The sequence below is a fragment of the Pseudooceanicola sp. NS-SX9 genome (assembly GCF_057380705.1).
Genome location: NZ_CM170818.1, coordinates 1 through 111,485 on the forward strand (window position 1 = coordinate 1; position 111,485 = coordinate 111,485).

The window sequence follows — 111,485 nt, forward strand, 5'->3', positions numbered from 1 at the left end:
ACGGGGTGGTGTTGTGTTTTCTCGTGGTCGGTGACGTGCAGGGCCCGGATAGGCGCGGGTTGCGGAACGGCGAACGGAAACGGGGGATAAAGAGTTACAGATGACCAGCGACATGTGGGGCGAACTTAAGAAAAATCTCCGTAAATCCGTCGGTGAACACAACTACACGCACTGGATCGCGCCGCTGGAACTGGCGTCGGTCCAGAATGGCGTGGCGACCCTGGCGGCACCCTCCGCCTATATGGGCACCTACGTGCAACGGAACTTCGGCGACCTGATCCTGGGGGAATTCTCTCAGGTCGAGGACAACGTGCGCCGGATCGAATTCAACGTGATCCGCCCGGGCCTGCGCCCCGCCCCGGCGGTCAACAAGAACCAGGCCGTCCCCCCGGCTGCGCCCCATGCCGATTTCGAGGCAGCCGCCCCCGTTGCCGCCGAATCCGCCGGCGTCTCGGCCGAGAACCTCTCGATGCAGGAACGCATGCTGCGTCCGGCGCCGCTTGATCCCAGCTATACCTTCGACAGCTTCGTCGTCGGCAAGCCGAACGAGCTGGCCCATGCCGCCGCGCGCCGCGTCGCCTCGGGTGGCGAGGTCGAGTTCAACCCGCTGTTCCTGTACGGTGGCGTCGGTCTGGGTAAGACCCACCTGATGCACGCCATCGCCTGGGAAATGAAATCCCGCGACCCGAACCTGAACGTCGTCTACCTGTCGGCGGAACAGTTCATGTATCGCTTCGTGCAGGCGCTGCGCGAAAAGAAGATGATGGATTTCAAGTCGCTGTTCCGCAACGTCGACGTGCTGATGGTCGATGACGTGCAGTTCATCGCGGGCAAGGATTCCACCCAGGAGGAATTCTTCCACACTTTCAACGCGCTGGTCGAACACAACAAGCAGATCATCCTGTCGGGCGACTGCGCGCCCAACGAGATCAAGCAGCTGCCCGCCCGCCTGTCGTCGCGGCTGTCCTCGGGGCTGGTGGTCGACCTGCACCCGACCGATTACGAACTGCGCCTGGGCATCCTGCAGTCCAAGGTCGATGCCTTCCAGCTGAAGCACCCGGAAATCGTCGTCGCCGATGGCGTGATGGAATTCCTGGCGCATCGGATCTCGACCAACGTGCGGGTGCTGGAGGGGGCGCTGACGCGTCTGTTCGCCTTCGCCTCGCTGGTCGGCCGAGAGATCACGCTGGAACTGACCCAGGACTGCCTGTCGGATGTGCTGCGCTCGTCCGAGCGCAAGCTGACGATCGAGGAGATCCAGCGCCAGGTGGCCGAGCATTACAACATCCGCCTCAGCGACATGATCGGCCCGAAGCGGCTGCGCAGCTTTGCCCGCCCCCGCCAGGTGGCGATGTACCTGTGCAAGAAGCTGACCCGCCGGTCCCTGCCCGAAATCGGCCGCCGCTTCGGCGGGCGCGACCACACCACCGTCATGCACGGCGTCAAGAAGATCGAGGAGCTGCGCCAGCAGGATGCCCAGATCGCCGATGATCTGGAAATGCTGCGCCGCGCCCTGGAAGAATGACGCGGCAGCCCCATCTTGCCGCAAGGTGAGCACAATTTCCAAGACCCGGTGCGCTTCCCCGCACCGGGTCTTGCGCCTTCGGGGGGCTTTTCCTTGCGGGTCCGCAAGGTGGCCGCTACCCCGGAGGACAGATCACCGCGGGAAAGGAACTCTCATCCATGCGCATGTTCCAGGTCGACGCCTTCTCGGCCGAGCTGTTTTCGGGCAACCCCGCCGGGGTGCTGATCCTGGATGACTGGCTGGACGAGGCCGTCATGCAGTCGATCGCCATGGAAAACAACCAGGCCGAGACCGCCTTTGCCCGCCCCCATGCCGGCGGCGGCTGGGAGCTGCGCTGGTTCACCCCGATGACCGAGGTCGATTTCTGCGGCCATGCGACCCTGGCCACGGCCCATATCCTGACCACCGAATACGGCGCCACCGGTACCCTGTCGTTCGAAACCCGTGCCGGGACGCTGCGCGTGCGCCCGACCCGCGGCGGATACGAGCTGGACCTGCCGGTGCGCCCGCCGGTGCCGCTGCCCGACCCGATACCCGCCAACTGGGCCGAGGCGCTTTCGGACCTGCCGCCGGGCACGCCGCTGTGGCAGAGCCCCGGCAATCTTTTCGCCGAACTGCGCGACCCAGCCGCGGTCCTGGCGTTCCGTCCGAACCTGCCGCGGCTCAGGCTGCTGGCGCCGCTCGGCCTTGTGATCACAGCGCCGGGGACCTCGATCGACTTCGTGTCGCGCTATTTCGTGCCCGGATCGGGCATCGACGAGGACCCGGTGACGGGCTCGACCCATGCGACGCTGGTGCCGCTCTGGGCGGAACGGCTGGGGCGCATGCGGCTGACCGCAGCCCAGCTGTCGGCCCGTGGCGGCCAGATCGCCTGCCGGCTGGAAGGCGACCGTGTCTTCCTGGAAGGTCAGGCCGTAACCTACATGGATGCCATGTTGCGGATCATGCCTGCCTGACGCCGGCAGACGGCAGGACATGGCCCGTTTTCCTGACGGAAGTTCAAGAAACCCGTTGTATCGGCCCACAAAACGGGTAGCTTTCCGGTCCCGGCACGGGGTCGGGACGGGAACAGGATGGAAACGATGAAATTCAGCATTGAGCGCGCGGTTCTCCTGAAGGCGGTCGCCCAGGCGCAATCCGTGGTCGAACGGCGGAACACGATTCCGATCCTGGCGAACGTGCTGATCGAGGCCGAGGGCGCCGACGTGCAGTTCCGCGCCACCGACCTGGATATCGAGGTCGTCGACAAGGCCCCCGCCATGGTCGAGCACGCCGGTGCCACCACCGTTTCCGCCAGCATCCTGCACGAGATCGTCCGCAAGCTGCCCGACGGCGCCATGGTCACGCTGTCCGAGGAGGCGGGCGCGGGCCGGCTGGTGGTGCAGGCGGGGCGCTCGATGTTCAACCTGGCGACCCTGCCGAAAGAGGACTTCCCGGTGATGGCCTCGTCGGAATATGCCTCCAGCTTCAAGGCGATGGCGCCAGTGCTGCGGCGGCTGTTCGACAAGGCCAAGTTCGCCATCTCGACCGAGGAAACGCGCTATTATCTGAACGGCGTCTACATGCATGTGGCCGAGGCCGAGGACGGCAGGGTGCTGCGCTGCGTGGCCACCGACGGCCACCGCCTGGCGCGCATCGACGCCCCCCTGCCCGAAGGCGCCGAGGACATGCCCGGCGTGATCGTGCCGCGCAAGACCGTGGGCGAGCTGCGCAAGCTGCTGGATGATGACGAGCTGGAGGTCGAGGTCTCGGTCTCGGAAACCAAGATCCGCTTTGCGACGCCGCAGATCAGCCTGACCTCGAAGGTGATCGACGGGACCTTCCCGGACTATTCCCGCGTCATCCCGATGAACAACACCCGCCGCCTGGAGGTCGATGCCAGCGAATTCGCCAAGGCCGTCGATCGGGTGGCGACCGTCAGCAGCGAGCGTTCGCGCGCCGTGAAGCTGAGCCTGGATGAAGACCGGCTGATCCTGTCGGTGAATGCCCCGGATTCGGGTGCCGCCGAGGAAGAGCTGGCCGTGGCCTATGGCGACGAACGGCTGGAGATCGGGTTCAACGCGAAATACCTGCTGGAGATCGCCAGCCAGGTCGATCGCGAGAACGCGGTGTTCCTGTTCAACTCGTCCGGCGATCCGACGCTGATGCGCGAGGGCAATGACCTGAGCGCGGTCTACGTCGTCATGCCGATGCGCGTCTGAGGCAGCTGATTTCGCCCCTTGCGGGGCGAAGCCTCCGGCGGAGGTATTTTTCAACAAGAAAATGAAGGGGCGGGTCCCGTGGGGAAGCTTTGCCTGACCCGGCTGGATCTGTCTCATTTCCGTTCGTGGCGGCAGGGATCGATCCATGCCGATGGCCGGCCCGTGGCCCTGTGGGGGCCGAATGGCGCGGGCAAGACCAACGTGCTGGAAGCGGTATCGATGTTCTCGCCGGGGCGGGGGCTGCGGCGGGCGCTGGCGGAGGATCTGTCGCGGCGCCCCGAGGGGCTGGGCTGGCGGCTGTCGGGGATCCTGAGATCGCTGCACCAGGTGCACGAGGTCGAGATGCGCGCCGAGCCGGGGCAGAACCGGACCTTGCGGATCGACGACAAGGCGGCGGCGCAGGTGGCGCTTGGTCGGGTGGCGCGAGTGCTGTGGCTGGTGCCCGCGATGGACCGGCTGTGGATCGAGGCGGCCGAGGGACGGCGGCGGTTCCTGGATCGCATGGTGCTGAGCATCGTGCCGGGCCATGCGGAGGTGTCTCTGGTCTATGAAAAGGCGATGCGGGAGCGCAACCGGCTGCTGCGCGACGGGGTGCAGGATGCCGCCTGGTATCTGGCGCTGGAACGGCAGATGGCCGAGGCGGGCGCCGAGATCCAGTCGAACCGCCTGCGCGCCCTGCAACTGATCGCCGAGGCCACCGAGGAAGCCGAAACCGCCTTTCCCGCCCCCGACCTTTCCCTGAGCCATCCCGAGGGCGAGATGCCCCTGGCCGAGGACGACCTGCGCACGGCCCTGGCCGAGGGGCGCCGGCGCGACATGGCCGTGGGCCGCACGCTGGCGGGGCCGCATCGTGTCGACCTGGAGGCCACCTGGCGGGCCAAGGGGATTCCCGCCCGGGAGGCTTCGACCGGGGAACAGAAGGCGCTTTTGGTCAGCCTGATCCTGGCCAATGCCCGGGGACTGGCGCGGGATTTCGGTGCCCCGCCGATCCTGTTGCTGGACGAGGTCGCGGCCCATCTTGACGCAGGCCGCCGCGCCGCTCTCTATGACGAGGTCTGCGCGCTTGGGGCCCAGGCCTGGATGACCGGCACGGGCCCCGAGCTGTTCACCGGCCTGGGTGATCGCGCGCAGTACCTGGAAATCACCGATACCGCCGGCGAAAGCCGTGCCGAGCCAAGGACCGCCGCATGAGCCTGCCCGCACAGCGCATCAGCCTTGTCACACTGGGAGTTGCGGACCTTGCACGCGCCCGGCGCTTCTACGGTGCGCTTGGCTGGATCCCGGTCAACACGGCACCGGGCGTCTGCTTCTACCAGCTCGACGGTATGGGACTGGCGCTCTTCGGGCTGCAGGACCTGGCGCAGGATCAGGGACGCCCCGACGTGCCTCTCGGCACCGGCGCCGCGACGCTGGCGCAGAACTTTGCCGACCGTCCCGCGGTCGATGCCGCCTGGACCCAGGCCCTGGACGCCGGCGCCACCGCCCTGAAACCCCCGGCCGAGGTCTTCTGGGGCGGATATTCCGGCTATTACACCGATCCCGACGGCCATGTCTGGGAGATTGCCCACAACCCCTTCTGGCCGCTGGACGACACCGGTCGCCTGACGATTCCGAGGCCGGAATGACCATCACCCCCTGGGAACTGGCGCTCTACGCGGGGGGCCTTCTGGTGTTGTTCCTGACCCCGGGCCCGGTCTGGCTCGCGCTGATCGCGCGCACGCTCGCGGGCGGGTTCCCTGCCGCCTGGCCGCTGGCCCTGGGCGTCACCCTGGGCGATGCGCTCTGGCCGCTGCTGGCCACGCTCGGCATCAGCTGGCTGGTTTCCGAGGTGCACGGCATCCTGATCGTCCTGCGGCTGCTCGGCGCGGCGATGTTCCTCTTCATGGGGATCCGGCTGCTGCGCCATGCCGACCGCGGGATTTCCACCGACAGCCGCCTGATGCGTCCCGGCCAGTGGGCGGGCTTTGCCGCCGGCGTTGCGGTGATCCTGGGCAACCCGAAGGCGATCCTCTTCTACATGGGCATCCTGCCGGGCTTCTTCGACCTGACCCGCATCACCGCCCCCGACATCGCCGCCATCGTCGCCCTGTCAATGCTGGTCCCCTTCCTCGGCAACCTGATCTTCGCGACCCTGGTGCACCGCCTGCGCGCGCGCCTGACGACCCCAGGCTGGATCACCCGCATCAACCGCACCGCGGGCCTGCTGATGCTGCTCGTGGGCCTCGTCATCCCCTTCACCTGAACCCATTTTCTTGTCGAAAAATACCTCCGCCGGAGGCTTCGCCCCGCAGGGGCGAATCCCCCGCGCAACACCCCCCGCAAGACCCCGCCCGGGGGGCCGAAACACGTGTCAGCGACGTGACATTGCCGCGCCCAACGGATATAACTTGGGCAAAGTGAGAAGGATGCCCGACGCATGGCGGAAGCCCAACAGACCCAGCCGACATACGACGCAGATTCCATCAAGGTTCTCAAAGGCCTGGATGCCGTCCGCAAGCGTCCTGGCATGTATATCGGCGACACGGATGACGGCTCTGGCCTGCATCACATGATCTACGAGGCCGTCGACAACGGCATCGACGAGGCGCTGGCCGGCCATGCCGACCGCGTGACCGTCACGATCCATGCCGACAACTCGGTTTCGGTGCGCGACAACGGCCGCGGCATTCCCACCAACATCCACCCCGAGGAAGGCGTTTCCGCGGCCGAGGTCATCATGACCCAGCTGCACGCCGGCGGTAAGTTCGACCAGAACTCCTACAAGGTGTCGGGCGGCCTGCACGGCGTCGGCATTTCGGTGGTGAACGCGCTGTCGGACTGGCTGGAACTGCGGATCTGGCGCGACGGCAAGGAGCATTACGTCCGCTTCGAGCATTCCCAGACCGTCGCTCCCCTGAAGGTCGTCGGCGAGGCCGAGGGCCAGAAGGGCACCGAGGTCCGCTTCCTGTCCTCGGACAAGACCTTCTCGAACCTCGACTACGATTACAACACGCTGGAAAAGCGCCTGAGGGAACTCGCCTTCCTGAACTCGGGCGTGCGGATCCTGCTGGAGGATCACCGCCCGGCGCAATCCCTGCACAGCGAGCTGTACTATGACGGCGGTGTGCGGGAATTCGTGAAATACCTCGACCGCTCCAAGACCTCGGTCATGAGCGAACCGATCTTCATCACCGGCGAAAAGGACGGCATCGGCGTCGAGGTCGCGATGTGGTGGAACGACAGCTACAATGAAATGGTGCTGCCCTTCACCAACAACATCCCGCAGCGCGACGGCGGCACGCACCTGGCGGGCTTCCGCGCCGCGCTGACCCGGACGCTGACCAAATACGCCCAGGAAAGCGGGATCGCGAAAAAGGAAAAGATCGCCTTCAGCGGGGATGACGCCCGCGAAGGCCTGACCTGCGTGCTCTCGGTCAAGGTGCCGGATCCCAAATTCTCGTCCCAGACCAAGGACAAGCTTGTCTCGTCCGAGGTTCGCCCCGTGGTCGAAAGCCTGGTGAACGAAAAGCTGTCTGAGTGGTTCGAAGAGAATCCCAACGAAGCCAAGATCATCGTCGGCAAGATCATCGAGGCCGCGCTGGCCCGCGAGGCCGCCCGCAAGGCCCGCGAACTGACCCGCCGCAAGACCGCGCTCGACGTGAACTTCCTGGCGGGCAAGCTCAAGGACTGCTCCGAGAAGGACGCCACCAAGACCGAGGTTTTCCTGGTGGAGGGCGACTCGGCCGGTGGTTCGGCCCAGACGGGCCGTGACCGGCGCACCCAGGCCGTGCTGCCCCTGCGCGGCAAGATCCTGAACGTGGAACGCGCCCGCTTCGACCGGATGCTGTCCTCGGCCGAGATCGGCAACCTGGTGATGGCGCTCGGCACCGGCATCGGCCGCGATGAATTCAACATCGAGAAGCTGCGTTACCACAAGGTCGTCATCATGACGGACGCCGACGTTGACGGCGCCCACATCCGCACCCTGCTGCTGACCTTCTTCTACCGCCAGATGCCGCAGCTGATCGAAGGCGGCTATCTCTACATTGCGCAGCCGCCGCTTTACAAAGCGTCGCGCGGCAAGTCCGAGGTCTACCTGAAGGACCAGGCCGCGATGGACGACTTCCTGGTCGACCACGGCATCGACGGCACGGTGCTGCGTCTTGGCAATGGCTCGGAACTGGCGGGTCAGGACCTGCGCGACGTGGTCGAGAAGGCCCGGCAGCTGAAGCGCGTCCTGGATGCCTTCCCGACCCATTACCAGCGCCACATCCTGGAACAGGCCGCCATTGCCGGGGCCTTCGTGCCGGGCGCGGTGGATGCCGACCTGCAGGGCGTCGCCACCAAGGTGGCTGCGCGCCTCGACCAGATCGCCCTGGAATACGAGCGCGGCTGGACCGGCCGCATCACCCAGGACAAGGGCATCCGCCTGGCCCGCATCCTGCGCGGCGTCGAAGAGGTCCGCACTCTGGATGGTCACATGCTGCGCTCGGGCGAGGCGCGCCGCACCGGGTCTTTCACCCGCGCCCTGCAAGAGGTCTACACGACCCCCGCCACGCTGGTGCGCAAAGACAAGAGCCAGGTCATCCACGGGCCGCTGCAACTGCTGCGTGCCATCCTGTCGGAAGGCGAGAAGGGCCTGTCGATCCAGCGCTACAAGGGCCTGGGCGAAATGAACCCCGACCAGCTGTGGGAAACCACGCTGGACCCCGATGCCCGCACCCTGCTGCAGGTCCGCATCGAGGACATGGCCGAGGCGGACGACCTGTTCACCAAGCTGATGGGCGACGTCGTGGAACCCCGGCGCGAGTTCATCCAGCAGAACGCCCTCAACGTCGAGAACCTCGACTTCTGAGGCGTTCCGCCCCCCGAAACGCAGAACGCCAGCCTTCCGGCTGGCGTTTCCATTTGTTCCGACGGTTCAGGCCTCGATCCAGAGGCCGTCGTTGTAGACCAGCCGCGGCGGCGGCCCCCAGCGGGACAGTTCGGGTCGGACGCTCTCCAGGCGGCGCAGCATGGCGCCGTAGCGCTTCTTGTCGCGCGCAGCCTGTTCGGGATCGTGCAGCAGGTGGATCTTGCCAAAGTTGTCGCGGCAGTCGGCATATTTGGCCAGCAGGGCCAGCTCGTTCTGCAGGACCCTCGGCAAATAGTCCAAATCGTAATCTTCCCCCCTTCGGCGCGACACCGCATCAACCCCGTTGCGCACTGTCTCTCCGAAACGCTCCCCGATCTCCCCCAGGGTGACACCGCAGTCTTCCACGGCATCATGCAGGTAGCCCACGGCCTCGTATTCCCAACCGTAATCTGCCAGCATCTGGCCCACGTGGATCACGTGCGCCGCGTAGTCCTTTCCGAACTTGTCGATCTGTCCGTCGTGCAGTTCAATTGCAAAGTCACGCGCCGTGCGCGCTGAATCGTACATCTCCGGCACCTCCTCTGGAACAGGATGGCAGGGGGCAGATGTTTGTCACGTCCATATTTCAATGGCATGTACAGGGCGCAAGGCAGGGTTGATCGCAGCGCCGCAGCTCGGTGACGCGGGGGCAGAATCGGGGCCGATCCTGCAACTTTTCGACGTTTCCGGCAGGGGCCCCGCCTGCGGCACAACGGCCCCGGCACGGCCCCGTCCAAAGCCTGCCCCCTGTCACGGCGAATCACCTGACCGTCAGAAAAGCGCCCCTTGCCCCAAGCCGCGAGCAGACAGAACGTCGCCTGCCGCAACGGCACCCAACCTCAGGCGCCCGTTCCACGGGCAGAGGGATCGCGGGCACCGGCCCGCATCGGCGTCATCCGCCCCGGCGCGGCCGGCGGCTGGGGGATGAAGTCCTGCGTATCGCCCGGCGGCAGGCGGAACAGCCCCCGCCCCCAGTCGGCCCGCGCCCAGTCGATCCGGGCCGCCTCGATCCGGTCGGCGCTGGACGAGACGAAGTTCCACCAGATGTAGCGCGGCCCGTTCAGCGTCGCACCGCCCAACACCAGCAGGCGGGCACCCTCGGGACCGGCGCGCAGGCTGATCGCGTCGCCCGGGCGGAACACCATCATCTGCCCCGGCCCAAAGGTATCCCCCGCCACGCTCACCTGTCCTGAAACGACATGCACGCCGCGGTCCTCGTGATCGTCGGGCAGCGGGGCGGCACGGCCGGGATCCAGCCGCACGTCCAGATAGAACGCCTCGGAAAACAGCGTCACCGGCGCCCGTTCACCAAAGGCCTGCCCCAGGATCAGCCGGGCGCGGATGCCCTCGGCCTCCAGCAGGGGCAGGGCGTCGCGGCTGCGGTGTTCGAAGAAGGGGTCGCTGTCCTCGCGATCCTCGGGCAGGGCGATCCAGGTCTGGATGCCGTGCAGGGCACGGGGGCCGAAGGCCTCGACGCTGGGGCTGCGTTCGGAATGGCTGACGCCCCGGCCGGCCATCATCCAGTTCACCTCGCCCGGCAGGATCAGCTGGTCCGAGCCGATGGAATCGCGGTGATGAAAGCTGCCCTGAAACAGGTAGGTCACGGTGCCAAGACCGATATGGGGATGCGGACGGATATCGATCCGTTCGCCGGTCAGCAGTTCCGCCGGGCCCATCTGGTCGAAGAAGATGAAGGGGCCGACCATCTGACGCCGCGGCGCGGGCAAGGCGCGGCGCACCTCAAAGCCTTCGATGTCGCGGGCGCGCGGCACCAGCACGGTCTGAAGCGCGGCCCGGTCAAGCGCGTCCGGGTCGGTCAGCATCAGATCTGGGTTCCAGCTCATGTCATCGGTCCTCCTGCCCCGGAAAGGTACGCCCTTTCGACCGCGGGGAAAGGGCCCGAAGCGCAGCGACATTGTGCGCCCTTGCTTTAAATCAATCGATTGATTTAACCTACAGACATGACAGATGTGCCCCCGCCCCCCGATGACACCCGCGCCCGCCTGATCCTGGCCGGGCTGAAGCTGTTCGGCCGCGACGGCTATGTGGCGACCTCGACCCGGGGGTTGGCGAAGGAGGCGGGGGCGAACATCTCGGCCATCGCCTATCACTTCGGCGGCAAGGCGGGGCTGCAGGACGCCTGCCTGACCGCCGTGGCCGAACACATCGACCGCGTTGCCGGCCCCGCGCTGGACATGCCCCTGCCCCCCGACATTGCCCGCGCCCGGCTGCATGCAATGATCGCCGCGATAACGCGGTTCCTGGTCACCGCCCCCGCCGCACCAGAGCTGGCGGCCTTCGTGCTGCGCCAGGTGCAGGAACCGGGCGCGGGCGCCGACCGCCTTTATGACCGGATCTTCGAACGTCGCCACGGCGAGCTTTGCGCGCTGTGGTCCGCCGTCACCGGCCAGCCCGCCGACAGCGATCAGGTGCGGCTGCGCTGCTTCACCCTGCTGGGACAGATCATCTATTTCCGCATCGCCCAGCGGCTGATCACCCGGCGCCTGGGCTGGGACACCTTCGGCGAGGACCAGGCCCGCGCCATTGCCGCGACGCTGGCCGGGAACCTCGATGCGATGCTCGATCAGGCGCTTTCGGAAAGGGACACCTGATGATCCTGTGCCAGATCCCGCTGCTGGCGGGGCTGCTGTCGGCCTGCACCCCCGCCCCCTTCGCCACCGGCTATGTCGAGGGCGACTATACCCTGATCGCCCCGATCGAGACGGCGCAGATCCGGGCGCTGTCGGTCGCCCGCGGCACCCGCGTCCGGGCCGGTGACCTGCTGGTGCAGATGGAGGACCGTGACGCCACCATCGCCCTGAAACAGGCCCAGGCCAGCCTGGCGCAGGCGCAGTCCTCGCTGGCCGATCTGCAGCAGGGCAAGCGCCCCGAAGAGATCCGCGTGCTCGAGGCGACGCTGGCGCAGGCCCGGGCCCAGGCCGAGGAGGCCGACCGTCAGCAGGCCCGGTTGCAGAAACTGGCCGAGCGCGGCGCCGCCACCCAGGCCGACCGCGATGATGCGGTGACCGCCGCCCAGGTGGCCCATGCCGCCGTTGCCCAGGCGCAGGCCAGCCTGTCCGTCGGCCGCCTGCCCGCGCGTCCGCAGGAAATCGCCGCCGCCGAGGCCACTGTCGACGGCGCGCAGGCTGCCCGCGACAAGGCCGCCTGGTCACTGGACCAGCGCCAGCTGCATGCCCCTGCCGCTGGCGTCATTGACGACGTGATCCGCACCGCAGGAGAACTGGCCGGCCCCTCGGCGCCGGTGCTGTCGATGCTGGCGGATGGCGCGGTGAAGCTGCGCCTCTACGTGCCGGAACCCGGCATCGCGCAGATCCACCCCGGCAGCCTTCTGGATGTCGAATGCGATGGCTGCGCGGCGGGGATGCAGGCGCGGGTCAGCTATGTCGCGGACGGGCCGGAATTCACCCCTCCGGTGATCTACTCGCTGCAGAACCGCCAGAAGCTGGTCTATCTGGTCGAGGCCCTGCCCACCGCCGAAAGCCCCCTGAAACCCGGCCAGATCGTCAGCGTCACCCTGCCCGGAGGCGGATCATGAGCGATCCTGCGATCTCGGTCCGGGGGCTGACCAAGCGCTTCGGCACCCGCACGGTGGTCGACGACGTGACGCTGCAGGTCGCCCGGGGCGAGATCGCGGGTTTCCTCGGGCCCAACGGCTCGGGCAAGACGACGACGATCCGGCTGATGTGCGGCCTGCTGACCCCCGATGCGGGCGAAGGCCGCGTGCTGGGCCGCGACATCCGCCGCGAGGGCCGCGCGATCAAGCGCGAGGTGGGCTACATGACCCAACGGTTCTCGTTCTACGAAGACCTGACGATCGAGGAGAACCTGCGTTTCGTCGCGGGCCTCTACGATCTGCACCCGGCGCGGGCCGTGGTCCGCGACACGCTTGCGGACCTGGGGCTCGGCTCCCGCAAGGATCAGCTGGCCGGATCGCTCTCGGGCGGCTGGAAGCAGCGTCTGGCGCTGGCGGCTTGCATCATGCACAAGCCCCGGCTGCTGCTGCTCGATGAACCCACCGCCGGGGTCGACCCCAAGGCGCGGCGCGAGTTCTGGGATGAAATCCATGCGCTGGCGGGCGACGGGCTGACGGTGCTGGTCTCGACCCATTACATGGACGAGGCCGAACGCTGCCACCGCATCAACTACATCGCCTATGGCCGGCTGGTGGCCCATGGCACCGTGGCCCAGGTCGTGCAGGATGCGGGCCTGACCACCTTCCTGCTGACCGGCCCGGCCGTGGCCGAGGCCGCCCGGCTGCTGAAGGGCCGCCCCGGCGTCGAACAGATCGCCCCCTTCGGCGCCACGCTGCACGTCGTCGGCAGCGACGCCGTGCAACTCAGGGCCAGCGCCAGCGCGGTCGCGACACAGACCGGCACCACCCTCACCCCCGCCGAAACCAGCCTCGAGGACGTGTTCATCCGCCTCATGGGCCAGTCGCGGGACAACATGGCATGAGGCGCCCCGGCCGCCACCCGCGCCGGGGGCGCAGCCCCCGACGCCCCGGGCCCGCTCGATGCGGGGCCGGGGCGTCCCCCCGCCACACCTGCGCCCCGCAGAAGGCACACCGCGGATGAGATACTTGTTTTCCCTGACCCGCCTGATGGCGCTGCTGCGCAAGGAACTGATCCAGATGCGCCGCGACCGGCTGACCTTCGGGATGATGCTGGGCCTGCCGCTGCTGCAGCTGATGCTGTTCGGCTTCGCCATCAACACCGACCCCAAGCAACTGCCCGCAGCCCTCGTTGCCCCCACCGAAGACCGCTTTACCCGCGCCATGGTCAGCGCGCTGGAACTGACCGGCTATTACCGCTTCACCTATCCCCACGCGACCGCCGACCAGGCGGAACGGCTGATCTCCGAAGGCGCGGTCTCCTTCGTCGTCACCGTGCCCTCGGATTTCGGCCGCCGGGTCGAACGCGGCGATCATCCGCAGATCCTGATCGAAGCCGATGCCACAGACCCCTCGGTCGCCTCGGGCGCGATCTCGACCCTCTCGACCGTCGCCACCCAGGCCCTCCAGCGCGAAACCGGCACCACCACCACCCCCGAGGAAGAGGCCGCCCAGCTCTCGGTCATCGTGCACCGCCGCTACAACCCCGAGGGCATTTCCCAGTACAACATCGTCCCGGGCCTGCTGGGGGTGATCCTGCAGCTGACCATGGTGATGATGACCGCCATGGCCCTGACCCGCGAGACCGAGCGCGGCACCATGGAAAACCTGCTATCGATGCCCGCCACCCCGCTGGAAATCATGCTGGGCAAGATCCTGCCCTATCTGGCCGTCGGCGCGGTGCAGGTCATGGTGGTGCTGGTGGCCGCGCGCGCGGTCTTCGGCGTGCCCTTCATGGGGGCGCTGTGGTTGATCCTGCTGGGCGTGCTGATCTTCGTTCTGGCGCTGGTGATTCTGGGCTACCTGATCTCGACCCTGGCGCGGACCCAGATGCAGGCGATGCAGCTGACGTTCTTCTTCTTCCTGCCCTCGCTGATGCTGTCGGGCTTCATGTTCCCGTTCCGCGGCATGCCGCCCTGGGCGCAATGGCTGGGCGAGGTCTTTCCCCTGACGCATTTCCTGCGGCTGATCCGCTCGGTCATGCTGAAGGGGGCGGGGCTGTCGGACGTCGCAGGCCCGCTCTGGGCGCTGACGCTGTTCGTGGTGCTGCTGGCGGGGGCGGCGCTGCTGCGCTTCCGCCGCACACTCGACTGATGCTGCTTGGAAATTGGGCGGTCTGGCCGGAATTTGCGGCACAGACCGAACCGCTGCCTTTACTTCCCTGACGCAAGGACCCCATCTGCGAAGCATGGCAGAAAAGCTTTCCATCATCGTCGTCGAAGCCGACCGGGACCGTGCCCTGCTGATCGTCGACAGCCTGCGCGCGGCCGGCGATTACGACATCCATGTCATCGCGGAAACCACCGGGCTGGCGCGCTCGATCCGCAACCACAATCCCGACATGGTGCTGATCGACATCGCCAACCCGTCGCGCGACATGATGGAGGAACTGACGCTGGCCTCTGGCCCGCTGGACCGCCCCGTCGCCATGTTCGTCGACCAGACCGACGACAGCCTGACCCGCGCCGCGATCGAGGCCGGCGTCTCGGCCTATGTGGTGGCCGGCATGGCGCCCGACCGGGTGAAACCGGTGCTGGATGCCGCCGTGGCGCGCTTCAACATGTTCCAGCGGATGCGCACCGAACTGGCCGCCACCAAGAAGGCCCTGGAAGAGCGCAAGGTGATCGACCGCGCCAAGGGCATGCTGATGAAGGCCCGCGGCGTCGGCGAGGACGAGGCCTATGCCCTGCTGCGCAAGGCCGCCATGGACCAGGGCCGCCGCGTGGCCGAGGTCGCCCAGGCGCTGGTCACCGCCGCGGGGCTGCTTGGATGAAAGGCACGACGCTCTCCCTGGGCTTCATTGCCCTTGTCGATTCCGCCCCCCTCGTGGTGGCGCAGGAGATGGGCTTTGCCGCCGAGGAAGGCCTGGCGCTGGACCTGATCCGCGCCCCCTCCTGGTCCAGCCTGCGCGACATGCTGGTCTATGGCCGGATCGAAGCGGCGCACATGCTCTCGCCCGTGCCGGTGGCCTCGGCCATGGGGCTGGGGGGCACGGGGGCGGCGCTGTCGGCAGTGTCGGTGCTGAACGTCAACGGCAATGTCATCGGGGTCTCGAACGCGCTGGCGCAGCGGCTGCGCGACGTCGGCCATGATTTCGCCTTCAACGATGCCCGCGCCGCGGGGCTGGCGCTGATGGCCGCGAAACCCGCCGACACTGCCCTGCGCATCGGTGTGCCCTTCCCCTTCTCGATGCATGCGGAACTGCTGTACTACTGGCTGAATTCCGTGGGCCTGCCGGCGCCCCAGGGCGTGCTGATCCGCACCATCCCCCCGGCGCTGATGGCCGATGCCATGGCCGCAGGCGAGCTTGACGCCTTCTGCGTCGGCGAGCCCTGGGGCTCGATCACCGTGGAAAACGCCGCGGGCGAGCTGCTGCTGCCGGGCCGCGCGATCTGGGAATTCGCCCCCGAGAAGGTCCTGGCCACCCGCACCGACTGGGCCGAACGCGAGGACGAGCTGCTGGGCCGGCTGATCCGGGCCGTCTGGCGCGCCGGGCGCTGGCTGGCGGCCCCGGAATCGAAAAGCCTGACCGCCGAGATCCTGGCCCGCCCCGAATATCTGAACATGCCGGCCGAGATCCTGGACCGCGCCCTGTCGGGCCGCCTGACCATCAATCCCCGCGGCGAGATGCGCCATGTGCCGGGCTTCGTCGGCTTTCACCGCGGCTGTGCGACCTTCCCCTGGCGCAGCCAGGCGGAATGGATCGCCCTGCAGCTGGCCAGCCGCACCGGGCTGGACCGCGACCAGGCGCTGCGGGCCGGGCGCGCCTCGTTCCGCACCGACCTGCACCGCGCCGCCCTGGCTGGCACCGAGGCCGACCTGCCCGGCGCCTCGATGAAGATCGAGGGCGCCCTGGCGCAGGAGACCGCCATCGCCTCGGCCTCGGGCAGCCTGTCGCTTCTGCCCGACCAGTTTTTCGACGGCCACATTTTTGAGCCCCAGGGCAAATAGGCGCCCATGAAATAGACGCGGTTGGGCGCAGCTTTCGGAATCTTGCGAAATCTGCCCCCGCGGCAAGCCAGACCGTTTGCCAAGGCCCCGCGAATCCGTTTTATAGAAAGCACAGGCAGGCAATGGCGCCCGCCTAAAGCATTTTCCCACCGATTGGGTTGACTGAGCAGAGCCGCTCGACACGCTGAAACCGCATGGTTTCCGGCGCATGTCGTAGCGGCTTTTCGTGTTTGGCCCGGGTGGATGAAAACAATCCCCGGGCTTCTACTAACGGGGTGAAACTATGAAGAAACTTCTGCTTGGCCTGGGACTGACCACCGCACTGGTCACCCCCGCCTTCGCCGCCACGGCCGACCTGGAAAAGGACGTGCTGACCTTCGGCTTCATCAAGCTGACCGACATGGCCCCGCTGGCCGTGGCCTATGAAAAGGGCTTCTTCGACGACGAGGGCCTCTTCGTCACCCTCGAAGCCCAGGCCAACTGGAAGGTGCTGCTGGATGGCGTGATCTCGGGCACGCTCGATGGCGCGCATATGCTGGCCGGTCAGCCGCTGGCCGCCACCATCGGCTACGGCACCAAGGCGCATATCATCACGCCCTTCTCGATGGACCTGAACGGCAATGCCATCACCGTCTCGAACGAGGTCTGGGACCTGATGAAGCCCGCCCTGCCCGTCGGCACCGACGGCAAGGTCGAGCACCCGATCTCGGCCTCGGCGCTGAAGCCCGTGATCGAAAAGTTCAATTCCGAGGGCAAGCCCTTCAACATGGGCATGGTCTTCCCGGTTTCGACCCACAACTACGAACTGCGCTACTGGCTGGCCGCCGGCGGCATCAACCCCGGCTACTACTCGCCCGAGAACGTCTCGGGGCAGATCGGCGCCCAGGCGCTGCTGTCGGTGACGCCGCCGCCACAGATGCCCGCCACCCTCGAGGCCGGCACCATTTCGGGCTATTGCGTCGGCGAGCCGTGGAACCAGCAGGCCGTTGCCAAGGGCATCGGCGTGCCGGTGATCACCGACAACGAGATCTGGAAGAACAACCCCGAGAAGGTCTTCGGCATCACCGCCGAATTCGCGCAGAAGTACCCGCACACCACCATCGCGATCACCAAGGCGCTGATCCGCGCCGCGATGTGGCTGGACGAGAACAACAACGCCAACCGTCCCGAAGCGGTCAAGATGCTGGCCCAGCCGAACTACGTCGGCGCCGATGCCGATGTCATCGCCAACTCGATGACCGGCACCTTCGAATACGAAAAGGGCGACAAGCGCGCGACCCCCGACTTCAACGTCTTCTTCCGCTACAACGCCAACTATCCCTACTACTCGGATGCGGTCTGGTACCTGACGCAGATGCGCCGCTGGGGCCAGATCCCCGACAGCCATCCCGACAGCTGGTACGATGACGTCGCCAAGTCGGTCTACAAGCCCGAGATCTTCCTGGAAGCCGCCCGCGAACTGGTGGCCGAGGGCAAGGCCAAGGAATCCGACTTCGACTGGACCAGCGACGGCTACAAGGCGCCGACGCCCGCCTCCGACGTGATCGACGGCATCCCCTACGACGGCAAGAAGCCCAATGCCTATATCGACAGCCTGCCCATCGGCCTGAAGGACGACCAGAAGGTCGTCGGCACCGAGATCCAGGGCTGAGATCCGCCTTCCGGGCCACGTTCCGGGCGCCCGCCCGCCCGGGACATCGTAACGAGTACCGGCCGCTCCTTTCCCCGAGGCCCGGCCGCAAGGTTCCAGTGTTCGGCGACGCGGGGGGGGATCCCGCCCCCGCGTCGCAGTTTACCAGTGAAGGTGCCGCCGATGTTCGGACGGCACCGGTTTCCAGGGATGGCCCGGTGTGTTTCCGGTTCCGGGCCGATGTTTCCAGTTCTGCGGGACAGGTCATGCCTCGCCCATTCCGCACCCACGTAACGAGTACGACCGGGCCTTCCGCCGACGGCCCGGTCAGGTTCCACCTTGCGGGATGGCGGGTGGGGCGATGTGCCGAAGGCACGAGCGTCCCCGTCATCCCCCCTTCTTCCCATCTTCACGGGTTCCGCCCGTCAGATCAGAGAGTTGACAATGACCACCGTCGATCCCGATTTTGCACGCGCCCAGGCCCGCGACGCACGGCGCGCCAAGCTTTTCACCACCATCAACACCGCCGACAAATGGTTCCGCGTGCTGGGCATCGCCTGGCTGACCCCGATCCTGAAGGCGCTCGCCGGCGACAACCCGAAGGCCCAGATGAAGGACGTCTGGCGCCTGCTGGGCGTGCCGCTTCTGGCCATCGCCTGCTTCCTGCTGCTCTGGGGGGCGCTGGCGCCCCGCGTGCAGACCTCGCTCGGCGCCGTTCCCGGCCCCGTCCAGGTCTGGGACCAGGCCGTCAGCCTGCATGAAAGCGCCCTGCAGACCGCCGCCGACAAGAAGGCCTTCGAGGCCCGCGTCGCCGCCCGCAACGAAAAGCTGATCGCCGCCGGCAAGGCCGATCAGGTCAAGACCATCCCCTATACCGGCGCGCCCAGCTACTACGAACAGATCTGGACCTCGATCAAGACGGTGTTCTTCGGCTTCCTGGTGGCCTCGGTCGTCGCCATCCCCCTCGGCATCGCCGCAGGTCTCTCGGTCACCGCCAACGCCGCGCTGAACCCGATCATCCAGATCTTCAAGCCGGTCTCGCCGCTTGCGTGGCTGCCCATCGTCACCATGGTCGTCTCGGCGGTCTACACCACCAACGACGGCATGTTCGCGAAATCCTTCCTGGTCTCGGCCATCACCGTGACGCTGTGCTCGCTGTGGCCCACGCTGATCAACACCGCGCTTGGCGTGGCCTCGATCGACAAGGACCTGATCTCGGTTTCCAAGGTCCTCAAGATGGGCACCTGGCAGAAGATCACCAAGCTGGTTCTGCCCTCGGCCCTGCCGCTGATCTTCACCGGGCTGCGTCTGTCGCTGGGTGTGGGCTGGATGGTGCTGATCGCCGCCGAGATGCTGGCCCAGAACCCCGGCCTTGGCAAATTCGTCTGGGATGAATTCCAGAACGGCTCGTCCTCCTCGCTCGCCAAGATCATGGTCGCGGTCTTCACCATCGGCATCATCGGCTTCCTGCTCGATCGCGTGATGTTCGCCCTGCAGTCCCTCTTCACCTTCTCGAACAACCGGTGATCCCCATGGCCGTCATCGACTTCCAGAACGTCTGCAAAAGCTTCGGCGAAGGCACCAATGCCACGCCCGTCCTCAAAGACATCAACCTGACCGTCCACGAGGGCGAGTTCCTGGTCCTGCTGGGCTTTTCCGGCACCGGCAAGACCACCCTGATCAACCTGATGGCGGGCCTCGAATTCCCGACCAAGGGGCAGGTCAGCTTTCGCGGCAAGCGCATCGAGGGCCCCGGCCCGGAACGCGGCGTGATCTTCCAGAACTACTCGCTGATGCCCTGGCTGACGGTGGCGGGCAACGTGCAGCTGGCGCTCGACAGCTGCTTCCCGAAGATGTCCAAGGCCGAAAAGGTCCAGACCGTCGCGAAATACATCAAGATGGTGGGCCTCAGCCATGCAGCCAGCCGTCGTCCGGCGGAACTGTCGGGGGGCATGCGCCAGCGCGTCAACGTCGCCCGGGCGCTGGCGATGAACCCCGACGTGCTGCTGCTGGACGAGCCGCTCTCGGCGCTTGATGCGCTGACCCGCGCCAACCTCGGAGACGAGATCGAGGCGATCTGGAATGCCGACAAGAAGACCTGCGTGCTGATCACCAATGACGTGGACGAGGCGATCCTGCTGGCGGACCGCATCATTGCACTGAACCCCGATGGCACCCTGGGCGAGGAATTCCGCGTCGACATGCCCCGCCCCCGCGACCGTTCGGCGATGAACACCGACGACACCTTCAAGGCGCTGCGCGCCCGCGTCACCAATTACCTGATGGATGCCGGGATCGAGGCCAAGTCCGACGGCAACCGTACGCTTCCGAATGTCGAGGCGATCCACACCCACGACAACCTGCCCAAGGCGGTCAGCGATGCGCAGAAGGGGATGCTGGACAACCGTTTCCTGTCCTTCGAGCAGCTGCACAAGATCTATCCCACGCCCAAGGGTCCGCTGACCGTGGTCGAGGATTTCAACCTGAAGATGGACCGCGGCGAATTCATCAGCCTGATCGGCCATTCGGGCTGCGGCAAGTCCACCGTGCTGACCATGACGGCGGGTCTGAACGCGATCTCGAAGGGCGTGATCAAGCTGGATGGCTACGATGTCGAAGGGGCCGACCCGGAACGCGCCGTGGTCTTCCAGGCGCCGAACCTCTTCCCCTGGCTTTCCGCCAAGGAGAACGTCGCCATCGGTGTCGACCGCGTCTACCCCAAGGCCAGCCGCGCCGAACGTCAGGACGTGGTGGAATACTACCTGGAGCGCGTGGGCCTGGGCGATGCGATGGACCGCCCGGCGCATTCGATGTCGAACGGCATGAAGCAGCGCGTCGGCATCGCCCGCGCCTTCGCCCTCAGCCCCAAGCTGCTGCTGCTGGACGAGCCCTTCGGGATGCTCGACAGCCTGACCCGGTGGGAGCTTCAGGAAGTGCTGATGGAGGTCTGGTCGCGCACCAAGGTCACCGCGATCTGCGTCACCCATGACGTGGACGAGGCGATCCTGCTGGCCGACCGGGTGGTGATGATGACCAACGGGCCGCAGGCGACCATCGGCAAGATCACCGAGGTCAAGCTGCCCCGCCCGCGCACCCGCAAGGCTCTGCTGGAACACCCCGATTACTACCACTACCGCCAGGAGGTCCTGGATTTCCTGGAAGAATACGAGCACGGCGCCAAGCCCAAGCCGAAGCCGCAACAGACCAAGATCGCCGCCGAATAACCCCCCATCTCTCCTCTGGCGGCCCTGCGCGGCCGCGACTGCGAACCTCTTGCGAAGGATCAGACCCATGGCACAGAAGCTGATTATCATCGGTGCCGGCATGGCCTCCGGGCGGATGCTGGAACATCTTTTCGAACAGGGCGGCGACTGGGATGTCACGCTCTTCAACGCCGAACCGCGCGGCACCTACAACCGCATCATGCTGTCGCCGGTGCTGTCGGGCGAAAAGACCTATGAACAGATCGAAACCCACAATGCCCAGTGGTACGACGACCAGGGCGTGACCACCCGCTTTGGCGAAAAGGTCGTGGCGATCGACCGCGCGGCCAAGACCGTCACCGCCCAGAACGGCGACGTGCTGCCCTATGACAAGCTGGTGATCGCAACGGGGTCGAACCCGTTCATCATCCCGCTGCCCGGTCATGACCTGGACGGCGTGATCGCCTATCGCGACCTGGAAGACACCTACCGCATGATGGATCTGGGCAAGACCGAAGGGTCTTCCGCCGTGGTCATCGGGGGCGGTCTGCTGGGGCTCGAGGCCGCCGCCGGCCTGCACGCGCAGGGCGTCGACACCACCGTCGTGCACATCATGGGCCACCTGATGGAGCGTCAGCTGGACGAAAGCGCGGGCTACCTGCTGCGCAAGGAACTGGTGGGCCGTGGCATCAAGGTGCTGTGCGCGACCAATTCGAAACAGATCGTCGGGGAAAACGGCAAGGTCACCGGGCTGGAGCTGGACAACGGCACCGTGCTGCCCTGCGACCTGCTGGTGATGGCCGTCGGCATCCGCCCGAACGTCGCGCTCGCGAAAGACGCCGGGCTGAGCGTCGGCCGCGCGATCCATGTCGATGCCGCCATGCAGACCTCGGATCCCGACATCCTGGCGCTTGGCGAATGCGTGGAACTGGACGGGATGCTGTTCGGTCTGGTTGCGCCGATCTACGATCAGGCCAAGGTGGCCGCGAAGACGCTGGTGGGCGAGGCCGCGGGCTATGTGCACCGCGACGTGTCGACCAAGCTGAAGGTGACGGGTTGCGATCTGTTCAGCGCCGGTGACTTTGCCGAGGGCGAGGACCGCGAGGACATCGTCTTCCGTGACCCCGCGCGCGGCGTCTACAAGCGTATCGTCCTGAAGGACAACAAGATCCTCGGCGCCGTGATGTATGGCGACACTGCCGACGGCAACTGGTTCTTCGGCATGATGAAGGATGGCACCGACGTGTCGGACATCCGCGACACGCTGATCTTTGGCCCGGCGTTCCAGGGGGGGGCCTCCTCGGACCCTTTGGCGGCCGTTGCAGCCTTGCCGGATGATGCGGAAATCTGCGGCTGCAACGGCATTTGCAAGGGCAAGATCGTCGAGGCGGTGAAGAACGGCGCCCATACGCTGGCGGATGTTCGTGCCACGACCAAGGCTTCGGCCTCCTGCGGGACCTGCACGGGTCTGGTGGAACAGGTCATGGCGGTGACGCTGGGCGATGACTTCGTCATCCCCGCGGCACAGTCGATCTGCGGCTGCTGCGACCACACGCATGAGGACATCCGCCGCCTGATCAAGGCCAAGGGCCTGAAATCCGAAGCGGCCGTCTGGCAGGAACTGGGCTGGAAAACCCCGAACGGCTGCCATGTCTGCCGCCCGGCGCTGAACTACTACCTGCTGGCCGACTGGCCGCTGGACTATCAGGACAACCTGCAGTCGCGCTTTGTCAACGAACGCCGCCACGCCAACATCCAGAAGGACGGCACCTATTCGGTCGTGCCGCGGATGTGGGGCGGCATGACCACCCCGGACGAGCTGCGCGCCATCGCCGACGCCTCCGAGAAATACGGCGCCAAGCTGCATGTCACCGGCGGTCAGCGCATCGACCTGCTGGGCGTCAAGAAAGAGGACCTGACGGCGATCTGGGATGACCTGAACGCGGCCGGCATGGTCTCGGGGCACGCCTATTCCAAGGGTCTGCGCACGGTAAAGACCTGTGTGGGCAAGGAATTCTGCCGCTTCGGCACGCAGGACAGCTCGGGCCTCGGCATCCAGCTTGAACGCAAGCTCTGGGGCTCCTGGACGCCGCACAAGGTCAAGCTGGGCGTCTCGGGCTGCCCGCGCAACTGCGCCGAGGCCACCTGCAAGGACATCGGCGTGGTCTGCGTCGACAGCGGCTATCAGATCGGTGTCGCGGGCGCCGCCGGCATGGATGTGAAGGAAACCGAACGGCTGATCGACGCCAAGACCGAAGAGGAAGCGATCGAGTGGATCGCCGCCTTCATGCAACTTTACCGCGAGAACGCCAAGTACCTCGACCGGCCCTACAAATGGGTCGCCAAGGTGGGCCTCGACTGGGTCAAGGACACCCTGTCGAACGCCGAGGAACGCGCCGCCCTGAACGAGCGCTTCGAGATCTCGCAAAGCGTCTACCGCAAGGACCCCTGGGCGGATCACGTCAAGAACCGCGCCGAACAGTACCAACCCCTGGCAGACATCACCCTGGAGGCCGCAGAATGAGCTGGATCGACATCGGACATATCGACGATATCCCCGTCCGGGGCTCGCGCGTCGTCAAGACCCCCGTGGGCTGCGTCGCCATCGTGCGCACCTGCGAGACCCAGGCCTATGCCGTCGGCAACACCTGCCCGCACAAGCAGGGCCCGCTGTCCGAAGGCATCGTCCACGGCACCAAGATCACCTGCCCGCTGCACAACGCCGTCTTCTCGCTTGAGACCGGTGAAGGCACCGACGGCCACCGCATCCCGACCTTCCCGCTGAAGGTCGAGAGCGGCCGGCTGCTGCTGGACGGGGCATCGGTCGGCAAGAGGAGTGCGGCCTGATGGATGGCTCCAGCCTGCCTGAAACCCGTTCGACCTGCGCCTATTGCGGCGTCGGTTGTGGCGTTCTTCTGCGCCCCGACGGGGCGGGCGGGCTGGCGGTCCGCGGCGACCCCGAGCATCCCGCGAACCGCGGGCGGCTCTGTTCCAAGGGCACCAACCTGGGCGAGACGGTCGGCCTGGACGACCGTCTGCTGCACCCCGTCATCAAGGGCGCGCACGCGGACTGGGACGCGGCGCTTGACCTGGTGGCGACGAAATTCCGCGACACCATCGCCCGTCACGGGCCGGATTCGGTGGCGCTCTATGTCTCGGGGCAATTGCTGACCGAGGATTATTACATCGCCAACAAGCTGACCAAGGGCTACTTTGGCACGGCGAATATCGACACGAACTCAAGGCTTTGCATGGCCTCGACCGTGGCGGGGCACAGGCGTGCCTTCGGCACCGACACCGTGCCCGGCACCTACGAGGACCTGGAACTGGCCGATCTGGTCGTGCTGACCGGCTCGAACACGGCCTGGTGCCATCCGGTGCTGTTCCAGCGCATCCGCGCCGCCAAGGAAGCCCGGCCCGAGATGAAGATCGTCGTCATCGATCCCCGCCGCACCGCGACCTGCGACATCGCCGATCTGCACCTGCCGCTGCGGCCCGGGTCCGACGTGGCGCTGTTCAACGGCCTGTTGTCGGCGATCTACGACATGGGCGCCGTCGACGGCCCGTTCCTGGACCATGTCGACGGCTTCGAGGAAGCCATCGCCGCGGCCTCGGACAGCGACCTGAGCGTCACCGGGCTGGATCCACTGCTGCTGAAACGCTTCTACCAGCTGTGGGTCAGCACCGAGAAGGTCGTCACCGTCTTCAGCCAGGGCATCAACCAAAGCTCCTCTGGCGCCGACAAGGTCAACGCGATCCTGAACTGCCACCTGGCGACCGGGCGCATCGGCCTGCCCGGCTGCGGCCCCTTCAGCGTCACCGGCCAGCCCAACGCCATGGGCGGCCGCGAGGTCGGCGGGCTGGCCAACATGCTGGCCTGCCACATGGAGATCGAGAACCCCGATCACCGCCAGGCCCTGCGGCAGTTCTGGGACGCCCCGGCCATGCCGGAAAAACCCGGGCTGAAGGCGGTGGACATGTTCCGCGCCGTGGGCGAGGGGCGGATCAAGGCGCTGTGGATCATCCACACCAACCCCGCCGTGTCCATGCCCGATGCCGACCGGGTACGCGACGCCATCGCGGGCTGCGATTTCGTCGTCGTCTCGGACGTGACCGACCGCACGGATACCGCGCGGCTGGCCGATGTGCTGCTGCCCGCCACCGCCTGGGCCGAGAAATCCGGCACCGTGACGAATTCCGACCGGACGATTTCGCGCCAGCGCGCCGTGCTGCCCGCCCCCGGTGAAACCCGCCCCGACTGGTGGGCCATGGCCGAGGTCGCCCGCCGCATGGGCTGGCGCGACGCCTTCGATTACCAGGGCCCCGAAGAGATCTTTCGCGAATATGCCACGCTGTCGGGCATCGCCGGCGGCTTTGGCCTGGATTTTGACATCTCGGGGCTGAAGGCGATCAGCGACGCGGAATATGACGCGCTGAAACCCACCCGCTGGCCGGTGACCGATGGCCGCCAGGGCGGACGTTTCTTTGCCGACGGGCGGTTCTTTACCCCTTCGGGCAAGGGGCGGATGCTGCCGCTGCACCACCGCGAACCCGCCGCCCAGACCGGCCCGCGCTATCCGTTCCGGCTGAACACCGGGCGCATCCGCGACCAGTGGCACACGATGACCCGCACGGCGAAATCGGCGAAACTGTCCTCGCATCTGGCCGAACCCTTCCTTGAGATCCACCCCCAGGACGCCGCCCGGCTGAACATCGCCCCCGCCGCGCTGGTGCAGGTCTCCAGCCCCCATGGCCGTGGCATCCTGCGCGCGCTGATCACCGACCGGGTCCAGCCCGGAGAGGTCTTTGCCCCCATGCACTGGACCGCAGAGACCGCGCCTTCGGCCCGGATCGACGCGCTGGTGGCCCCTGTCGTCGACCCGGTCTCGGGGCAGCCGGAAAGCAAGGCCGCCGTCTGCGACGTGCAACCGTTCCAGGCCGCCTTCTACGCCTTCGCCGTCGCCACCGAACGGTTCACCCCGAAGACCCGCTACTGGGCGCAGGCGAAGACCGCCCAGGGCTGGCGTGCCGAGATCGCCTGCACCGAGGCGCCCGCAGACTGGGAAGCCTGGGCGCGCGCGCTTTTCGGGATCGAGGGCGGCGAGGTGCAGGTGGTCTCCGACCCGCGCCGGGGCGGCTTCCGCATCGCCTTCCACGAGGGGGGGCGGCTGAAGGCCGCGCTCTTTGCCGCCGCCGAACCCGTCGCGGTGATGCGCGATTATCTGGCGGGCCTGCCGGGGGCAGAGGCGCCCCATGCGCTGTCGGGGCGTGTCGGCGCCGACATGCCCGATCCCGGCCCCACGGTCTGCGCCTGCTTCGGCGTCGGCGTGAACACGATCCTGTCGGCCATCGCCGAGCAGGGCCTTGTTTCGGTGGACCAGATCGGCCAAGCCTTGAGGGCAGGCACCAACTGCGGGTCCTGCCGGCCGGAACTGGCAGACCTGCTGGCCCGCATCCCAAGGAGAGAAGCCGCCGAATGACCGACACCCCGCACCTGCTCGCCCCGCATGTCCGCACCCTGGCCCGCGGCCCGGGGCGATCGCGGTCCCTGACCCGGGACGAGGCGCATGAGGTGATGGAGGTGATCCTGTCGGGTCGCGCCGACCCCGAAGCCGTCGGCGCGATCCTGATGCTGCTGCGCATGAAGGGCGAGGTCCCGGACGAGATCGCAGGCTTTGCCGAAGCCGCCCGCGCGACCCTGCCGCAGATCCCGCCGCCCGCGCTCGACTGGCCCAGCTATGCGGCCGGGCGCACCCGCGGGCTGCCGTTCTTCCTGCTGGCCGCGCGCCTGGTGGCCAAAGCCGGGCATCCGGTGCTGATCCACGGCTGGAATTCCGCCGCCCACATGGCCGAGGCCGCCTCTGTCCGCGATGCCCTGCCGCACGCCGGGATCACGGCTGCGACCTCGGTCCCCCATGCGGGCGAGCTGCTGGCGCGCGACGGCATCGCCTATCTGCCGCTGGAAGCCTTCCAGCCCGGCCTGCTGGAGCTGCTGCGTCTGCGCGAAAAATTCAACCTGCGGTCCTGCGTGAACACGGTGCTGCGGGTGCTGAACCCGGCCAAGGCACCCGCCAGCGTGCAGGGTGTCTTCCACCCGCCCTACCGCGAATTGCAGGCCGATGCGGGCAAGTTGCTGGGCCAGCAGGCGCTGAGCGTCATCAAGGGCGGCGGCGGCGAATTCGAGCGCAATCCCACCAAGGCCACTGCCCTTTACGGTCTGCGCAACGGGGAATGGCACGAAGGCACCGCGCCCGCCCTGCTGGAGGAAACCGGCAAGCTGAACCAGGGCTGGACCGATGCGGCGCTGCTGGCGCAACTGTGGTCCAGCGACTGGCACGATCCCTTCGCCGAAGCCATCGTCACCGGCACCGCAGCGCTGGCGCTGGATACGCTGGGGGTCGCGGACCCCGAAGCCACCGCGCGCCACCTCTGGGACAGGCGTGCTGCAACCTTGGCAGGGTGCTGAAAACTCTCAGCAAAACGTTTCGGCGCGAAAGGGCGCTCGGGCCCTTTCGCTTGGCTGACAAAAATGGATCCCGTCAGGAGCCGACGCGCAGGACGGAAGGTCCGTCCTCGGACCCTTTTTCAGTGGCCTGTCAGGCCTCGGCGCGGACGGCCCGGACAACGCGGTCGATGGCCGCGTCCAGCAGCCCCTCGTCCTCGGCCTCGCCCATGACGCGGATCAGCGGCTCGGTCCCGGACTTGCGGATCAGCAGCCGCCCCGTGGTCCCCAGGGCGCCTTCGCTGGCCTGGATGGCCTCTTGCACCGCATCGCTGTCGAGCGGCTTTTTCCCGGCCGTGAAGCGCACGTTCACCAGCTTCTGCGGCACCGGCTGGAACACCTGCGCCAGATCGGATGCGGGTTTCCGCGTCTCGACCATGGCGGCCAGGAACTGCAGCGCCGCCAGCAGCCCGTCGCCGGTGGTGGCATGGTCGGTCATCACGATATGGCCGGATTGTTCGCCGCCCAGGTTAAAGCCCTTCTGCTGCATCCGCTCGACTACGTAGCGATCGCCCACGGCGGTGCGTTCCAGCCCGATGCCCTGCCCTTCCAGCCAGCGTTCCAGCCCAAGGTTCGACATCACCGTGGCAACCAGCGCATCGCCCTTCAGGCGGCCTTCGGCCTTCCAGCGGCTGGCGATCAGGCCCATGATCTGGTCGCCGTCGGCCACGCGGCCGGTCTCGTCGATCAGGATCACCCGGTCGGCATCGCCATCCAGGCAGATCCCCAGATCCGCCCGGGTTTCCAGAACGCGCTTCGCCGCCGCCCCCGGGCTGGTCGAGCCGCAATCCTTGTTGATATTGAAGCCGTTGGGTTCGACTCCGATGGTGATCACCTCGGCGCCCAGTTCCCACAGGACCTGGGGGGCAACCTTGTAGGCGGCCCCGTTGGCGCAATCCAGCACCACCCGCAGCCCGTCCAGACGGGTCGAACGCGGCAGGGAATTCTTGGCATATTCGACGTACCGGCCACCCGCGTCCTCGTACCGGCGGGCGCGGCCGATATTCTGCGGCTGGGCCGGGGGCACGCCCTCGTTCAGCAGGCGCTCGATCTCGGCCTCGGCCTCGTCCGACAGCTTGAAGCCATCGGGGCCAAAGAACTTGATGCCGTTGTCATGCGCCGGATTGTGGCTGGCGGAAATCATCACGCCGACATCGGCGCGAAGGCTGTGCGTCAGGTAGCCGATGGCGGGCGTCGGTACCGGCCCCAGCAGGAAGACGTTCATGCCCGTCGAGGTGAACCCCGCCGTCAGCGCGTTTTCCAGCATGTAGCCCGACAGGCGGGTGTCCTTGCCGATGACCACGCGGTGTTCCAGGCTGGCATCCCGGCGGAAGTAGCGTCCGGCCGCGGCCGCCAGCCGCAGCGCCACGTCGGCGGTCATCGGCCAGCTGTTCGCCAGTCCCCGCACACCGTCGGTCCCGAAGAATTTCTCCGCCATGCCTGTCCCTCTTCCTAGGTTTGCAAGGGATATAGGCGGGCCACCGGCGCCTGTCCATTCACGCGCATGGTCGGCCAGGCCGATCGGCGGGATGCCCCGAAGAGAGCACCGGGGGCATTGCCCCGGTCCCCCATGCCCGAACACCCGTCCCCGGACAGGGCCCGCCTGCCAGAGGGCGACTCCCGAACGGGCGGAGGAAACGCGATCGCCCACCGCCAGCCGCTGGAAGGCCCGGGGGGAGAGCACGATAGAAGCGCAGGAGGAGTCCGGCCTTTGGTTCGGCGCGGGGATGCGAGGTCCGGTCCCGCAGTTGACCACCTGCTGGGACCCGGGCTGTTGCGATACGGTCAGCCCCGGGGCCAGGACGATCCTTGCCTGTCACGCCGACCCGTGAGGGCACGCAAGCCTTGCCCCTGCGGACCGCCCGGGGTGATCACGGGTTGCCCCGGAAACACCATCCGCGGCACCCCCCTGGCCTGACACCCGCACCGCCCCTGGAAGGCTGTGAGACCAGTGCCGCACGGTGGTCCCTGTCCCGGCATTTTGAAAACCTGTCCCGCAGAGGGCCCACAAGGTTTCGACCGCGCCCCGCCCGCAAGGGCCCCTGCCGCGCATCCGCCCCCCGGGCCGGGCACACCCCCGGGCCCCTCGGACATGCGCGCCGGGGCGCCCCCGCTAGCGCACGATGAATTCGGCATGCAGGGCGCCCGCGGCCTTGATGCTTTTCAGGATGTCGATCATGTCCCGCGGCGACACCCCCAGCGCGTTCAGACCGGCCACGACCTCGGACAGGGAGGTCCCCGTGGGCACCTCGGCCAGGCCGATGCCCGGCTCTTCCTGGATATTCGCCTTCGAGCGCGGCACCACCACCGTCTGGCCCTCGGCGAAGGGGTTGGGCTGCACGACCAAAGGCGCTTCCTCGATCCGAAGGGTAAGGTTGCCCTGGCTGACCGCCACCCGGCTGATCCGCACATCATCGCCCATGACGATCGTGCCAGAGCGCTGATCGACCACGACACGCGCCTTGCGCTCGGGTTCGACCAGAATGTTCTCGATCCGTCCAAGGGCATGCGCCGCAGAGGCCATGCGCGTTCCCGCAATGTCCAGCCGGACCGTGCCCGCGTCGGTCATCTGCGCCACGCGGTTCCCGAATGTTCTGTTGATCGCGGTCTCGATCCGTCCTGCTGTGGTGAAATCGGGGGTCCGCAGTGCCAGCCGGATGGACTTCATCCCGGCCAGTTCGAACTCGACCTCGCGCTCGACCCGCGCGCCCGAGGGGATCACCCCTGCCGTCGGCACGCCCTGCACCACCGTGGCCGCATTGCCCTGGGCCGAAGCCCCCCCGGCAATCACCGTGCCCTGAGCCACGGCATAGATCTGGCCATCCGCCGCGTTGAGTGGCGTCATGATCAGCGTCCCCCCCAGCAGGGAACTGGCATCCCCGATGGCAGAGACCGTTACGTCGATCGTCCCCCCCGAGCGGGCGAAGGCCGGCAGCTCGGCCGTGACGAAGACCGCCGCGACGTTCTTGGGCCGCGAAGTTTCTCCGGCAACGTTGATCCCCAGGCGCTCCAGGATATTGGTCATGATCTCTTCGGTGAAGGGCGCATTGCGCAGCCCGTCGCCGGTGCCGTTCAGGCCAACCACCAGGCCATAACCCACCAGATCATTGCCCCGCACCCCGTCGAATTCCACCAGGTCCTTGATGCGCACCTGCTGGGCCATGGCAGGCACCGCCAGCCCCAGCGCCATCACCAGAGCAAGAAGAAGACGCATCCCCATCACAGGTAGTTGGTCAGCGACAGGCGCGACAGCTTGACCGTCACCGCATAGAGGCTTTCCAGCTGGAACTGCACGTCCTCCAGCCGGGTCGCGGCCTCGTAGGGATCGACCGACAGCAGCTCGGTGCGGGCGATCTCGTAGCTGGTGCGCTCGGCCGAAATGCGGGTGCGGCTGTCCTCGGCCCGGTTCTGCGCATAGCCCAGGTTGGCGCGCACCTCGACCAGGCGGGTCTGCTCGAAGGAAAGGCCCTGGCCAGAGGTCAGCATCAGGTCGACCTGAGTGTTCTGGTCGAAGTTCAGCGTGCCATCGGCCGCCAGCGCCGCCATGGCTGCGTATTTCAGCATGGTGCGGATCCCGGCATCATCGCCGCGCAGGTCCAGGTTGACCGACTCCCCCTCTCCCAGCTGGAAGGGCGAGAGCGAGGTCGTGGCGCCCTGGTAGGCAAAGGTCTCGTAGCCACCGCCGCTGCTGTCGAACCAGGTGTCGAGGGCCGTCTGCACATCCGCCGCCGTGGTCAGCCCCGACAGAACGTTGGTGCGCAGCTCCTCCAGGATGTCCTCTCCCGAGACGAGGGGCGGGGTCGCCACATCCACGCCCGAGAACAAGGCCCGTCCGCCGACCTGGGTGTTGACCGTGTTCACCATCAGCGAGAACTGCCCCTGCGCGCTGAGGGAGATGTTGCTGATTGCCTCGGGCAGGCGGCCATTGCCGGCCGAGAGCGCATCCAGCCCCAGCTGCGTCGACAGCCCCTGGAAGTTCTCCAGCGCGTTCTGCATGGAATCGGTGAAGGTCAGCGCCTCGGAGGCGGCGGTATCATAGCCCTGCAGCAGCGACAGGCTGCGCTCGACATCCGCGAGATAGGCATAGCTGCCCGAGAGATGGCGCGACACATCCGCCGTCCGCCCCGAGGAAAATTCCTCGACCAGCTGGTTCATCCGGGTCTTCAGATCCGTGCTTTGCTGGCGGAGCATGAAGCTCTGCGCGAGGTCGCCAATCGTGGTCAGGGTCATGGCTCAGATCTCCATCAGGATTTTCAGCATCTCGTCCACCACCTGCACGATGCGGGCATTGGCCGAATAGTTCTGCTCGATCACCAGCAGGCGCTGCATCTCGGCATCGGTATCGACACCGTCGGCCAGCACCCTCTCCTTCAGCTCGGACTGGCGGGCCTGGGCGAAGGCGAGGCGGTTGTCGGCGGCATTGGCCTCGGTGCCGGCAAAGCTCTGGAGGCTGGCGGCCAGCGCCGAGGCGGAAAGCCCGGCACTGCCGAATTCCGACGAGCTGGGCGTGCGCGCCTCCTGCATGGCGGCCACCATGTCCTGCAGCAGGGAGGCATCGCCGACACTGCCGACCACCGTCGCCCCCAGGCCATCGCGCAGGTGCCAGGTCTCGCCGCCCTGTGCGGGATCGACGATGGCGTTGATCTGCAGCCGGGCCGACAGGCCGACCTCGTCCGCAGTGTTGAAGGCGGCGCCACCGTCGGTGAAAAGCCCGGCATCCCCCGAGGCCCGCGTGGCATCCAGCCCCGCGTCCTGGAAGCGTTCGACCATGTCGCGCGCCACCGTGTCGAGCCGCGCCTGAGAGGTCACGGCCAGCTCGTCGCGGATCTGGAACAGGGCGGCCAGACGGCCCCCGCCGATCGCCCCCGCGGCATTGCCGGTGTCAATGTCGACACCATTGATCGTCAGCCCCGACAGCAGGCCCGCATCCAGCGTCATGTCGGCGGTGATCATGTTGGTGCGGGTAAAGCCCAGCTCGGCCGCAGTGCCGTCGACCAGGATCGCACCACCGGGGGTGAACAGCGCCACCGCGCCGTAATCGCGCGCCGTCTCGGTCACGGGCACGATGTCGGACAGCTCGTCGATGACGGACTGGCGCAGATCCTTCAGCGCATTGGCATCCGAACCGGTGTTGGTCGCGGTGATGATTTGCGAATTCAGCTCCCGCACCTGATCGAGCAGCTCGTTGGTGCGGCTGACGGCGGCGTCGATCTCGGAATCGGCCTGCATCCGCAGGGTCTGGATCGTGTCCGAGGCGTCCTCGAAGGTCGAGGCGACCTCGGTCGCGGCGTTCAGCACATCGGTCAGCCGCTCTGGCAGATCGGGGCGCGAAGCCGCGGTGACCAGCGTCGCCTCGAAATTGGCGATGCGTCCGGTCAGGGAATAGGTGTCCTCGGGCGTGCCCATCACGTCTTCGAGGCGGGTGTACCAGGTCGAAAGCGTGTCCTGGTAGGACAGGGCCGACGTGGCATTGCGCGCATCCCCCACCAGCGCCGCGTCGACGCTGCGGGCGATGCCATCGATGTTGACCCCGCCACCGGCCCCGACACGGGCGGACACTTCCAGCTGACGGGGGCCGTAGCCCTCGGTCATGGCATTGGCGACGTTGGAGGAGACGACCGAAGCGGCCCGGGACGAGGCGGTCAGCCCCGAGAGCGCATTGGAAAGGGCGGTGGACAGGCTCATCTCTCAGACCTTGCCTAGGGTTGCGGGGCGGCGGCGCACCAGGGCGCCGCCGAAAGGCGCCGGATCAGCGCTTGATGTTGGTGGTTTCCTGCAGCATCTCGTCGACGGTCTGGAACACCTTGGCGTTCGAGCTGTAGGCGCGCTGCGTGCGGATCATGTCGGTCAGCTCGGAGGCGACGTCGGTGGCGGATTCCTCGCGGGCGAAGGAGACGATATCCCCCGTCGGCCCGTCACCGGCATCCCACAGGAAGTAGGTGCCGCTGTTGGGCGAGGGCAGGTAGGTCTGCCGGTCCATCGAGAACAGCCCGTTCACGTTCGGCATATCGGCCAGCGGCACCTGGTAGAGCGTCCGCCGCACGCCGGTGTCGAAATAGGCGTGGACATAGCCGTTGGCGTCGATCTCGACCGAGGTCATGTTGCCGACGGGCGATCCGTCCTTCTGGATCGCGGTGGGGGCAAAGCTGTCGGACAGCTGCGACATGCCGCCGCTTTCATCGTAGAAACCCAGGTCCAGTTCGATCGGGCCGCCGGCGACGTTGATGATCACCGTCCCGGTCGTGGTGTCGTAGGTGCCGCCGGGGTTGCCGGTGTTGTCTGCCACATCCGCCAGCGTGCCACCGTTGGTCCGGTCGTCGTTGAAGGTCAGCAGGTAATCCCCGATCACCGCCCCGCCCGAGGCAGTGTCCGTGATCTCGAGCTGCCATTCGTTGGCGATGCCGGTGGGGGTGAAGGTCACCACCATGTTCTCGGAGATGCCGAGGTTGTCGTAATATTCGATCGAGATCTGCTCGGCGGCCTCCGTCGAGCCGGTATAGGCCTTGGTCGCCGGCAGGTTGACGCCCAGGCTGACCGTGGTCGTGGGTTCGCCCGTCAGCTCGTTCACGTTGATCTGCACCGGCTCCAGCCCCTCGCTGGTGTCGCGGGGATAAAGCGGGATCTCACCGGTGGAATCCGCCGGCCAGCCCAGCAGCGCCAGGCCCGATTCCGTCACCAGATAGCCGTCCTCGTTGGCCCGGAAGCTGCCGGTCGTGGTGAACATCATCGCGTCGAACGTGCCGGTGGATTCCACCTCGTAAGAGGAGGCCACGGGGATCAGGCCCCGGCCCCGCACCGCGATGTCGGTCGAGTTTTCGGTGGTCACCAGCGGCCCGCTTTCGTCGATCAGACGTTGCGTGGTTGCCCGCACACCGCCCGCGACATAGCCGCCGTTGTTCGCGCCGATCACCATGGAATGAAAATCGGCCTCCACCCGCTTGTAGCCGTAGGTGGAAGAGTTCGCGATGTTGTCGGCAATGGCCGCAAGCCTGGTGGAGTTCGTAAAGAGCCCCGTGACCCCCGCATTCATGGAGGATGAGATAGTCATGAATACGCCTTTCTGCTGCATCGACTTTCCGTCGTGCACAGAGCTAGGCGCGCGGCCTTAAGATGGACCTAACAGATAAAATGATCGGGACTTGTTCCCGGGGACTTTGCCCGTTGCCGCCGGTTTCCCGGGGCGCGTCAGGTCACTTGACCTGACGCAGCAGGATGATCTCCAGCCGGTTGTTGCGGGGCGACATGGTGTTTCTCACCACCGGCTCGCGATCTGCATGGCCGGTCACGCGCACGACCCGGGTATCGGGCAGGTGCTGCTGGATCAGCAGCTGGCGCATCGCCTCGGCCCGGCCCGTGGACAGATCCCAGACCGGGTTTTCATTGACGACGATGGGCCGGGCCCGCACGTGCCCCTCCACCGCCATCGGGTTCTTCACGATCGAGGTCACCCGGACCAGCATCGCCGCGATCCGCTCCAGCAACAGCGATGGCGTCTGGGTCTCGCCGACGAACAGCGAAGCGCTTTCGTTGTCGAACAGCTCGATCACCAGGCCCTCGTCGGTGACGCGGGTGATGATGTGCTTGAGCATCTCCTTGTGGACATCGCTTTCGCCGCTCAGCGCCATCAGCTTGTCCTCGACCGCGGTCAGTCGGGCCTCTTCCTGTTCCTTTTCAAAAGGTTGGGATTCGGCACCACTGGCCTGCCGGTCCGGCGTCGCCCGGTCCGATGTCGCCCCCGTGCCGATCTGCGGCAGCGCGTCCTCGGCAAAGACATTGTCTCCGCCGAAGGCGCCGTCACCGCCTCCCGACACCCGGTTCAGTGGAATCGTCGGAGAGAAGTAATCCGCGATCCCCTTGCGTTGCTTTTCCGTCGTTGCATTCAGCAGCCACATCAACAGGAAGAAGGCCATCATGGCCGTCACGAAATCCGCATAGGCGACCTTCCAGGCCCCGCCATGGTGCCCGTCGCCGCCGCCAGATTTCTTCTTCTTGATGATGATCGGCTGACCATTGCCTGGTCCGGCCATATCCACCACCCGTGTTCTCACCCAACCCGAGGTCTAGCCCACAGGCGTTGCAAAGCGCTTAACGCCAAACTGGCATCCCCCCTGGCGCTGCACATCGGATGTTAACCAATCCGGCGCAGCCTGCCCCGAAACGGCGGAGCAGATGATGCAGGACGCGATCGTGATACTGGGCGGACAGGGCCGGGTCGGGCGGCGGCTGAGGGCGGTCTGGGCCCCGCCGGAGGTGTTGTGGCTGCCCCCCGGCGCACAGGCACTGCCGGCCAATCTGGTCGCGCGCACGATCATCTCGCTGCGCGGCGTGACGCGGGGCGGCCCGGAGGCGCTGAAGGGCAATGCCCGCCTGGCGCTGGACGTCCTGGAGATGGCACACCGTTGCGGGGCCGAGCGAATCCTTCTGGCCTCCAGCGCGGCGGTCTACGGCAGCCTGCCCGCCCGCCGCGCCCGGGAAGGCCGGGCCCGCCCCCGCAGCCCCTATGGCCATGCCAAGCTGCGCATGGAGCGCGCGGTCGCCGCCTGGCGGGCCGAAACACCGGGAGCCCCGGCCTGCTGCCTGCTGCGACTGGGCAATGTGGCCGGGGCGGATTCCCTGGCGCCGGCGCTGCTGGGCTCTGGGCCGGCAGGGCTCGACCGGTTCGGCGACGGCACCGGGCCCTGGCGCAGCTACCTCGGCCCGAAGGATCTGGGCCACGTCTTGCAGGCCCTTGCGACACTGCCGCTGGCCGATCTGCCCGACTGCCTGAACCTGGCTGGCCCGCGCCCCGTCGCGATGGAGGCCCTGCTGCGGCGCGCCGGACGTGCGATCCTGTGGCAGCCGGCCCCCCCCGGCGCCCAGCAGCGTGCTGAAATGGACTGCACCCGGCTGGCCCGGCTGATCGGGCCGCTGACCGGCAGCGCCTCGGCCGAAGGGCTTCTGGCACAGCTGCCCGACGACCTGAGGCAAGCCGGATGAGCCGCCCTGCCTCCTGGAAGCGACCAACAGACCTGCTGCTGGCACTGCTGCTGCTGCCGGTGCTGCTGCCCGTCGGGATGGGCCTGTCCGCCTGGCTTTGGCTGCGACAGGGGCGGCCGATCCTGCACCTGTCGATCCGCGCCGGTCGGAACGGGCAACCGTTCCGGATGGCCAAGTTCCGCACCATGGCCCCCACGTCGTCAGACAGCGGTGTGTCGGGCGGTGACAAGCAGGCCCGGATCACCCCGGCCGGTGCCTGGCTGCGCCGCACCCGCCTGGACGAACTGCCACAGCTCTGGAACATCCTGCGCGGTGACATGGGCTTTGTCGGACCGCGCCCGCCACTGCCCTGCTATGTGGCGGCCAGGCCTGCGCTTTATGCCCGCGTGTTGCGCTGCCGCCCCGGGCTGACCGGCCTGGCGACGCTGCGCCTGGCCGCATGGGAGGCCCGGCTGCTCGGCCCTTGCCGCACGCCAGAGGAAACCGAAGCGCTCTACCTGGCGCGCTGCGTCCCGGCAAAGGCACGGCTGGATCTGATCTATGCCCGCCGGCAAAGCCCCGGGCTGGATCTGTGGATCCTGCTGGCAACGCTTCGGCTGGTGGCCCCCCGCCCCCCGGGCCGCGGCCTTTTCCAACTCCCTGCGCCTTTGCGGCTTCCGCCGCTGCGCAGCGGACGGAGGCAAGGATGACCACGACCAGACCACAGCCACATGCGGAACGGATCCTGATCACCGGCGCCGGGGGCTCGATCGGGGCCGGGCTGTGCCGCGCCCTGGCCCGGCAGCATCCGCAGCGGCTGGTGTTGCTGGAACGTTCGGAACTGGCGCTGCACCAGCTTCTGCTGGATCTCGGGGGCGGGCCCTGGCGCCCGGTGCTGGGGTCCGCAGGCGACAGCCTTCTGCTGCAGCGCCTGCTGGAAGAAGAGCGGATCGAGCTGGTCATCCATGCCGCCGCCTACAAGCACCTGCCATTGCTGCAGGACAATGCATGCGCCGCGATCCGCAACAACGTGCTGGCCACCCAGCGCCTGGCCGAAACGGTGACCCGCGCCGGCGTGCCCCGCCTGCTGCTGATCTCGACCGACAAGGCGCAGGATCCGACCAGCGTCCTGGGCGCCAGCAAGCGCCTGGCCGAAGCCCTGATCCAGGACGCCGCCCTGCGGCCAGGCCCGACGCGCTGTAGCCTGGTGCGCTTCGGCAATGTGCTGGGCTCCAGCGGATCGGTCGTAACGCGCTTTGCCCGCCAGATTGCCGAGGGCACGCCCCTGACCGTTACCGATCCCCAGGCCACCCGCTATGTCATGAGCCTGGAGCAGGCCGTGACGCTGATCCTGGCGGCCGATCACCTGGCGGGCAACGGCGACGCCCTGGCGCTGGACATGGGCGCCCCCGTCCCCGTGCTGGAGATCGCCCGCGACCTGCTGCGGTCCGCCGGGCAGGATCCCGACCGCTACCCGATCCGCATCACCGGCCTGTGTGCCGGTGAAAAGCGTCACGAGGCGCCCTTGCGGGGCCGCCCGCTGGCGGCAGACCCGCGCATCCTGCGGCTGGACCTGCCGGCGATGCCGCAGCTGCATCTGGCCGCCGCCCTGTCGGAACTGCGCCAGATCGCCGAGCGCCATGACGAAGCGCGCGCCGCCCCGGCCCTGCTATGCTGGGCCAATCCCGGCCGACCCGGTCTGCGCGCCGGCACGGGCTGACCCCCTCAGGATTCGCCCCAGGTCTTGCGCAGCACACGCATCCAGTTCTTCCAGCACAGTTTTTCCAACATCACCTCATCCACGCCATGGGCCCGCAGCGCCGCGCGCAGGGCCCCAAGGCCACTACAGTCCCCCAGGGCCCCGGGCACCACGGCACCGTCGAAATCCGAACCGAAGGCCAGGCGGTCCTCGCCCAGGATCGAGACCATGTGGTCGAACTGGCGCAGGATCGGATCCAGCCCGACATCCGGCGCCATCCGGCCATCGGCGCGCAGGAAGGCGGTGGCGAAAGTGATCCCAACGATGCCATCGGTCTCGGCGATCATGTGCAACTGGCGATCCGTCAGGTTCCGGGCATGGTGGCACAGCGCCCAGGCGTTGGAATGGCTGGCCACCAGCGGCGCATCGCTGATCGCCGCCACATCTTCCAGGCCGCGGGCATTCAGATGCGACAGGTCGATCAGGATGCGGCGGCGGTTGCATTCGCGCACCAGCTCCTTGCCCAGGCTGGTCAGCCCGTTGCCGGTGTCGGGCCCCGAGGGGAAGCGGAACGGCACCCCTTCGGCGAAATCGGTCGGGCGGCTCCAGACCAGCCCGAGCGAGCGCAGGCCGCGGTCGTAAAGCTCTTCCAGGGCCCGGAAATCCGGATCGATCGCATCCGCGCCCTCCAGGTGCATGACCGCGGCCCAGGCCGACCCGCCCAGCTGCGCCTCGATCTGCCGGGTCGAGGTGCAGATCCGCAGCAGTCCGGCGGCCTGCAACGCCTCCATCACCCCGGCCGCCCTGCGAACCTGACGTAACGCAACCGGCTGCGACAGCGGCGGTGGCAACGGCAGGTCATAGGCCGGCTGCAGCATCAACTGCGGGTCGAACGCGCCGGGGCTGGGCACGAACATGGCGAAGAAACCGCCCGCAAAGCCGCCACGGCTGGCCTTCGGCATGTCGATATGGCCGCTGCCCGCGTCGGTCCACAGATCCTCGGGCTCCAGCTTGCCCTGCATCAGCCGCAGCAGCAGATCGTTGTGCCCGTCGAAGACCGGCGGCTGCGACAGGGGATGGGCAGGGGGCGAGCTGGTCATCTGGCACTCCGGGGGCGGGGCCCGGGCGGGCCGGACCGGTTTCCCTCAGAGTGTCTCAGGCCCGGTCGCAGATCCATGGCGCCAATCGACACGGCTGCAATTGTCGCAACTGGCATGCCGCCACTGCCCGATCCGAAATCGGCGCTGGCCTTTATTTGAACGACAGTTTAATAATTGATTCCGCAATGGTCCGGAGGAGGACCACATCGAGGGAGGAAACCGATGACTGCACCCAAGTTCCAGACCACCCCATCCCTGCAGCAGGCCATAGACGAGGCCGGATCGCCCATGCGGCTGATCTGGCAGCCCGGCGCACCGAACTGGTCAGTGCCCGTGGTGGCGCCGGAATACAGCGGTTGGGCGGATGAACAGTCCGCCTGGCGCGAGCGCGTGGTGATCATGGACCTGTCGCATCACATGTCGGACCTGTTCATCGAAGGCCCCGACGCGACGCGGCTGCTGCAGGACTTCACCGCTAACAACTACGAGGGTTTCGAGATCGGCCAGGCCAAGCAGATCGTTCCGGTGAACCGCCAGGGCCAGATCATCACCGACGGCATCCTGATGCGCACTGGCGAAGACAGCTACAACCTGTCGGGCGTGCCCGCCTGCCAGACCTGGATCGCCTACCAGGCCGAAGTCGGCGATTACGACGTGACGCTGCAGACCGACCCGGATTCGGGGTTCCGGCAGGGGGCGGACCCGGTGCTGTTCCGCCTGCAGATCCAGGGCCCGAAGGCGCTTGCCGTGGTCGAAGAGGTCTTCGGTGGCCCGCTGCCCGCGATGAAGTTCTTCCATTCCAAGGAGGTCACCCTGGACGGCCGGACCTTCCGCGCGCTGCGCCACGGCATGACCGGGATGCCCGGCTACGAATTCATCGGGCCGTTCGCGCACTGCGCCCACGTCAAGGCCCGGCTGATGGCGGCGGGCGAAAAGCACGGCATCGCCCATGTCGGCGGCCTGGCCTATTACACCAACGGCATCGAGAGCGGCTGGATCCCCACCCCCACCCCCGGCGTCTTCACCGACCCCGAGATGACGGGCTATCGCAACTGGCTGTCCAAGTTTTCCTACGAGGGGAAGAAGCCGCTGCATGGCAGTTTCTATTCCGACGATATCGAGGATTACTATGTCTCGCCCTTCGAGCTGGGTTATGGCCGGTCGATCTCGTTCAACCATGACTTCCACGGCCGCGAGGCCCTCGAGGCGGCGAAGGGCAAGGTGCCGCGCAGCAAGGTCACGCTGGAGCTGAACGAAGACGACTGCCGCGCCGCCTTCGGCGCGTTTGGCGACTATTTCCTGACCTACGGCCGCTACCGGATCGAGGTCGACGGCAAGCTGGTGGGGCTGAGCTTTTACACCGGCTACATCGCACCGCTGAACCGGATTTTGGCGCTGTCGCTGATCGCCAGAGAACATGCGGAACCCGGCACCGAAGTCACCTTCGTCTGGGGCGAACACCCCGGCCCCGGCACCGATCCGAATGCCGAACTGGGCTTCCGACGGATCCGCGCCACGGTGCAGCTATCGCCCTACAACGCGCATGCCCGCACCGAATACCGCCGCAACTGAGCGTGTCTTTCCGGCCCCTTCGCCGCTTTTTCAGGCGAACCGGGGCTGATCTGGCAGGGGGATTCGCCCACCGATGCGGATCCTTTCCCCGGGTGGCAAGACCCCCCGGGGGATTTTTCCTCAGCGGGGATAAGTCATCAAGATATTGATATTAATAAAATTAACAACTCATCCCGATTCGTTCTCCACGATTTTATCCAGAGCCACCTGACAGGCACGAGTCAAGATATCGCGCATCATTGAACGGCCGTCCTGCGCCCAGAAAGAGGCGCCCACCACGGCGGTCGTATCCATCGACGTCCCATGATCCGACTGCGCCGCCTGCAGATCGCGGGTCTTCCTGCCGTCTCGGCCAAACCCGCCGCGCGGATCCTCAACTGGCAGCTGACGGCCTGCGCCCCGAACGGCAAGGCGGAGATCACGGACCACCGCGCAGGTCCTGCCCGCGCGGACCAGCAGGGCTGCCCCCCTCGCGATGGGCCATTGTCGCAGATCCCTTGATCCAGAAGCACGCCGCGCGGCCCCGCACGCGGCCTTCCCGCCGGGCCTTTCGCAGGCCATTCTGGCGCGGGGGGTCCGCCCCCCGGAGGAGGAACGCCCGAACCGTGGGGAGCGGCCGGGCACACCGCGGAGCCATCCGCACGGGAGGAAACATGACCATTCACCGCCGCCTGCTGAGCGCAGGCGCCCTGGCCCTTGCCTGCCTGCCCGGACTGGCGCAGGCCAAGACGGAAACGCTGATCTTCAACTCGTACCTGTCGACCTTCGACAAGTCCTACCAGATGGGCATCAAGGACTTTGCCGCCCGGATCGAGAAAGAAAGCGGCGGCACGCTGAAGGTGTCGATCCCCGACAGTTCTCTGGCGCAAAGTTCCGAACAGTACGGGATGCTGCTGGACGGCGTGGCCGACATGGCGATGGTCGGCACGCCCTACGTGACCCAGCGGGTCAAGCTGACACAGCTGGCGCAGCTGCCCGGCATGGCCCCGACCGGAGAGGCGGCTTCGGTCGCGCTGTGGGAAACCTACCAGAAGTTCTTCAAGGATGTCGGCGAATACAAGGGCATACGTCTGCTGTCGACCCATGTCCTGCCGGGCCGAGAGCTGCTGGGCCTGGGCAGCCCCCTGACCACCCCGGACGAGGTCAAGGGCAAGGTCCTGTGGGTGCCACAGGGCAAGATGACCGACATGGTCGAGGGGATCGGCGCGGTGCCGAACCACATGCTGTTCCCCTCGCTTTTCGATGCGGTGGCCAAGAACGAGGTCGACGGCCTGTTTGCCTCGCCGGGGACGGCGGTATCGGCAAGGGTGGATGAGTATGTCCATCACATCACGACGGTGCCGGGCGGGCTGGGGTCGGTGTCGATCGCGATCGCGATCAGCGATGCCGCCTGGGACCGGCTGGACGACCAGCAGCACCAGGCGATCCTGAAAGCCGCCGAAGGGCTGCCCGAACGCACCGGTGCCGCCCTTGATGCCGCCGAGGACGAAGGCCTGGCCGCCCTGAAGGATGTCAAGGTCGAACCCGCCGACCCCGCGCTGATGGCGACGATCCAGACCGTCGCGGACGACCAGATCGACGACTGGAAGGCCGCTGCCGGCAAAGCCGGGCTGAAGGATCCACAGGCCGCCATCGACTTCTACCGCTCGGTCCTGAAGCGCGAGGCATCGAAAGAATGAAACGCGAGACGCCGCCGGGGGGACCGGCGGCGTTTTCCATTACACGACAGAGGTTTATTCGAACTTCATGCTGGCATCGGCCTGCCCCGAGACCCAGTAGCCCGCGGATTTCGTCCAGACCAGCGGGTGATCCTGTTCCAGCAGCCAGCTGCGGATGGTCTGGGTGACGCTGCCCTCGCAGGCGGTCCAGACAAAGGTCTGCGGCGGCAGGGCAACGCCCTTCAACACCTCCAGCAGCGGCGCAGCATCGGCGGCGGCATCCCCCCGGTGGACCCAGTGGACGCTGACCTCGGCGGCGCTGTCGAAGGTCTGTTCTTCGGCGGCGTCACGCACGCCGGCGATGACGGTCACCTTCGTGCCGGCGGCGGCCTCTTCACAGAAGCGCCCGATGGCAGGCAGCGCGGTTTCATCACCGATCAGCACCCAGTGGTCGATCGGCCCGGTGATCTTGCGCGACCCACGCGGGCCGCCGATGTTCAGCACGCTACCCACCTCTGCGGCCACGGCCCAGGCGGTGGCGGGACCGGCGACATGAACAGCGAAATCCAGCACCAGCTCTTTCGCGTCAGTGTCAAAGCGGCGCGGCGTGTAGTCGCGCATGGCGGGCTTGTCGTCACCCGCAACCGGGAAGAAGCACTTCACATGGTCATCGAAGGCCAGGCTGGCGAAATCCCCCAGATCCGGGCTGGTCAGCGTCAGCCGGATCATGTGCGGCGTCAGCATGTCCTTTTTCGTCACCGTCAGGGCGCGGCGCCTGATCTCGAAACGATGGCGTTCGATCACCGGAGTGGGCAGGGTTTCGGTCGTCATATCAATCCTTTCAGGCTGTCCGGTTCCGGCGCCGCAGGGTGCACACGCAACGGCCGGACGGCCAAAGCCGTTCGTCCTTGCGCGTTGATTGACGTTAACGCTTACGTGCCCGGCCAATCCGGACAATTTCAGTCAGGTTAGCAGGAACCCGAGGGAAGGCGCAAGCCCCGCCCCTGCCGGTTGCCGCACAGAAGGCTGTGCGGTGATGAAAGACGCGCGAAGGGCGTTCGCGGAGCATCCGCCGCCCTGCTGCCACGAGCAGACCGTGGGCGACTGCAGGGGCATTGCGGTGCCCGGCCCGGGGCCGGACAGGGGACCGGCGCGTGACCGGACCGGACCTTCCACCGAAAGGTCCGCCGGGCGCGAACAGAAGGAAAGCCGGGCAACTGTGGCTCGGCCCGACGCCGGACAGCGGTCCGGCGCGTGACCGGACCGGGCCCTCCACCGAAAGGTCCGCCGGGCGCGAACAGAAGGAAAGCCGGGGGACTGGTGGCTCGGCCCGGCGCCGGACAGGGGACCGGCGCGTGACCGGACCGGGCCCTCCACCAAAAGGTCCGCCGGGCGCGAACAGAAGGAAAGCCGGGCAACTGTGGCTCGGCCCGACGCCGGACAGCGGTCCGGCGCGTGACCGAACCGGACCTTCCACCGGAAGGTCCGCCGGGCCCCGAGGGGCCCGGTGCGTTCGGTCACCCCATCCGCTCGCTGGCGTAGGAGCCGGGCGAGGCCGGGAAGACCACCGTCTTGTTGCCGTTCAGGAACACCCGGTGATGGATATGCGCGTGAATCGCGCGCGCCAGCACCTGGCTTTCCACGTCGCGGCCCAGCGACACGTAGTCCGAAGGGCTTTGCGCATGGGTCACGCGGGCGGTGTCCTGCTCGATGATCGGGCCCTCGTCCAGATCGGCGGTCACGTAATGCGACGTCGCCCCGATCAGCTTCACCCCCCGTTCATAGGCCTGCTTGTAGGGGTTCGCCCCCTTGAAGGACGGCAGGAACGAGTGGTGGATGTTGATGATCCGGCCCGACATCTTCTCGCACATCTCGTCCGAGAGGACCTGCATGTAGCGCGCCAGCACGATCAGCTCGGCGCCGGTCTCGCGCACCACATCCATGATGCGGCCTTCGGCGTCGGGCTTGTTCTCCTTGGTCACCTTGATGTGGTGGAAGGGGATGTCGTGGTTCACCACCAGCTTCTGGTAGTCCATGTGGTTCGAGATCACCGCCACGATGTCCACCGGCAGCGCCCCGATCCGCCAGCGGTACAGCAGGTCATTCAGGCAATGGCCAAAGCGCGAGACCATCAGGACAACCTTCATCCGTTCGCCCGGATCATGGATCGCCCATTGCATGTCGAACGCGTCCGCCACCTTCGAGAACCCCTGATGCAGGTCGTCATGGGTGGCGCCCGTCTCGCTGACGAAGGTCGTGCGCGAGAAAAAGCGCCCCGTCTCGGTGTCGTCGAACTGTGCCAGGTCGCGGATGTTGCAGCCCATCTGGGCCAGAAAGCCCGAGATCTCGGCCACGATGCCGCGGCGGGTCGGGCAGGTGACGGTCAGGATGTATTCACGCATGGTCTCGGCTCCGGCAGATCAGGCAGTCAGGCCTTCGGGTTCGGGCAGCCCGTGCTTGCGGCAGCAGGCGGTCAGGGTGTTGGCCAGCAGGCAGGCGATGGTCATCGGACCCACGCCGCCCGGCACCGGGGTGATGGCACCGGCCACGGCCGAGGCGCTGGCAAAGTCCACATCGCCCACAAGGCGCGTCTTGCCCTCGCCCTTTTCAGGCGCCGGAATGCGGTTGATGCCGACGTCGATCACGGTGGCGCCGGGTTTCACCATGTCGCCGGTGATCATCTCGGGGCGACCGACGGCGGCCACCAGGATGTCGGCCTGGCGGCAGACCGCGGCCAGATCCTGCGTGCGCGAATGCGCGATGGTCACGGTGCAGCTGTCCTTCAGCAGCAGCTGCGCCATCGGCTTGCCGACGATGTTCGAGCGCCCCACGACCACGGCGTTCAGACCGGACAGGCTGCCGTGGTGATCGCGCAGCATCATCAGGCAGCCCAGCGGCGTGCAGGGCACCATGGATTTCTGGCCCGTCGCCAGCAGACCCACGTTCGAGATATGGAAGCCGTCGACATCCTTGGCGGGCGTGATCGCGTTGATCACCTTGGCCTCGTCGATATGCTTGGGCAGCGGCAGCTGCACCAGGATGCCATGCACGGCCTCATCGGCGTTCAGCTGGTCGATCAGCGCCAGCAGGTCGGCCTCGGGGGTGGCGGCGTCCAGCTTGTGCTCGAACGAGTTCATGCCGCATTCGACGGTCTGGGTGCCCTTGTTGCGCACATAGACCTGGCTGGCCGGGTCCTCGCCCACCAGCACCACGGCCAGGCCGGGCACCAGGCCGTGCTCGGCTTTCAGGGCGGCGACCTTCTGGGTCACACGGGCGCGGACGTCGGCGGCGAAAGCCTTGCCGTCAATGATCGTTGCAGTCATGTCTTCCTCGGTGTCCTGTTCCTGCCGGTCGCCCGGCCGGGCGACGCGCCCCTGCCGTACCGGAGTTTCTGCCGAAGAAACAGCACCCGACTGCCCCCGAAGCGACGTTATTTGCACACCCCACGACCGAAACGGGCGCCCGCGTTTCCGCAGGCGCCCGCATGTTTCCGATCCGCGACAGGGGCCGGTCAGTCGCCCTCGAATCCCCAGGTGCCGCTGCCCAGGGCGGGGCCGGCGCGATCCAGCACCAGCGGGCTGCGCGAAAACCGGATCGGCGTGCGGATCCCGGCGATGCCCTCGGGTTCGACCACCATGCCGCGGGCAGCGATCTGCGGATCCGAAAGCGCCTCGGCCACGGTGTTGATCGGGCCGCCGGGGACGCCCGCGGCCTCCAGCTCCGCGATCAGCTGCGCCTTGCTGCGGGTGGCGGTGGCGGCGGCGATCATCGGGCACAGCACATCCCGGTGGGCGACGCGGGCGGGGTTGGTGGCATAGTCGGGATGCGCCGCGACCCCCTCCAGCCCCAGCATGTCGCACAGTGCCGCGAACTGGCGGTCATTGCCGCAGGCGATGATCAGATGCCCGTCCGAGGCCGGGAAGACCTGATAGGGCACGATGTTGGGATGGGCATTGCCCAGCCGCGTGGGCGTCTTGCCGCCCAGCAGCTGGTTCATCGCCTGGTTCGCCAGCACGCCGACGCCGCTGTCCAGAAGCGACAGGTCCACATGCTGCCCCAGCCCCGAACGCGCCCGTTCCGCCAGCGCCGCCTGGATGCCGATGACACCGTAAAGCCCGGTGAAGATGTCGATCCAGGCCACGCCGATCTTCTGCGGCTCGCCCGCCGGATCGCCGGTCAGGTCCATGATCCCGCACATGCCCTGGATCAGGAAGTCATAGCCCGGCTGTTTCGCCCGCGGCCCGTCCTGCCCGAACCCCGTGACCGAGGCATAGACCAGACCGGGGTTGAGGGCCGAGAGGCTCTCGTAATCCAGGCCGAACTTCTTCAGCCCGCCCAGCTTGAAATTCTCGACCACCACGTCGGCATCGGCGATCAGGTCCTTGACGCGCGCCAGATCCGCCGGATCGGCGAAATCGCAGATGACCGAGGTCTTGCCCCGGTTGGCGGCATGGAAATAGGCCGCGACCGTCTCGGTTCCGCCCTGCCCGTCGGGGCGTTCGATGAAGGGCGGGCCCCAGGTGCGGGTGTCGTCGCCGCCGGGGCTTTCGACCTTGATCACCTGGGCCCCCAGATCCGCCAGCGTCTGGCCGATCCAGGGACCGGCCAGGATGCGGGCCAGTTCGACCACCTTCAGCCCGGCCAGCGGGGCCGCGTTTTGATCCGTCATGGTCTCCTCCCTTGATGATCCGGCCTCATGTGTAGGGGGTGAGAGGGCTTGATAGAAACGCCAAAACCTCATGAGGTGATGCGCGAAAAACATAAGGGCGGCCCCGAAGGACCGCCCCCCTGCCGTCTGGCCGTGGCGCTAGTGGGCGAAGGTCGTCAGCCACAGCGCCATGCCCGGGAAGGCCAGCAGCGCCAGCAGCCGCATCACGTCCACCGCGAAGAAGGGTGCGATGCCGCGGAAGATCCGGGCGATCGCCACGTCCTGCAGCATCGCCTTCAGGATATAGACGTTCATGCCGATGGGCGGGGTGATCAGGCTGATCTCGACGATGACGACGGTGACGATGCCCCACCAGACCAGATCAAAGCCCATGGCATGGACCAGCGGGATCACCACCGGCACGGTCAGGAAGATGATCGCGAACCCGTCCAGGAAGCAGCCCAGGCACAGGTAGAAGACGATCAGCGCCAGCAGCACCTGATGCGGCGACAGGCCAAGCCCGCCCACCATGTCGACCAGGTTGCCCGCCAGCCCCGAGATGTTGACGAACTGGTTCATCACCATCGACCCCGCCGCCACGACAAAGATCATCGCCGAGATCCGCGCCGCCTCGCGCAGCGACGACGCCAGCACCCAGAAGGTCATCTTGCCGCGCGCCAGGGCGAACAGGAAGGCGCCGCCTGCGCCAAAGCCCGCGGCCTCGGTCGCGGTGAAGACGCCCAGCACCAGCCCCGCCATCACCAGCGCGAACAGCGCCAGCACCCCCCAGACCTTCAGCAGCGACTGGTAGCGTTCCTTCCAGGTGAAGGTCGGCCCCGCAGGCGCCCATTTCGGGAACAGAAGCGCGGTGCCCACGCCCACCACAAGGTAAAGGCCCAGCTGGATCAGCCCCGGCAGCAGCCCCGCGACGAACAGATCGCCGATGCTCTGTTCCGTCAGCAGGCCATAGACGATCAGCGCCCCCGAGGGCGGGATCAGGATGCCCATCGTGCCGCCCGCGGCGACGGTGGCGGCGCTGAAGCCTTCCTCGTAATCGGCGTCCTTCATCGAGGGGATGCAAATCCGCGCCATGGTCGCCGCCGAAGCCGAGGACGACCCCGACAGCGCCGCGAAGCCGCCGCAGGCAAGGATTGTCGCCATGCCAAGGCCCCCCGGCAGGTGCCCGATCCAGCGCGCCGCCATGTTGTAAAGGTCATCCGCCAGCCCCGCCTTGACGACGAAGACCCCCATCATGACGAACAGCGGCATGGCGGCGAACTGTTCGCCCAGGGCCAGGTTGACGATCTCGCGCTCGGCGGTCGAGATCGCGGCGGTCAGCCCGCGCGGGTGCAGCCAGGCAAAGCCCGCCAGCCCGCAGACGATCATCGCAAAGCCCAGGGGAACGCGGGTGAAGGCGATCAGCAGCAGAAGCGCGCCGAAGACGCAGATGATGGCCAGGGTCATTTCGCGTGCTCCGAGGGTTGCAGCTTGTGGGCCCGCTGTTCCGCCTTGGACCGGCGGTCGGGCAGATGGGCGATGTAGCGATCCGCGACCAGCACGATGGCGATCACCATCAGCCCGGCCGAAACATAGATGACAGGCGCCATGGGGACTTCGTAATGGGCTGACAGGTTGCCGATGCGGGCCTGACGGTTGGCGAAATCCCAGACCAGCCAGGTCAGCAGCAGGGTGACGCCGATCTCGAACAGCGCCGAAAAGATCGCCTCGGCCTTGGCCAGCGCGCCTCGGTACAGCTCGACGAAAAGGCCGACGCGGATATGGGCGTTCTCGCGCACCAGGATCGGGATGGACGAGAAGAAGAAGATGCACAGCAGGAACGAGACGATCTCCTGCGCGCCGAGGACGGGATGGCTGATCTGCCGGCCGATGCTGTCGGCGAAGTTCACGAAGATCATGCCGATCATCGAGAGCCCCGAGACAGTGGCGCAGATCAGGTCGAGGATCTTGCCGAGCCTTCTCATGATGCCTGCCCCGCCCGCCAGATCGGGTTCGTCGGCCACGCGGTGGCGCTGTCCGCGCCGGGGACGCCTTTTGCAAGGGCGCAGGCAGCCGCCAAGGCCGCCGCACCGGGGGTGCTGCGCAGGTTCATCATTCTCCTCCCTCTCCTGATGGCATTTCTCCCGAATGCCGCCTCTGATCCTATGGAGAAGCGGCCTTCTGGCAAGCGGCAAAACGGACCGCAGAGAGCGGGAACTCATATGAATTAACAAATTACATGGGTCGAAAATTAATTGCCAAAACAATTTATGCCCAGCACTGTAGCACCTGAATGTCGTCTCTGACGAATTTAAAAAAATGACGCAAATTCAATCTTCTGAAATAAATTACCTGCGTAGGAAGCAGGCATGAAAACCTCACCTTCGGGTCGAAATTTCAGGGTCAATGGAATTTCCACCAAGAAATTCATCACGCCACCCGGACAAAACCCCTCAGAAATTGCGAATTCGACGACATAAGTGTTACGGCTCACATGACAATTCAAACACCATCAGTGAGCGCGCCTGCCGCAAGGCGCGGGCAGACCCTGCCGCAGGAAACCTCCACACCCAAAAGACCCCATTTCATGCGGCTCACCACCGATCAGCGCCGGGCGGATGGCCTGGGCTGCGACAGGCGCCCGGGACTGAAGAGCCTGCATATCGGCGTGCTGGCGGCCTGCGGCACCTGCCACGGCCGTTGCCATGTCACCAGCCCGGTCTGCATACTGAACCCGGCCAGCCCGATGGCCGAGCGGATGCCCTCAGGCCACACGGCCTGGAGCAATGGCGCGCCACTGCCGAAATCCCATGTCACTTCGTGAAACGGCTGCACAACTCGGGCGATGATACGGCGCTGCGCGGCAAGAGCCACCTGCCGAATATCCCGATGGTGCCCCCGGGGCGGCGCAGCAGCCCGCACCGCCCCGGGGGCTTTTCCGCCACCACGCCCGACACCACCACGGCGACCCGGTCGGAGTTTGCTCAGGGCCATGCAGGGAAGCGCCCCGATGCGGCGGCAAGCCGACCGTTCCACGGCTTCGATCACGTCGATCTGGTGACCCGTTATGGCGATGACGCGGGCGGGGCCTACGGGCCTGACTGAAGACACCGACCCCGAGGCCGGGCTGACCGGTGCCGAACACCAGCTGTCGCTTGACGACGCGGTGCTTCAGGCGGTGCGCACCCGCTCGGGTACAGGCAGTCTGGGGGGGAGGCAGGGGGCTGAAATCAAGGCCCTGACGCCGTGCTGATGCCGTTGGACGCGTGGCGACAGGGTTCTGGGGGATCAGCCGGGATCTGCTGTCTGTGCGACAACCGCAACCGGATGTCGATGTTCGACAGCGTCAACGACAGAGAGCTGTACGCGACCTGCAGAAGCGCCCGGGCGAATTCGCCAATCCCCGAGCGGCGCCCAACGGCATGGCCTGAAGATCCGCCTGTGCCGCAGGGGGGCCCGGTCCCGGCATCGAGCCGGGGCAGGGCCCGTTGCCGAACCCGGCTCGATGCCGGGCTCGGCAACCGCCTCGCCCCATCGCAAGCGCAGACGGAGCCGCCCCGTCCATCGCACAGCCGTCAGGCCCCGAAACCGGCGACAACCACCTCTGAATGGTCGACCTTCGGCGGCTCGACAAAGAACGGTCCGGCCAGCCCGCGCCACTCCTGGAACCCGGGGCTGTTGCGGAACCCCTCCGTATGGGCTTCCAGCGTGTCCCACATGACGATCAGCCGGTAGGTCCCGGGGGCCTCGATCACCCGCTCCAGCCGCATCCCCAGGCACCCCTCGGCCCCCCGGAACACCGCCACCGCCTGTTCCACCGCCACCAGGAAAGCCGCTTCCCGCGCCGGATCGATCTTCACTTCTGCAACTTCACGGATCATCCTGTCCTCACGCCTCTTCCGATTGCACGCCCGAGCTCTTCAGGATCCACAGGTGATGCCCGGGGTTCTTCTCCCAGATCCGCGTCTCCCAGCTCTTGTCCATGCGGTCCATGTCCGCCACGAATTCGATCCGCCCCCCGCAGGGATTGTGCACAAAGCGGAACACGTTCGACCCCAGCGTATGCCGCCCCAGCCGCCGGCTTTCCTTCCACCCGGCCGCGATCATCTGGTTGCCGGCCTCGATCACCGCGTCGAAATCATAAACCTCCATCGCGATGTGGTTGATCCCCGCCTTGTCAGGCCGGAAGCACAGGAAGAAGTTGTGGTGCTCGATATCCCCATCGGTCTGCAGGAAGGTCCCGGTGTCCAGCACCTTGTCCACCGCCTTGAAGTTCAGCAGCCCGCAGTAGAACTCCAGCGCCTCGGCATTGGCCGCCTTGGTGATGTTGAGCGCGCAATGCACGATCCGGATCACCCCCACCCGGCCATAGGAACTCAGCCGCCCGTTCACCCGCTCATGATGGGCATTCTGGTTGTGGGGCCGCAGCACCGCCTCGGCCGGGGTCTTCCCCGATACGACAAAGGCCACCGACAACCCGTTGGGGTCTTCCGTCACCACCCGGTCCGCCAGCCGCACCGCGCGGTTGCCCAGCACCCCGGCAATCCGCTCCAGATCCGCGGGGCCGCTCACCCCCCAGACCAGCTGGCGCAGCGTCGGGCCGTCCTCGATGCCCGCCGGCAGCGCGGGATCATCGGCGGCCCGCAGGACCACCCGCTGGTTCTCCAGCGTGCGCAGCACCCGCACGGGTCCCTCGCCCTGCAGCACCTCCAGCCCGGCATCGGCGTAGAACCGCGTTGCCACCTCCAGGTCATCGACCCCGTAATGGACTTCCTCGATCCGATCTATGGTCATGGACACTCCTCCTGCTCCCATGACCTTACAACTATCTCCAGGCACTGGGCAGGGGGCCATTGTCGCCCCGCGCGCATTTCAAAGTCACCCTGACAGGCGGATGCCGCATCCCCCAACCCGCGATACCCTTGCGCCATCAAACACCAGCAGGAGGAGCGCCCCATGTTCCACAACTTCATCGCGGGCGAATGGACCGGCGCCACCGAGGCCTCGGTCAACATCAACCCATCCGACACCAGCGACACAATCGGCGAATTCGCCCGCGCCTCTGCCGCCGATGTCGACACCGCCGTTGCCGCCGCCCGGGATGCCTTCCCGGCCTGGTCGCTGGCCAGCCCCGCCACCCGCGCCGCCGTGCTGGCAAAGGCCGCCGCCGCCATCCTCGCCGACACCGACCGCCTCGGCTACGAACTCAGCCGCGAGAACGGCAAGACCCTGGCCGAGGGCCGCGGCGAGGCCCTGCGCGCCGGCCAGCTCTTCGATTTCTACGCCGGCGAGGCCCTGCGCATGGAAGGCGTCAAGATCCCCTCGATCCGCGACGGAGTCGAGGTCGAGGTGACGCGCGAACCCGTCGGCGTCGTCGGCATCATCGCCCCCTGGAACTACCCGCTGGCGATTCCCGCCTGGAAGATCGCCCCCGCGCTGGCCTATGGCTGCACCGTGGTCTTCAAGCCCGCCGACCTGGTGCCCCATTCCGCCTTCGCCCTCGCCCGCATCCTCGAACAGGCCGGCATCCCGAAAGGCGTCTTCAACCTGGTGATGGGCCGCGGCTCGGTGGTGGGCGAGGCGATGCTGACCCATCCGGGCATCAACGCCCTCTCCTTCACCGGCTCCACGGCCACCGGCCTGCATGTCGCCCAATGCGCCACCTCCCGGATGCCGATCAAGAAATTCCAGCTGGAACTCGGCGGCAAGAACCCCCTGGTGGTGATGGATGACGCGGACCTCGACCTCGCGATCGACGTGGCCGTCAACGGCGCCTTCTACGGCACCGGCCAGCGCTGCACCGCCTCCTCGCGGCTGATCGTCCAGCAGGGCATCCATGACCGCTTCGTCGAAGGCGTCACCAGAAGGATCGAGGCACTCCGCGTCGGCCACGCACTCGAGGACGGCATCCAGATGGGCCCCGCCATCGACGCCAAGCAGCTGCAGCAGGATCTCGACTACGTCGATATCGGCCAGAAGGAAGGCGCCCGCCTGGTCACCGGCGGCGCCCGCCTGCAACGCCCGACCGATGGCTTCTTCCTCTCCCCCGCCCTCTTCACCGAGGCCACCAACGACATGCGCATCGCGCGCGAGGAAATCTTCGGCCCCGTCGCCTGCGTGATCCGCGTGCGCGACTACGAAGAGGCCCTCGCCACCGCCAATGACACCGAATACGGCCTCTCCTCCGGCATCTGCACGACCAACCTGAAATACGCCAGCCACTTCAAGCGCCACAGCGCGGCGGGCATGGCGATGGTCAACCTGCCGACCGCGGGCGTCGATTTCCACGTCCCCTTCGGCGGCCGCAAGTCCTCCTCCTCGGGTCCGCGCGAACAGGGCCGCTCGGCCGCGGAATTCTACACCGCCACCAAGACGGCCTACATCCTGCCCTGACACCGACAGGCCGCCCCGCGCGCCCCGGGGCGCCCCTCCTCATTTTCTTGTTCCAAATACCTCGGGGGAATCGCCGCAGGCGATGGGGGCAGCGCCCCCCCTCTCCCCCTCCAAACGCCAAAAGGCCGGGACAATCGCCCCGGCCCTTCCACCTTCCCCGATCCGACCTCAGTCGTGATCGTCGTCGTTGTTCACATACATGACGAAATGCAGCGCGTGGTTCTCGGTCGAGAACGGCCCGAACACCCGGTCCTCCCCCGCGCCCGGCACCACGATGTAATAGCCCGCCTCCGGGTGGTCCTCATCCGTGGCATCGCCCTCGTGCCAGTACGGCTTCACATCTTCCAGATCCAGCATGGTCTCTCCTCCTCTGCCTTGTCAGTCCAGCGTCAGTCCAGCCTGTGCGACAGGCGCTTGACGATCGTATAGGCCGCAAAGCCCTCCTGCCCGCCCTCGCGGCCATACCCACTTTCCTTCACCCCGCCGGAAGGCGCCTCGTGCACCGATCCGCCGGTGTGGTTGATCGACAGGATGCCCGCCTCGAAGGCCTCGCCGAACCGGATCGCCGTCGCGGCGTCGTTGGTGAACCCGTAGGCCGCCAGCCCGTAGGGGCTGTCGTTGGCCTCGGCGATGGCCGCGTCCAGATCGCCATAGCGCCGGATCGGCACCACCGGACCAAAGGGTTCCTCGTGCAGGATCGCGGCCTCGGGGGGGACATCGGTCAGCACGGTGGGCTCAAAGAAATAGCCCTCGTTGCCGATCCGCTTGCCGCCCAGCACCACCTTGGCGCCCTTGTCGACGGCATCGGCCACCAGCCGCTCCATCGCCTCCAGCCGGCGCGGGTTGGCCAGCGGGCCCATCCAGGTGCCCTCCTCCAGCCCGTCGCCCACCTTGAACTTCATCGTCTGGCTGACGAAACTTTCCACGAAGGCGTCATGCCCCGCCTCGGGCACCAGGAACCGCGTGGGGGACGTACAGACCTGCCCCGCGTTGATGAACTTGCCAAAGGCCGAGCGCTTGCCCGCCTCAGCCGGATCGTAATCGGGCGCCACCACCACCGGGGCATGGCCGCCCAGCTCCATGATGCAGGGTTTCATCACCTTCGCCGCCAGACCGGCCACCAGCTTGCCCACCGGAACCGAACCGGTGAAGGCAACCATACGGATGGGTACGGAGTTGATCAGATGCTCCGAGATCATCGGCGGATCGCCGAACACCAGGTTCACGCAGCCCGCAGGCAGGCCCGCTTCCTCGAGGCACTTGACCAGTTCGACCGCCGCGCGCGGGGTTTCCTCGGAACATTTGATGACAAAGGTGCAGCCCGCCGCCAGCCCGGGGGACATCTTGCGCAGCGGCCCGCCGATCGGAAAGTTCCACGGCACGAAGGCCGCCACCGGGCCGATCGGCTGCACGATGGTCGACAGCCGGATATTGGGCGCCGAAGACGGAATCACCCGGCCATAGGCACGCCGGGCCTCTTCGGCGTACCACGACAGCGTGCCCGAGGCGCGCATCACCTCGCCCCGCGTCTCGCGCAGCGACTTGCCGTTTTCCAGCGTCGCGATGCGGGCGATTTGGTCGGCGCGCGCCTTCATCAGCGCCTCGGCGCGCATGAGGATGGCGTTGCGCTCTTCGACGGGGGTCTTCGACCAGACCCTGAAGGCGCGTTCCGCCGCCGCCACCGCGCGGTCCAGATCGGCGGCCGTGGCATGGGGCACGCGGCCGATCTCGCGCCCGGTGGCGGGGTTGAAGACCGGCTCGCTGTCGCGGGCCGTGGCGGGGATCCATTCGCCGTCGATATACAGCTCTGCGTCGGGGTAATCGCGGGACGGGGTCATTGGCCATAGACCTTCTGCAGGAACTTGTGGACCTCGGAGTTGAAGATCGCCGGCTGTTCCCAGTACATCGAATGCGGCCCGTCCGGCACAACCGAGATCGAGCCGTTCTGCAGCTTGCCCGCCGCCATCCGCACCGTGTCCGGCCACAGCACCGCATCCTTGCCACCGGCCAGGAAATGCACCGGCACGCCGGTCGCGTCGATCTCGGCGCAGGTCGGCCCTTGGGCGTTGAGGTTGCGCAGATCCTGCATGGTGGCGTTGTTGAAGGTGCCCTGCTCCTTGAACAACCAGGCCATCTCGGGGTTGCCATCGCGGAAGGCGCGCGACAGCAGGCGGTCCATGACCGGCAGCTTCTCGGCCTCGGCGCGGTTGGCCAGCTGGCGTTCCTTGATCTCGGGGTCGGAAATGCCGCCCAGGCTGTGCGCCAGGATCACCCCCGAGGTCATCTGCGGATAGACCATCGCCATCTTCAGGCAGGGCAGCGCGCCGATCGACTGGCCCAGGAAGACCGATTTTTCGATCCCGGCATCTTCCATCACCGCCTTCAGGTCATGGATGAATTCCTGGCTGTCCGGGCCGCCCTCGACCGGGTCCGACAGGCCGAAGCCGCGCAGGTCGGGCAGCACCACGGTGTAGAACCGGCTGAGATAGGGCACCTGCTGCCACCAGGCCGCATGATGCCCGCCAGATCCGTGCACCAGCGTGATCGCCGGGCCGCTGCCGTGGGTCTCGTAATAGATGCGGGTTCCGTTCGCGGAAACGTAAGGCACTCTGGTTCCTCCCAAAAGTCCTGGAGCCCTCGGGCCCCTCTACTCCTCTGCCGCGTCGGGATCGTGATCTTCATCATGATCGTCGACGAGGCCCTCGTTGATCTGCGTCCGGCCGCTGACCAGGAAGGTGGCGGGGTCCGGGATCGGTCCCGGCTTGCGTTTCTGCTTCGCCTTCGCGGGCGGCCCCCCGGCCACGGCGCCCCTGACCTTCCTTGCCATGATCTCACTCTCCACTGGACGTCGAGACTGAGACTAAGCGCGCCTCCCCGCGCCCCGTAAGCCCTGCCGCGGGAAACCCAGAAGTGCGGTCCCCATGACAATTCGATCAACACTGTCAAATTTCATGCAACATTGGTTCCCGGGGCCCTTTCTTGTCCCCTCAAGAATATCGCCTCAGGTTCGGGATAAGCGACCGAAAGAATCGCGGCAAGGAAAAACTTGTCTTGTCAGAGGACCTGAGTGCGATACACTCGGCCCGTATCTCTTTCGGGACTGGAGATTTAGGAGGAGAAATCCCGATGAAAATGGAACTTCCGGAGGACATGAGCAAACAGCCTCATTCCATCCACCACGTCAATTTTCCCACCACCAACGCCGAGCGGACGAAGGAATGGTATGCCCGGATCTTCGGGTTGCAGCACCAGGACGTGTCGAAATGGTCGAACACCAAGGTGCTGCTGATGACGCGCGGCAATTTCGACCTGCATTTCACACCCTGCACCCCGGAGCAGATGGTGCGCATGGCGCCCTTCCACTTCGCGGTCGAGGTCTATGACTGGGACACCTTCCTGGCCCATCTGAAGGCCAACAAGGTGCGCTACACGAAACCCGTGGAACGGCCGCAGAACCAGTCCAAGTTCTGCTACATCCACGACCCCGACGGCACGATGATCGAACTGGTCTACCACGGCAACCGCGACGCGGTGCCCGCCTGACCCTGCCTGCCCCGGCCCGGTGCCGGGGCGGCGTCGATTTTCCCTCAGGACAACTCCGGACAGGAGACGTGACATGATTACCCTGGAACAGGCGCGCGAGATCATCTCGGCCGCGCAGGGCGAAGCCGTGACCCTCGGCAAGCCCATGACCATCGTCATCTGCGACACCGGCGGCTTCATCGTGGCCTGCGACCGCATGGATGGCGCCCGCCCGCTGACCCCGCAGATCGCCCATGCCAAGGCCTATACCGGTGCGATCATGCAGCGCCCCGGCACCATGCTGAAGGGCTGGGCCGAAAGCCAGCCGGGCTTTTGGGCGGCGGTCAGCCAGATGGGCGGCCAGCCGATCGTGGCGACCCATGGCGCGATCACCATCAAGAAGGACGGCCAGATCATCGGCGGCATGGGCGCGTCTGGCGGCACCGGCGAAGAGGACGAGGCGCTGTGCATCGCGGTGCTTTCGAAGCTGGGCTACGACACCAACTTTGCCGAATGGAACAAGGTGCGCGCGCCCGTCCTGGCGCCGGCGCAATAAGGGAGGCCGACCATGGCTGACGAATTCGTCTACCGTTCCGATCCGCCGTCGCTGCTGGCGGGGGGCGACATTGCCGAGCTGGCGCTGATGCAGGAGAAGGCGGGCCTGTCGGTGGTAACCCCCGGCGCACCGCTGAGCGCGGCCGAGATGAAGGCCGGCCCGCACGAGGCCATCGACCGGCTGACCGCCGACCTGCGGGCCGCGAAATCCGCGACCACCCAGCCGGTGAAGCTGGCGCTGCCGCTGCCGGGGGCCAACGGGCTGGACCCGATGCTGCTGGGCGGGCTGATCGGCAACCTGATCACCGAGGGCGCCACCATCCTGGAGTTCGACGGCTCGGTCCTGCAGAACCCCGAGGTGGACGCGGGCGACGACGGTTTCACCCTGTCGGGCCTGCTGCGCCCCGAGGGGTTCCGGCTGTCGATCCACATGGGCCGGCTTGCCGACTGGGAGGCCGACCGCCTGGAAGAGGTGGCCGGGGACCTGGCGGCGGACCGCTATGTCTTCGACGTGACGGCCGAGGATGACTTTGCCAAGCTTGCGCGCCTGCCCGAGGACAGCCTTGCCGTGCTGGGCATCGTCGATGTCGAGCGCGGCATGGATGGCGATGCGGTGCTGGAGATCCTGGATGCCGCCGCCGAGGCCTTTGACGAGGACCGCATGGCGCTGACCACCTTCGGGCCCGCCGCGGGCGAGACCAGCCGGGCCAACCTGGCCGCCGTGGCGGATCTGGCGGTGCGCTTCTGGGGGTTCGCGATCTGACCAGACGGTTGCGTATGGAATGGAGGGGCCGGTTCGCCGGCCCTTTCGGCATCTGCGGTTCCGGGGGGCTTTTTCCTGCGCCATCGAGGCTGCAGGAAAAAGGGGCCGCCCGAAGGCGGCCCCGCTGCGGCACCCTTGGGCGCCGGGGATCAGGCCAGTTCGCTTTCTGGCATGTGCAGGCCCTTGGCCTGGGCCAGGGCGGTGACGGTGCGGAACAGTTTCTCGGGGATCGGGATGCCGCCCGAGAGGCGTTTCGCCCTGGTCGCCGCGCCGCGGTCGCCGGGGATACCGATGGTTTCGCCCTCGATCGCGGGCAGGGCCCGGATCGCGGCCAGCGTTTCGGCCACGTCGGTCTGGAAGGTCGCCGGATCACCGAAGGCGGCCGGGTCCAGGATAATGACGACGGCATTCTGGCGGTGTCGCTTGGCGCCGTCCTCCTTGCGGTGGATCGGCCCCAGGGTCGGCACCCCGGCCAGCACCGAGGTCAACAGCTCGAACCCCAGCGACAGGCCCGCGCCCTTCATGCCGCCCAGCGGCAGCGGCCATTTGGCGATCTCGGGGTCGGTGGTGACGACGCCCTCGGCCGAGACGGCAGCGTTTTCCGGCAGCGCCTCGGCCCGCATCTTGTACTGGCCGATCTTGCCGAAGGCGATGACCGCCGTCGCCATGTCCAGCAGGAACGGCCGACCATCGGCCGAGGGGATGCCGATGGCGATGGGCGAGGTCGCCACACCCGCCGCCTTCGCGCCGGGATAGGCCATGTTGGGCATCCCCGACAGCATCAGCAGCGCCACCATGCCCTGCTGCGCGGCCTTTTCGACGTAATAGCCCATGGCGCCCGCATGGACGGTCTGGCGCACCTGCACCCAGGCGGTGCCGGTTTCCTTCGCCATCTCGACACCCAGGTCGACGGCACGCGACAGGGCGACGGCGCCAGGGGCGAAATCGGCCTCGATCAGGGCGGTGGCGGGGCGGGGGCGGGTCTCGAGCATCTGGGGGGTGCGGTTCGCCTCGCCGCTGTCGAACAGCTCCAGATAGCGCGGCAGACGGCTGAGGCCGTGGCTGTCGACGCCGCGCTGGTTGGCCCAACAGAAGACATCGGACATCGCCTGGGCATGATCAGCGCCAACGTCATGGGCCATCAGAAGATCGGTGACGAAACGCTGCAGCGCGTCCGCCGGAACAAGGTGCTTTGCCGGGGGCATGGGGGTCTCCTCCTTTGAGAATGCAGGGAACTGACCCGCAGCCTAGACCCGTTGCCGCGCCACCGCAGGCGATGCTTTCGCAAGCGAATGTTGCAGAAGATTTGACAATGCTGACGCATTTTGGACGCTAGTATCCTGAGGAATCAAAGAGGAGGAGACCCGCCATGACCGCCGAAGCCACCATCCTGATCTGTGATCAGATCAAGGTCATCGAACGCGGCAGCGGGATCCGGACCTGGCCGCTGGCCACGCATTTCCAGCTCCCCCATGCCCATTTCACCACCGGCATGTCCGTCTATCCGGTGGGCGAAGGCGCCCCCATGCACAAGCACAACTGCGACGAGCAGGTCACGCTGCTGGAAGGCACCGGCGAATGCGAGGTCGACGGCGTGATCACCGCGCTAAAGCCCTATGACACCACCTATATCCCCAAGGGGATCTACCACTGCTTCCGCAACACCGGCCAGGTGCCGATGCGGATCCTGTGGGTCTACGACACGATGAAGGTCACCCGCACCTTCGCCGCCGACGGCATCGAGGTCGAGCACCTGTCGAAAGAGGATCTGATGGGCGTCGCCGAAAGCTGAGCCGCGGAAAGGACCCGACCGATGGATCATTTCCTGACCATGCGCTCGTTCGTCGAGGTGGTGAAGAAGGGCAGCTATACCGAGGCCGCCAATTACCTGGGCACCTCGCGCGCCCTGGTGTCACGGCACATCCTGGACCTTGAGGAACGCCTGCAGGTGCGGCTGCTGAACCGCACCACGCGCTCGATTTCCGTGACCGAGGACGGGCGGCATTACTACGAATTCTGCGAACGCATCCTGACCGAGGTCAAGGAGACCGAGGACGGCATGTCCCGCCGCATGTCCGAGGCCCAGGGCAACCTGGCCGTGGTCGCCCCGAAATGGCTGGGCAACTATGAAATCGGCGACGCGGCGACCAGTTTCTCGATGGAATACCAGGACATCAGCCTGAAGCTGTCGCTGGGGGGGATGGCGCCCAATGCCTATGACTTCATCGACCAGGGCTATGACATCGCGCTGCACACAAGGCGCATCCCCGACAGCCTGATCCGCGCCAAGCTGATCACCACCTTCGAATTCGTCGTAGCGGCCTCGCCCGACTATCTGCAGAAGATGCCGCCGATCCTGACACCTGCCGATCTGGGCCAGCACAAGGGCCTGATCCAGACCAACGATCCGGTCTGGCGCCTGACGCGCGACGGCGACATGATCAAGGCGCGGATCCCGACGGCGTTCTCGTCCAATACCTATTCGATCCTGCACAAGGCCGCGCTGAAGGGGCTGGGGGTGGCGATCCTGCCGGTGCCGCTGGCGCATGACGACCTGGAGGCGGGCCGGCTGGTGCGCGTCCTGCCCGACCACGAGATCGAGCCGCGGCCGCTGTTCGCCGCCTTTGCCCCCGGCAAGATCATCCCGATGAAGGTGCGCCTGTTCATCGACTACCTCACGGACTGGTTCCGCGACCATCCGATCTGACCCGCCGGCCGCGCGCCGGTCCTGACACGAAGGGATCATCCCATGATCTACGATTTCTGCGTCATCGGCGGCGGCATCGTGGGCCTTGCCACGGCCCGCGCGCTGCTGTCGCGCAACCCCGGTGCCAGCCTGATCCTGCTGGAAAAGGAAGACAGCCTGGGCCGCCACCAGACCGGCCACAACTCGGGCGTGATCCATTCGGGGATCTACTATGCGCCGGGGTCCTTCAAGGCCCGGCTCTGCCGCGAGGGGTCGGCCCGCACCAAGGAATTCTGCCAGCAGCACGCCATCCCCTACGAGGACCGCGGCAAGATGATCGTCGCCACGCGCGAGGACGAGATCCCGCGCCTGGACGCGCTGTTCGCCCGCGCCGGTGAAAACGGCATCCGCGCCGAGCTGCTGCCCGGCGAAGAGGTGATGCGCCGCGAACCGGCGGTCAATGCGCTGAAGGGGATCTTCGTCCCCGAGGCGGCGATCGTGAACTATACCAACCTGCTGAACGCCATGGCCGAGGAGATCACCGCCCAGGGCTCCGAGGTGCGCTATGGCCTCCAGCCCGAGGCGATCCGCGAAAGCGGCGACAAGGTCAAGATCACCTGCCCGGGCCTGACCATCGAAGCCCGCCGCCTGGTGGCCTGTGCCGGGCTGCAATCGGACCGCGTGGCGCGCATGGCCGGCATCGAGCTGGACCTGAAGATCGTGCCCTTCCGCGGCGAATACTATCGTCTGGCGCCGAAGCTGAACACGGTCGTCAACGCGATGATCTACCCGGTGCCCGAACCCGGCCTGCCCTTCCTGGGCACCCACCTGACGCCGATGATCGACGGGTCGGTCACGGTGGGGCCGAACGCCATGCTGGGCTTTGCCCGCGAGGGCTATCCCAAGTTCTCGGTCAACCTGAAGGACACGCTGGAAATGGTCAGCTTCCCCGGGTTCTGGACCTCGATCCTGCAGTTCATCAAGCCGGGCCTGCACGAGCTGGGCAATTCCGTCTTCAAGGCCCGCTACCTGGAGGAATGCCGCCGCTACTGCCCCTCGTTGCAGATCGAGGACCTGACGCCGATGACCTGCGGCATCCGCGCCCAGGCGATCATGAAGGACGGCACCATGCAGCATGATTTCGTCTTCAAGCAGACCGAGCGGATGCTGCATGTCTGCAACGCGCCCTCGCCGGCGGCGACCTCGGCTTTGCCGATCGGCGATCTGGTGGCGGACCGGGTGCTGGGGGCCGTGCCCGCGTGACCACCCCCGCCCGGTTCACGGCCCTGGCGCTGATGCCCATGATCGCCATCCCGGTGTTCCTGAGCATCGCCAACCAGACCATGATCGCCGTCGCCCTTCCCGCCATCGGCGCCGAGCTGGGCGAGCTGAAAAAGCTGCCCTGGCTGGTCACCGGCTACATGCTGGCGCTGACCGTGGCCGGGCCGGTCTACGGCGCCCTGGGGGATACATACGGTCGCGTACGGATCATCTTCGCGGCGCTTGGCGTCTTCGTGCTGGGGGCGCTGCTGGCGGGGTTCGCGCAGGATCTGACGGTGCTGGCGCTTGGCCGGGTGCTGCAGGGGCTGGGGGGCGGGGGGCTGATGTCCTCGGCCCAGGCCCTGATCGGAGAGCTGATCGCGCCGCGCGAACGGGGCCGGGCGCAGGGTTACGTGGCCTCGGTCGGGGTGGTGGCCTCGACTCTGGGGCCGCTGCTGGGCGGGCTGCTGGTCGACAGCTTTGGCTGGCGCAGCCTGTTCCTGTTCACCGTGCCCCTGGTCGTGCTGGCGGCGGTCCTGCTGAAGGCGGGGCGGCTGCCGGTGGTCACACGGCCGGCGCAACGCTTTGACCTGGCGGGCTTTGCCTGCCTGCTGGCGCTGGTCGGCGGCACCACCGCCGCGACCGAGCTGCTGCCCCGCGCCCTGCACGGCCCGGGCTTTGCCCTGGCCCTTGCCACCGGGATCGCCGGGCTGGCGGGCCTGCTATGGACCCAGCCCCGCGCTGCAAACCCGCTGTTCGCCCCCGCCCTGTTCCGCGATCCCGCCGTGCTGCGCGCCTTCGTCATGGCGACCTGCCACGGGGCGGGGCTGGTCTCGATGGTGACGTTGATCCCGCTGTTCCACGCCATCCTGCGCACCGACGGCACGGTCGACACGGCGCTGTCGATGCTGGCACTGACCATCACCTTCGGCGCCTCGGGCGTGCTGGTCGGCAACCTGATCACCTGGACCGGGCGCACGGCGCTGTGGCCCACCCTGATGCTGCCCATGGCCGTCGCCTGCATCGCCACCATCGCCCTGACCGGCGCCGACCTGCCCCGGCCGCTGCTGCTGACGCTTTATTCCGTCACCGGCCTGTTCATCGGCGCGGTCATGTCGGTGATCCACACCACCGTCCAGCACGAGGCCCCCGATGCCCTGCGTGGCCGGGCCGCAGGCGCCGTGACCTTCTTTCGCTCGATCGGTGCCGTGCTGGGCACCACGGTGGTGTCGCTGGTGCTGTTCAGCCTGGCGCCCACCGGCGCCGGCAGCGATCCCGGCGCCCTGCTGACCCGCAGCGCCCATGCCGTCACCGCCGACCGCGCGCAATGGGTGCTGGCCTTCCGCGCCGCTTTCCTGACCGTCGCGATTTTCGTCACCGGCACCTGGGCTGCCGCCGCGACCACCAGAGCCCGGCAAATTCCCGCACAATGACACCAGGTTGACGCTACGGCGCCCTATTTTCACCACCTCCCCCGTGCTTATCGCAAGCACATGAAACGCATTGTTTTTATTCTTCTGACCCTCGGCCTGATGGCCTATGGCCATTTCAAGGACCGGCTGCCGGCCGACCTGGCCTCGTTGAAGCTGCCGGATCTTGGCAGCCTGGGCAGCCTCAACCTGCCAAAGTCCACCACCACGGCCCCCTCGGGCTATGAACGCAGCTTTTTCGGCGGCTGGATCGATGCCGATCACGATTGCCTGGACACCCGGGCCGAGCTGCTGAAATCGACCTCGCTGACGACGCCGAAGATGGCGGCAAACGGCTGCACGGTGAAGACCGGCAAATGGGTCGATCCCTATACCGGCAAGACCTTCCGCAGTGCCAGCGACCTGGATATCGACCATGTCGTGCCGCTGAAATGGGCCTGGGCGCACGGCGCCAACCGCTGGAGCAGCACCAAGGCACAGCGCTTTGCTAATGATCCGGCGAATCTGGTGGCGGCCTCGGCCTCGGCCAACCGCTCAAAAGGCGCCAAGGATCCGACCGAATGGATGCCCGAGAACGCCCGCTACCGCTGCACCTATATCGAGACCTTCGAGAAGCTGGTGAAGGACTACGGGCTGACGCTCAGCACCAGCGAAAGCAGCGGGTTTTCCCGGATCGAGGGGCGCAGCTGCGCCCTGGCCGGGACATGAAAAAACCGCCGCGCCCGAGGGGAGCGCGGCGGTTTCCCCCGACCGGCGGTCAGGCGGCGGTCAGCGGGGCGTCCACACCTGCGGGCAGGTCGACCTCGAAGGCATTCAGCGCCAGACCCACCATCGAGAAATTGCCGATGAAGGCGGTGAACTCGACCAGACGGGGTTCATCCATCAGCGTCAGCATCTCGGCCCAGGTGCCGTCCGAGACGCGGTGCACCTCCAGCAGTTCCTTGGTGTAGCGATAGACGATGGCCTCGTCCTCCGAGGGGAAGGCCGGGGATTCGTTCAGCCGGATCGCCTCGATCACCGCATCGGTGACGCCTTCCTTGGCGGCGAATTTCGCATGGGCCACCCACATGTAATCGGCGTCGAAATGGCGCGCGACGACCAGCACGGCGACCTCTTTCAGGCGCATCGACACGTCGCTGTCAAAGCGCACGTACTTGCCAAGCGCCTCGACGCGGTCGCACAGCTCGGGCGAATAAAGCCAGGCGTTGAAGGGCCCGCGCACAGCGCCCCGCGCCGCGGCGATCCGCTCGTACAGTTCCTTCTGATACCCCGAGATCTTGGTCGGATCGAGATTCGCAAGACGTCCCATGACAGCCTCCCTTTGGTCTGAACTGCGGCAAGGGTAGGCGGGCGGCCGCGGGCCGATAAGCCGGACCATTCGCAACGCTAGCGTTACACTGGCGCGACAGGCCCCGGACAATTGTCTACCAATCCGCGACTTTAGCTTGGCCCGAACGGGACTGGCCTTGGCCCGCGCGGCTCTGCACCCTGCCGTCATATCCGAAGGGAGGACGCCATGAGCCAGCCGATCGAGCTATACACCTGGACCACGCCGAACGGCATGAAACCCGTGATCGCGCTGCAGCAGATGGGCCTGCCCTACCGGCTGATCCCGGTCGAGCTGGGCCCCAAGGCCGGCCCCCGCCCCGCAGGCTTTGCCGCGGTCTCCGCCACCGGCAAGATCCCGGCGATCCACGATCCCGAAACCGGCGTGTCGCTGTGCGAATCCGGCGCCATCCTGATGTATCTGGCGGAAAAGGCCGGATCCGACCTGCTGCCCACCGAATTCCTCGCCCGGACGCAGGTGCTGCAATGGCTGTTCGCGGCCTCGGCCACCTTCACCCCGCCGCTGAACGAAGGCCGCTTCCATTTCCTGCAGCACAAGGGCGAAACCGGCCTGGCCGAGGCCCGCGTGGCCAGCCAGATCAAGCGTTCCTACAAGATCATGCAGGAGCAGCTTTCAAAACACCCATATCTTGCGGGCGAATCCCTTTCGATCGCGGATATAGCCATCTGGCCCTATGTCGCCCGGCACGGCTGGATGGAGATCAGCCTGCAGGACTACCCGGCCGTCCTGACCTGGTATCTGAAGCTGGCCGCGCTGCCCGCCTTCGCCGCCGGTTTCGACGTGCTGTCGCAGGGCCTGTCCGTGCCGCTGACCGACACCGTCGCGGCACAGTGACAGCGCGCGATTGTCACGAAAACCGAACATCAGACGTGAGGAATTGCCGTCTCGCCTGATGCCCCAACACCCGCCAAAACGTTGACATCACATCCATCTAGGGAGAGAAGACCATGCTTATCTGCGACAGCCAGATCCACATCTGGAAAGAAGAAACCCCGGACCGTCCGTGGATCCCCGGCGCCCGTGAACGGATGCTGCTGAACGGCCACCGCCTGGAGCCCTTCACCTACGAGGAAGCCCTGCAAGAGATGGACGGCGCCGGCGTCGACCGCGTCTGCATCGTGCCGCCCAGCTGGGAAGGCGACCGGGTCGACTACGGCTGCGAAGCCGCCGAAAAGCACCCCGACCGCTTCTGCGTCATGGCCCGCGTGACCCAGGACAACGAGGCCGAGGGCTCGGCCATGATGAAGGATTTCGCGACCATCGACGCGATCAAGGGCCTGCGCCTGACCTTCCACCGCCCCATCGACCGCAACTGGATGATCGACGGCACCTGCGACTGGATCTGGCCGCTGGCGGAAAAACTGGGCCTGCCGCTGATGATCCACGCGCCGATCTGGAAGACCGAGCTGGGCAAGATCGCCGAGCGCCACCCCGAGCTGAAGATCATCGTCGACCACATGGGCATCCTGGCCCGCTCCGTCGATGACGCCATCGGCTACTGGGTCGAGGAAACCGCCGATCTGCACGTGCATCCGAACATCTCGATGAAGGTGTCGGCGGTGCCGGGCTATTCGACCCATCCCTATCCCTACGACAACATCACCCAATACGTGAAGATGGCCGTCGCCAAGATGGGCCCTGAACGCTGCCACTGGGGCACCGACGTGACCCGCCTGATGGAAGCCAAGGGCATCACCTACAAGCAGACGGTGGAACATTTCACCAAGCACATGGGCTTCACCGACGCCGAGCTCGACAAGATCATGGGCAAGGGCCTGTGCGATATCCTCGGCTGGGAGTACGCTGAGGCAGAAGTGCCCGCGCAGTAAGAAGAAATTCGGAGGAGCAGATCATGACGCGTTACCAGGACGGTGGGGAAGCCCTGCTGGAATCTTTCCGGTCCCTCGGGATCGACAACATCTTCTGCTCCTCCGGCTCCGAATGGGCCCCGGTCTGGGAAGCAATCACCCGCCAGACGGTCGAGGACCGCCCCGGCCCCGCCTATTACGACCTGATGCATGAAACCCTGGCCGCTGCCATGGCCACCGGCTGCGCCCTGACCACGGGCAAGCTGCAGGCGGTGCTGCTGCACGCGGTGCCGGGCCTGCTGCAAGGCGCCTGCGGCGTCCACGGCGCGCTGCTGTCCGAAGCCCCGCTGCTGGTCTTCTCCTCCGAGGCCAACAGCTATGGCGACCGTCCCTCGGTCGATCCGGGCAGCCAGTGGTACCGGAACCTCTCGATCGTCGGCGGCCCGCATTCGGTGGTCGACCGGATCACCAAATGGTCCTGCCAGATCCCCGGCATCGAAACGATGTACGAATTCGTCAAGCGCGCCGGCGAAATCGCCCAGCGCGACCCGCAGGGCCCGGTCTACCTGAACGCCCCGGTCGAGGTCCTGCTGGAACCCTGGGAACCCGGCTCCACGATCAAATCCGTGCCGCCGCGCGGCGAACGCATCGCCCCCCCCTCGGATATCGAGGCCGTGGCCCAGATGGTCCGCGCGTCCAGCCACCCGATCATCATCACCGAATCCATCGGCCGCACCCGCGGCGGCATGGCGGCCCTGGTGGCCTTTGCCGAAAGCTGGGGCATCCCGGTCTACGAAAGCCAGGCGACGCTGGCCAACAACTTCCCGCGCAGCCACCCGCTGTTCCAGGGCGGCAATGTCGACAGCGCCCGCGACGACACCGACCTGATCATCCTGGTGAACTGCCGCTCGCCCTGGTACCCGCCCTCGCACGTCTTCCCGAACGCAAAGGTCCTGGTCCTCGACGAGGTCCCCCAGCGCCCCTATTCCGTCTACCAGGTGCTGCAGGCCGACCGCTATGTCGAAGGCGCGGTGCCCCACACCCTGCTCGAGGCGGCGAAACACTCTCCCGGCCCCGACGCGGCCCGCACCGCCGCCGCCACCCGCAGGCACGACGCCCTCCTCGCCCGCTGGGACAAGGCCGAGGCCGAGGCCGCCGCCACCGACACCCTCACCGCCATCGACGTGACCGCCGCCCTGCGCGACCTGCTTCCCGACGAAACGATCCTCTTCGACGAAACCATCACCCATGCGCGCCTGGTCCGCGACCACATCCGCCCCGAAGGCGAAGGCGCCTATTCCTACGTCCAGGGCGGCCTCGGCCAGGGCATCGGCGTGGCCCTCGGCGGCAAGATCGGCGCCCCGGATGCCTTCGTCACCCTGACGGTGGGCGATGGCGCCTTCCTCTACAACCCGATCGTCCAGTCCCTGGCCGCCGCCCGGACACTCGACCTGCCGATCCTCATCGTGGTCTTCAACAACAAGCGCTACCTGTCCATGCAGTACAACCACCTGCGCTTCTACAAGGACGGCCAGTCGGCGGAACACGACCTCTGGCAGGGGGTCAGACTCGACGACCAGCCCGCCCTGCACGACGTCGCCTCCGCCTGCGGCGTCACCGGCACCCAGATCACGGAGAAATCGACCCTCCGCACGCAACTGGCCGAAGCCATCGCCACCGTGCAATCGGGCCGCACCGTCGTCCTGAACATCCAGGTCGACAAGTAACCCCCGCCCCCGCCATTCAACCCGCAAGGGGGGCCCCACAGCCCCCCATTTTCTTGTTCCAAATACCTCGGGGGAATCGGCCGCAGGCCGATGGGGGCAGCGCCCCCTACCCCGCTTCCGCCCAGCGTCCCCGCCGGACCGTCTCGCAGCGCTGCTCCCAGAAGAAATGCGCCCGCTCGTCCCGCGGCCCCGCTGCGGCCATCGCCGCCTCGATCACCGCCTCTCCGACGGCCCGCTCGCCGCCCTGGATCAGTAGCCGCGCCTTCACCAGCTCCAGATAGCGCGCATCCAGCCCCCGCTCCCGCCAGGCCTCGATCAGCCGCCCGACCCGCCCCACGGCCTCAGCCACCGACAGATCCTCGTAGCGCCCCGCCTCGCGCAGCTCGGCCTCCGGGATCGGCCCCTTCAGCCGCATCAGAACGCTGTCGTCGGCCCGCGGCTCCAGCAGCTCGAAATGATCCAGCAGATACCCCATCGAGGTTTGCACCCAGGGGTTCCCCGGATTGTGGAAATCCTGGTTCACCATCAACCCCTCGCCCGGCACCAGCGCCGGAAAGAACCGCTCCAGGATCACCCGGTTCAGCGCCGGCGTCTTGGAAATATCGACGAACAGCAGCCCGATCGCGCCACCGCGCCAGCGCGCCTGCTCGAAATCGCCCTTGTGGATGGTGATCGCCTCCGCGACCTCCTCGGTCTGGCCGCGAAACAGCGGCAGGAAATCCTCTCCGTCGCGGAAGGTCGGGTCGATCCGGTCACGGATGAACACCGCCATGTTGCCGAACTTCGCCTCGAACAGGTCATAGCAATGCAGATGCGCCCGGCCGTCCCAGTTCGGGTTCTCCATCAGCCCCTTGCCCAGCAGCGACGCGCTTGCCCCCAGGAAGGACCCCAGCTCGACCAGCGCCTGGCGCCCCGATACCCAGTCCCGCGCCAGGTGATACAGCATCGCCCCCTCAGTGGCGCCCAGCTGCGCATGTCCCAGCCGCTTCATCGGCCAGGCCACCCTCTGGTCCGTGCGCCAGACCAGCGGCCGCGCCTCGATCACGTCATGTCCCATCCCGCTTCGCCCTTCTGCTGATCCGCCGGGCAGGCCGGCTCTGCCGAACGGTGCGGAGAAAGCCTTAATTTTTCGTTCCCATCGCCCGGCATTGCGGCCCCCCGGGGCGCACCCTACGCTCGGCCCGAACCTTCGGGAGACGAACATGAGCCGCAATGAAGACCCCGCCTTCTGGTCCGCCGTCGATGCCCACGTGATGCGCTACGGCGGCACCTTCGACCGCAAGATCATCGAGCGCGCCGAGGGCGCCTATGTCTACGGTGCCGACGGCGAACCCATCCTGGATTTCACCTCGGGCCAGATGAGCGCCCTTCTGGGCCATGCCCATCCGCGCATCGTCGCCACCGTGCGCGATCACATCGCGCGGCTCGACCACCTGTTCTCGGGGATGCTGTCGCGGCCGGTGGTGGATCTGTGCACGCGGCTGGCGGCGCTGGCGCCGGGCCTCGACAAGGTGATGCTGCTGTCCACGGGAGGCGAGTCGAACGAGGCCGCGATCCGGCTGGCCAAGCTGGTCACCGGCAAGCACGAGATCGTCGCGTTCTCGAAATCCTGGCACGGCATGACGGGGGCCGCCAATGCCGCGACCTTCAGCGCCGGGCGTCGCGGCTACGGGCCTGCGCCGGTCGGCAACTACGCCATCCCCGCGCCCAATGCCTACCGGCCGCGCTTTACCCATGCCGACGGCAGCCTGGACTGGCAGCGGGAACTGGATGACGCCTTCGATCTGGTCGATGCGCAATGCACCGGCAACCTGGCCGCCTTCATCGCCGAACCGATCCTGTCGGCGGGCGGCATCCTGCCCCTGCCCAAGGGCTATCTGGCCGCGCTGAAGAAGAAATGCGAAGACCGCGGCATGTTGCTGATCCTCGACGAGGCCCAGACCGGCGTCGCGCGCACCGGGGAAATGTTTGCCTACCAGCGCGACGGCGTGACCCCCGACATCCTGACCCTGTCCAAGACCCTGGGCGCCGGCCTGCCGCTGGCCGCCGTGCTGACCACCACCGAGATCGAGGCCGAGGCCCATGCCCGCGGCTTCCTGTTCTACACCACCCATGTCTCGGATCCGCTGCCCGCGGCGGTGGGCCTTGCCGTGCTGGAGGTGGTGGCCGAAGACAATCTGGTGGCACGCGCCACCGAGGCAGGCCAGCGCCTGCAGGACGGCTTGCGCGCGCTGCAGCAGCGCCACGACTGCGTTGGCGACGTGCGCGGCCATGGCCTGATGGTCGGCCTCGAGATCGTCACCGACCGCGCCAGCAAGGCCCCCGCCCACGACCTTTCAGCCCGCATCACCGAAGAAGCCTTGGCGCGCGGGTTGTCCATGAACATCGTCAAGCTGGCCGCCATGGGGGGCGTCTTCCGCATCGCGCCGCCGCTGGTCATCACCGACGCGCAGATCGACAGCGGCGTCGAGATCCTCGACGCCGCCATCAAGGCCGCCCTGGCCTGAACGCTACTGCGCGGCCACCGCCGCCGCAGCCGCCTCTTCCAGCTGAAGCATCTTGCGGACAAGGTGCTTCAGCTGCGCGGCTTCCTCGTCGCTCAGCCGCGACTGCAGGCTGTCGTGATAGGCCCGCAGCGCGGGCTCCATCGCCTGCAGCTGGGAATGGCCCAGCTCTGTCACCCGCAGGCAGATCGTGCGCGCGTCGCTTTTCGATGTCTCGCGCAGGATCAAACCCTTGCGTTCCATCCGCCGCAGCGTGTCGCTGACGGTGTTGACGTCCAGCGCGACCAGCTCTCCGACGGCCTTCTGGGACGCACCGGGATTCTGCCCGATGGCGATCAGCAGGACCATCTGCCGCGAGGTGATGTCGAACTCTCCAAGGATCGAGGAATACAGGCTTTCCGAAAAGAAATGCCCGCGGCGAATCAAATGCGCGAGGCTGTCGAGAAGAACGTGCCGGCCGGCCAATTCCGCGACAGTCGCGTCAAGTTTGTCGTGTCTACCCAATTATTTATGCGCCTTTTTACAAGAACACCTGTATGCATTCATAGTAAAGTCACAGCAAAATTGCAACCATCAGGCGAAATACGTTTCCGAGAGCGGGGATACACGCCTTGTGGCCCAGCAGCAGAGGGGCGCTCAGGCGACCTCTTGCACGGCGGCGGCGATTTCGTCGATCAGCGCCTTCTGGGCCTTGGTAGGCAGCCAATCCCGCCGCTGCGTGATGCCGATCTTGCGCCGCGTGCTGTGCAATTCGCTTTGCAGGGGAACCATCAGGCCCAATTCAATCTCTGCGGCAGCCTGCAACTTAGAGATGAACCCAATATGATCCGAATTCTGCATCAATTGCCGCATCAGGATCAGCGATCCGGTTTCAATCAGGCTTTCGGGCAGCGGCTGGTCGCCGAAAAAGCGGTCCAGAATGCGGCGCGACGGCGTGCCGGATCGCGCCACGATCCAAGGGTAGGCGCGCATTTCGGCCAGGGTCGCATCGGGGCGGGACAGCAACGGGTGCTGCGGCCCCACCGCCAGGATCAGGTCATCGGAAAACAGCGGCGTCTGCACCACGTCGCCGATCGGCAGCGGGTCGCGCAGGGCACCGATCAGAAAGTCGATCTCGCCCCGGCGCAGGCCCGCCAGCAGGTCCTCGTAGGGGCCTTCATCGACGCGCAGCAGGATGTTCGGACGGCTTTCGCGAAAGGCAATGATCGCCCGCGACAGCACGAAACTGCGCGAGAGCGGCATGGCGCCCACGACGATCTGCCCGGCCTCCCGGCCCGCCAGTTCCGACATTTCCATCACCGCCTGATCCAGTTCCGCAAAGGCCAGACGGGCGGCATCGGCCAGCCCCCGGCAGGCCCGCGTCGCCCGAAGCCCGGTCGCGGAACGCTCGAACAGCGGCTTGCCGGCCTCGCGCTCCAGATGGGCGACGGCGCGGTGCACCGTGGGTTGCGCCAGCCCCAGGTGGCGGGCGGCCAGCGTAAAGTTCTCGTGCTCGCGCACGGCGATCAGCGCCTCCAGCTGGGCCGTGCTGGCGGTGGCGGCCAGGCGCGGCGACAGCGGTGCCGCGGCCTCGTCGATGCGGGCCAGGGCACGCGCCACCCGCGCCTGCAGCGCCTCACCCGCATGTGTCACGTAAAGCCCTTGCGAGCGGTGGTGGAACAGGGGAAGGATGAAGGCGCTCTCCAGCCGGGCGATGGCCTGGGTGGCGGCGGGCTGCGACAGGTTGCATTCCTCGGCCGCGCGCGACACAGACGACTGCCGCGCGACCGCCAGGAAAATCCGCAGGTGGCGCAGGTTCCACTTCACGGCCGGCCCGTCCCGGGTCGCCGTTCAGCTATGCTCCCCTGCCTGTAAATTATGAAGGGTCGCACAAGCCCTGGTGCCACGCAGGACATTTGCCTTCCACCTATGGAACGCAACAGCCATACCACGCAGGATTTCACCACTTCTCCCCCTTGTGACGTCAACAGATCACCGGCCACCGGGCCTGGGACACCTTTGTCATCCCGCAATGACTATAGCATGAACTTATCATGGATGCCTGCCTTCAAATTTGGCAATCGGCCCGCCCGGGCGCATGGTGCCGCCAAATTCGCGAGGAGACTTCCATGAGTGAAAAACCCACCGCCCTGATCATTTCCGCCCATGCCGCGGATTTCGTCTGGCGCTGCGGCGGCGCCATCGCGCTGCACACGGAACTGGGCTACAACGTGACCGTGGCCTGCCTGTCCTTCGGCGAGCGCGGCGAATCCGCCCGCCTGTGGAAGGAAGGCAAGTCGCTGCAGGAAGTGAAGGACATCCGCCGTGGCGAGGCCGAGAACGCCGCCAAGGCGCTTGGCGTGCATGATCTGGTGTGCTTCGACAAGGGCGACTACCCGCTGCACCTCGATCAGGACGACAAGTACGAACTGGTCGACCTGATCCGCAAGGTCCAGCCCAAGTTCATGATGAGCCACTCGCAATACGACCCCTACAACACCGACCACATGTACATGTCGCAGGTGACGCTGGAGTGCCGCATGATCGCCCAAGCCTGGGGCCACAACCCCGGCGAGAAGGTCCTGGGTGCACCGCAGGTCTACCTGTTCGAACCCCACCAGACCGAACAGATGGGCTGGAAGCCGAACACCTTCCTCGACATCACCCCCGTCTGGGAAAAGAAGCGCGCCGCGATGGAGTGCAACCAGGGTCAGCTGCACCTGTGGGACTACTACACCCGCGTCGCCCAACAGCGCGCCAACCACTTCAAGCGCAACTCCGGCGGCATGTCCGGCGGCCGTGACTGCAAGTACGCGGAAGGCTTCCAGGCCATCTTCCCGCGCACCGTCGACGAGCTTTGAGGAGGGTCGGGCCCGCCTCACTCCCCGAAGCGGCCCCGAGCAGCTTTCAGCCGGCGCGGTTTTTCCCGCGCCGGCCCGCATTCATTTGGAGGAACTAGAATGTCCGGTTACGGAGACATTGCCCACCTCGGCCACGTCGAGATGCTGACCGACAAGTTCGAGGAGAGCCTCGACTTCTTCACCCGCATCTACGGCCTGACCGTCAGTGGCCGGGATGAGACCAGCGCCTATCTGCGCGCCTGGGACGATTACGAATTCTGCACGCTGAAGCTGACGAAATCCGACACCACCGGCGTCGGCCACATCGGCTACCGTGCCGCCAGCCCCGAAGCGCTGGCCCGTCGCGTGAAGGCGATCGAGGAAAGCGACTTCAAGGTCATCGGCTGGAACGAGGGCGACCTGTCGCATGGCCGCGCCTTCCGCTTCGAGGACCCCTTCGGCCATGTCTTCGAGATCTACTTCGACACGGTGAAGTACAAGCACGGCGACCACGACAAGCCGGCGCTGAAGAACAACGCTTCGCGCTTCCACCACACCGGCTGCGCGCCGCGCCGTCTGGACCACCTGAACCTGCTGTCCGAGGACGTGACGGAATTCCGCCGCTTCATGGAAACCTGCATCGGCTCGCGCGTGACCGAGATGATCCGGCTCGATAACGGGCGTCTGGGCGGTTGCTGGTTCACCACCAACAACAAGGGCTATGATCTGGCCTGCACCGAGGAACACGGCGGCGGCACCGGCCGGTTCCACCACGTGACCTATGCCGCCGACCAGCGCGAGGACATCCTGCGCGCCGCCGACATCTTCCTGGAAAACGGCGTCCATATCGAGACCGGCCCGCACAAGCACGCGATCCAGAACACCTTCTTCCTCTATGTCTGGGAACCCGCGGGCAACCGGGTGGAAATCGCCAATGCCGGCGCGCGCCTGGTGCTGGACCCCGACTGGGAACCCATCGTCTGGACCGAGGCCGACCGCAAGAAGGGCCAGGCCTGGGGCCTGAAGACCATCGAGAGCTTCCACACCCACGGCACCCCGCCGGTGAAGACGCCCGCCCACTGAGACAATGCGCATCGCGGCCGCCTGCCGGGCGGCCCGTGCCACCGCGGCCTGCCCGGGCCTTCCGGGCCGGTCCCCCCTGAAAGCAAGGAGCCTGTCATGGCTGTTGTCGTCCAGAACATTCCCCGCGCCGACCAGGCGATCATCGACGCGCTCGGCGAAGCCGGCGTTGCCACCGTCCACGAGGCCCAAGGCCGCATCGGCTGCCTGCAATCCTACATGCGCCCGATCCAGCAGGGCGTGAAAATCGCAGGCTCTGCCGTGACGATCTCGGCCGCGCCGGGTGACAACTGGATGGTGCATGTCGCCATCGAGCAGCTGCAGGAGGGCGACATCCTGGTGCTGGCGCCGACCTCGCCCTGCGACAACGGCTATTTCGGCGACCTGCTGGCGACCTCGGCGCAGGCGCGCGGCTGCCGCGGGCTGATCATCGACGCCGGTGTGCGTGATACCGCCGACCTGCGTTCGATGAACTTCCCCGTCTGGTCCAAGGCCGTTTCGGCCCAGGGCACGGTGAAGGAGACGCTGGGGTCGGTCAACGTGCCGATCGTCGTGGCAGGCCAGGCCATCGAGGCCGGCGACATCATCTGTGCCGATGATGACGGTGTCTGCGTGGTCAAACGCGCCGATGCCGAAGAGGTGCTGAAGAAGACCCAGGCGCGGCTGGATGCCGAGGAAGCCAAGCGCGTGCGCCTGGCAGCGGGCGAGCTGGGCCTCGATATCTACGACATGCGCCCGCGGCTGGAAGCCAAGGGCCTGAAATACATCTGAGGATGTCGCGGGGGCCTGCGGGCCCCCGTCCCCCCCTTCCGCTGCGGGGCGCGGGTGGGTGAGGGTGCAGGGGGCTCTGCCCCCATCGCGCGTGCCGCGCGATTCCCCCGGCATATTTAGCGAAAGATGAAAGGGAGACGGACATGTCCTGGGATGACGGCATTGCCTGCCTGTGGATGCGTGGGGGGACCTCGAAGGGGGCGTATTTCCTGGCCTCCGACCTGCCTGCGGATCCGGCCGAGCGCGACGCGCTGCTGCTGCGGATCATGGGCAGCCCGGATCCGAACCAGATCGACGGCATCGGCGGGGGTGACCCACTGAAGTCCAAGGTGGCGATCCTGGCACCCTCGACCCGGGGCGATGCGGATGTGGATTACCTGTTCCTGCAGGTCTTCGTGGACCAGCCGCTGGTCAGCGACGCGCAGGCCTGCGGCAACATCCTGGCAGGCGTCGGCCCGGCAGCGATCGAGCGCGGGCTGGTGAAGGCGCAGGACGGCATCACGCCGGTGCGCATCCACATGCTGAACACCGGCGAAGTGTCCGTAGCCAAGGTTTCGACCCCCGACGGCAAGGTGACCTACCGCGGCGATGCGGCGATCGACGGCGTGCCCGGCACCCATGCGCCGATCCCGCTGATGTTCACCAACATCGCCGGGTCGATGACCGGCGGCGGGGTGATGCTGCCCACCGGCAACGGCGCCGACATGATCGAGGGCGTGTCCTGCACGCTGATCGACAACGGCATGCCCTGCGTCATCCTGAAGGCCTCGGATTTCGGCGTCACCGGCACCGAGACCCGCGACGAGATGGAGGCCAACACCGCCCTGAAGGAACGGCTGGAGGCGATCCGCCTGAAGGCCGGCCCGATGATGAACCTCGGCGACGTGACCGAGAAGTCGGTGCCGAAGATGACGCTGGTCTCGGCGCCACGGGCGGGTGGGGCGATCAATACCCGCAGTTTCATCCCGCACCGCTGCCATGCCTCGATCGGGGTGTTCGCGGCCGTGACGGTAGCCTCGGCCTGCCTGGTGCCGGGCTCTCCCGCGGCCGAGGTCGCAGTGATCCCCGCCGACGGCAATTTCATGATCGAGCATCCTTCGGGCGCTGCAGACGTCTTGATAGAGACCGATGCAACGGGCCATATCGCCGCCGCAGGCACCCTGCGCACCGCCCGCAAGCTGTTCGACGGCCACGTTTTCCCCTAGGCCGCACCCCGGAAAGGACAAAGACCATGATGATCACCCTGACCGCCGCCGATGGCCACACGCTTGGCTGCTGGATCGAACCCGCCAGCGCCCCCCGCAAGGGCGGCCTGGTGATCCTGCAGGAGATCTTCGGCCTGACCGACCAGCTGAAGGAGGTCGCCCGCGACTATGCCGCCCAGGGCTATGACGTCGCGATCCCCGCCCTGTTCGACCGGGTCAGCCGGGATCTGGTGATCCCCTTCGCCGACATCGCAACGGCGCGCAGCACCATGCAGCAGATCGATCCCGCCCGCGCACTGGTCGACATCGCCGCCGCGGTCCAGGACCTGTCGGCCCGGGGCGGCAAGGTTGCCGTCATGGGCTTTTGCTGGGGGGGCGGGCTGGCGCTGGCATGCGCCCAGCAGCTGCCCATCGCGGGCGCGCTGTCGTTCTACGGCACGCAGTTGGGCCGCTACCTGGGCACGCCGCTGGCCTGCCCCTTCCAGGGCCATTTCGGCAGCCATGACGACCATACCCCGCCCGAGCTGGTGAACCAGGTCCAGGATGCCTGGCCCGAGCTGGCCGAGGTCTATTTCTACAACGCCGGCCACGCCTTCGCCAACCAGCAGCGCCCCGAGATCTACGTCCCCGAGGCCGCCACCCTGGCCCACCAGAGGGCCGCCGCCTTCCTGCAAAGGACCATCGGCTGAGAACGGGGCGCCACGGCGCCCCTTTCATCTTTCCCCAAATATGCACGGCCACGCCTGCCACGGGCACCGGCCCCTCCGCCTGAAGATCCCCCATGTCCGACCTTGCCTCCTTCTTCCTCAGCGGCCTGCAACCCCATGTGGTGCTGTTCCTGGCCGCCGTCAGCTTCTTCACCTCGTTCATCACGGTGGCGCTCGGCATCGGGGGCGGCACGCTTTTGCTGGCGGTGCTTGCCAGCCTGCTGCCCCCTGCCGCGCTGATCCCGGTGCACGGGGTGATCCAGCTTGGCTCGAACTTCTTCCGGGCCGTGATGTTCTTCCTGCACACCCACTGGAAGGTCACCGCGATCTTCGGCATCGGCGCGGCGATCGGCGTGGCGCTTGGGGGGTCGATCTCGGTCAGCCTGCCGCCCGCGATCGTGCAGCTGGGCGTGGGCCTTTTCGTGATCTGGTCGGTGCTGTCGAAGCCGCCGCGCTGGATGGCACGCTTTCCTGCGCTCAATGGCTTCATCGCCGCTTTCCTCGCGATGTTCTTCGGCGCCACCGCCGTCTTCGTCGCGAATTTCGTCAAAAGCCTGCAGCTGCCGCGCCAGGAACATGTCGCCACCCAGGCCATGATGATGACCCTGCAGCACCTGCTGAAGGCCCTGGCCTTCGGCACGCTGGGCTTTGTCTACGGGCCCTGGGTGGGCTTCATGATCCTGATGATCGCCACCGGCCTGCTGGGCACGCTGGCAGGCCGGCTGGTGCTGGTGCGGATGACCGATACCGGGTTCCGCAAGGCGCTGGACGTGGTGCTGATCCTGATCTCGGCCCGGCTGATCTGGTCCGCCGGGCGCACGCTGCTGGGCTTGTGATCAGCGGCCCAGGACCTCGATCTGGGCCAGCAGCTCGGCATCGACCTCGATGCCCTCGACCTCGATCCGGCGGCGCAGGGCCTGGCGGCGACGGCCGGGCAGACGGGCGCCCTCGACCCCTTCCACCTGCAGCGCCATTTCCGCCAGGCGCGCCGCCACATGCGGGCCAAAGGTGCCCGCGTCGATGGCGATCAGCGTCTGGCCCATGCCGGTGGGCGCCCCCGAAGTGGTAAAGAACGCATCCCCCGGGACCTCCCAGGCGTAGTTCGCCCCGATCAGCCCGGCGCAGAGCATTTCCACCATCAGCGCCAGCGCCGTGCCCTTGGCATCGCCCATCGGCACCATGGTGCCTTTCATCGCGGCCTCGGCATCGGTGGTGGGGTTGCCGTCGGCATCCAGCGCCCAGCCCTCGGGGATGGGTTCGCCCTTCTGGCGGGCGGCCATGACCTTGCCCTTGGCGACCTTCGACAGGGAAATGTCGACGACCACCGGATCGGCGCCTTCCAGCGGGGCGGCGAAGGCGATGGGATCGGTGCCGAACAGCGGCCGCTTGCCGCCCCAGGGCGCCATCGAGGCGGGCGCATTGGCAACCATGATGCCCAGGCAGCCGGCCTCGGCCAGGCGTTCCACCGGCAGCCCGGCAACACCGCCGTGGGACGAGCTGTGGATGCCCGCGATGGCGATGCCGTTGCTGCGCGCGGCGCCCACCAGCCAGTCCACCGCCATGTCGATCGCCGGGTAAGAGAACCCGTGCGCCGCATCGACCAGCGCCGCGCCGGGTTTCAGCACCTGCAGCCGCGGCGTGGCAAAGCCGTTGACCTTGCCCGACAGCGCCTGCCCCGCATAGGCGGGCATCCGGCGCAGGCCGTGGCCGTACTGGCCGGCCAGTTCCGCACCGATCAGGCCACGGGCGACCGAGGCCGCCTGATCGGATCCGGTATGGCAGCGTTCCAGGGTGCGGATCACCAGGGCGCGGGCTTCGGCAGGGGTCAGGTGGGATGCGGTCATGGTCTCGGGCCTGTGATGCGGTTCGACCCCGAGTTCTGCGCCAACGGGCGGCAGGGTCAAGGGGGGATGCCGGGCTTGCGCGCCGGGGTGGGTCCTGTCTGTCACGCGATCCGTCCGTCTGGTGCACTTCTATTGTGACGCGGCGGGGACTTTCCGGCGCCGGGCCCGGCCGCCATCCTGCCCGGCAAAGGGGAGGGACGGGCGATGATGCTGGTCAGCTACGAAGGATCCGATGTCACCTGGGGCGCCTGCACGGACGGCGCCGGGGTGGTGGGCGGCGCGCGCCTGTGCGGCGGCGCCTTTGCCAGCCTGAAGCAGGTGATCGCCGCCGGCCGGGTCGAGGCCGCGCTGGACGAGGCGCAGGGCCTTGCCCCCGATGCGGCGCTGGCGGATCTGGCGCTGCTGCCGGTGATCCCCGATCCCGGGCAGATCTACTGCTGCGGGCTGAACTATGCCGACCATGCCGCCGAGACCGGCAAGGCCGCCCCCGAGGCGCCGCGGATATTCGCCCGGGTGGCGTCCTCGCTGACGGCGCATGAGGGGCCGCTGGTGCGCCCGGCCGTATCGCGGGATTTCGACTTCGAGGGCGAGATCGTGGTGGTGATCGGCACCCGTGGCCGCCATATCCCCGAGGCCCGCGCGATGGAGCATGTGGCGGGCTATACCTGCTTCATGGACGGGTCCCTGCGGGACTGGCAAAAATGGACGACCACCACGGGCAAGAACTTTTGGCGGACGGGGGCGCTTGGGCCCGGGCTGGTGCCGGCGCGCGAGGTGCCGGACTGGCGGCGGCTGTCGCTGTGCACGCGGGTCAACGGGGTCGAGATGCAGCAGGTGGGGGCGGAGTTGATGATCCACACCATCCCGCGGGTCATCGCCTTCCTGTCGCAGATGGCGCCGCTGGAGCCCGGCGACCTGATCGCCACCGGAACGCCGAAGGGGATCGGCTGCCGGAGGGAACCGCCGGTCTGGCTGACGCCCGGCGACCTGGTCGAGGTCGAGGTGCCGGGGGTGGGGCTGCTGCGGAACCGGGTGGTGCAGGAGGAGGCGTAGAGGGGGCTCTGCCCCCGTCGCCTGCGGCGACCCCCCGGAGTATTTGGGGCCAGATGACGGGGAAGCCGGGCCCTAGTCGGGCGCGGTCTGGCCCAGGGCGCAGATGTGGCGGAACTGGGCCTCGGTCACCGGCTGGACCGAGAGGCGGGGCGCCTTGATCAGGGCCATGTCGGCCAGCGCCGGGTCGGCCTTGATCTGCTGCAGGGTGACGGGGCGGGCCAGCGGGCGCAGGGCGCGGATGTCGACGCAATCCCAGCGGGGATCGTCGGTGGTGCTGTCGGGATGGGAGGGGGAGATGACCTCGACCAGGCCGACGATTTCGAGGCCGGTGCGGGAATGGTAGAAGAAGCCCCGATCGCCCACCGCCATCTGGCGCATGAAGTTGCGGGCCTGGTAGTTGCGCACGCCGCCCCATTCCTCTCCGGCGTCGCCCCGGGCGACCTGGTCCGCGAAGGACCAGGTGTCGGGCTCGGACTTGAAGAGCCAGAAGGCCATCAGCCGAAGACCTTTTTCCAGGGGCGGAGTTCGACCTTTTCGAAGAGGCCCGCCTTGGCGTAGGGGTCGTTGTCGGCCCAGGCTTGTGCCGCTTCGGCGGTGGCGATGTCGAGCACCAGCATCGAGCCCGCCATCTGGCCCGCATCATCCATGAAGGGCCCGCCATAGAGCGCCTTGCCGGTGGATTTCACGTAGTCGAGATGCGCGTCGCGGTTGGCGAGGCGGGTGTCCAGGGCGCCGGGCTTGTCCCAGGCCATGAGCAGATAGGTCACGGGCGTTCCTCCTTCAGGGGTCGGTTGAGCAGTTCGTGCATCGCCGCGCCGACATCGAGGCGCGCCTGCACCAGGCCGGTGACGACGCGGGTGATCGGCATGTCGAGGCCCAGCGTGTCGGCCAGCGCATCGGTGGCGCGGGCGGTGGCGGCGCCTTCGACGGTGACGGTGGGGTCGAAGGCCTCGGCCCGGCCGATCGACAGGCCGAAGCGGTAGTTGCGCGACAGGGTCGAGGTGCAGGTCAGCGTCAGATCGCCAAAGCCCGAAAGCCCCGCCATCGAGGCCGGATCGGCGCCAAGGCGCAGGGCCAGGCGCTGCATCTCGGCATAGCCGCGGGTCATCAGCGCGGCGCGGGCGCTGTCGCCCAGGCCCGCGCCGATGGCCGCGCCGCAGGCGATGGCGATGACGTTCTTCAGCGCCCCGCCCAGTTCCGCGCCGGTCACGTCCGGGCTGCGGTAGAGGCGCAGGTTCGGCGTCGAGAGCTGCCTTTGCAGATCCGCCGCGACCTGCGGATCGGCGCAGGCCAGCGTCAGCGCGGTGGGCAGGCCGCGGGCGATGTCGGCGGCAAAGCTGGGCCCCGTCAGCACCGCCGGGCGGGCCTGGGGCAGGACCTGGGCCAGCACCTGAGAGGCGCGCAGACCGGTCGAAAGCTCGATCCCCTTGCAGGTCAGCACCAGCTGCCGGCCGGCCAGGCGATCGGCATGGGTTTCCAGCAGGCTGCGCAGGGTCTGCATGGGGGTCGCCAGCAGCACCGGGCCGTCTGTGGGCAGGTCCGCGATATCGGCGCTGCAGGTGATCTGCGGCGGCAGGGCGACATCGGGCAGCCGCGGGCAGCGGCGCTCGGCCTGCATCAGGGCCATCGTGTCGGCATTGCGCCCCCACAGCCACAGCTGCGCGCCGCCCTTCGCCATGGAAATCGCCAGAGCACTGCCGAAGGCCCCCGCCCCCAGGATCGCGATCATGCCTTGGCCCCCTTCTTGCCCGAGCCGAGCGCCGCCGGCGCCTGTTTGTCCAGCGGCCAGCGCGGACGCGCGGCCAGTGTCATGTCATCGGCCTGGCCCGTCCAGTGGCGTTCCAGCCCCGCATAGGCGATCATCGCGCCATTGTCGGTGCACAGGCTGAGCGGCGGCGCGGTGAAGGTGACGCCCCGGTCAGCACACAGATCGGTCAGCGCGGCGCGGATCGCGGTATTGGCGGCCACCCCTCCGGCCACGGCCAGCACCGGTTGCGCGGGGCCTTCGGCAAGGTAAAGATCCAGCGCCCGGCGGGTCTTTTCGCGCAGCACATCGACCACCGCCGCCTGGAAGCCCGCGCACAGGTCCGACCGGTCCTGCGCATGCAGCGCGCCGCCGTCCAGCACCGCGTCCCGCTGGCGCAGCAGCGCCGTCTTCAGCCCCGAAAAGCTGAGGTCGCAGCCCGGACGGTCCAGCAGCGGCCGCGGGAAGGCAAAGCGTTTCGGATCGCCCCTTTCCGCCTCGGCCTGCACGGCGGGGCCGCCGGGCTGGGGCAGCGCCAGCAGGCGGGCGGTCTTGTCGAAGGCCTCGCCCGGGGCGTCGTCGATGGTCGAACCCAGGCGGGTGAAATCCTCGGGGCCGCGGACTAGCAGGAACTGGCAATGCCCGCCCGAGACCAGCAGCATCAGGTAGGGAAAGGCCACGCCATCGGTCAGCCGCGGCGTCAGCGCATGGCCCGCCAGGTGGTTGACCCCGATCAGCGGCTTGCCGGTGGCGACCGCCAGCCCCTTGGCGCACATCACACCCGACAGCACGCCGCCGATCAGCCCGGGGCCCGCCGTCACCGCGATAGCGTCGATGTCGGTCAGCGACAGGCCCGCGCGGTCCAGCGCCTCGATCACGCAGCCGTCCAGCTTTTCGGCATGGGCGCGGGCGGCGATCTCGGGGACGACGCCGCCGAAGGGCGCGTGCAGGTCGTTCTGCCCGACAACGACCGAGGACAGCACCCGGGCCGCGCCCGGGCTGCCGCGCAGCACCGCCGCGCCGGTGTCGTCGCAGCTGCTCTCGATCCCGAGGATGGTCAATTCGCCCATGGTGCTGCCTCCGCGTGTCGCGTCTTCGTTGCGATAAGGGTGCTCCGCAGGTAACACCGGAGCGGGGTGCGAACAATCCGCCATGCGCGCCCGGGACGGAGGAGACCATGGCCCCGATCGTGCTGATCACCCGGCCCCAGGCCGACGGCCCCGCGCTGGCCGATCAGCTGGCGCCGGGGCTGCGTGTGGTCTTCAGCCCGCTGATGCGGATGGAACCCCTGCCGCTGCCGCAGTTGCCGCCGGGGGCGGATCTGATCATTACCTCGCGCAACGGGGTGCGGGCGGTCGCCGGGCAGATCCCGCCGGGCACGCAGGCCTGGTGCGTGGGCCGCGCCACCGCCCAGGCGGCGCAGGCGGCGGGCGCGCGGGTCCGCGACGCGGGCGGCGATGCCGAGGCGCTGTTCCGCCTGATCCGCGACCAGCGCCCCCAAGGCCCCCTTGTGCACCTGCGCGGCACCGAGCAGCGCGGCGATCTGGCCGCGCGCCTTTCTGCCGCCGGATTGGACGCACGGGAAGTTGTCGTCTACCGTCAGCGCTCTCAGGCCTTCACGGATGAGGCCCGCGGCATTATGTCGGGGTCACAACCCGTTGTCGCGCCGATTTATTCCCCGCGGACCGGGCGGTTGTTCGCCGAAGGGTGGCAGGGGGACGCGCCCCTTCTGCTTGCGGTGATCAGCCCGGCGGTCGAGGCGGCGCTCAACGGTTTGAAAAGGTTTCGGCTTTGCCATGCCGCCCATCCGGACGGCGTTTCCATGGTGGCCGCGACCAATGGACTTATCGCCGCGGCGCGCCAGCTTGAGGCACGGGGACCCTGTGACTAAGCTGCTGGCGCGCTGTGTCGCAATTATTGGAATCGAAAAGGGATTGATCGGTGGCCGACAAGCAGGACGACGACAAGACAAAGGCCAGCCCGCAGGCGCAGGCACCGGCAGAGACCAAGATGCCGGACCCCACGACAGCCACGGACCCGGCCGCCGCGCCTGATCTGAGCGACACCGCGACGGACACCGCCGCCGCCAAGACCCCTGACGAGGCCGAGGACGCCCCGAAAGCGGCCGAAACGGCGCCCTCTGATCCGGCCGCCCCCGCTGAGGCGGCGGAAGAGGCCCCAGAACCCGCCGCACCGGACACCCCCCCGCAACAGGACGACACCCCCTTCGAAGCCGAGGCCGGCGATTCCCCCGAGGCCCCCGCCACGCTCGGGGCTGCGGACCTCGAGGCGCCGGAACACGATCCCCGCGACGATGACGAAGCGGCCGCTGTTCCCCCGACCCCGGAACCCGCGCCGCAACCGATGCCCCAGCCTGAACCGCAGCAGGTGATCGTGCGCCGCGGCGGCTTTTTCCCGGCCCTTCTGGGCGGCGTCATCGCTGCGGGCCTGGGCTTTGGCGGCGCCATCTGGCTGTATCCGCAGGGCGCGCCCTTCCTGCAGACCGGCCCCTCGGTGCAGGATCAGCTGGCCCAACAGCAGAAGGCGCTGTCGGATCTGACGGCGCAGGTGTCGGGCGATACGCTGTCCAAGCTCAGCGCGTCGGTGGCGGATCTGGGCAGCCAGGTCAGTGATCTGTCGGCCCGCGTCAGCAAGCTGGAAAGCGCCCCCGGCGCCGGTGCCGCCGATGCGGCCGCCGCCTACAAGGCGCAGATCGCCCAGATGCAGCAGACGATGGACGCCCAGAAGGCTCAGGTCCAGTCGATGATCGACCAGGCCCAGAAGGCCAAGACCGACGCCGCCACCACCGAACGCGAAACCGCGATCCGCGCCGCGCTGTCGCAGCTGGAGGGGGCGCTGGAATCCGGCAAGCCCTTTGCCGACACGCTGTCCAGCCTGTCAGATCTGGGCGTGGACGTGCCCGCCGCCCTCTCGAGCTATGCCGACAAGGGGATCTCGACCATGGCCAGCCTGCGCGAGGGCTTCCCCGACGCCGCCCGCGACGCGCTTGCCGCCTCGCGCGAGGGCGAGGGCTTTACCGGCAATATCGGCGGTTTCCTGAAGGACCAGCTGGGCGTACGCTCGCTGAAGCCGCAGACCGGTGACAGCCCCGACGCCATCCTGTCGCGCGCCGAGGCCGACCTGAAGGCCGGCAAGCTGAAAGAGGCGCTCGCCGAACTCGATGCCCTGCCCGAAAAGGCGCAAACCCAGATGCAGGACTGGCGCGCCCTCGCCGATGCCCGCGCCAACGCCCTTGCCGCCGCCGACAAGATCTCGGCCGACAATCTGAACTGAGGAACCCCGGATGCTCTGGTCGCTCATCAAAATCGTCGTCTTCGTCCTGATCGTGGCTGCCGCCGCGCTTGGTGCCAGCTACCTGCTCGAACTGGACGGCGGGGTCCGCATCGCCTTCGGGGCCTATGAATTCAACCTGACGCCCATCAAGTCGGTCATCGCGCTTCTGGTGCTGGTGCTGGCGATCTGGATCGTCATCAAACTGGCGGGCCTGCTGGTCGCCACGCTGCGCTTCATCAATGGCGACGAAACCGCCATGTCGCGCTATTTCCACCGCTCGCGCGAACGCAAGGGCTTTGAGGCGCTGTCGGAAGGCATGATGGCGCTGGCCTCGGGCGAGGGTCGCCTGGCCATGCACAAGGCGGCGCGCGCCGAACGCTATCTGGCGCGGCCCGACCTGACCACCCTGCTGACCGCCCAGGCGGCCGAGATGTCGGGCGACACCCGCAAGGCTGAAGAAAGCTACAAGCGGCTGCTGAACAGCGACAAGACCCGTTTTGTCGGCGTCCGTGGCCTGATGAAGCAGAAGCTGGCCGAGGGCGACACCGAAACCGCGATGAAGCTGGCGGAAAAGGCCTTTGCGCTGAAGCCCCAGCATGTCGAGGTGCAGGATACCCTGCTGCGCCTGCAAGCGGGTGCCGGCGAATGGAAGGGCGCGCGCGACACGCTGAAGGCCAAGCTGCGCCACGGCGCCCTGCCCCGCGATGTCCACAAGCGCCGCGATGCCGTGCTGGCGCTGTCGGAAGCCAAGGCGGTGATCGCCGAGGACAGCTCGATCGAGGCGCGCGAAGCGGCGATCGAGGCCAACAAGCTGTCGCCCGACCTGATCCCCGCCGCAGTCTTCGCCGCCCGCGCCTACATGGAGGACGGCAAGCCCAAATACGCCGCCCGCGTGCTGAAGAAGGCCTGGGAGGCCTCTCCGCATCCCGATCTGGCCGCCGCCTTCGCCGCGATCGAACCCGACGAGACGCCGGCCGCCCGCGTCAAGCGTTTCGTCACGCTGACCCGCCTGCATCCCGAATCCCGCGAGACCCGCCTGCTGCAGGCCGAGCTGCTGCTGGCCGCCGAGGACTTCCCCGCCGCGCGCCGCGCGATGGGCAGCCTGGCGCTGGAGAAACCCGATGCCCGTGCGCTGACCATCATGGCGGCGATCGAGCGCGGCGAGGGGTCTTCGGACGAAGTGGTGCGGGGCTGGCTGGCCCGGGCCGTGACCGCCCCGCGCGGTCCGCAATGGGCCTGCGAGAACTGCAACCACATCCACGCCGAATGGCAGCCCGTCTGCGAGAACTGCGGTGCCTTCGACACCCTGGCCTGGAAAGATGTTCCCACCAGCGAATCGCAATCGGCGATGACACAGCAGATGCTGCCGCTGATCGTCGGCCGTCTGGAGGAACAGCTGCCGCGCGGCCCCGTCCAGGCGCCCGTGCACAGCCCGGCGCCCGCCAGCGACACCTCGGCCCCCGTGGCCCCCGAAGCCCCGGCCGAGCCCCAGGACACCCCCGTCCCCGACGCCGAGGTCCTGCCCCCCGAAGAAAGCGACGTTTCCGCGCAAGCTGCGCGAAAATAACCCTTTCGCAGCCGGGGCAGCGATGCTATAGCCCCGCCACCAGCGCCCCGATGGACCTTCCCTCGGGGCGCTGACACGGAAGTGCCGGTGTAGCTCAGCTGGTAGAGCACGTCATTCGTAATGATGGGGTCGGGGGTTCGAGTCCCTTCACCGGCACCACTTCCACCCCCCAGACATCCTCCCCCGGACATTCGATTTTCCCGCGACGCAGGCCGCCTTGCGCCTTCGATTGGCCGTCCCGACCCGGGCGCGGGCATCCGGGAAGATCCCTCTTCCCGGACATTGCGCGCGGCCTTAGCGGCGGTAGTCGTCGTAGAAGCCCCGCCCGGATTTCACCCCCAGACGCCCCTCGGCGATGTAGCGCTTCAGCAGGTCGCGGATCGTGACCGGCAGGTGTCCGCGCTCGGCCTCGTAATGCTCTTCGATGGCCAGCACGACATCCAGACCCACGCTGTCCATCAGACGGAACGGCCCCAGCGGCGCGCCCGTGGCCTGACAGAAGATCGCGTCGATCTCGGCCGGGCCCGAGACCCCCTCGGCCAGCACCATCAGCGCCTCGCGCTTGATGGCGGCCCAGATGCGGTTGAAGATGAAGCCCACGCTTTCCGCCTGCGCGACATAGGGCGTCAGGCCGTAGCGCGGCAGAAGGGCGGCCAGCCCCTGCAGGATCGCCGGATCGGTCTGGCCATTGCCCATCAGCTCGACCGGGCGGATCGCCGGGGGCATCAGGAAATGGGTGTTCAGCACCCGCCCGGGATGCGCCAGGTGATCCGAGAACAGCCGCGACGGATAGGAGGACGAGTTGCTGGCCAGCACCACATGGGGCGGCAGCAGCGCATCAAGCCGGGCAAAGACCTGACGCTTCAGGGCCAGGTTTTCCGGGACCGCCTCGGTCACCAGCCAGACACCGGCTGTGGCCTGCTCCAGATCGTCGCTTGCCACGAGGCGCCCGGCCGAGGCGCCGGGCAGGCTGGCAACCAGCCCCGGCAGCTGCGCCTGCGCCCAGTCGGCACCGGCCTTTGCGGCGGCAAGATCGGTGTCGAAAAGGCGGATCTCGGCGCCGCGGGTGGCGTACATCAGCGCGATGCGGCGGCCCAGGGTGCCGGCGCCCAGCACCGCCATCGGCAGGCTGTCGATGCGGGTCTCGTCGAGAAGAGTCATGAAAGGTCCTTTGCGAAATGTCGTGGAAAATACGCGGCCAGCCATCCGACACGGGCGCCCGGAAGGCAAAGCCTTCTGCCGGGTACCGGTGATTTCCGCGCCGGGCGTGGCCGGACGACACTGCGGAAAGCGCGGCTTTACCGGATCTTATCCAGCCGCCCGCTAAGCAGTCCCCGACCATGCCCTTAGAAAGAGGACACCTGCACCGTGGCACATGACCCCGCGCTGAGCCTGCTTCCCGATATTGCCCCGCGCCCCGATCCCGACCGGATGGCGGCGCGACAGGCGGACCTGCTGGTCCAGCAGGCCAAGGCCCAGGATCTGACCGATGGCGGGCTGGCCACCGACCAGCTGCTGACCCGGGCCCTGACACTGGCGCCGCACCACCACGAGGCGCAGGTCCTGCGCGAAAGGCTGTACCAGATGTGCGTGCCACGCTGGCATTTCCCGATGATGGCCGACCGGGCGCGCAATCGGGCCTATGCCCGGGCGATCGCGGCCAAGGTGCGCCCCGGCGACGTGGTGCTGGACATCGGCTGTGGCGCCGGGCTGACGGCGATGCTGGCCGCCCGCGCCGGGGCCCGCCATGTCTATACCTGTGAACAGCAGCCGCTGATCGCCCGCGCCGCCACCCGCGTCATCGCCGAAAACGGCCTGTCGGACCGCATCACCGTGCTGCCGAAGATGTCGCATCAGCTGCAGATCGGCCTCGACCTGCCGGAACCCGCCAATGTGGTGATCTCGGAAATCGTCGACACGGTGCTGCTGGGGGAAGGGGCGCTGGCGACGCTGGTCGATGCGATGCACCGGCTGGCCCGCCCCGGCGCCCGCACCGTGCCCGAACGGGGCCGCCTGCTGGCGCAGCCGGTGGAAAGCGACGGTCTGATGCAGCTGTGGCGCCCGGCGCAGGCCGAGGGGTTCGGCCTGCAGGCCTTCCACGCCTTCGCCTCGGTCGCGCGGGTCACGCCCAATGACCTGGGCCAGTGCGGCATGAAGGTTCTGGGCCCGGCAGTGCCGCTGTTCGACTTCGATTTCGCCCGGCCGGACCTGCGCGCGGGCCATGCGGTGCGCGATCTGCCCTGCGACCGGACCGGCACGGTCCATGCCGTTCTGGCCTTCTTCGAGATGCAGCTGGCCCCGGGGCTGAGCCTTGATAACGGGGTGGACAGCGCCGGGCACTGGGGCCGCACGGCGTTTCTGCTGCAGCATCCCCTTGCCGCCGCCCCCGGCCGCAGCCTGCGGATCACGGCACAGCACGACGCGGCCCAGCTGAGCCTCGCCGTGCATCCGCAGGATTAGACCCAGTCGTCGCTGTCGTCGAAGCCGCCCGCCGGATCGTCAAAGCCCGCCGTGTCGAAACCGGTGTTGTCGAACTGCGGGTCCTGCCCGGCAAAGCCCGCGGAACGGTCGTCGATGACCTCGCGATCAACGATGACTTCCTCGGGGCCGCCACCGAAACCGCCGAAGCCGCTGCCGTGGTGGCTGAACATGTTGCTGACCATCTCTCCCAGCATCACGCCGCCCGCGACGCCAAGCGCGGTCTGCGCGGCGCCGCCCAGAAAGCTGCGCTGCTGCGGCTGGGCGGCCTGGGGCTGGGCCCAGCCGGTCTGGGGCTGGGGCTGCGACCAGCCGCTTTGGGCGGGGGCATTGCGCGACACGCTGGGCACGGCGCCATAACCGCGCGCCGGGGCCTCGTCGCGGGTGCCGCCACCGAAGAGACCCGACAGGAAGGAGCCGCTGCCGCGGGTTTCGGGCTGACGCTGGGCGGCCAGCGCGTCCTCGGCCTGGCGCAGGCGCTGCTCGGCCTCCTTCAGGGCATGTTCCTGGGTGATCACGGTCTGCGCGAGGTAATAGAGCGCCCCGGGCTGGCGCGCCGCCAGATCCGAGATGAACCGCTCGGCCTCGGCATCGCGGCCGGGGAAGCGGCGCTCGACCTCGGCCAGCTTGTCGAACAGATTGCGGATGGCGCTCTTGTCGTTGGTGTCCATGTCACTCTCCTTGCGGCCGGGCCCCGGGGGGATACGGCCTTTGTGCACATCTATGCACGGCAGGCAGAGTTCAAAGGGGCGGCGCGGCACACATTTGCGAGACCCGCCCCCCCGGGGCCCAAAGGGGCAGAGCAAACGCGCCCCGCCCCCGAGGCCGTGCCTCAGAGCTTGGCGCGCAGGCCGCGCATCAGCCGGGTGACCAGGCCCGCGGGCTGGGTATCCGACAGGGTGACGGCCGGGACGGTGGCCAGCACGTCGCCGCCCGCATCATAGGTGATGGTGCCGACCTGGGTGCCCTTGGGCAGCGCGGCGGGCAGGCTGTCGTCCAGATGCAGCGTCGGATGCAGCGCCTGCACCGCGCTGGTGGGCACGGTCAGCGTCAGGTCCTGTGCCGGCCCCACCGGGATCACCGCCGGATCCATCCGGCCGTCGGTCAGCTGGCCCACGGTCTGGCCGGCGGTCGCAGCCTTGGCGTTGGTAAAGTAGTAATAGCCGTAATCCAGCAGGCTTTCGCTGGCATCCGTCCCCTTGGTCCAGTTCGGTGCGCCCATCTCGACCGCGATCAGGCGGCGGCCGTCGCGCAGGGCGGTGGCGGCAATGCAATGGCCCGCCGCATCGGTCAGGCCGGTCTTCAGCCCGTCCACCGTCGGATCCTTGAACAGCACCGGGTTCCAGCTGCGCTGCGTGATCCCGGCGAAGGTGTATTCCTTCGCGGCCGAGATCTGCAGCACCTGCGGATAATCCCGGATCAGCGCCTGCGACAGCTTTGCCACGTCCAGCGCGGTGGTGTGCAGATCCGGGTCCGGCAGGCCCGAGACGTTGGTGTAATGCGTGTCCTTCAGCCCCAGCCGCGCGGCCATGGCGTTCATCGCCATGACGAAATCGTCCTGCGATCCGCCGATCATCTCGGCCAGGGCGGTGGCGGCATCGTTGCCGGACTGGATGATCAGCCCGTGCAGCAGCTGGTCCACCGTCACCGTCGTGTTGGGCGTCAGGAACATGCGCGAGCCGCCGGCCTTCCAGGCCGCCGTGCTGACCGGCACCACCTGATCGGGGCGCAGCACGCCACGGGCCAGCGCATCATAGGTCAGGTAGGCGGTCATCAGCTTGGTCAGGCTGGCGGGCGCGCGCAGCTGACCAGGGTCCTTTTGGGCCAGCACGATGCCGCTGTCGGCATCGATCACCACGTAGCTGGCGACATCGGGCAAGAGCGGCGGCTGCGGCACGCCGGCGCTGGCGAAGGGGGTCTGCTGCGGCGCGGCCGCGACTGCGGCAGGCAGGGCGGCGGCGTCATCCGCCCGCACCTGAGTCTCCTGGCAGGCGCCCAGCAGAACAAGCCCGCCGATCAGGACGGGAACGGAAAGACGGTTCGAGGTACGTGGCATGGGAAGCTCGGGGCCCTTGCAGAAGGAACTGGACGCAAATCGCCACCGCGCGGTGGCGTGGCACAGCCATACGCGGGCGGCGCGGCGACGGGAAGCCACCGCGACACGCCTTTTCCCCTGCCGGGCGCAGTTATCCGCGCGTTTCCCCACGCGCCTGCGATGGGCGGTCAGAAACCGGCATGGACGTGGCGCATCATCCGCGTCCACAGCCCCGCGGGCTTGGCCGCCGCCAGCGTCACCGCCGGCACGCTGGCCAGCGCCGTGCCGTTCACCGCATAGGCGATGGTGCCAACCTCGGCGCCGACGGGCAGCGTATCGGGCAGGTCGGTTTTCAGCGTCAGCGTCGTGGTCACGCCATCGGCCACCGCCGTCGGGATGGTCATCGCCAGATCACTGGCCGCGCCCACGGGCACTGTCTCGGGGTCGAGGCGCGGATCGTCCAGCTGGCCCACCTGGGTGCCGGCCTTGGCCAGGGTCTTGGTGACGAACTGGCTGTAGCCATAGGCCAGAAGGCTTTCGCTGGCGGCGGTGCCGGCGGTCCAGCTGGGGCCGCCCATCTCGACCGTGATCAGGCGGCGGCCGTCGCGCAGGGCGGTGGCGGCAATGCAATGGCCCGCCGCATCGGTCAGCCCGGTCTTCAGCCCGTCCACCGTCGGATCCTTGAACAGCACCGGGTTCCAGCTGCGCTGCGTGATCTTGCCGTAGGTATATTCCTTCTGCGCCGAGATCGTCAGGAAAGCGGGGAAGTCCCGGATGATCGCCCGCGACAGCTTCGCCACATCAAGCGCGGTGGTGTAAAGCTGCGGATCCGGCAGCCCCGAGACATTGGCGTAATGGGTGCCGGTCAGCCCCAGCCGGGTGGCCTCGGCATTCATCTGGGCGACGAAAGACTCCTGGGTGCCACCGATCATCTCGGCCAGGGCGGTGGCAGCGTCGTTGCCGGAATCGATGATCAGCCCGTGCAGCAGCTGGTCCACCGTCACGACCGAGCTCGGCTCGATGAACATCCGCGAGCCGCCGGCCTTCCAGGCGGCGGTGCTGACCGGCACCGTCTGATCGGCGCTGAGGGTGCCGCGCGACATCGCCTGATAGGTCAGATAGGCGGTCATCAGCTTGGTCAGGCTGGCGGGAGCACGCGACAGGTTCGGTGCCTTCTGGGCCAGGATGTCTCCGGTCTGGGCATCCATAACGACATAGCTGGCGACATCGGGCAACAGCGGCGGCTGCGGCGCGCCGGGCATCGTCTGGGGCTGGTCTGCCGGGGTCGCGGCAGCCGGCGGCGTCGCTGCATCCTGTGCCAGCACCGGCAGCCCCGCGCCCAGAAGGTTCAGCCCGGCAAGAAGGGCGACGGCAGAGAGGCGGGAGGTCGAACTGAGCATCGGGATGTACATGGTCCTTGCAGGCTGGGGGGTGTCTTTCGGGGGGCCGCACGGGCGCCCCTTGCGCGCGGACACTAGGCGGCATGGCCCGGCATCGCAATGAAGCCGCCGGAGCGGAAGCGATCACGATCCCGGCAGAGACCGCCCCGGCCCCCGGCAGGCACCGGTGGCAAAGACGATCCGGGGGCCAGGCGGGGCAAGGCGATCCGGGGTCATGCCCCGGGGCCAGGCCAGCGCCCCGGTCCGGGCCATCCCCGCCCCCTTCCCCGCCCCGCATCTGCAGATCATGCCACCCCGGTGTGCGATTTCTTGCATATGGGTAAGGATTGCAGCCCTAACCCGCGCGCAGTATGCCTGTGCGGCCGATCGCCCCGGGCGAGTCCGGCCGACGATTTCCCAGGAGTGATGACGATGGACTGGACCCAAGTACTGGCGCGGCGCGCAGGGCGGATGAAAGCTTCCGAGATCCGCGAGCTGCTGAAACTGCTGGATCAGCCCGACATCATCTCGTTCGCGGGTGGCGTGCCGGACCCGGCGCTGTTCCCGACCGCGGATTTCGCCGCTGCCATGGCCGAAACCATGACCGGCGCCGAGGGCGCCAGCGCGCTGCAATATTCGGTGTCGGAAGGCTACAAGCCGCTGCGCGAATGGCTGGCCGGCCGGATGGCGCTGATCGGCGTGCCCTGCTCGGCCGACAACATCTTCATCACCTCGGGCTCGCAGCAGGCGCTGGATTACCTGGGCAAGCTGCTGCTGACCCCCGAGGACACCGCGCTGGTGACCTGGCCCACCTACCTGGGCGCGCTTGGCGCCTTCAACGCCTACGAGCCCCGCTATGCGCCGCTTGACCCGATGGCCAACACCAGCCCGGCCGAAATCGCGGCCGAGGCCAAGGCTGCCGGTGGCGCGGTGAAATTCGCCTACCTGTCCGCCGACTTTGCCAACCCCACCGGCGAGACCCTGCCCCTGTCGGGCCGCGAAGCCCTGCTGGACCTGGCAGAAGAGCTGGATATTGCGGTCATCGAAGATGGCGCCTACCAGCAGTTGCGTTTTGACGGCGAGCCGATCGAACCGATCATGGCCCGTGACATCGCCCGCCATGGCGGCGACATCGAGAAGACCCGCACGATCTACTGCGGCTCGTTCTCGAAGACGCTGGCACCGGGCCTGCGGGTGGGCTGGGTCTGCGCCGCCTCGCCGGTGATCGAACGGCTGGTGCTGCTGAAACAGGCCGCCGACCTGCATTCCCCGACCCTGAGCCAGATCGCCACCGAGCGCGTCGCCAGCCGCATCTTCGACGACCACGTCGCCAAGATCCGCAGCACCTACATGGGCCGCCGCGACCGGATGCTGGCCGCGCTGGACCGCGAGATGCCCGAGGGCGTCACCTACACCCGTCCCGAAGGCGGCATGTTCATCTGGGTGACGCTGCCCGAAGACATCGACGCGGCCGATCTGCTGGCCCGTGCCGTCTCCGAACAGCGCGTGGCCTTCGTGCCGGGCGGCGCCTTCTTCCCCGACGGCTCGGGGCGCAACACGCTGCGTCTCAGCTATTCCTGCGCCACCGACGAACAGATCGACGAGGGCATCGCCCGCATCGCCCGCCTGCTCGACTGATCCGTCAGATCAGCGCACTGCCCTGCCCCCGGATCGCCGCGCTGAGCGCATCGGTGATCCGGGCATCGGCGCCGGGCCGTGCCACAAGGGTGAATTCCGTCATGCCAAGGTCGGGCAGCAGCCCGGCCGGCACCTCTTGCAGGCCCGCGATGTTCAGGCCCCGTGGCTGCACGAAAACCCCCAGACCCGCCCGCGCCGCCGCCGACAGGCCGCTGAGCGAACTGCAGGTGCAACTGATGCGCCAGGGCAGACCGGCGCCGTCCAGCGCCTGCAGCGCCACCTTGCGCGTCAGGCTGGGTGGCGGGAAGGCGATCAGCGGCAGCGGCCGCATCCGCGCCACCGCCTGCGGATCACGCGCCAGCCAGACCAGCGGCACCTCGGCCACCAGCGTGCCGCGCCCGCCCCCCGCCTGGCGCTTGGCCAGCACCAGGTCGACCTCTCCCTGATCAAGCTGGGCGAACAGGTCTTCGGACAGCGCCACCGTCAGTTCCAGATCCACGCCCGGGTGGCCTTGGGTGAACCGTTCCAGGATCGAGGGCAGCACCCCCGTCACCAGATCCTCGGACAAGCCAAAGCGGATCCGGCCGCGCAACGCCTCGGTGCGAAAGCGCGCCTCGATCGCCGCCGACAGCGCCAGCATCCGCCGCGCCTCGGGCAGCAGCGCCTCGCCCTCGGGGGTCAGCGACAGCTGGTGGGTATCGCGCCGCAGCACCCGCCGCCCCAGGTGATCCTCGAGGCGCTGCAGGTGCTGGCTGACCGTCGACTGCCCCAGCCCCAGCCGCGCGGCCGCACGGCTGAAGCTGCCGCAGTCATGAATGGTGACGAAGCTGCGCAGCTGGGTCAGATCAAGCATGTCTCATCCTGTTTCTGGATAACTGTTATAGTTTGAATCCGTTTTCACGAAAAGCCTATGCAGGAACACCATCACCCGGGAGTCCCCCATGTCCGCCCTTCTTGCCCGCCTTCGCCTGGAACCCTTCACCCTTGCACTGCTGTGCACGGTGCTGTTGGCCTCGGTTCTGCCAGCCCACGGCAGCTTTGCCCATGTCTTTGGCATCGCCACCGATCTGGCCATCGCGCTGCTGTTCTTCCTGCACGGCGCCCGCCTGGCCAGCAGCACGGTCCGCGCCGGCCTGCTGCACTGGCGCCTGCAGCTGATGATCTTTGCCACGACCTTCGCCGTTTTTCCGCTGATCGGACTGGGGCTGGGCCACCTGCTGAACGGCGTGCTGCCGCCCGGGCTGATGGCGGGGATGATCTACCTGTGCCTGCTGCCCTCGACGGTGCAAAGCTCGATCGCCTTCACCTCGATCGCGCGCGGCAACGTACCGGCGGCGATCTGCGCCGCCTCGCTGTCGAACATCGCCGGCGTCGCGATGACACCGCTGCTGGTCGGGCTGGTGATGTCGGTCTCGGGGCATGCCGCCATCCAGCCCTCGGCGATCTGGACGATCCTGCTGCAGCTTTTCGTGCCCTTCGTGCTGGGCCAGATCCTGCAGCCCTGGATCGGCAACTGGGTGCGTGCCCGCAAGAAACTGCTGATGCCCGTGGATCGGGGCTCGATCCTGATGGTGGTCTATTCCGCCTTCAGCGCCGCGGTGATCGGCGGCATCTGGCACGACTTCTCGCTGGCCGACATCGCCGTGGTTCTGGTCCTCGACGCGGTGGTGCTGGCCTGCATCCTGGTGCTGACCACCCGCGCCAGCCGCGCCCTGGGCTTTGACACCGAAGACGAGGTCGCCATCGTCTTCTGCGGTTCGAAGAAAAGCCTGGCCAGCGGCGTGCCGATGGCCAACGCGATCTTCCCGGCCACCGCAGTCGGCGCCATCGTCCTGCCGATCATGCTGTTTCACCAGATGCAGCTGATCGTCTGTTCGGTGCTGGCACAGCGCTACAGCCAGCGCAGACAGGCCGAAACTGCCTGAGGCCCGGGCATGAGGCATCACACATCCGCGTGATCGCCACCTGGCCCGGGCATCGTCAGCCTACAGCAAGCCGGGCCCGCTTGAAGGGTCCGGTCCCTGCGCCCGAAGTTTGCGCGTCTGCTGCCCCCTGCCGCGACCTTCCGCCCATCCCAGAGCGGCGATCCCGGCAGGACCGCACAGCACGGTAGCGGTCCGCTGCAGGCCCGTATACCACTAAGCCTGATCGAGAGCCGACCCTCCGGCTCCGACCTTTCATTCGATTTGAAGCACATAGGAAAGTAGCCTCCATGGATTTCATAAACGCCGCCCTCCTCGGAATCATCGAGGGGATCACGGAATTTCTGCCCATTTCCTCGACCGGGCACCTGATCATCGCGGAACACTGGCTGGGTGAACGCTCGGAACTCTTCAACGTCGTCATCCAGGCCGGCGCCATCCTGGCCGTCACGCTGATCTACTGGAAGCGCATCGTCAGCCTGCTGACCGGCTGGTCCGACCCCGAGGCCCGCGATTACCTGCAAAAGATCATCGTCGCCTTCGTCATCACCTGCGTGCTGGGCCTGATCGTCAAGAAGATGGGCTTCGAACTGCCGACCGAGATCCACCCGGTCGCCTGGGCCCTGGTCATTGGTGGCATCTGGATGCTGATCGCCGAGAGCATCGCCGGCCGCCTCTCTGACCGCACGAAGATCACCTGGACCGTCGCCATCGCGGTGGGCATCGCGCAGATCGTGGCAGGCGTCTTCCCCGGCACCTCGCGGTCGGCCACGACGATCTTCGTCGCCATGCTGCTGGGCACCTCGAACCGCCCCGCCGCGACCGAATTCGCCTTCCTCGTCGGCATCCCCACCATGTACGCCGCCTCGGGCTTCGAACTGCTGTCGCAGATCAAGGACGGCGGCATCGTGCACGAAGACTGGACGGCGCTGATCATCGCCGTGGTCTTCTCGACCATCACCGCCTTCATCGCGGTGAAATGGCTGCTGGGCTTCATCCAGACGCACCGCTTCACCTCCTTCGCGATCTACCGACTGATCTTCGGCGGCCTGCTGCTGGCCCTGGCCGGCGCCGGCATCGTCTCCTGATCCTGCCCGGGGGCGCGCGCCCTGCGCCCCCGGTTCCCCGTCATCTGACCACAAATACTCCGGGGGAGTCGGCCAAGGGCCGACGGGGGCAGCGCCCCCTTCCCGATGTTCTGCCTTGCAGCATAACACCCTAAGGTTGCACAATGATCCCACCGCACGCCCCGGAGGAGATCATGGCGATCACGGCTCTCATAACTGCATCCTGCACAGGCTTCGGCACAGGCCTTCTGTGGTACGGGCATTTCCGCCGCCAGTGGCGCCACGCCTCGGGCGTGCCCTGCAACCGCCAGGGACATCCGCGCAACGCCCAGGACACGCTGCCGCATTTCCTGTCCTATATCTCGGCGCTGCTGACGGCCGTTGTGCTGCAGCAGTTGATCGCCCTGACCCCGATCGACGGGCCCTGGCAGGGCGGCCTGACCGGGCTGCTGATGGGGCTGCTGCTGGTCACCCCCTGGATGGCCATGAACTACAGCCATGCCATGCGGCCCTGGCGGCTGACGCTGATCGACGGGGGCTATGCGGTGCTGGGTCCGGGCGTCATCGGCTTCGTGCTGGAACTGTTCTGATCCGCAGACATGCCAAGAACGGAGGGTCGGCCCTACCCGTTACCCTCCGCCACCCCGATGCTCCCACAGCACCAAACGTGATATCTTGAAAGGAACGGGCCTTCTGGGCCGTCTGTTCTTCTGATACCCGGTTTTCGCCTCTCCGGCAAATCTCCTTTAGCTACAATTCAAGGCAGTTGCGCCGCACCCCGGCGGCGCTGTCCTTTGGTCGCAAGCCCCCCTTCGCGATTTCGATTGACCCTGCGGGACAAAATCTCTTCTTAGCGCCGCAACCCGGATCGCCAGAGGGAGAGAAAGATCAATCAGACCGCGTTCGTAGCATCGGCTGCCGGACAGGGGTCGAAATGAAATGACAAAGGGGAAGCCTGCACGTCAGGCTCAGGACATGCGGCCAAGGCCGCTCACAGACGGGACCCGAACGCCGCCCCGAGGGGCAGAGCCACAACACCGGGACCGTCGCTTCTAGGGGAGTCACTTCAATGACGAAAGAGACAATCGTCGTTGCCTACGAGAGCAGCGACGACAGCAAAGGCGTACTCGCTTACGCCATCGACCGTGCCAGCAAGGCTGGCGCGGCCCTTCATATCGTGCACGTTCTGGAATGGTCGCCCTATTCCTTCCTGACGCCGCAGGAGATCGAGGAACGCCATTCCCGCCGCAAGCAGGAACTGGCGCGCGCCCAGCAGGCGATCCTGGACCCGGCCCTGGCGCAATGCGCCGCCGCCGGCGTCGAGGCCACCGCCGAAATCCGCTATGGCCAGGTGGTCGAGCTGATCCTCGAGGCCGCCAAAGCCAAATCCGCCGCGATGATCTGCGTCGGGCGATCGGGCAGCAATTCCATGGCCAGCCGGGTGTTCGGCTCGGTTCCGCTGGGGCTGGCGCAGGTCGCCCCCGTTCCCACCGTGATCGTTCCCTGAACGCAGAGGCCTTTGACATGAAGAAATTTACCCAGATCGCCGCGCTTGCGGTGCTGTTCTCCGGTCTGGCCGGCGCCGCCTCGGCGGCCGGTTTCGACGAGACCGTCAACGACATTTTCGCCCGCTACACCGGCTGGTACGTGTCCTTCATCTTCGCCAGCCTGCCCGGCACCAACTTCAGCTGGATCGCGCTGTGGCTGGTGGTGGCGGCCGTCGTCTTCACCATCTACTTCGCCGGCATCCAGTTCCGCGGCTTCAAGCATTCCATCTCGCTGGTGAAAGGCGACTATTCCGATCCCAGCGACGCGGGCGAGGTCAGCCACTTCCAGGCGCTGGCCACGGCGCTGTCGGGCACCGTGGGGCTGGGCAACATCGCGGGCGTCGCGGTTGCCGTGGGCATCGGCGGCCCCGGCGCCACCTTCTGGATGATCCTGGCGGGTCTTCTGGGGATGGCCACCAAGTTCACCGAATGCACCCTGGGCGTGAAATACCGCAATGAATATGCCGACGGCTCGGTTTCGGGCGGGGCGATGTACTACATCACCAAGGGCTTCAAGGAACGCGGCATCCCCGGTGGCGCGGTGCTGGCGGTGCTGTTCTGCATCTTCACCATCCTCAGCTCGTTCGGCGGCGGCAACATGTTCCAGGCCAACCAGGCCCATGCCCAGCTGGCCACCGTCTTTGGCGACTATCCCGGCTGGATCACCGGCGTCGTGCTGGCGGTGCTGACCTTCCTGGTCATCGTCGGCGGCATCAAGTCGATCGCCCAGGTGACCGAGAAGATCGTGCCCTTCATGGGCATCTTCTACGTCGGCGTGTCGCTGATCATCATCGCGATGAACTACGACATGATCGGCTATGCCTTCACCCGCATCTTCGAGGGCGCCTTCACCGGCCTCGGCATCGCCGGCGGCTTTACCGGCGCGCTGATCCAGGGCTTCCGCCGGGCGGCCTTCTCGAACGAGGCGGGCGTCGGTTCGGCCGCCATCGCGCACTCGGCCGTGAAGACCAAGGAGCCGGTGACCGAGGGCTACGTCGCCCTGCTGGAACCCTTCATCGACACCGTGGTCATCTGCACCATGACCGCGCTGGTCATCGTGATCACCGGCCTGCTGCAGGTGGATCCGACCTCGGGCCTTTATGTCTGGAACGCCGAAGCCGGCCGCATCGCCACCGAAGGCAACGTGTCGGGCGTGGCGCTGACCTCGGCCGCCTTCGCTTCGGCCTTCAGCTGGTTCCCCTACCTGCTGACCATCGCGGTGGTGCTGTTCGCCTTCTCGACCATGATCTCCTGGAGCTACTACGGCCTGAAAGCCTGGACCTACCTGTTCGGCCAGACCAAGGTTTCGGAAACCGTGTTCAAGGTGATCTTCTGCCTGTTCATCGTCATCGGCGCGGCGGCGAACCTTGGGCCCGTCATCGACTTCTCGGATGCGATGCTGTTCTCGATGGCGGTGATCAACGTGGTGGCGCTGTACCTGCTGATGCCGATCGTCAAGGGAGAGCTGAGCTATTACATCGCGCGGTTGCGCTCGGGCGAGATCCGCAAGTTCCGCTGACCGTCAGGCGGTCGAAAGAAAGGGCCCCGGATCGCAGGATCCGGGGCCTTTTTCATTTCAGGGTCGGGACCGGAGCAACACCCTTCATATTGTGCATGAAAATCCCGAAAACACCACAGGATGTATGCCTCCGCGCCTATGGGCCTAGTTCGAGATGCCCTTGCCGATGAAGGTCTTGCCCTGTTTCTGCTTCAGCTGGTCCAGCCTCGAGGGCACCTTGGGCGGCGTGCCGTAATGGGGCTTTGGCTGCTGATAGACGCCACGGGCAACCTCGTCCTTCGTCTTCTGGCGCAGGCGCTTGAGGGTCTCGGCATCGTCCTTCTGGGCCTCGCTGGCGGCCTGGGCGCGGGCAGCCGCGTCATCGGTGCTGCGCTTCAGGACCCCCTGAGACGTCACCTCGGCCCCCGCCGCCAGGGGCGCCAGGATCAGCAGGGCGGCAAGAAGGGGGCGCAGCGGTTTCATGCCCTTCATGTCATCCGCCGCACGGCCGTTTTCAAGCCCCGCGCAAGCAAAAGGCCCCCTCCGGTCAGAGGGGGCCTGAAGATCACCTGCGGGACAGCCCGACAGGATCAGTAGCGGTAGTGTTCCGGCTTGAACGGGCCGTCGACGGTGACGCCGATATAGGCGGCCTGCTCCGGGGTCAGCTTGGTCAGCTTGGCGCCGACCTTGGCCAGGTGCAGGGCGGCGACCTTTTCGTCCAGGTGCTTGGGCAGGACGTAGACGTCGTTCTTGTATTCGTCGCCCTTGGTCCACAGCTCGATCTGGGCCAGCGTCTGGTTGGTGAAGGATGCCGACATCACGAAGGACGGATGGCCGGTGGCATTGCCCAGGTTCAGAAGGCGACCTTCGGACAGCAGGATGATCTTGTTGCCCGAGGGCATCTCGATCATGTCCACCTGGTCCTTGATGTTGGTCCACTTGTGGTTCTTCAGGCTGGCCACCTGGATCTCGTTGTCGAAGTGGCCGATGTTGCCGACGATGGCCATGTTCTTCATCTCGCGCATATGCTCGATGCGGATGATGTCCTTGTTGCCGGTCGTCGTGATGAAGATGTCGGCCGAGGCGACGACATCTTCCAGCAGCACCACCTCAAAGCCGTCCATGGCGGCCTGCAGGGCGCAGATCGGATCGGCTTCGGTGACTTTCACGCGCGCGCCCGCGCCCGCCAGCGATGCGGCCGAGCCCTTGCCCACGTCACCATAGCCGCAGACCACGGCGACCTTGCCGGCCATCATCACGTCGGTGGCGCGGCGGATGCCGTCGACCAGCGATTCCTTGCAGCCGTACTTGTTGTCGAACTTCGACTTGGTGACGCTGTCGTTGACGTTGATCGCCGGGAAGGGCAGCTGGCCGTTCTTCGACAGCTCGTACAGGCGGTGCACGCCGGTGGTGGTTTCCTCGGACACGCCCTTGATCTGGTTGCGCACCTTGGTGAACCAGCCCGGGGACTGTTGCATGCGCTTGGCGATCTGCGCCTTGATCACGGCCTCTTCTTCCGAGGCAGGCACGGGGATGATGTCTTCGCCGGCTTCGGCGCGGGCGCCCAGCAGCACGTAAAGCGTCGCGTCACCGCCATCGTCCAGGATCATGTTCGGGCCGTCCTCGAACTGGAAGGACCGGTCCAGGTAATCCCAGTGTTCTTCCAGGCTCTGGCCCTTGATGGCGAAGACCGGGGTGCCACCGGCGGCGATCGCGGCCGCGGCATGGTCCTGGGTCGAGAAGATGTTGCACGAGGCCCAGCGGACATCGGCGCCAAGCGCCACCAGCGTCTCGATCAGGCAGGCGGTCTGGATGGTCATGTGGAGCGAGCCGACGATGCGCGCGCCCTTCAGCGGCTTCGTCTGGCCGAACTCGGCACGGCAGGCCATCAGGCCCGGCATCTCGATCTCGGCCATGTCCAGTTCCTTGCGGCCGTATGCGGCCAGGGAAATGTCCTTGACGATGTAATCTTGGGTCATCCGTCACTCCACGGGGCAATTTCACGATTGGGCAAAGGCGTAGCACCGGCGCCCAAGGGGCACAACAAAGGCCGCCGCCTTTCCCTGCCTGCATAGGGGGGCAATTGTTAAAAAACCGCCGCTGCAAGGCTGCATCACACGGTTGCCTGCGCCCGCGGCCCCTCCTAACCATGTGGCAAAGGAGCCCCCGATGACACAACCCCGCGCCTGGCAGAGGATGCTTTCGGGCCGCAGGCTGGACCTGCTGGACCCGACCCCCGTCGATATCGAGATCGAGGACATCGCCCATGGCCTGGCCTTCGTGGCCCGCTGGAACGGCCAGACCCGGGGCGATTTCGCCTATTCCGTGGCCGAGCATTCGCTGCTGGTCGAAACCCTCTTTGCCCGGGCCTGCCCGCAGGCCACCCCGGCGGACCGGCTGACCGCGCTGCTGCATGATGCGCCCGAATATGTCATCGGCGACATGATCAGCCCGGTGAAAGCGGCCGTCGGGCCCGATTACGCGACGCTGGACGCGCGGCTGACGGCGGCGGTGCACATCCGCTTCGGCCTGCCCGCCGTCACCCCCAAGGGTCTGAAGGCGCGCATCAAGAAGGCCGACCGGATCAGCGCCTGGATGGAGGCCACCGCCATCGCGGGCTTTTCCGAGGCCGAGGCCAACCGCCTGTTCGGCCGCCCCGATCCCGCCCTGACCGAGGGGCTGTCGATCACCCTGCGCCCGCCGCTGGAGGTGCGCCGCGCCTTCACCGACCGCCACGCCGCGCTGCTGGCCCTGACATGAGGCTGCATGTCCGCCGGGCAGGGACCCTCGACACCCGCGCCATGGCGGCCCTGCTGGCAACCGTGGCCGGGCCCGGCCCCGACGCTGCCGCGCGGCTTTCCGCGCTGATGGCGCATCCCGGCGTGCTGCTGCACCTGGCCGAGGACCCGGCCGGCACGCTGCTGGGTTTCCAATGGCTGGAACCCCGGCCCGGGCCGGATGGCGCCACCGGCGGGATCGCCACCGTCGTCGATCCCGCCCAGACCGGACCGGCCGTCGGCTCGGCCCTGTTCCAGGCCACCCTCGGGGCGGCGCGCGATGCGGGATACCTGCGCATCATCGCCGAGATCCGCGCCGACAACCACGGCGGCCGGGTCTATTACCAAAGCCGCGGCTTCGAGGCGGCTGGGCCGGCACCCGCCGGGTCCCGGCCCGAAATCCGCCCGGCGGACAGGCTGCTGATGCGCTACGACCTTTAGGTCAGTTGCGGTATATGGTACATTACGCATAGCCTCGGGCACTCACTGACGACATCGGAGGATCCCTCATGGAGGATCTGACCCGCATCCCCAGCGACGCCCGCGTCGATTCCACCCTGTCAAAGGGCCTGCTGATCCTAGAGGCGCTGACACAGCGCTCGGGGCCGATGGGCGTGACCGAGCTGTCGCGCGAACTGGGCCTGTCGAAATCCAATGCCTTCCGGCTGCTGCAGACGCTGCGCACCATGGGCTATGTCCGCCATCGTGCCGACAAGCAATACGAGGCGACGCTGAAGACCTGGCGCACCGGCCGCCGCGTGGTCGAGGGGCTGAACCTGCGCGCCCTGGCCGCCCCCGCGATGCAGATGCTGTCGCGCGAAACCGGCGAGGCCGTGACCCTGGCCGTGGCCGAGGGCCTGTCGGTCACCTTCGTCGACAAGATCGAAAGCCGCCAGCCGATCCGCACCTGGACCCCCGTCGGCGGCGAGGCCCCGATCCATGCCGTTTCGACCGGCAAGGCCATCCTGGCGGCCGACTGGCCCGCCGGGCGGGCGCTGCTGGATGGCCACCTGATCCGATATACGGAACACACCTTCACTGATCTCGAGGCCCTCGGCCGCGAGCTGGAAGCCTGCCGGATGCGCGGCTTTGCCAAGGATGTGGGGGAATTCCGCGCCCGGGTGCATGGCTATGCGGCGCCGATCTTCCTGCCCCAGGGCGAGGTCGCCGGCGCCATCGGCATCTCGATGCCGGACCTGAACCTGCCCGCCGATCCCGACGGGCATTTCGGCGCCCTGGTGCGCCGCGCCGCCCGCGAGGTGACGGCGGTGCTGTCGGCGGCCTGATCCCTAGCGCGGGGCGGCGGTTTCGACCGGGCCGCCCTGCGCCTGCCAGTCACTGAAGCCCAGCTTCAGGTGGGCCGCGTCAAAGCCCATCTCCTGCAGGGTGCGCACCGCCAGCGCGGATCGCCACCCCGAGGCGCAGTGAAAGACATAGCTCTTGCCGGGCTGGCCGAAGACCTCTCGGTAATAGGGGCTGTCGGGATCGACCCAAAATTCCAGCATCCCCCGCGGCGCATGGACCGATCCGGGGATGAAGCCGGTCTTCTGGCGTTCGCGGATGTCGCGGATGTCGACGATCACCAGATCAGGATCGCCCAGCCGGGCGATCAGCGCGGCGGTCTCGACCTCGGGGATCAGGGCGCGGGCCTCGGCGACCATCTGGGCTGCGGTCTTCTTCATCTCTCCCCCCTTGCATCCGTGGCTGCGGTGTCAGCCTAGCGCATCGCGCGGCCGACCGGGCATCGAAAACATCGCCTGCAAGAGCGCGGTGGCAAAACCGCAGCCCCCCGTCTGGTGTCATGAAAACGCCGGGCCCCCGAAGGGACCCGGCGATCGGTTCGGCCCGCGATCACGCCCCCGAAGGGGCGGATCGGCAGATCACTTGCCAGCCAGCAGCGCCGCGTTGCCACCGGCGGCGGTGGTGTCGACGCAGAGGTGGCGTTCATGCACCGCATGGCCACGGTCGGGCAGGGCGGTGATCAGCGGCAGGATCGGCCCCTGACGGGTTGCCAGCGCCCGGGTGAAGGCGCGCGCGCTGTCGGCATCCCCCCACCAGATCGCCGCCGAAAGGCCCGTCAGCTGCGCGAGCTGCGCCGGTTCCACCCGGCCACCGGCCGCCACCGCACAGCCGCCCAGGGCGCGCACTGCGGCCAGCTGGGCCTCTTCCGCCGCAAGGCCCGGGCCCATGCACAGGATCGGGTCGCGCGCGGTCAGGGTCAGGCGGTTCAGCTCTCCGGTCGGGCCGGGCATCATCTTGTCCTCGACCACGGCGCCACCGGGAACGGCCGCCAGGCGGGCGGGCAGGGCATCAGCGGCACCGGCCCAGGGCTCGGCCAGCTCGGCCGGGGTTTCGGGGGCACGGAAGCGATCCAGATAGTTCGGCCCACCGGCCTTCGGACCCGTCCCCGACAGCCCCTCGCCGCCGAAGGGCTGCGAGCCGACGATGGCGCCGATCTGGTTGCGGTTCACATAAAGGTTGCCCGCATGGACGGCCTCGGTGATTTCCTGGACGCGGTTGTCGATCCGGGTGTGCAGGCCGAAGGTCAGACCATAACCGGTGGCGTTGATCGCCGCGACGACCTTGCCGATATCGGCCGCCCTGTAGGTGGCGACATGCAGGACCGGCCCGAAGATTTCACGTTCCAGATCCTCGATCCCCGACACTTTCAGCAGGGTCGGCGCCACGAAGGTGCCCTGTGCGGGGGCCTCCAGCTGGTGCAGCACGTCGGCTTTCTTGGCCTGAAGATAGGCCTGGATGCCCTGCTGCGCCTCGGCGTCGATCACCGGGCCCACATCGGTCGTCAGATCCCAGGGGTTGCCCAGGGTCAGCTCGTCCATGGCGCCCTTGATCATGGTGATCAGATGCGGCGCGATGTCTTCCTGCACATAGAGGCAGCGCAGCGCCGAACACCGCTGGCCCGCGCTCTGGAAGGCCGAGGCGACGATGTCACGGACGGCCTGTTCGGGCAGGGCGGTGGAATCGACCACCATGGCGTTCAGGCCACCGGTTTCCGCGATCAGCGGCGCACCGGGGTCCATGGTTTCGGCCATGGCACGGCGAATGATCTGCGCCGTCTCGGTCGAGCCGGTAAAGGCCACGCCCGCGATCCGCGCGTCCGAAGTCAGCTTGGCGCCGACCCGGCCATCGCCCGGCAGCAGTTGCAGCGCCTCGGCCGGCACGCCGGCCTGATGCAGCAGACGCACGGCCATGGCGGCGACCAGGCAGGTCTGTTCCGCCGGTTTCGCCAGCACGCCGTTGCCGGCGGCAAGGGCGGCCGCGATCTGGCCGGTAAAGATCGCCAGCGGGAAGTTCCACGGGCTGATGCAGGTAAAGACACCCCGGGCACGATCCGCCCGGCGCGCGCCTTCGGCGGCGTAATAGCGCAGGAAATCGACGGCCTCGCGCAGTTCACCCACGGCATCGGGCAGCGATTTGCCCGCTTCCTTGGCCAGCACGGCAAAGAAGGCGCCATAGTTTTCCTCGTAGAGGTCGGCGGCGCGGAGCAGCACGGCGGCGCGGTCCTCGGGGGTGGCAGCCCAGGGGGTGGCGGCGGCAATAGCGGCCTCGACGCAGGCGTCGGTGGCATCGCGCACATGGCCCACGACCATCGCGGTCGCGGGGTTCACCACCGGACGCAGCGTGCCCTCGGGGGTGCCGGCGACCAGCGCAGCCGCCTCGGGGATCTCGACCGCGCGGGCCGCGTCGATGGCGGCCAGAACCGTTTCATCGGTCAGGTCGAAGCCACGCGAATTCAGCCGGCCCTCGCCAAAGATCGCATCGGGTTTCACCAGACCAGCCGGGGCCTTGGCCCGGGTCAGCGCCTCGAACGGATCGGCGGCGATGGTTTCGGGGGCGACGGCCTCGTCCACGATCTGGTTCACGAAGGAGGAGTTGGCGCCGTTTTCCAGCAGGCGGCGCACCAGATAGGCCAGCAGGTCGCGGTGGGCACCCACCGGCGCATAGATCCGGCAACGGCCCTTGGTTTCCTTCAGCACGATGTCGTGCAGACGCTCGCCCATGCCATGCAGGCGCTGGAATTCGAACGAAATCCCGCCCACCATTTCCAGGATCGCGGCAACGGTATGGGCATTGTGCGTCGCGAATTGCGGATAGATCCGGTCGGCATAGCCGATCAGCCGCTTGGCATTCGAGATATAGCTGACATCGGTCGCGGTCTTCGAGGTGAACAGCGTGAAGCCCGGCAGGCCCTCGACCTGCGCATGTTTCATCTCGGTGTCCCAGTAGGCGCCCTTGACCAGACGCACCATGATGCGGCGGTCCAGCTCGGTGGCCAGATTATACAGCCAGTCGATGACAAAGCTGGCGCGCTTGCCATAGGCCTGCACCACCACGCCGAACCCGTTCCAGCCGGCCAGGCGTTCGTCGCGCAGCACCGCCTCGATCACCTTCAGCGACAGCACCAGGCGGTCCTGCTCCTCGGCGTCGATGTTCAGCCCCATGCCGGCAGCCTTGGCCTTCAGCGACAGATCCAGCACCACGGGCACCAGTTCGCGCAGCACGCGCGCCTCGTCCGAAACCTCGTAGCGCGGGTGCAGCGCCGACAGCTTGATCGAGATCCCGGGGTTCGCCTCGACCGAGCCCTTGTCGCAGGCCTTGGCAATGGCCTCGATGGCGTCGGAATAGTCCTTGGCATAGCGATCGGCATCGGCGCCGGTCATCGCCGCCTCGCCCAGCATGTCATAGCTGTAGGTAAAGCCGATGGCCTCGCGGGTCCGGGCCCGGTCCAGCGCCTTGACGATGGTCTCGCCCAGCACGAACTGGCGGCCCATCTCCTTCATGGCGCGCCCCACGGCCGAGCGGATCACCGGCTCGCCCAGGCGGCGAACGGCGCCGCGCAGGGTGGCGGCCATGCCGGGACGTTCATCCTCCAGCACCTTGCCGGTCAGCATCAGGGCCCAGGTCGAGGCATTGACCAGCGGAGACGACGCCTTGCCGACATGCGCCGACCAGTCCGAAGGGGCGATCTTGTCCTCGATCAGCGCGTCGATGGTCAGCTTGTCGGGCACCCGCAGCATGGCCTCGGCCAGGCACATCAGCGCCACGCCCTCGCGGGTCGACAGGCCATATTCGCCCAGGAAATGCTCCATCAGGGTGGGCTTCTGGCTCGAGCGGATCTTGCGCACGTAATCGGCGGCACGATGCGACATCATCTGGCGGGCGGCGGGGCTCAGCGCGGCCTGCGCCACCAGGCGCTCCAGAACACTGGTCTCATCTGCGTATTTGGCGGGGCCCTGCAGGGCATCAAACTTCGGCTCGATCATCGCAACACCTCCGGGGATCTGCGGCGGTTCTACAGAAATTCAGTTGGCCCTTTCGCCCAAAGACAGGCAAAATTGGCGGCAGTTGAACTTATTTTCGAAGGTCTCACAGGCGATGAGCACAGATGAACTGGACCTGACAGACCGCAGGATTCTGGCCGAACTGATCGACAACGCCCGCATGCCGGTGGCGGAACTGGCCCGCAAGGTCGGCCTGTCGAAAACCCCGGTCGCCGCCCGCGTCCGCAGCCTGGAAGAGCGCGGCTACATCACCGGCTACCGCGCGATCCTGTCACCGATCCGGCTCGGCCTGAGCCACGTAACCTTCGTCGAGGTACGCATGACGGATACCCGCCAAAAGGCGCTTTCGGATTTCAACGCCGCGGTGAAACGCATCCCCGAAGTAGAGGAATGCTACATGATCGCGGGCGGATTCGACTACCTCCTGAAGGTCCGGACCCGCAACATCACGGAATACCGCCAGGTGATGGGCGAAAAGATCTCGGCCCTGCCGCATGTCAGCGCCACCTCGACCTTCGTGGCCATGGAAGCCGTGCTGGAAAATTCCGCCCCTCAACTCTGACCCAAACCGGATTTCGCCCCTTTCGGGGCAAAGCCTCCGGCGGGAGTATTTTGGGCCAGATGAAAGAACCACGCGCGCCCTGCAGCCACCCTGGTCTTCATTTTCTTGTTCCAAATACCTCGGGGGAGGCAGCCGCAGGCAGACGGGGGCAGAGCCCCCTTTTCTCTCGATTAGTGCGCATAATGAACAAATATCGCATAACGATCAAAATGGCTGGACGACTCCGGCGACCCGGGCGTATCCCCTGTCGCAACGGAAGGAGGCTCCACATGGACAAGACCGTTTCCGGCCTGGCAGAGGCCGTATCTGGGATCGGCGATGGCGCCACGGTGATGATTGGCGGGTTCGGCGGCGCCGGCAACCCGGTCGAGCTGATCCACGCGCTGATCGATGCCGGCCCGAAGAACCTGACCGTCATCAACAACAACGCCGGCAATGGCCAGATCGGTATCGCCGCCCTGATTGATGCGGGTCTGGTGAAGAAGATGATCTGCTCGTTCCCGAAAAGCTCGGATCCGCGGGCCTTCACGGATCGCTACCTGGCAGGCCAGATCGAGTTGGAGCTGGTGCCCCAGGGCACCCTGGCCGAGCGCATCCGGGCCGGAGGCGCAGGCATCCCGGCGTTCTACACGCCGACCTCCTACGGAACTGAACTGGCGATCGGGAAACCGATCGGGGAATTTGACGGCCGGCCTTATGTGCAGGAGCGCTGGCTGAAGGCGGATTTCGCCCTGATCAAGGCCGAGGTCGCCGATACCATGGGCAACCTGACCTACCGGATGGCGGCGCGGAATTTCTCTCCGCTGATGGCGACGGCAGCGGCTGTGACCATCGTGCAGGCCTCGAAAGTGGTGGTGCCCGGCGGCATCGACCCCGAGCAGGTCATCACCCCCGGCATCTTCGTCAACCGCATTGTCGAAGTCGCCGATCCGAAACAGGAAGAAGAGCTTATCCGCGCAGGGGCCAGCTATGCTTGATCTGAAACTGACGAACGCCCAGATCGCCTGGCGCGCCGCCCAGGATATCGCCGACGGCGCCTATGTGAACCTCGGGATCGGCTTTCCGGAAATGGTGGCACAATACACCGTCGAAGGCCGCACCCCGATCTTTCACACCGAGAACGGCATCCTGAACTTTGGCCCCGCGCCCGCGCCGGGGACCGAGGACTGGGACATGATCAACGCCGGCAAGAAGGCGGTGACGCTGAAGCCGGGCGCATCTTTCTTCCACCATGCCGACAGCTTTGCCATGGTTCGCGGCGGGCATCTGGACGTGGCCATCCTGGGCGCCCTGCAGGTCGCGCAGAACGGTGATCTGGCGAACTGGCGGGTCGGCAACAAGGGCGTACCGGCCGTCGGCGGGGCGATGGACCTGGTGCACGGCGCCAAGCGTGTCGCCGTGCTGACCGAACATGTGACCAAGAAGGGCGAGCCGAAGCTGGTCGAGGCCTGCAGCTTTCCGCTGACCGGCGTGGCCTGCGTGACCCGGATCTATACCTCCCTTGCGGTGGTCGATATCGAGGACGGCCATTTCGTGTTGCGTGAGAAACTGGCCGGGATCTCGATGGATGAGCTGCAGTCCGTCACTGGTGCGCCCCTGCACACCGATGGCGAGGTGGCCGAGTTGATCGTCCCCGCACTCTGATCTGACAGGGTGCGTCCGGGCGCCCCCACGGGGGAGCCGCCCGGACGCCGCCCGGCTTGCGCCGGGCCGGCCCCGCGGCACGCGCGGGTCCAGATTTCCAACCGGTTCAGCCGAGGAACACCTTCATGACCGAAGTCTATATCTGCGACTATATCCGCACCCCCATCGGCCGTTTCGGCGGCACGCTGGCCACGGTGCGCGCCGACGACCTGGGCGCCATCCCCCTGAAGGCACTTATGGAGCGCAATCCGAATGTCGACTGGGAAGCCGTTGACGACGTCATCTACGGCTGCGCCAACCAGGCCGGCGAGGACAACCGCAACGTGGCGCGCATGTCGGCCCTGCTGGCGGGCCTGCCCGTCTCTGTCACCGGGACCACGATGAACCGCCTTTGCGGATCCGGCATGGAT

General features: G+C 67.2%; 105 protein-coding genes and 1 tRNA gene (1 of these 106 running past the window's edge). 65 read left to right on the forward strand and 41 right to left on the reverse strand.

The window, feature by feature from the left end:
• The first annotated feature begins 100 nt into the window (after nt 1–100).
• The 7 genes from dnaA (at nt 101) to gyrB (ending at nt 8,560) form a co-directional block, all read left to right on the forward strand.
• Complete coding sequence (gene dnaA / locus AC2ITM_RS00005) at nt 101–1,525, forward strand: chromosomal replication initiator protein DnaA (RefSeq protein ID WP_486467787.1); 1,425 nt, start codon at nt 101–103, stop codon at nt 1,523–1,525.
• A gap of 158 nt (nt 1,526–1,683) precedes the next feature.
• The gene (locus tag AC2ITM_RS00010; RefSeq protein WP_486467788.1) at nt 1,684–2,481 is read left to right on the forward strand and encodes a PhzF family phenazine biosynthesis protein; all 798 of its coding nucleotides are present in this window, start codon (nt 1,684–1,686) and stop codon (nt 2,479–2,481) included.
• 126 nt (nt 2,482–2,607) lie between these two features.
• Nucleotides 2,608–3,726 carry a DNA polymerase III subunit beta gene (gene dnaN, locus AC2ITM_RS00015; RefSeq protein WP_486467789.1) on the forward strand — a complete coding sequence of 373 codons (1,119 nt, stop codon included), beginning with the start codon at nt 2,608–2,610 and terminating at the stop codon, nt 3,724–3,726.
• Between the two features lie 78 nt (nt 3,727–3,804).
• Nucleotides 3,805–4,917, forward strand: coding sequence for a DNA replication/repair protein RecF (gene recF / locus AC2ITM_RS00020; protein ID WP_486467790.1), 1,113 nt, complete (start codon nt 3,805–3,807; stop codon nt 4,915–4,917).
• A 2-nt stretch (nt 4,918–4,919) separates the two neighbouring features.
• A complete protein-coding gene (locus AC2ITM_RS00025) occupies nt 4,920–5,351 on the forward strand; it encodes a VOC family protein (protein WP_486469455.1) in 432 nt (143 codons plus the stop codon).
• A complete protein-coding gene (locus AC2ITM_RS00030) occupies nt 5,348–5,968 on the forward strand; it encodes a LysE family translocator (protein WP_486467791.1) in 621 nt (206 codons plus the stop codon). The genes AC2ITM_RS00025 and AC2ITM_RS00030 overlap by 4 nt, the downstream gene beginning before the upstream one ends.
• Before the next feature lie 174 nt (nt 5,969–6,142).
• The gene (gene gyrB, locus AC2ITM_RS00035) at nt 6,143–8,560 is read left to right on the forward strand and encodes a DNA topoisomerase (ATP-hydrolyzing) subunit B (protein ID WP_486467792.1); all 2,418 of its coding nucleotides are present in this window, start codon (nt 6,143–6,145) and stop codon (nt 8,558–8,560) included.
• 66 nt (nt 8,561–8,626) lie between these two features.
• Here the strand turns inward: gyrB and AC2ITM_RS00040 are convergent, their stop codons facing one another.
• The gene (locus AC2ITM_RS00040; protein WP_486467793.1) at nt 8,627–9,127 is read right to left on the reverse strand and encodes an HD domain-containing protein; all 501 of its coding nucleotides are present in this window, start codon (nt 9,125–9,127) and stop codon (nt 8,627–8,629) included.
• A 311-nt stretch (nt 9,128–9,438) separates the two neighbouring features.
• Nucleotides 9,439–10,443, reverse strand: coding sequence for a pirin family protein (locus AC2ITM_RS00045; RefSeq protein ID WP_486467794.1), 1,005 nt, complete (start codon nt 10,441–10,443; stop codon nt 9,439–9,441).
• A gap of 117 nt (nt 10,444–10,560) precedes the next feature.
• On the opposite strand from AC2ITM_RS00045, the gene AC2ITM_RS00050 reads away from it, so the two are divergent.
• The 13 genes from AC2ITM_RS00050 (at nt 10,561) to AC2ITM_RS00110 (ending at nt 27,480) form a co-directional block, all read left to right on the forward strand.
• Nucleotides 10,561–11,211: a CerR family C-terminal domain-containing protein gene (locus tag AC2ITM_RS00050; protein ID WP_486467795.1), complete on the forward strand. Its 651-nt coding sequence runs from the start codon at nt 10,561–10,563 to the stop codon at nt 11,209–11,211.
• Complete coding sequence (locus tag AC2ITM_RS00055; RefSeq protein ID WP_486467796.1) at nt 11,211–12,155, forward strand: HlyD family secretion protein; 945 nt, start codon at nt 11,211–11,213, stop codon at nt 12,153–12,155. Before AC2ITM_RS00050 ends, AC2ITM_RS00055 begins: the two co-directional genes overlap by 1 nt.
• The gene (locus tag AC2ITM_RS00060) at nt 12,152–13,075 is read left to right on the forward strand and encodes an ABC transporter ATP-binding protein (RefSeq protein WP_486467797.1); all 924 of its coding nucleotides are present in this window, start codon (nt 12,152–12,154) and stop codon (nt 13,073–13,075) included. The genes AC2ITM_RS00055 and AC2ITM_RS00060 overlap by 4 nt, the downstream gene beginning before the upstream one ends.
• 115 nt (nt 13,076–13,190) lie before the next feature.
• Complete coding sequence (locus tag AC2ITM_RS00065; RefSeq protein WP_486467798.1) at nt 13,191–14,324, forward strand: ABC transporter permease; 1,134 nt, start codon at nt 13,191–13,193, stop codon at nt 14,322–14,324.
• Nucleotides 14,325–14,418: 94 nt separating this feature from the next.
• Nucleotides 14,419–15,003 carry an ANTAR domain-containing response regulator gene (locus tag AC2ITM_RS00070; RefSeq protein WP_486467799.1) on the forward strand — a complete coding sequence of 195 codons (585 nt, stop codon included), beginning with the start codon at nt 14,419–14,421 and terminating at the stop codon, nt 15,001–15,003.
• A complete protein-coding gene (locus tag AC2ITM_RS00075; protein ID WP_486467800.1) occupies nt 15,000–16,181 on the forward strand; it encodes a CmpA/NrtA family ABC transporter substrate-binding protein in 1,182 nt (393 codons plus the stop codon). Before AC2ITM_RS00070 ends, AC2ITM_RS00075 begins: the two co-directional genes overlap by 4 nt.
• A gap of 283 nt (nt 16,182–16,464) precedes the next feature.
• Nucleotides 16,465–17,832: a CmpA/NrtA family ABC transporter substrate-binding protein gene (locus tag AC2ITM_RS00080; protein ID WP_486467801.1), complete on the forward strand. Its 1,368-nt coding sequence runs from the start codon at nt 16,465–16,467 to the stop codon at nt 17,830–17,832.
• Between the two features lie 423 nt (nt 17,833–18,255).
• Complete coding sequence (locus AC2ITM_RS00085) at nt 18,256–19,338, forward strand: ABC transporter permease (protein WP_486467802.1); 1,083 nt, start codon at nt 18,256–18,258, stop codon at nt 19,336–19,338.
• 5 nt (nt 19,339–19,343) lie between these two features.
• Entirely contained in the window at nt 19,344–21,035 is a 1,692-nt protein-coding gene (locus AC2ITM_RS00090) for an ABC transporter ATP-binding protein (RefSeq protein ID WP_486467803.1), read from the forward strand.
• Nucleotides 21,036–21,102: 67 nt separating this feature from the next.
• On the forward strand, nt 21,103–23,538 hold the full coding sequence (nirB, locus tag AC2ITM_RS00095) for a nitrite reductase large subunit NirB (RefSeq protein WP_486467804.1): 2,436 nt from the start codon (nt 21,103–21,105) through the stop codon (nt 23,536–23,538).
• A complete protein-coding gene (nirD, locus tag AC2ITM_RS00100) occupies nt 23,535–23,861 on the forward strand; it encodes a nitrite reductase small subunit NirD (RefSeq protein WP_486467805.1) in 327 nt (108 codons plus the stop codon). Before nirB ends, nirD begins: the two co-directional genes overlap by 4 nt.
• Complete coding sequence (locus tag AC2ITM_RS00105; RefSeq protein ID WP_486467806.1) at nt 23,861–26,494, forward strand: molybdopterin-dependent oxidoreductase; 2,634 nt, start codon at nt 23,861–23,863, stop codon at nt 26,492–26,494. The genes nirD and AC2ITM_RS00105 overlap by 1 nt, the downstream gene beginning before the upstream one ends.
• Entirely contained in the window at nt 26,491–27,480 is a 990-nt protein-coding gene (locus AC2ITM_RS00110; protein WP_486467807.1) for a glycosyl transferase family protein, read from the forward strand. Before AC2ITM_RS00105 ends, AC2ITM_RS00110 begins: the two co-directional genes overlap by 4 nt.
• A 130-nt stretch (nt 27,481–27,610) precedes the next feature.
• Here AC2ITM_RS00110 and glmM read toward each other — a convergent pair whose 3' ends face one another.
• The 6 genes from glmM to AC2ITM_RS00140 form a co-directional block, all read right to left on the reverse strand.
• Entirely contained in the window at nt 27,611–28,954 is a 1,344-nt protein-coding gene (gene glmM, locus AC2ITM_RS00115) for a phosphoglucosamine mutase (protein ID WP_486467808.1), read from the reverse strand.
• Nucleotides 28,955–29,629: 675 nt separating this feature from the next.
• Nucleotides 29,630–30,730 carry a flagellar basal body P-ring protein FlgI gene (locus tag AC2ITM_RS00120; RefSeq protein ID WP_486467809.1) on the reverse strand — a complete coding sequence of 367 codons (1,101 nt, stop codon included), beginning with the start codon at nt 30,728–30,730 and terminating at the stop codon, nt 29,630–29,632.
• Nucleotides 30,731–30,735: 5 nt separating this feature from the next.
• Nucleotides 30,736–31,746, reverse strand: a complete 1,011-nt coding sequence (locus AC2ITM_RS00125; protein ID WP_486467810.1) for a flagellin — start codon at nt 31,744–31,746, stop codon at nt 30,736–30,738.
• Between the two features lie 3 nt (nt 31,747–31,749).
• The gene (gene flgK / locus AC2ITM_RS00130; protein WP_486467811.1) at nt 31,750–33,201 is read right to left on the reverse strand and encodes a flagellar hook-associated protein FlgK; all 1,452 of its coding nucleotides are present in this window, start codon (nt 33,199–33,201) and stop codon (nt 31,750–31,752) included.
• A gap of 64 nt (nt 33,202–33,265) precedes the next feature.
• Nucleotides 33,266–34,564 (reverse strand): flagellar hook protein FlgE, encoded by a 1,299-nt coding sequence (locus tag AC2ITM_RS00135; RefSeq protein ID WP_486467812.1) that lies wholly within the window; start codon nt 34,562–34,564, stop codon nt 33,266–33,268.
• A 142-nt stretch (nt 34,565–34,706) separates the two neighbouring features.
• Nucleotides 34,707–35,543 carry a flagellar motor protein MotB gene (locus tag AC2ITM_RS00140; protein WP_486467813.1) on the reverse strand — a complete coding sequence of 279 codons (837 nt, stop codon included), beginning with the start codon at nt 35,541–35,543 and terminating at the stop codon, nt 34,707–34,709.
• Between the two features lie 145 nt (nt 35,544–35,688).
• Here AC2ITM_RS00140 and AC2ITM_RS00145 point away from each other — a divergent pair, with 145 nt between their 5' ends.
• Genes AC2ITM_RS00145 through AC2ITM_RS00155 form a run of 3 tightly spaced genes read left to right on the forward strand, consistent with a single transcriptional unit; the run spans nt 35,689 to nt 38,191 of the window.
• Nucleotides 35,689–36,492 (forward strand): NAD-dependent epimerase/dehydratase family protein, encoded by an 804-nt coding sequence (locus AC2ITM_RS00145; RefSeq protein ID WP_486467814.1) that lies wholly within the window; start codon nt 35,689–35,691, stop codon nt 36,490–36,492.
• Entirely contained in the window at nt 36,489–37,181 is a 693-nt protein-coding gene (locus tag AC2ITM_RS00150; RefSeq protein WP_486467815.1) for a sugar transferase, read from the forward strand. Before AC2ITM_RS00145 ends, AC2ITM_RS00150 begins: the two co-directional genes overlap by 4 nt.
• Nucleotides 37,178–38,191: a polysaccharide biosynthesis protein gene (locus AC2ITM_RS00155; RefSeq protein WP_486467816.1), complete on the forward strand. Its 1,014-nt coding sequence runs from the start codon at nt 37,178–37,180 to the stop codon at nt 38,189–38,191. Before AC2ITM_RS00150 ends, AC2ITM_RS00155 begins: the two co-directional genes overlap by 4 nt.
• Nucleotides 38,192–38,196: 5 nt before the next feature.
• On the opposite strand, the gene AC2ITM_RS00160 is transcribed toward AC2ITM_RS00155, so the two are convergent.
• A complete protein-coding gene (locus AC2ITM_RS00160) occupies nt 38,197–39,270 on the reverse strand; it encodes a dipeptidase (RefSeq protein WP_486467817.1) in 1,074 nt (357 codons plus the stop codon).
• 222 nt (nt 39,271–39,492) lie between these two features.
• Here AC2ITM_RS00160 and AC2ITM_RS00165 point away from each other — a divergent pair, with 222 nt between their 5' ends.
• Nucleotides 39,493–40,842 (forward strand): aminomethyl transferase family protein, encoded by a 1,350-nt coding sequence (locus AC2ITM_RS00165; RefSeq protein WP_486467818.1) that lies wholly within the window; start codon nt 39,493–39,495, stop codon nt 40,840–40,842.
• A 168-nt stretch (nt 40,843–41,010) separates the two neighbouring features.
• On the opposite strand, the gene AC2ITM_RS00170 is transcribed toward AC2ITM_RS00165, so the two are convergent.
• Nucleotides 41,011–41,136 (reverse strand): hypothetical protein, encoded by a 126-nt coding sequence (locus AC2ITM_RS00170; protein WP_486467819.1) that lies wholly within the window; start codon nt 41,134–41,136, stop codon nt 41,011–41,013.
• A gap of 359 nt (nt 41,137–41,495) precedes the next feature.
• On the opposite strand from AC2ITM_RS00170, the gene dctP reads away from it, so the two are divergent.
• Entirely contained in the window at nt 41,496–42,521 is a 1,026-nt protein-coding gene (gene dctP / locus AC2ITM_RS00175) for a TRAP transporter substrate-binding protein DctP (protein ID WP_486467820.1), read from the forward strand.
• Nucleotides 42,522–42,575: 54 nt separating this feature from the next.
• Here the strand turns inward: dctP and AC2ITM_RS00180 are convergent, their stop codons facing one another.
• The 6 genes from AC2ITM_RS00180 to AC2ITM_RS00205 form a co-directional block, all read right to left on the reverse strand.
• The gene (locus AC2ITM_RS00180) at nt 42,576–43,331 is read right to left on the reverse strand and encodes a siderophore-interacting protein (protein ID WP_486467821.1); all 756 of its coding nucleotides are present in this window, start codon (nt 43,329–43,331) and stop codon (nt 42,576–42,578) included.
• Nucleotides 43,332–44,017: 686 nt separating this feature from the next.
• Entirely contained in the window at nt 44,018–44,902 is an 885-nt protein-coding gene (gene purU / locus AC2ITM_RS00185) for a formyltetrahydrofolate deformylase (RefSeq protein ID WP_486467822.1), read from the reverse strand.
• A gap of 18 nt (nt 44,903–44,920) precedes the next feature.
• The gene (gene folD / locus AC2ITM_RS00190; RefSeq protein WP_486467823.1) at nt 44,921–45,823 is read right to left on the reverse strand and encodes a bifunctional methylenetetrahydrofolate dehydrogenase/methenyltetrahydrofolate cyclohydrolase FolD; all 903 of its coding nucleotides are present in this window, start codon (nt 45,821–45,823) and stop codon (nt 44,921–44,923) included.
• Between the two features lie 188 nt (nt 45,824–46,011).
• Nucleotides 46,012–47,169 (reverse strand): CaiB/BaiF CoA transferase family protein, encoded by a 1,158-nt coding sequence (locus AC2ITM_RS00195; protein ID WP_486467824.1) that lies wholly within the window; start codon nt 47,167–47,169, stop codon nt 46,012–46,014.
• 138 nt (nt 47,170–47,307) lie between these two features.
• On the reverse strand, nt 47,308–48,612 hold the full coding sequence (locus AC2ITM_RS00200; protein ID WP_486467825.1) for a TRAP transporter large permease: 1,305 nt from the start codon (nt 48,610–48,612) through the stop codon (nt 47,308–47,310).
• Nucleotides 48,609–49,169: a TRAP transporter small permease gene (locus AC2ITM_RS00205; RefSeq protein WP_486467826.1), complete on the reverse strand. Its 561-nt coding sequence runs from the start codon at nt 49,167–49,169 to the stop codon at nt 48,609–48,611. The genes AC2ITM_RS00200 and AC2ITM_RS00205 overlap by 4 nt, the downstream gene beginning before the upstream one ends.
• A gap of 563 nt (nt 49,170–49,732) precedes the next feature.
• Between AC2ITM_RS00205 and AC2ITM_RS00210 the strand changes: the two genes are divergently transcribed.
• On the forward strand, nt 49,733–49,969 hold the full coding sequence (locus AC2ITM_RS00210; RefSeq protein ID WP_486467827.1) for a hypothetical protein: 237 nt from the start codon (nt 49,733–49,735) through the stop codon (nt 49,967–49,969).
• Entirely contained in the window at nt 49,966–50,250 is a 285-nt protein-coding gene (locus tag AC2ITM_RS00215; protein WP_486467828.1) for a hypothetical protein, read from the forward strand. Before AC2ITM_RS00210 ends, AC2ITM_RS00215 begins: the two co-directional genes overlap by 4 nt.
• Nucleotides 50,251–50,720: 470 nt before the next feature.
• On the opposite strand, the gene AC2ITM_RS00220 is transcribed toward AC2ITM_RS00215, so the two are convergent.
• Together AC2ITM_RS00220 and AC2ITM_RS00225 are read right to left on the reverse strand one after the other, a co-directional pair.
• Entirely contained in the window at nt 50,721–51,026 is a 306-nt protein-coding gene (locus AC2ITM_RS00220) for an antibiotic biosynthesis monooxygenase family protein (protein WP_486467829.1), read from the reverse strand.
• A 7-nt stretch (nt 51,027–51,033) separates the two neighbouring features.
• A complete protein-coding gene (locus AC2ITM_RS00225; RefSeq protein WP_486467830.1) occupies nt 51,034–51,939 on the reverse strand; it encodes a VOC family protein in 906 nt (301 codons plus the stop codon).
• Between the two features lie 162 nt (nt 51,940–52,101).
• Here AC2ITM_RS00225 and AC2ITM_RS00230 point away from each other — a divergent pair, with 162 nt between their 5' ends.
• A complete protein-coding gene (locus tag AC2ITM_RS00230; protein ID WP_486467831.1) occupies nt 52,102–53,538 on the forward strand; it encodes an aldehyde dehydrogenase family protein in 1,437 nt (478 codons plus the stop codon).
• 168 nt (nt 53,539–53,706) lie between these two features.
• Here the strand turns inward: AC2ITM_RS00230 and AC2ITM_RS00235 are convergent, their stop codons facing one another.
• Genes AC2ITM_RS00235 through AC2ITM_RS00250 form a run of 4 tightly spaced genes read right to left on the reverse strand, consistent with a single transcriptional unit; the run spans nt 53,707 to nt 56,365 of the window.
• Nucleotides 53,707–53,895 (reverse strand): hypothetical protein, encoded by a 189-nt coding sequence (locus tag AC2ITM_RS00235; protein ID WP_486467832.1) that lies wholly within the window; start codon nt 53,893–53,895, stop codon nt 53,707–53,709.
• Between the two features lie 32 nt (nt 53,896–53,927).
• On the reverse strand, nt 53,928–55,376 hold the full coding sequence (locus AC2ITM_RS00240) for an NAD-dependent succinate-semialdehyde dehydrogenase (protein WP_486467833.1): 1,449 nt from the start codon (nt 55,374–55,376) through the stop codon (nt 53,928–53,930).
• Complete coding sequence (locus AC2ITM_RS00245) at nt 55,373–56,146, reverse strand: alpha/beta fold hydrolase (protein WP_486467834.1); 774 nt, start codon at nt 56,144–56,146, stop codon at nt 55,373–55,375. The genes AC2ITM_RS00240 and AC2ITM_RS00245 overlap by 4 nt, the downstream gene beginning before the upstream one ends.
• A 39-nt stretch (nt 56,147–56,185) precedes the next feature.
• Entirely contained in the window at nt 56,186–56,365 is a 180-nt protein-coding gene (locus AC2ITM_RS00250) for a hypothetical protein (RefSeq protein WP_486467835.1), read from the reverse strand.
• A gap of 299 nt (nt 56,366–56,664) precedes the next feature.
• On the opposite strand from AC2ITM_RS00250, the gene AC2ITM_RS00255 reads away from it, so the two are divergent.
• The 3 genes from AC2ITM_RS00255 to AC2ITM_RS00265 all read left to right on the forward strand — a co-directional run bounded on the left by AC2ITM_RS00255 (nt 56,665) and on the right by AC2ITM_RS00265 (nt 58,378).
• The gene (locus AC2ITM_RS00255) at nt 56,665–57,081 is read left to right on the forward strand and encodes a VOC family protein (RefSeq protein WP_486467836.1); all 417 of its coding nucleotides are present in this window, start codon (nt 56,665–56,667) and stop codon (nt 57,079–57,081) included.
• A 73-nt stretch (nt 57,082–57,154) separates the two neighbouring features.
• Nucleotides 57,155–57,616: a GlcG/HbpS family heme-binding protein gene (locus AC2ITM_RS00260; RefSeq protein ID WP_486467837.1), complete on the forward strand. Its 462-nt coding sequence runs from the start codon at nt 57,155–57,157 to the stop codon at nt 57,614–57,616.
• Between the two features lie 12 nt (nt 57,617–57,628).
• On the forward strand, nt 57,629–58,378 hold the full coding sequence (locus tag AC2ITM_RS00265) for a hypothetical protein (protein ID WP_486467838.1): 750 nt from the start codon (nt 57,629–57,631) through the stop codon (nt 58,376–58,378).
• A gap of 149 nt (nt 58,379–58,527) precedes the next feature.
• On the opposite strand, the gene AC2ITM_RS00270 is transcribed toward AC2ITM_RS00265, so the two are convergent.
• Entirely contained in the window at nt 58,528–59,583 is a 1,056-nt protein-coding gene (locus AC2ITM_RS00270; protein ID WP_486467839.1) for an Ldh family oxidoreductase, read from the reverse strand.
• Nucleotides 59,584–59,747: 164 nt separating this feature from the next.
• Between AC2ITM_RS00270 and AC2ITM_RS00275 the strand changes: the two genes are divergently transcribed.
• The 5 genes from AC2ITM_RS00275 to AC2ITM_RS00295 are packed head-to-tail and all read left to right on the forward strand — an operon-like array spanning nt 59,748 to nt 64,462.
• Nucleotides 59,748–60,170: a cupin domain-containing protein gene (locus tag AC2ITM_RS00275; RefSeq protein WP_486467840.1), complete on the forward strand. Its 423-nt coding sequence runs from the start codon at nt 59,748–59,750 to the stop codon at nt 60,168–60,170.
• 21 nt (nt 60,171–60,191) lie between these two features.
• The gene (locus AC2ITM_RS00280; protein WP_486467841.1) at nt 60,192–61,085 is read left to right on the forward strand and encodes a LysR family transcriptional regulator; all 894 of its coding nucleotides are present in this window, start codon (nt 60,192–60,194) and stop codon (nt 61,083–61,085) included.
• Between the two features lie 42 nt (nt 61,086–61,127).
• Nucleotides 61,128–62,327, forward strand: coding sequence for an L-2-hydroxyglutarate oxidase (lhgO, locus tag AC2ITM_RS00285; RefSeq protein WP_486467842.1), 1,200 nt, complete (start codon nt 61,128–61,130; stop codon nt 62,325–62,327).
• Complete coding sequence (locus AC2ITM_RS00290) at nt 62,324–63,757, forward strand: MFS transporter (protein WP_486467843.1); 1,434 nt, start codon at nt 62,324–62,326, stop codon at nt 63,755–63,757. The genes lhgO and AC2ITM_RS00290 overlap by 4 nt, the downstream gene beginning before the upstream one ends.
• A gap of 60 nt (nt 63,758–63,817) precedes the next feature.
• Entirely contained in the window at nt 63,818–64,462 is a 645-nt protein-coding gene (locus AC2ITM_RS00295; protein ID WP_486467844.1) for an HNH endonuclease family protein, read from the forward strand.
• 49 nt (nt 64,463–64,511) lie between these two features.
• Here AC2ITM_RS00295 and AC2ITM_RS00300 read toward each other — a convergent pair whose 3' ends face one another.
• On the reverse strand, nt 64,512–65,063 hold the full coding sequence (locus AC2ITM_RS00300) for a carboxymuconolactone decarboxylase family protein (protein ID WP_486467845.1): 552 nt from the start codon (nt 65,061–65,063) through the stop codon (nt 64,512–64,514).
• A 207-nt stretch (nt 65,064–65,270) separates the two neighbouring features.
• Here AC2ITM_RS00300 and AC2ITM_RS00305 point away from each other — a divergent pair, with 207 nt between their 5' ends.
• The 3 genes from AC2ITM_RS00305 to AC2ITM_RS00315 all read left to right on the forward strand — a co-directional run bounded on the left by AC2ITM_RS00305 (nt 65,271) and on the right by AC2ITM_RS00315 (nt 68,637).
• Nucleotides 65,271–65,936, forward strand: coding sequence for a glutathione S-transferase family protein (locus AC2ITM_RS00305; protein WP_486467846.1), 666 nt, complete (start codon nt 65,271–65,273; stop codon nt 65,934–65,936).
• Between the two features lie 113 nt (nt 65,937–66,049).
• On the forward strand, nt 66,050–66,931 hold the full coding sequence (locus AC2ITM_RS00310; RefSeq protein ID WP_486467847.1) for an amidohydrolase family protein: 882 nt from the start codon (nt 66,050–66,052) through the stop codon (nt 66,929–66,931).
• A 23-nt stretch (nt 66,932–66,954) separates the two neighbouring features.
• Nucleotides 66,955–68,637, forward strand: a complete 1,683-nt coding sequence (locus AC2ITM_RS00315) for a thiamine pyrophosphate-dependent enzyme (protein ID WP_486467848.1) — start codon at nt 66,955–66,957, stop codon at nt 68,635–68,637.
• A gap of 106 nt (nt 68,638–68,743) precedes the next feature.
• Here the strand turns inward: AC2ITM_RS00315 and AC2ITM_RS00320 are convergent, their stop codons facing one another.
• Nucleotides 68,744–69,694, reverse strand: a complete 951-nt coding sequence (locus tag AC2ITM_RS00320) for a class I SAM-dependent methyltransferase (RefSeq protein WP_486467849.1) — start codon at nt 69,692–69,694, stop codon at nt 68,744–68,746.
• 145 nt (nt 69,695–69,839) lie between these two features.
• Between AC2ITM_RS00320 and AC2ITM_RS00325 the strand changes: the two genes are divergently transcribed.
• On the forward strand, nt 69,840–71,144 hold the full coding sequence (locus tag AC2ITM_RS00325) for an aspartate aminotransferase family protein (RefSeq protein ID WP_486467850.1): 1,305 nt from the start codon (nt 69,840–69,842) through the stop codon (nt 71,142–71,144).
• Nucleotides 71,145–71,147: 3 nt separating this feature from the next.
• Here the strand turns inward: AC2ITM_RS00325 and AC2ITM_RS00330 are convergent, their stop codons facing one another.
• A complete protein-coding gene (locus AC2ITM_RS00330) occupies nt 71,148–71,567 on the reverse strand; it encodes a MarR family winged helix-turn-helix transcriptional regulator (protein WP_486467851.1) in 420 nt (139 codons plus the stop codon).
• A gap of 210 nt (nt 71,568–71,777) precedes the next feature.
• The gene (locus AC2ITM_RS00335; RefSeq protein WP_486467852.1) at nt 71,778–72,947 is read right to left on the reverse strand and encodes a LysR family transcriptional regulator; all 1,170 of its coding nucleotides are present in this window, start codon (nt 72,945–72,947) and stop codon (nt 71,778–71,780) included.
• A 302-nt stretch (nt 72,948–73,249) separates the two neighbouring features.
• On the opposite strand from AC2ITM_RS00335, the gene AC2ITM_RS00340 reads away from it, so the two are divergent.
• The 6 genes from AC2ITM_RS00340 (at nt 73,250) to AC2ITM_RS00365 (ending at nt 78,559) form a co-directional block, all read left to right on the forward strand.
• Nucleotides 73,250–73,981, forward strand: a complete 732-nt coding sequence (locus AC2ITM_RS00340; protein WP_486467853.1) for a PIG-L deacetylase family protein — start codon at nt 73,250–73,252, stop codon at nt 73,979–73,981.
• 99 nt (nt 73,982–74,080) lie between these two features.
• A complete protein-coding gene (locus tag AC2ITM_RS00345; RefSeq protein ID WP_486467854.1) occupies nt 74,081–75,043 on the forward strand; it encodes a VOC family protein in 963 nt (320 codons plus the stop codon).
• Between the two features lie 96 nt (nt 75,044–75,139).
• Nucleotides 75,140–75,811, forward strand: a complete 672-nt coding sequence (locus tag AC2ITM_RS00350) for a 4-carboxy-4-hydroxy-2-oxoadipate aldolase/oxaloacetate decarboxylase (protein ID WP_486467855.1) — start codon at nt 75,140–75,142, stop codon at nt 75,809–75,811.
• 143 nt (nt 75,812–75,954) lie between these two features.
• A complete protein-coding gene (locus AC2ITM_RS00355; RefSeq protein ID WP_486467856.1) occupies nt 75,955–77,016 on the forward strand; it encodes a 4-oxalomesaconate tautomerase in 1,062 nt (353 codons plus the stop codon).
• Nucleotides 77,017–77,042: 26 nt separating this feature from the next.
• Nucleotides 77,043–77,705, forward strand: a complete 663-nt coding sequence (locus AC2ITM_RS00360) for a dienelactone hydrolase family protein (RefSeq protein ID WP_486467857.1) — start codon at nt 77,043–77,045, stop codon at nt 77,703–77,705.
• A gap of 92 nt (nt 77,706–77,797) precedes the next feature.
• Nucleotides 77,798–78,559 (forward strand): sulfite exporter TauE/SafE family protein, encoded by a 762-nt coding sequence (locus tag AC2ITM_RS00365; protein WP_486467858.1) that lies wholly within the window; start codon nt 77,798–77,800, stop codon nt 78,557–78,559.
• Here AC2ITM_RS00365 and AC2ITM_RS00370 read toward each other — a convergent pair whose 3' ends face one another.
• Nucleotides 78,560–79,567 (reverse strand): Ldh family oxidoreductase, encoded by a 1,008-nt coding sequence (locus AC2ITM_RS00370; protein ID WP_486467859.1) that lies wholly within the window; start codon nt 79,565–79,567, stop codon nt 78,560–78,562.
• Nucleotides 79,568–79,771: 204 nt separating this feature from the next.
• Here AC2ITM_RS00370 and AC2ITM_RS00375 point away from each other — a divergent pair, with 204 nt between their 5' ends.
• Entirely contained in the window at nt 79,772–80,620 is an 849-nt protein-coding gene (locus AC2ITM_RS00375; protein ID WP_486467860.1) for a fumarylacetoacetate hydrolase family protein, read from the forward strand.
• A 72-nt stretch (nt 80,621–80,692) separates the two neighbouring features.
• Here the strand turns inward: AC2ITM_RS00375 and AC2ITM_RS00380 are convergent, their stop codons facing one another.
• The 4 genes from AC2ITM_RS00380 to tsaD are packed head-to-tail and all read right to left on the reverse strand — an operon-like array spanning nt 80,693 to nt 83,434.
• Nucleotides 80,693–81,115 (reverse strand): EVE domain-containing protein, encoded by a 423-nt coding sequence (locus tag AC2ITM_RS00380; protein ID WP_486467861.1) that lies wholly within the window; start codon nt 81,113–81,115, stop codon nt 80,693–80,695.
• Nucleotides 81,115–81,387: a YciI family protein gene (locus tag AC2ITM_RS00385; RefSeq protein WP_486467862.1), complete on the reverse strand. Its 273-nt coding sequence runs from the start codon at nt 81,385–81,387 to the stop codon at nt 81,115–81,117. Before AC2ITM_RS00385 ends, AC2ITM_RS00380 begins: the two co-directional genes overlap by 1 nt.
• A complete protein-coding gene (locus AC2ITM_RS00390; RefSeq protein ID WP_486467863.1) occupies nt 81,384–82,349 on the reverse strand; it encodes an NAD(P)H-dependent glycerol-3-phosphate dehydrogenase in 966 nt (321 codons plus the stop codon). The genes AC2ITM_RS00385 and AC2ITM_RS00390 overlap by 4 nt, the downstream gene beginning before the upstream one ends.
• The gene (tsaD, locus tag AC2ITM_RS00395; RefSeq protein WP_486467864.1) at nt 82,346–83,434 is read right to left on the reverse strand and encodes a tRNA (adenosine(37)-N6)-threonylcarbamoyltransferase complex transferase subunit TsaD; all 1,089 of its coding nucleotides are present in this window, start codon (nt 83,432–83,434) and stop codon (nt 82,346–82,348) included. The genes AC2ITM_RS00390 and tsaD overlap by 4 nt, the downstream gene beginning before the upstream one ends.
• 107 nt (nt 83,435–83,541) lie before the next feature.
• Between tsaD and AC2ITM_RS00400 the strand changes: the two genes are divergently transcribed.
• The 4 genes from AC2ITM_RS00400 (at nt 83,542) to AC2ITM_RS00415 (ending at nt 87,384) form a co-directional block, all read left to right on the forward strand.
• On the forward strand, nt 83,542–84,255 hold the full coding sequence (locus AC2ITM_RS00400; protein WP_486467865.1) for a uroporphyrinogen-III synthase: 714 nt from the start codon (nt 83,542–83,544) through the stop codon (nt 84,253–84,255).
• A 50-nt stretch (nt 84,256–84,305) separates the two neighbouring features.
• Nucleotides 84,306–85,658 carry a COG4223 family protein gene (locus tag AC2ITM_RS00405; RefSeq protein ID WP_486467866.1) on the forward strand — a complete coding sequence of 451 codons (1,353 nt, stop codon included), beginning with the start codon at nt 84,306–84,308 and terminating at the stop codon, nt 85,656–85,658.
• A gap of 10 nt (nt 85,659–85,668) precedes the next feature.
• The gene (locus AC2ITM_RS00410; RefSeq protein ID WP_486467867.1) at nt 85,669–87,225 is read left to right on the forward strand and encodes a heme biosynthesis HemY N-terminal domain-containing protein; all 1,557 of its coding nucleotides are present in this window, start codon (nt 85,669–85,671) and stop codon (nt 87,223–87,225) included.
• An 83-nt stretch (nt 87,226–87,308) separates the two neighbouring features.
• Nucleotides 87,309–87,384 (forward strand) — tRNA-Thr (locus AC2ITM_RS00415).
• Between the two features lie 135 nt (nt 87,385–87,519).
• Here AC2ITM_RS00415 and AC2ITM_RS00420 read toward each other — a convergent pair.
• The gene (locus AC2ITM_RS00420) at nt 87,520–88,386 is read right to left on the reverse strand and encodes a 3-hydroxyacyl-CoA dehydrogenase family protein (RefSeq protein WP_486467868.1); all 867 of its coding nucleotides are present in this window, start codon (nt 88,384–88,386) and stop codon (nt 87,520–87,522) included.
• 270 nt (nt 88,387–88,656) lie between these two features.
• Here AC2ITM_RS00420 and AC2ITM_RS00425 point away from each other — a divergent pair, with 270 nt between their 5' ends.
• The gene (locus tag AC2ITM_RS00425) at nt 88,657–89,685 is read left to right on the forward strand and encodes a class I SAM-dependent methyltransferase (RefSeq protein WP_486469456.1); all 1,029 of its coding nucleotides are present in this window, start codon (nt 88,657–88,659) and stop codon (nt 89,683–89,685) included.
• On the opposite strand, the gene AC2ITM_RS00430 is transcribed toward AC2ITM_RS00425, so the two are convergent.
• The 3 genes from AC2ITM_RS00430 to AC2ITM_RS00440 all read right to left on the reverse strand — a co-directional run bounded on the left by AC2ITM_RS00430 (nt 89,682) and on the right by AC2ITM_RS00440 (nt 93,150).
• On the reverse strand, nt 89,682–90,374 hold the full coding sequence (locus tag AC2ITM_RS00430) for a DUF2076 domain-containing protein (protein ID WP_486467869.1): 693 nt from the start codon (nt 90,372–90,374) through the stop codon (nt 89,682–89,684). The two genes, AC2ITM_RS00425 and AC2ITM_RS00430, sit on opposite strands and share 4 nt — an antisense overlap.
• Nucleotides 90,375–90,535: 161 nt before the next feature.
• Nucleotides 90,536–91,759: a D-alanyl-D-alanine carboxypeptidase family protein gene (locus AC2ITM_RS00435; protein ID WP_486467870.1), complete on the reverse strand. Its 1,224-nt coding sequence runs from the start codon at nt 91,757–91,759 to the stop codon at nt 90,536–90,538.
• 167 nt (nt 91,760–91,926) lie between these two features.
• Entirely contained in the window at nt 91,927–93,150 is a 1,224-nt protein-coding gene (locus tag AC2ITM_RS00440; RefSeq protein ID WP_486467871.1) for a D-alanyl-D-alanine carboxypeptidase family protein, read from the reverse strand.
• 399 nt (nt 93,151–93,549) lie between these two features.
• Here AC2ITM_RS00440 and AC2ITM_RS00445 point away from each other — a divergent pair, with 399 nt between their 5' ends.
• Complete coding sequence (locus AC2ITM_RS00445; protein WP_486467872.1) at nt 93,550–94,755, forward strand: aminotransferase-like domain-containing protein; 1,206 nt, start codon at nt 93,550–93,552, stop codon at nt 94,753–94,755.
• A gap of 4 nt (nt 94,756–94,759) precedes the next feature.
• Here AC2ITM_RS00445 and AC2ITM_RS00450 read toward each other — a convergent pair whose 3' ends face one another.
• The gene (locus AC2ITM_RS00450) at nt 94,760–95,608 is read right to left on the reverse strand and encodes a LysR family transcriptional regulator (protein WP_486467873.1); all 849 of its coding nucleotides are present in this window, start codon (nt 95,606–95,608) and stop codon (nt 94,760–94,762) included.
• A gap of 88 nt (nt 95,609–95,696) precedes the next feature.
• On the opposite strand from AC2ITM_RS00450, the gene AC2ITM_RS00455 reads away from it, so the two are divergent.
• The 5 genes from AC2ITM_RS00455 to AC2ITM_RS00475 all read left to right on the forward strand — a co-directional run bounded on the left by AC2ITM_RS00455 (nt 95,697) and on the right by AC2ITM_RS00475 (nt 100,810).
• A complete protein-coding gene (locus tag AC2ITM_RS00455) occupies nt 95,697–96,680 on the forward strand; it encodes a bile acid:sodium symporter family protein (RefSeq protein WP_486467874.1) in 984 nt (327 codons plus the stop codon).
• A gap of 287 nt (nt 96,681–96,967) precedes the next feature.
• Nucleotides 96,968–97,765, forward strand: a complete 798-nt coding sequence (locus AC2ITM_RS00460) for an undecaprenyl-diphosphate phosphatase (RefSeq protein WP_486467875.1) — start codon at nt 96,968–96,970, stop codon at nt 97,763–97,765.
• Between the two features lie 173 nt (nt 97,766–97,938).
• Entirely contained in the window at nt 97,939–98,334 is a 396-nt protein-coding gene (locus AC2ITM_RS00465) for a DUF1761 domain-containing protein (protein ID WP_486467876.1), read from the forward strand.
• Between the two features lie 479 nt (nt 98,335–98,813).
• Complete coding sequence (locus tag AC2ITM_RS00470; RefSeq protein ID WP_486467877.1) at nt 98,814–99,251, forward strand: universal stress protein; 438 nt, start codon at nt 98,814–98,816, stop codon at nt 99,249–99,251.
• A gap of 17 nt (nt 99,252–99,268) precedes the next feature.
• Nucleotides 99,269–100,810, forward strand: a complete 1,542-nt coding sequence (locus tag AC2ITM_RS00475; RefSeq protein ID WP_486467878.1) for an alanine/glycine:cation symporter family protein — start codon at nt 99,269–99,271, stop codon at nt 100,808–100,810.
• A 144-nt stretch (nt 100,811–100,954) separates the two neighbouring features.
• On the opposite strand, the gene AC2ITM_RS00480 is transcribed toward AC2ITM_RS00475, so the two are convergent.
• Together AC2ITM_RS00480 and ahcY are read right to left on the reverse strand one after the other, a co-directional pair.
• Nucleotides 100,955–101,272 (reverse strand): hypothetical protein, encoded by a 318-nt coding sequence (locus AC2ITM_RS00480; RefSeq protein ID WP_486467879.1) that lies wholly within the window; start codon nt 101,270–101,272, stop codon nt 100,955–100,957.
• Nucleotides 101,273–101,379: 107 nt separating this feature from the next.
• Nucleotides 101,380–102,768, reverse strand: coding sequence for an adenosylhomocysteinase (gene ahcY, locus AC2ITM_RS00485; RefSeq protein WP_486467880.1), 1,389 nt, complete (start codon nt 102,766–102,768; stop codon nt 101,380–101,382).
• 190 nt (nt 102,769–102,958) lie between these two features.
• Here ahcY and AC2ITM_RS00490 point away from each other — a divergent pair, with 190 nt between their 5' ends.
• The 3 genes from AC2ITM_RS00490 (at nt 102,959) to AC2ITM_RS00500 (ending at nt 104,852) form a co-directional block, all read left to right on the forward strand.
• Complete coding sequence (locus AC2ITM_RS00490; protein WP_486467881.1) at nt 102,959–103,549, forward strand: hypothetical protein; 591 nt, start codon at nt 102,959–102,961, stop codon at nt 103,547–103,549.
• Nucleotides 103,546–104,007 carry a GNAT family N-acetyltransferase gene (locus AC2ITM_RS00495; RefSeq protein WP_486467882.1) on the forward strand — a complete coding sequence of 154 codons (462 nt, stop codon included), beginning with the start codon at nt 103,546–103,548 and terminating at the stop codon, nt 104,005–104,007. The genes AC2ITM_RS00490 and AC2ITM_RS00495 overlap by 4 nt, the downstream gene beginning before the upstream one ends.
• A 68-nt stretch (nt 104,008–104,075) precedes the next feature.
• Nucleotides 104,076–104,852, forward strand: coding sequence for an IclR family transcriptional regulator (locus tag AC2ITM_RS00500; RefSeq protein WP_486467883.1), 777 nt, complete (start codon nt 104,076–104,078; stop codon nt 104,850–104,852).
• A gap of 3 nt (nt 104,853–104,855) precedes the next feature.
• Here AC2ITM_RS00500 and AC2ITM_RS00505 read toward each other — a convergent pair whose 3' ends face one another.
• Nucleotides 104,856–105,248, reverse strand: a complete 393-nt coding sequence (locus AC2ITM_RS00505) for a rhodanese-like domain-containing protein (RefSeq protein ID WP_486467884.1) — start codon at nt 105,246–105,248, stop codon at nt 104,856–104,858.
• A 198-nt stretch (nt 105,249–105,446) separates the two neighbouring features.
• Nucleotides 105,447–108,851: a bifunctional proline dehydrogenase/L-glutamate gamma-semialdehyde dehydrogenase PutA gene (putA, locus tag AC2ITM_RS00510; protein WP_486467885.1), complete on the reverse strand. Its 3,405-nt coding sequence runs from the start codon at nt 108,849–108,851 to the stop codon at nt 105,447–105,449.
• A 112-nt stretch (nt 108,852–108,963) separates the two neighbouring features.
• On the opposite strand from putA, the gene AC2ITM_RS00515 reads away from it, so the two are divergent.
• From AC2ITM_RS00515 to pcaF, 4 genes are all read left to right on the forward strand, one after another.
• Nucleotides 108,964–109,431 carry an Lrp/AsnC family transcriptional regulator gene (locus tag AC2ITM_RS00515; protein WP_486467886.1) on the forward strand — a complete coding sequence of 156 codons (468 nt, stop codon included), beginning with the start codon at nt 108,964–108,966 and terminating at the stop codon, nt 109,429–109,431.
• Nucleotides 109,432–109,700: 269 nt separating this feature from the next.
• Nucleotides 109,701–110,408, forward strand: coding sequence for a 3-oxoacid CoA-transferase subunit A (locus AC2ITM_RS00520; protein WP_486467887.1), 708 nt, complete (start codon nt 109,701–109,703; stop codon nt 110,406–110,408).
• Nucleotides 110,401–111,075: a 3-oxoacid CoA-transferase subunit B gene (locus tag AC2ITM_RS00525; protein WP_486467888.1), complete on the forward strand. Its 675-nt coding sequence runs from the start codon at nt 110,401–110,403 to the stop codon at nt 111,073–111,075. Before AC2ITM_RS00520 ends, AC2ITM_RS00525 begins: the two co-directional genes overlap by 8 nt.
• A gap of 125 nt (nt 111,076–111,200) precedes the next feature.
• Nucleotides 111,201–111,485, forward strand: the 5' end (the start) of a protein-coding gene (gene pcaF / locus AC2ITM_RS00530) for a 3-oxoadipyl-CoA thiolase (RefSeq protein ID WP_486467889.1). The gene runs 912 nt beyond the window's last position; only the first 285 of its 1,197 coding nucleotides appear in the window; the start codon lies at nt 111,201–111,203; the stop codon falls past the right edge of the window.

What these genes read in the sequence shown, in the direction of transcription:
- AC2ITM_RS00375 (WP_486467860.1), top strand. Translation starts at nt 79,772, where the DNA reads ATGATGCTGGTCAGCTACGAAGGATCCGATGTCACCTGGGGCGCCTGC.
- AC2ITM_RS00315 (WP_486467848.1), top strand. Translation starts at nt 66,955, where the DNA reads ATGACGCGTTACCAGGACGGTGGGGAAGCCCTGCTGGAATCTTTCCGG.
- dnaA (WP_486467787.1), top strand. Translation starts at nt 101, where the DNA reads ATGACCAGCGACATGTGGGGCGAACTTAAGAAAAATCTCCGTAAATCC.
- nirB (WP_486467804.1), top strand. Translation starts at nt 21,103, where the DNA reads ATGGCACAGAAGCTGATTATCATCGGTGCCGGCATGGCCTCCGGGCGG.
- AC2ITM_RS00060 (WP_486467797.1), top strand. Translation starts at nt 12,152, where the DNA reads ATGAGCGATCCTGCGATCTCGGTCCGGGGGCTGACCAAGCGCTTCGGC.
- AC2ITM_RS00515 (WP_486467886.1), top strand. Translation starts at nt 108,964, where the DNA reads ATGAGCACAGATGAACTGGACCTGACAGACCGCAGGATTCTGGCCGAA.
- AC2ITM_RS00320 (WP_486467849.1), bottom strand. Translation starts at nt 69,694, where the DNA reads ATGGGACATGACGTGATCGAGGCGCGGCCGCTGGTCTGGCGCACGGAC.
- AC2ITM_RS00280 (WP_486467841.1), top strand. Translation starts at nt 60,192, where the DNA reads ATGGATCATTTCCTGACCATGCGCTCGTTCGTCGAGGTGGTGAAGAAG.
- AC2ITM_RS00040 (WP_486467793.1), bottom strand. Translation starts at nt 9,127, where the DNA reads ATGTACGATTCAGCGCGCACGGCGCGTGACTTTGCAATTGAACTGCAC.
- AC2ITM_RS00120 (WP_486467809.1), bottom strand. Translation starts at nt 30,730, where the DNA reads ATGCGTCTTCTTCTTGCTCTGGTGATGGCGCTGGGGCTGGCGGTGCCT.
- AC2ITM_RS00125 (WP_486467810.1), bottom strand. Translation starts at nt 31,746, where the DNA reads ATGACCCTGACCACGATTGGCGACCTCGCGCAGAGCTTCATGCTCCGC.
- AC2ITM_RS00090 (WP_486467803.1), top strand. Translation starts at nt 19,344, where the DNA reads ATGGCCGTCATCGACTTCCAGAACGTCTGCAAAAGCTTCGGCGAAGGC.
- purU (WP_486467822.1), bottom strand. Translation starts at nt 44,902, where the DNA reads ATGCGTGAATACATCCTGACCGTCACCTGCCCGACCCGCCGCGGCATC.
- AC2ITM_RS00310 (WP_486467847.1), top strand. Translation starts at nt 66,050, where the DNA reads ATGCTTATCTGCGACAGCCAGATCCACATCTGGAAAGAAGAAACCCCG.
- AC2ITM_RS00220 (WP_486467829.1), bottom strand. Translation starts at nt 51,026, where the DNA reads ATGATCCGTGAAGTTGCAGAAGTGAAGATCGATCCGGCGCGGGAAGCG.
- AC2ITM_RS00380 (WP_486467861.1), bottom strand. Translation starts at nt 81,115, where the DNA reads ATGGCCTTCTGGCTCTTCAAGTCCGAGCCCGACACCTGGTCCTTCGCG.
- gyrB (WP_486467792.1), top strand. Translation starts at nt 6,143, where the DNA reads ATGGCGGAAGCCCAACAGACCCAGCCGACATACGACGCAGATTCCATC.
- AC2ITM_RS00075 (WP_486467800.1), top strand. Translation starts at nt 15,000, where the DNA reads ATGAAAGGCACGACGCTCTCCCTGGGCTTCATTGCCCTTGTCGATTCC.
- AC2ITM_RS00445 (WP_486467872.1), top strand. Translation starts at nt 93,550, where the DNA reads ATGGACTGGACCCAAGTACTGGCGCGGCGCGCAGGGCGGATGAAAGCT.
- AC2ITM_RS00180 (WP_486467821.1), bottom strand. Translation starts at nt 43,331, where the DNA reads ATGACGACCGAAACCCTGCCCACTCCGGTGATCGAACGCCATCGTTTC.
- AC2ITM_RS00240 (WP_486467833.1), bottom strand. Translation starts at nt 55,376, where the DNA reads ATGACCCCGTCCCGCGATTACCCCGACGCAGAGCTGTATATCGACGGC.
- AC2ITM_RS00425 (WP_486469456.1), top strand. Translation starts at nt 88,657, where the DNA reads ATGGCGGCGCGACAGGCGGACCTGCTGGTCCAGCAGGCCAAGGCCCAG.
- AC2ITM_RS00195 (WP_486467824.1), bottom strand. Translation starts at nt 47,169, where the DNA reads ATGACGGATCAAAACGCGGCCCCGCTGGCCGGGCTGAAGGTGGTCGAA.
- AC2ITM_RS00400 (WP_486467865.1), top strand. Translation starts at nt 83,542, where the DNA reads ATGGCCCCGATCGTGCTGATCACCCGGCCCCAGGCCGACGGCCCCGCG.
- AC2ITM_RS00430 (WP_486467869.1), bottom strand. Translation starts at nt 90,374, where the DNA reads ATGGACACCAACGACAAGAGCGCCATCCGCAATCTGTTCGACAAGCTG.
- flgK (WP_486467811.1), bottom strand. Translation starts at nt 33,201, where the DNA reads ATGAGCCTGTCCACCGCCCTTTCCAATGCGCTCTCGGGGCTGACCGCC.
- AC2ITM_RS00235 (WP_486467832.1), bottom strand. Translation starts at nt 53,895, where the DNA reads ATGCTGGATCTGGAAGATGTGAAGCCGTACTGGCACGAGGGCGATGCC.
- glmM (WP_486467808.1), bottom strand. Translation starts at nt 28,954, where the DNA reads ATGGCGGAGAAATTCTTCGGGACCGACGGTGTGCGGGGACTGGCGAAC.
- AC2ITM_RS00030 (WP_486467791.1), top strand. Translation starts at nt 5,348, where the DNA reads ATGACCATCACCCCCTGGGAACTGGCGCTCTACGCGGGGGGCCTTCTG.
- AC2ITM_RS00135 (WP_486467812.1), bottom strand. Translation starts at nt 34,564, where the DNA reads ATGACTATCTCATCCTCCATGAATGCGGGGGTCACGGGGCTCTTTACG.
- AC2ITM_RS00270 (WP_486467839.1), bottom strand. Translation starts at nt 59,583, where the DNA reads ATGCCCCCGGCAAAGCACCTTGTTCCGGCGGACGCGCTGCAGCGTTTC.
- AC2ITM_RS00355 (WP_486467856.1), top strand. Translation starts at nt 75,955, where the DNA reads ATGTCCTGGGATGACGGCATTGCCTGCCTGTGGATGCGTGGGGGGACC.
- AC2ITM_RS00065 (WP_486467798.1), top strand. Translation starts at nt 13,191, where the DNA reads ATGAGATACTTGTTTTCCCTGACCCGCCTGATGGCGCTGCTGCGCAAG.
- AC2ITM_RS00010 (WP_486467788.1), top strand. Translation starts at nt 1,684, where the DNA reads ATGCGCATGTTCCAGGTCGACGCCTTCTCGGCCGAGCTGTTTTCGGGC.
- tsaD (WP_486467864.1), bottom strand. Translation starts at nt 83,434, where the DNA reads ATGGGCGAATTGACCATCCTCGGGATCGAGAGCAGCTGCGACGACACC.
- AC2ITM_RS00340 (WP_486467853.1), top strand. Translation starts at nt 73,250, where the DNA reads ATGAGTGAAAAACCCACCGCCCTGATCATTTCCGCCCATGCCGCGGAT.
- AC2ITM_RS00250 (WP_486467835.1), bottom strand. Translation starts at nt 56,365, where the DNA reads ATGGCAAGGAAGGTCAGGGGCGCCGTGGCCGGGGGGCCGCCCGCGAAG.
- lhgO (WP_486467842.1), top strand. Translation starts at nt 61,128, where the DNA reads ATGATCTACGATTTCTGCGTCATCGGCGGCGGCATCGTGGGCCTTGCC.
- AC2ITM_RS00165 (WP_486467818.1), top strand. Translation starts at nt 39,493, where the DNA reads ATGACTGCACCCAAGTTCCAGACCACCCCATCCCTGCAGCAGGCCATA.
- AC2ITM_RS00210 (WP_486467827.1), top strand. Translation starts at nt 49,733, where the DNA reads ATGCGGCTCACCACCGATCAGCGCCGGGCGGATGGCCTGGGCTGCGAC.
- AC2ITM_RS00080 (WP_486467801.1), top strand. Translation starts at nt 16,465, where the DNA reads ATGAAGAAACTTCTGCTTGGCCTGGGACTGACCACCGCACTGGTCACC.
- folD (WP_486467823.1), bottom strand. Translation starts at nt 45,823, where the DNA reads ATGACTGCAACGATCATTGACGGCAAGGCTTTCGCCGCCGACGTCCGC.
- AC2ITM_RS00300 (WP_486467845.1), bottom strand. Translation starts at nt 65,063, where the DNA reads ATGGGACGTCTTGCGAATCTCGATCCGACCAAGATCTCGGGGTATCAG.
- AC2ITM_RS00520 (WP_486467887.1), top strand. Translation starts at nt 109,701, where the DNA reads ATGGACAAGACCGTTTCCGGCCTGGCAGAGGCCGTATCTGGGATCGGC.
- AC2ITM_RS00050 (WP_486467795.1), top strand. Translation starts at nt 10,561, where the DNA reads ATGACAGATGTGCCCCCGCCCCCCGATGACACCCGCGCCCGCCTGATC.
- AC2ITM_RS00325 (WP_486467850.1), top strand. Translation starts at nt 69,840, where the DNA reads ATGAGCCGCAATGAAGACCCCGCCTTCTGGTCCGCCGTCGATGCCCAC.
- AC2ITM_RS00495 (WP_486467882.1), top strand. Translation starts at nt 103,546, where the DNA reads ATGAGGCTGCATGTCCGCCGGGCAGGGACCCTCGACACCCGCGCCATG.
- AC2ITM_RS00255 (WP_486467836.1), top strand. Translation starts at nt 56,665, where the DNA reads ATGAAAATGGAACTTCCGGAGGACATGAGCAAACAGCCTCATTCCATC.
- AC2ITM_RS00055 (WP_486467796.1), top strand. Translation starts at nt 11,211, where the DNA reads ATGATCCTGTGCCAGATCCCGCTGCTGGCGGGGCTGCTGTCGGCCTGC.
- AC2ITM_RS00490 (WP_486467881.1), top strand. Translation starts at nt 102,959, where the DNA reads ATGACACAACCCCGCGCCTGGCAGAGGATGCTTTCGGGCCGCAGGCTG.
- AC2ITM_RS00110 (WP_486467807.1), top strand. Translation starts at nt 26,491, where the DNA reads ATGACCGACACCCCGCACCTGCTCGCCCCGCATGTCCGCACCCTGGCC.
- AC2ITM_RS00305 (WP_486467846.1), top strand. Translation starts at nt 65,271, where the DNA reads ATGAGCCAGCCGATCGAGCTATACACCTGGACCACGCCGAACGGCATG.
- AC2ITM_RS00230 (WP_486467831.1), top strand. Translation starts at nt 52,102, where the DNA reads ATGTTCCACAACTTCATCGCGGGCGAATGGACCGGCGCCACCGAGGCC.
- putA (WP_486467885.1), bottom strand. Translation starts at nt 108,851, where the DNA reads ATGATCGAGCCGAAGTTTGATGCCCTGCAGGGCCCCGCCAAATACGCA.
- AC2ITM_RS00450 (WP_486467873.1), bottom strand. Translation starts at nt 95,608, where the DNA reads ATGCTTGATCTGACCCAGCTGCGCAGCTTCGTCACCATTCATGACTGC.
- AC2ITM_RS00105 (WP_486467806.1), top strand. Translation starts at nt 23,861, where the DNA reads ATGGATGGCTCCAGCCTGCCTGAAACCCGTTCGACCTGCGCCTATTGC.
- AC2ITM_RS00045 (WP_486467794.1), bottom strand. Translation starts at nt 10,443, where the DNA reads ATGAGCTGGAACCCAGATCTGATGCTGACCGACCCGGACGCGCTTGAC.
- AC2ITM_RS00140 (WP_486467813.1), bottom strand. Translation starts at nt 35,543, where the DNA reads ATGGCCGGACCAGGCAATGGTCAGCCGATCATCATCAAGAAGAAGAAA.
- AC2ITM_RS00260 (WP_486467837.1), top strand. Translation starts at nt 57,155, where the DNA reads ATGATTACCCTGGAACAGGCGCGCGAGATCATCTCGGCCGCGCAGGGC.
- AC2ITM_RS00085 (WP_486467802.1), top strand. Translation starts at nt 18,256, where the DNA reads ATGACCACCGTCGATCCCGATTTTGCACGCGCCCAGGCCCGCGACGCA.
- AC2ITM_RS00480 (WP_486467879.1), bottom strand. Translation starts at nt 101,272, where the DNA reads ATGAAACCGCTGCGCCCCCTTCTTGCCGCCCTGCTGATCCTGGCGCCC.
- AC2ITM_RS00435 (WP_486467870.1), bottom strand. Translation starts at nt 91,759, where the DNA reads ATGCCACGTACCTCGAACCGTCTTTCCGTTCCCGTCCTGATCGGCGGG.
- AC2ITM_RS00390 (WP_486467863.1), bottom strand. Translation starts at nt 82,349, where the DNA reads ATGATCGCGATCCTGGGGGCGGGGGCCTTCGGCAGTGCTCTGGCGATT.
- AC2ITM_RS00505 (WP_486467884.1), bottom strand. Translation starts at nt 105,248, where the DNA reads ATGAAGAAGACCGCAGCCCAGATGGTCGCCGAGGCCCGCGCCCTGATC.
- AC2ITM_RS00470 (WP_486467877.1), top strand. Translation starts at nt 98,814, where the DNA reads ATGACGAAAGAGACAATCGTCGTTGCCTACGAGAGCAGCGACGACAGC.
- AC2ITM_RS00275 (WP_486467840.1), top strand. Translation starts at nt 59,748, where the DNA reads ATGACCGCCGAAGCCACCATCCTGATCTGTGATCAGATCAAGGTCATC.
- AC2ITM_RS00420 (WP_486467868.1), bottom strand. Translation starts at nt 88,386, where the DNA reads ATGACTCTTCTCGACGAGACCCGCATCGACAGCCTGCCGATGGCGGTG.
- AC2ITM_RS00475 (WP_486467878.1), top strand. Translation starts at nt 99,269, where the DNA reads ATGAAGAAATTTACCCAGATCGCCGCGCTTGCGGTGCTGTTCTCCGGT.
- dnaN (WP_486467789.1), top strand. Translation starts at nt 2,608, where the DNA reads ATGAAATTCAGCATTGAGCGCGCGGTTCTCCTGAAGGCGGTCGCCCAG.
- AC2ITM_RS00155 (WP_486467816.1), top strand. Translation starts at nt 37,178, where the DNA reads ATGACCACGACCAGACCACAGCCACATGCGGAACGGATCCTGATCACC.
- AC2ITM_RS00360 (WP_486467857.1), top strand. Translation starts at nt 77,043, where the DNA reads ATGATGATCACCCTGACCGCCGCCGATGGCCACACGCTTGGCTGCTGG.
- AC2ITM_RS00225 (WP_486467830.1), bottom strand. Translation starts at nt 51,939, where the DNA reads ATGACCATAGATCGGATCGAGGAAGTCCATTACGGGGTCGATGACCTG.
- AC2ITM_RS00365 (WP_486467858.1), top strand. Translation starts at nt 77,798, where the DNA reads ATGTCCGACCTTGCCTCCTTCTTCCTCAGCGGCCTGCAACCCCATGTG.
- AC2ITM_RS00295 (WP_486467844.1), top strand. Translation starts at nt 63,818, where the DNA reads ATGAAACGCATTGTTTTTATTCTTCTGACCCTCGGCCTGATGGCCTAT.
- AC2ITM_RS00440 (WP_486467871.1), bottom strand. Translation starts at nt 93,150, where the DNA reads ATGTACATCCCGATGCTCAGTTCGACCTCCCGCCTCTCTGCCGTCGCC.
- AC2ITM_RS00350 (WP_486467855.1), top strand. Translation starts at nt 75,140, where the DNA reads ATGGCTGTTGTCGTCCAGAACATTCCCCGCGCCGACCAGGCGATCATC.
- AC2ITM_RS00265 (WP_486467838.1), top strand. Translation starts at nt 57,629, where the DNA reads ATGGCTGACGAATTCGTCTACCGTTCCGATCCGCCGTCGCTGCTGGCG.
- ahcY (WP_486467880.1), bottom strand. Translation starts at nt 102,768, where the DNA reads ATGACCCAAGATTACATCGTCAAGGACATTTCCCTGGCCGCATACGGC.
- AC2ITM_RS00410 (WP_486467867.1), top strand. Translation starts at nt 85,669, where the DNA reads ATGCTCTGGTCGCTCATCAAAATCGTCGTCTTCGTCCTGATCGTGGCT.
- AC2ITM_RS00200 (WP_486467825.1), bottom strand. Translation starts at nt 48,612, where the DNA reads ATGACCCTGGCCATCATCTGCGTCTTCGGCGCGCTTCTGCTGCTGATC.
- nirD (WP_486467805.1), top strand. Translation starts at nt 23,535, where the DNA reads ATGAGCTGGATCGACATCGGACATATCGACGATATCCCCGTCCGGGGC.
- AC2ITM_RS00525 (WP_486467888.1), top strand. Translation starts at nt 110,401, where the DNA reads ATGCTTGATCTGAAACTGACGAACGCCCAGATCGCCTGGCGCGCCGCC.
- AC2ITM_RS00170 (WP_486467819.1), bottom strand. Translation starts at nt 41,136, where the DNA reads ATGGATACGACCGCCGTGGTGGGCGCCTCTTTCTGGGCGCAGGACGGC.
- AC2ITM_RS00160 (WP_486467817.1), bottom strand. Translation starts at nt 39,270, where the DNA reads ATGACCAGCTCGCCCCCTGCCCATCCCCTGTCGCAGCCGCCGGTCTTC.
- AC2ITM_RS00500 (WP_486467883.1), top strand. Translation starts at nt 104,076, where the DNA reads ATGGAGGATCTGACCCGCATCCCCAGCGACGCCCGCGTCGATTCCACC.
- AC2ITM_RS00070 (WP_486467799.1), top strand. Translation starts at nt 14,419, where the DNA reads ATGGCAGAAAAGCTTTCCATCATCGTCGTCGAAGCCGACCGGGACCGT.
- AC2ITM_RS00455 (WP_486467874.1), top strand. Translation starts at nt 95,697, where the DNA reads ATGTCCGCCCTTCTTGCCCGCCTTCGCCTGGAACCCTTCACCCTTGCA.
- dctP (WP_486467820.1), top strand. Translation starts at nt 41,496, where the DNA reads ATGACCATTCACCGCCGCCTGCTGAGCGCAGGCGCCCTGGCCCTTGCC.
- AC2ITM_RS00150 (WP_486467815.1), top strand. Translation starts at nt 36,489, where the DNA reads ATGAGCCGCCCTGCCTCCTGGAAGCGACCAACAGACCTGCTGCTGGCA.
- AC2ITM_RS00460 (WP_486467875.1), top strand. Translation starts at nt 96,968, where the DNA reads ATGGATTTCATAAACGCCGCCCTCCTCGGAATCATCGAGGGGATCACG.
- AC2ITM_RS00345 (WP_486467854.1), top strand. Translation starts at nt 74,081, where the DNA reads ATGTCCGGTTACGGAGACATTGCCCACCTCGGCCACGTCGAGATGCTG.
- AC2ITM_RS00370 (WP_486467859.1), bottom strand. Translation starts at nt 79,567, where the DNA reads ATGACCGCATCCCACCTGACCCCTGCCGAAGCCCGCGCCCTGGTGATC.
- AC2ITM_RS00465 (WP_486467876.1), top strand. Translation starts at nt 97,939, where the DNA reads ATGGCGATCACGGCTCTCATAACTGCATCCTGCACAGGCTTCGGCACA.
- AC2ITM_RS00145 (WP_486467814.1), top strand. Translation starts at nt 35,689, where the DNA reads ATGCAGGACGCGATCGTGATACTGGGCGGACAGGGCCGGGTCGGGCGG.